Origin of the sequence: Lactococcus protaetiae (genome assembly GCF_006965445.1) — a bacterium.
GTDB lineage: Bacteria > Bacillota > Bacilli > Lactobacillales > Streptococcaceae > Lactococcus > Lactococcus protaetiae.
Genome location: NZ_CP041356.1, coordinates 1267329 through 1382671 on the forward strand (window position 1 = coordinate 1267329; position 115343 = coordinate 1382671).

87 protein-coding genes, 1 other RNA gene and 8 pseudogenes (1 of these 96 only partly in view) are annotated in these 115343 nt (G+C 38.4%); 79 read left to right on the forward strand and 17 right to left on the reverse strand.

Annotated elements, in window-relative coordinates:
* Positions 1 to 675: 675 nt before the first annotated feature.
* The 10 genes and pseudogenes from FLP15_RS06290 to FLP15_RS06335 all read left to right on the forward strand — a co-directional run bounded on the left by FLP15_RS06290 (position 676) and on the right by FLP15_RS06335 (position 15535).
* Positions 676 to 2168 (forward strand): annotated as a pseudogene (locus FLP15_RS06290) (peptide MFS transporter).
* A 332-nt stretch (positions 2169 to 2500) separates the two neighbouring features.
* On the forward strand, positions 2501 to 3988 hold the full coding sequence (locus FLP15_RS06295) for a cytochrome ubiquinol oxidase subunit I (RefSeq protein ID WP_142766407.1): 1488 nt from the start codon (positions 2501 to 2503) through the stop codon (positions 3986 to 3988).
* Entirely contained in the window at positions 3988 to 4983 is a 996-nt protein-coding gene (cydB, locus tag FLP15_RS06300; protein WP_142766408.1) for a cytochrome d ubiquinol oxidase subunit II, read from the forward strand. The genes FLP15_RS06295 and cydB overlap by 1 nt, the downstream gene beginning before the upstream one ends.
* Before the next feature lie 1109 nt (positions 4984 to 6092).
* Positions 6093 to 7979 carry a thiol reductant ABC exporter subunit CydD gene (gene cydD, locus FLP15_RS06305; RefSeq protein ID WP_142766409.1) on the forward strand — a complete coding sequence of 629 codons (1887 nt, stop codon included), beginning with the start codon at positions 6093 to 6095 and terminating at the stop codon, positions 7977 to 7979.
* Complete coding sequence (gene cydC, locus FLP15_RS06310) at positions 7969 to 9690, forward strand: thiol reductant ABC exporter subunit CydC (protein WP_142766410.1); 1722 nt, start codon at positions 7969 to 7971, stop codon at positions 9688 to 9690. The genes cydD and cydC overlap by 11 nt, the downstream gene beginning before the upstream one ends.
* A gap of 860 nt (positions 9691 to 10550) precedes the next feature.
* Complete coding sequence (locus FLP15_RS06315; RefSeq protein WP_142766411.1) at positions 10551 to 11486, forward strand: MarR family winged helix-turn-helix transcriptional regulator; 936 nt, start codon at positions 10551 to 10553, stop codon at positions 11484 to 11486.
* A gap of 80 nt (positions 11487 to 11566) precedes the next feature.
* Complete coding sequence (locus FLP15_RS06320; RefSeq protein WP_142766412.1) at positions 11567 to 12055, forward strand: flavodoxin domain-containing protein; 489 nt, start codon at positions 11567 to 11569, stop codon at positions 12053 to 12055.
* 28 nt (positions 12056 to 12083) lie between these two features.
* A complete protein-coding gene (locus FLP15_RS06325) occupies positions 12084 to 12752 on the forward strand; it encodes an SGNH/GDSL hydrolase family protein (protein ID WP_142766413.1) in 669 nt (222 codons plus the stop codon).
* 15 nt (positions 12753 to 12767) lie between these two features.
* Positions 12768 to 14549, forward strand: a complete 1782-nt coding sequence (locus FLP15_RS06330; RefSeq protein ID WP_142766414.1) for an ABC transporter ATP-binding protein — start codon at positions 12768 to 12770, stop codon at positions 14547 to 14549.
* A 149-nt stretch (positions 14550 to 14698) separates the two neighbouring features.
* The gene (locus tag FLP15_RS06335) at positions 14699 to 15535 is read left to right on the forward strand and encodes a DUF368 domain-containing protein (RefSeq protein ID WP_142766415.1); all 837 of its coding nucleotides are present in this window, start codon (positions 14699 to 14701) and stop codon (positions 15533 to 15535) included.
* Between the two features lie 57 nt (positions 15536 to 15592).
* On the opposite strand, the gene FLP15_RS06340 is transcribed toward FLP15_RS06335, so the two are convergent.
* The gene (locus FLP15_RS06340; protein ID WP_142766416.1) at positions 15593 to 17587 is read right to left on the reverse strand and encodes an ABC transporter ATP-binding protein/permease; all 1995 of its coding nucleotides are present in this window, start codon (positions 17585 to 17587) and stop codon (positions 15593 to 15595) included.
* Between the two features lie 314 nt (positions 17588 to 17901).
* Positions 17902 to 18120 carry a zinc ribbon domain-containing protein gene (locus tag FLP15_RS06345; RefSeq protein ID WP_142766417.1) on the reverse strand — a complete coding sequence of 73 codons (219 nt, stop codon included), beginning with the start codon at positions 18118 to 18120 and terminating at the stop codon, positions 17902 to 17904.
* 1363 nt (positions 18121 to 19483) lie between these two features.
* On the opposite strand from FLP15_RS06345, the gene FLP15_RS06350 reads away from it, so the two are divergent.
* From FLP15_RS06350 to FLP15_RS06375, 6 genes are all read left to right on the forward strand, one after another.
* On the forward strand, positions 19484 to 19966 hold the full coding sequence (locus FLP15_RS06350; protein ID WP_142766418.1) for a phage tail protein: 483 nt from the start codon (positions 19484 to 19486) through the stop codon (positions 19964 to 19966).
* Between the two features lie 1088 nt (positions 19967 to 21054).
* On the forward strand, positions 21055 to 21717 hold the full coding sequence (locus tag FLP15_RS06355; RefSeq protein WP_142767452.1) for a YoaK family protein: 663 nt from the start codon (positions 21055 to 21057) through the stop codon (positions 21715 to 21717).
* Positions 21718 to 21798: 81 nt separating this feature from the next.
* Positions 21799 to 23433, forward strand: a complete 1635-nt coding sequence (locus tag FLP15_RS06360; RefSeq protein WP_142766419.1) for an NAD-dependent malic enzyme — start codon at positions 21799 to 21801, stop codon at positions 23431 to 23433.
* Positions 23426 to 24814 carry a class II fumarate hydratase gene (locus FLP15_RS06365; RefSeq protein ID WP_142766420.1) on the forward strand — a complete coding sequence of 463 codons (1389 nt, stop codon included), beginning with the start codon at positions 23426 to 23428 and terminating at the stop codon, positions 24812 to 24814. Before FLP15_RS06360 ends, FLP15_RS06365 begins: the two co-directional genes overlap by 8 nt.
* Positions 24815 to 25409: 595 nt before the next feature.
* Positions 25410 to 26510, forward strand: a complete 1101-nt coding sequence (locus tag FLP15_RS06370) for a lactate oxidase (RefSeq protein ID WP_142766421.1) — start codon at positions 25410 to 25412, stop codon at positions 26508 to 26510.
* Positions 26511 to 26741: 231 nt separating this feature from the next.
* Positions 26742 to 28571: a heavy metal translocating P-type ATPase gene (locus FLP15_RS06375; protein ID WP_142767453.1), complete on the forward strand. Its 1830-nt coding sequence runs from the start codon at positions 26742 to 26744 to the stop codon at positions 28569 to 28571.
* Positions 28572 to 28700: 129 nt separating this feature from the next.
* Here the strand turns inward: FLP15_RS06375 and FLP15_RS06380 are convergent.
* Positions 28701 to 29692 (reverse strand): annotated as a pseudogene (locus FLP15_RS06380) (zinc-binding alcohol dehydrogenase family protein).
* A gap of 241 nt (positions 29693 to 29933) precedes the next feature.
* Between FLP15_RS06380 and FLP15_RS06385 the strand changes: the two are divergent.
* The 14 genes from FLP15_RS06385 to FLP15_RS06450 all read left to right on the forward strand — a co-directional run bounded on the left by FLP15_RS06385 (position 29934) and on the right by FLP15_RS06450 (position 45206).
* On the forward strand, positions 29934 to 30164 hold the full coding sequence (locus tag FLP15_RS06385) for a heavy-metal-associated domain-containing protein (RefSeq protein ID WP_142766422.1): 231 nt from the start codon (positions 29934 to 29936) through the stop codon (positions 30162 to 30164).
* Positions 30165 to 30538: 374 nt separating this feature from the next.
* On the forward strand, positions 30539 to 31087 hold the full coding sequence (locus tag FLP15_RS06390) for a DNA-binding protein (RefSeq protein WP_142766423.1): 549 nt from the start codon (positions 30539 to 30541) through the stop codon (positions 31085 to 31087).
* Positions 31077 to 31769, forward strand: a complete 693-nt coding sequence (locus FLP15_RS06395) for a Crp/Fnr family transcriptional regulator (RefSeq protein ID WP_142766424.1) — start codon at positions 31077 to 31079, stop codon at positions 31767 to 31769. The genes FLP15_RS06390 and FLP15_RS06395 overlap by 11 nt, the downstream gene beginning before the upstream one ends.
* Positions 31770 to 32430: 661 nt before the next feature.
* Complete coding sequence (locus FLP15_RS06400) at positions 32431 to 33540, forward strand: vitamin B12 independent methionine synthase (RefSeq protein ID WP_142766425.1); 1110 nt, start codon at positions 32431 to 32433, stop codon at positions 33538 to 33540.
* 586 nt (positions 33541 to 34126) lie between these two features.
* Positions 34127 to 34879, forward strand: a complete 753-nt coding sequence (locus FLP15_RS06405; RefSeq protein ID WP_142766426.1) for an MBL fold metallo-hydrolase — start codon at positions 34127 to 34129, stop codon at positions 34877 to 34879.
* Entirely contained in the window at positions 34867 to 35805 is a 939-nt protein-coding gene (locus tag FLP15_RS06410) for a metallophosphoesterase (RefSeq protein WP_142766427.1), read from the forward strand. The genes FLP15_RS06405 and FLP15_RS06410 overlap by 13 nt, the downstream gene beginning before the upstream one ends.
* Positions 35806 to 36273, forward strand: coding sequence for a tRNA adenosine(34) deaminase TadA (tadA, locus tag FLP15_RS06415; RefSeq protein ID WP_142766428.1), 468 nt, complete (start codon positions 35806 to 35808; stop codon positions 36271 to 36273). It abuts the gene before it with no gap.
* Between the two features lie 14 nt (positions 36274 to 36287).
* Positions 36288 to 36373: signal recognition particle sRNA small type (ffs, locus tag FLP15_RS06420), an RNA gene on the forward strand.
* A 473-nt stretch (positions 36374 to 36846) separates the two neighbouring features.
* Positions 36847 to 37764: an ABC transporter permease gene (locus tag FLP15_RS06425; RefSeq protein ID WP_190288378.1), complete on the forward strand. Its 918-nt coding sequence runs from the start codon at positions 36847 to 36849 to the stop codon at positions 37762 to 37764.
* A gap of 9 nt (positions 37765 to 37773) precedes the next feature.
* Positions 37774 to 38679 (forward strand): carbohydrate ABC transporter permease, encoded by a 906-nt coding sequence (locus FLP15_RS06430; RefSeq protein WP_142766429.1) that lies wholly within the window; start codon positions 37774 to 37776, stop codon positions 38677 to 38679.
* Positions 38680 to 38747: 68 nt separating this feature from the next.
* The gene (locus tag FLP15_RS06435; protein WP_142766430.1) at positions 38748 to 40301 is read left to right on the forward strand and encodes a type 2 periplasmic-binding domain-containing protein; all 1554 of its coding nucleotides are present in this window, start codon (positions 38748 to 38750) and stop codon (positions 40299 to 40301) included.
* A gap of 455 nt (positions 40302 to 40756) precedes the next feature.
* Positions 40757 to 41395, forward strand: a complete 639-nt coding sequence (locus FLP15_RS06440) for a YesL family protein (protein ID WP_142766431.1) — start codon at positions 40757 to 40759, stop codon at positions 41393 to 41395.
* A 44-nt stretch (positions 41396 to 41439) separates the two neighbouring features.
* Positions 41440 to 43650 (forward strand): glycoside hydrolase family 31 protein, encoded by a 2211-nt coding sequence (locus FLP15_RS06445; RefSeq protein ID WP_142766432.1) that lies wholly within the window; start codon positions 41440 to 41442, stop codon positions 43648 to 43650.
* A gap of 560 nt (positions 43651 to 44210) precedes the next feature.
* Positions 44211 to 45206, forward strand: a complete 996-nt coding sequence (locus tag FLP15_RS06450; protein WP_142766433.1) for a LacI family DNA-binding transcriptional regulator — start codon at positions 44211 to 44213, stop codon at positions 45204 to 45206.
* A 376-nt stretch (positions 45207 to 45582) separates the two neighbouring features.
* On the opposite strand, the gene FLP15_RS06455 is transcribed toward FLP15_RS06450, so the two are convergent.
* The 9 genes and pseudogenes from FLP15_RS06455 to FLP15_RS06495 form a co-directional block, all read right to left on the reverse strand.
* Positions 45583 to 45996: a PaaI family thioesterase gene (locus FLP15_RS06455; protein ID WP_142766434.1), complete on the reverse strand. Its 414-nt coding sequence runs from the start codon at positions 45994 to 45996 to the stop codon at positions 45583 to 45585.
* Positions 45997 to 46578: 582 nt separating this feature from the next.
* The gene (gene menC / locus FLP15_RS06465; RefSeq protein WP_142766436.1) at positions 46579 to 47703 is read right to left on the reverse strand and encodes an o-succinylbenzoate synthase; all 1125 of its coding nucleotides are present in this window, start codon (positions 47701 to 47703) and stop codon (positions 46579 to 46581) included.
* Positions 47700 to 49055 carry an o-succinylbenzoate--CoA ligase gene (gene menE, locus FLP15_RS06470; RefSeq protein ID WP_142766437.1) on the reverse strand — a complete coding sequence of 452 codons (1356 nt, stop codon included), beginning with the start codon at positions 49053 to 49055 and terminating at the stop codon, positions 47700 to 47702. Before menE ends, menC begins: the two co-directional genes overlap by 4 nt.
* A gap of 210 nt (positions 49056 to 49265) precedes the next feature.
* Entirely contained in the window at positions 49266 to 50108 is an 843-nt protein-coding gene (gene menB / locus FLP15_RS06475) for a 1,4-dihydroxy-2-naphthoyl-CoA synthase (RefSeq protein ID WP_120771288.1), read from the reverse strand.
* A 320-nt stretch (positions 50109 to 50428) separates the two neighbouring features.
* Positions 50429 to 50956 (reverse strand): hypothetical protein, encoded by a 528-nt coding sequence (locus FLP15_RS13065; protein ID WP_223804746.1) that lies wholly within the window; start codon positions 50954 to 50956, stop codon positions 50429 to 50431.
* On the reverse strand, positions 50923 to 51258 hold the full coding sequence (locus FLP15_RS13070) for an alpha/beta fold hydrolase (RefSeq protein WP_223804747.1): 336 nt from the start codon (positions 51256 to 51258) through the stop codon (positions 50923 to 50925). Before FLP15_RS13070 ends, FLP15_RS13065 begins: the two co-directional genes overlap by 34 nt.
* Complete coding sequence (gene menD, locus FLP15_RS06485) at positions 51255 to 52904, reverse strand: 2-succinyl-5-enolpyruvyl-6-hydroxy-3-cyclohexene-1-carboxylic-acid synthase (protein ID WP_142766438.1); 1650 nt, start codon at positions 52902 to 52904, stop codon at positions 51255 to 51257. The genes FLP15_RS13070 and menD overlap by 4 nt, the downstream gene beginning before the upstream one ends.
* Before the next feature lie 13 nt (positions 52905 to 52917).
* Positions 52918 to 54044, reverse strand: a pseudogene (locus tag FLP15_RS13445) (isochorismate synthase).
* 218 nt (positions 54045 to 54262) lie between these two features.
* The gene (locus FLP15_RS06495) at positions 54263 to 55144 is read right to left on the reverse strand and encodes a helix-turn-helix domain-containing protein (protein WP_142766439.1); all 882 of its coding nucleotides are present in this window, start codon (positions 55142 to 55144) and stop codon (positions 54263 to 54265) included.
* 222 nt (positions 55145 to 55366) lie between these two features.
* On the opposite strand from FLP15_RS06495, the gene FLP15_RS06500 reads away from it, so the two are divergent.
* The 9 genes from FLP15_RS06500 (at position 55367) to FLP15_RS06535 (ending at position 64144) form a co-directional block, all read left to right on the forward strand.
* On the forward strand, positions 55367 to 56509 hold the full coding sequence (locus FLP15_RS06500; RefSeq protein ID WP_142766440.1) for a WxLIP family cell surface protein: 1143 nt from the start codon (positions 55367 to 55369) through the stop codon (positions 56507 to 56509).
* 34 nt (positions 56510 to 56543) lie between these two features.
* Positions 56544 to 56843, forward strand: a complete 300-nt coding sequence (locus FLP15_RS06505; protein ID WP_142766441.1) for an LPXTG cell wall anchor domain-containing protein — start codon at positions 56544 to 56546, stop codon at positions 56841 to 56843.
* A gap of 69 nt (positions 56844 to 56912) precedes the next feature.
* Positions 56913 to 57617 (forward strand): WxL domain-containing protein, encoded by a 705-nt coding sequence (locus tag FLP15_RS06510; RefSeq protein WP_142766442.1) that lies wholly within the window; start codon positions 56913 to 56915, stop codon positions 57615 to 57617.
* Between the two features lie 89 nt (positions 57618 to 57706).
* Entirely contained in the window at positions 57707 to 59101 is a 1395-nt protein-coding gene (locus tag FLP15_RS13075; RefSeq protein ID WP_223804748.1) for a hypothetical protein, read from the forward strand.
* Positions 59098 to 60483: a WxL domain-containing protein gene (locus FLP15_RS13080; RefSeq protein WP_223804749.1), complete on the forward strand. Its 1386-nt coding sequence runs from the start codon at positions 59098 to 59100 to the stop codon at positions 60481 to 60483. Before FLP15_RS13075 ends, FLP15_RS13080 begins: the two co-directional genes overlap by 4 nt.
* 17 nt (positions 60484 to 60500) lie before the next feature.
* Positions 60501 to 60926 (forward strand): helix-turn-helix domain-containing protein, encoded by a 426-nt coding sequence (locus FLP15_RS06520; protein WP_142766443.1) that lies wholly within the window; start codon positions 60501 to 60503, stop codon positions 60924 to 60926.
* A gap of 178 nt (positions 60927 to 61104) precedes the next feature.
* A complete protein-coding gene (locus tag FLP15_RS06525) occupies positions 61105 to 61671 on the forward strand; it encodes a GNAT family N-acetyltransferase (protein ID WP_142766444.1) in 567 nt (188 codons plus the stop codon).
* Positions 61672 to 61693: 22 nt separating this feature from the next.
* The gene (locus FLP15_RS06530; protein ID WP_142766445.1) at positions 61694 to 62974 is read left to right on the forward strand and encodes a DRTGG domain-containing protein; all 1281 of its coding nucleotides are present in this window, start codon (positions 61694 to 61696) and stop codon (positions 62972 to 62974) included.
* Between the two features lie 243 nt (positions 62975 to 63217).
* On the forward strand, positions 63218 to 64144 hold the full coding sequence (locus FLP15_RS06535; RefSeq protein WP_142766446.1) for a DHH family phosphoesterase: 927 nt from the start codon (positions 63218 to 63220) through the stop codon (positions 64142 to 64144).
* Positions 64145 to 64228: 84 nt separating this feature from the next.
* On the opposite strand, the gene FLP15_RS06540 is transcribed toward FLP15_RS06535, so the two are convergent.
* Positions 64229 to 65194, reverse strand: a complete 966-nt coding sequence (locus FLP15_RS06540) for an asparaginase (protein ID WP_142766447.1) — start codon at positions 65192 to 65194, stop codon at positions 64229 to 64231.
* 950 nt (positions 65195 to 66144) lie between these two features.
* Here FLP15_RS06540 and FLP15_RS06545 point away from each other — a divergent pair.
* Positions 66145 to 67531 (forward strand): annotated as a pseudogene (locus tag FLP15_RS06545) (Cof-type HAD-IIB family hydrolase).
* 251 nt (positions 67532 to 67782) lie between these two features.
* On the opposite strand, the gene FLP15_RS06550 reads toward FLP15_RS06545, so the two are convergent.
* The gene (locus tag FLP15_RS06550) at positions 67783 to 69135 is read right to left on the reverse strand and encodes an aspartate kinase (protein WP_142766448.1); all 1353 of its coding nucleotides are present in this window, start codon (positions 69133 to 69135) and stop codon (positions 67783 to 67785) included.
* A 244-nt stretch (positions 69136 to 69379) separates the two neighbouring features.
* Here FLP15_RS06550 and FLP15_RS06555 point away from each other — a divergent pair, with 244 nt between their 5' ends.
* From FLP15_RS06555 to FLP15_RS06640, 18 genes are all read left to right on the forward strand, one after another.
* On the forward strand, positions 69380 to 70027 hold the full coding sequence (locus FLP15_RS06555) for an HAD family hydrolase (RefSeq protein ID WP_142766449.1): 648 nt from the start codon (positions 69380 to 69382) through the stop codon (positions 70025 to 70027).
* 239 nt (positions 70028 to 70266) lie between these two features.
* On the forward strand, positions 70267 to 72231 hold the full coding sequence (locus FLP15_RS06560; protein ID WP_142766450.1) for a DHH family phosphoesterase: 1965 nt from the start codon (positions 70267 to 70269) through the stop codon (positions 72229 to 72231).
* Positions 72228 to 72680 carry a 50S ribosomal protein L9 gene (gene rplI, locus FLP15_RS06565; protein WP_142766451.1) on the forward strand — a complete coding sequence of 151 codons (453 nt, stop codon included), beginning with the start codon at positions 72228 to 72230 and terminating at the stop codon, positions 72678 to 72680. Before FLP15_RS06560 ends, rplI begins: the two co-directional genes overlap by 4 nt.
* A gap of 1 nt (position 72681) precedes the next feature.
* Positions 72682 to 74049: a replicative DNA helicase gene (gene dnaB / locus FLP15_RS06570; protein WP_142766452.1), complete on the forward strand. Its 1368-nt coding sequence runs from the start codon at positions 72682 to 72684 to the stop codon at positions 74047 to 74049.
* Positions 74050 to 74239: 190 nt separating this feature from the next.
* Complete coding sequence (locus FLP15_RS06575) at positions 74240 to 74497, forward strand: Veg family protein (RefSeq protein ID WP_120771307.1); 258 nt, start codon at positions 74240 to 74242, stop codon at positions 74495 to 74497.
* 482 nt (positions 74498 to 74979) lie between these two features.
* On the forward strand, positions 74980 to 75753 hold the full coding sequence (locus tag FLP15_RS06580) for a phosphotransferase family protein (RefSeq protein ID WP_142766453.1): 774 nt from the start codon (positions 74980 to 74982) through the stop codon (positions 75751 to 75753).
* A 699-nt stretch (positions 75754 to 76452) separates the two neighbouring features.
* Positions 76453 to 77103: a tRNA (guanosine(46)-N7)-methyltransferase TrmB gene (gene trmB, locus FLP15_RS06585; RefSeq protein WP_142766454.1), complete on the forward strand. Its 651-nt coding sequence runs from the start codon at positions 76453 to 76455 to the stop codon at positions 77101 to 77103.
* A gap of 157 nt (positions 77104 to 77260) precedes the next feature.
* Positions 77261 to 77710: a transcriptional regulator NrdR gene (gene nrdR, locus FLP15_RS06590; protein ID WP_142766455.1), complete on the forward strand. Its 450-nt coding sequence runs from the start codon at positions 77261 to 77263 to the stop codon at positions 77708 to 77710.
* A gap of 299 nt (positions 77711 to 78009) precedes the next feature.
* Entirely contained in the window at positions 78010 to 79185 is a 1176-nt protein-coding gene (locus FLP15_RS06595; protein ID WP_142766456.1) for a DnaD domain protein, read from the forward strand.
* Positions 79185 to 80066 (forward strand): primosomal protein DnaI, encoded by an 882-nt coding sequence (gene dnaI / locus FLP15_RS06600; RefSeq protein WP_142766457.1) that lies wholly within the window; start codon positions 79185 to 79187, stop codon positions 80064 to 80066. The genes FLP15_RS06595 and dnaI overlap by 1 nt, the downstream gene beginning before the upstream one ends.
* Positions 80059 to 80781 (forward strand): NADPH-dependent oxidoreductase, encoded by a 723-nt coding sequence (locus FLP15_RS06605; protein WP_142766458.1) that lies wholly within the window; start codon positions 80059 to 80061, stop codon positions 80779 to 80781. Before dnaI ends, FLP15_RS06605 begins: the two co-directional genes overlap by 8 nt.
* Complete coding sequence (locus FLP15_RS06610; RefSeq protein ID WP_142766459.1) at positions 80778 to 81404, forward strand: pentapeptide repeat-containing protein; 627 nt, start codon at positions 80778 to 80780, stop codon at positions 81402 to 81404. Before FLP15_RS06605 ends, FLP15_RS06610 begins: the two co-directional genes overlap by 4 nt.
* A gap of 642 nt (positions 81405 to 82046) precedes the next feature.
* Positions 82047 to 83357 carry a ribosome biogenesis GTPase Der gene (der, locus tag FLP15_RS06615; protein ID WP_142766460.1) on the forward strand — a complete coding sequence of 437 codons (1311 nt, stop codon included), beginning with the start codon at positions 82047 to 82049 and terminating at the stop codon, positions 83355 to 83357.
* Positions 83358 to 83711: 354 nt separating this feature from the next.
* Positions 83712 to 85310: a SpaH/EbpB family LPXTG-anchored major pilin gene (locus FLP15_RS06620; RefSeq protein WP_142766461.1), complete on the forward strand. Its 1599-nt coding sequence runs from the start codon at positions 83712 to 83714 to the stop codon at positions 85308 to 85310.
* A gap of 37 nt (positions 85311 to 85347) precedes the next feature.
* The gene (locus FLP15_RS06625) at positions 85348 to 86226 is read left to right on the forward strand and encodes a class C sortase (protein WP_190288258.1); all 879 of its coding nucleotides are present in this window, start codon (positions 85348 to 85350) and stop codon (positions 86224 to 86226) included.
* A gap of 1 nt (position 86227) precedes the next feature.
* Positions 86228 to 86944, forward strand: a complete 717-nt coding sequence (locus tag FLP15_RS06630; RefSeq protein WP_142766463.1) for a pilin N-terminal domain-containing protein — start codon at positions 86228 to 86230, stop codon at positions 86942 to 86944.
* On the forward strand, positions 86934 to 87548 hold the full coding sequence (locus FLP15_RS06635) for a lectin-like domain-containing protein (RefSeq protein WP_142766464.1): 615 nt from the start codon (positions 86934 to 86936) through the stop codon (positions 87546 to 87548). Before FLP15_RS06630 ends, FLP15_RS06635 begins: the two co-directional genes overlap by 11 nt.
* A 29-nt stretch (positions 87549 to 87577) precedes the next feature.
* Positions 87578 to 89491 (forward strand): MucBP domain-containing protein, encoded by a 1914-nt coding sequence (locus FLP15_RS06640; protein ID WP_142766465.1) that lies wholly within the window; start codon positions 87578 to 87580, stop codon positions 89489 to 89491.
* Positions 89492 to 89530: 39 nt separating this feature from the next.
* Here FLP15_RS06640 and FLP15_RS06645 read toward each other — a convergent pair.
* Together FLP15_RS06645 and FLP15_RS06650 are read right to left on the reverse strand one after the other, a co-directional pair.
* Positions 89531 to 90228 (reverse strand): annotated as a pseudogene (locus FLP15_RS06645) (LrgB family protein).
* Positions 90228 to 90671 (reverse strand): CidA/LrgA family protein, encoded by a 444-nt coding sequence (locus FLP15_RS06650; protein ID WP_142766466.1) that lies wholly within the window; start codon positions 90669 to 90671, stop codon positions 90228 to 90230. Before FLP15_RS06650 ends, FLP15_RS06645 begins: the two are co-directional and overlap by 1 nt.
* A gap of 918 nt (positions 90672 to 91589) precedes the next feature.
* Between FLP15_RS06650 and rimP the strand changes: the two genes are divergently transcribed.
* From rimP to rbfA, 7 genes and pseudogenes are all read left to right on the forward strand, one after another.
* Positions 91590 to 92063, forward strand: a complete 474-nt coding sequence (gene rimP / locus FLP15_RS06655) for a ribosome maturation factor RimP (protein ID WP_142766467.1) — start codon at positions 91590 to 91592, stop codon at positions 92061 to 92063.
* 52 nt (positions 92064 to 92115) lie between these two features.
* Complete coding sequence (gene nusA / locus FLP15_RS06660; RefSeq protein ID WP_142766468.1) at positions 92116 to 93264, forward strand: transcription termination factor NusA; 1149 nt, start codon at positions 92116 to 92118, stop codon at positions 93262 to 93264.
* Positions 93265 to 93343: 79 nt separating this feature from the next.
* On the forward strand, positions 93344 to 93670 hold the full coding sequence (gene rnpM, locus FLP15_RS06665; RefSeq protein ID WP_142766469.1) for an RNase P modulator RnpM: 327 nt from the start codon (positions 93344 to 93346) through the stop codon (positions 93668 to 93670).
* A 5-nt stretch (positions 93671 to 93675) separates the two neighbouring features.
* Positions 93676 to 93981, forward strand: a complete 306-nt coding sequence (locus tag FLP15_RS06670) for a YlxQ-related RNA-binding protein (protein ID WP_142766470.1) — start codon at positions 93676 to 93678, stop codon at positions 93979 to 93981.
* Positions 93982 to 94571: 590 nt separating this feature from the next.
* Positions 94572 to 94667: pseudogene (locus tag FLP15_RS13835) on the forward strand (hypothetical protein); the annotation flags it as partial.
* A 66-nt stretch (positions 94668 to 94733) separates the two neighbouring features.
* The gene (gene infB / locus FLP15_RS06675) at positions 94734 to 97415 is read left to right on the forward strand and encodes a translation initiation factor IF-2 (protein ID WP_425351492.1); all 2682 of its coding nucleotides are present in this window, start codon (positions 94734 to 94736) and stop codon (positions 97413 to 97415) included.
* A gap of 725 nt (positions 97416 to 98140) precedes the next feature.
* Positions 98141 to 98499, forward strand: a pseudogene (gene rbfA, locus FLP15_RS06680) (30S ribosome-binding factor RbfA).
* A 382-nt stretch (positions 98500 to 98881) separates the two neighbouring features.
* Here rbfA and FLP15_RS06685 read toward each other — a convergent pair.
* Positions 98882 to 99874: a LacI family DNA-binding transcriptional regulator gene (locus FLP15_RS06685; protein ID WP_142766472.1), complete on the reverse strand. Its 993-nt coding sequence runs from the start codon at positions 99872 to 99874 to the stop codon at positions 98882 to 98884.
* Between the two features lie 868 nt (positions 99875 to 100742).
* On the opposite strand from FLP15_RS06685, the gene FLP15_RS06690 reads away from it, so the two are divergent.
* The 14 genes and pseudogenes from FLP15_RS06690 to fabG all read left to right on the forward strand — a co-directional run.
* Entirely contained in the window at positions 100743 to 102053 is a 1311-nt protein-coding gene (locus FLP15_RS06690) for an ABC transporter substrate-binding protein (RefSeq protein ID WP_142766473.1), read from the forward strand.
* 115 nt (positions 102054 to 102168) lie between these two features.
* The gene (locus tag FLP15_RS06695) at positions 102169 to 102927 is read left to right on the forward strand and encodes a carbohydrate ABC transporter permease (protein WP_223804563.1); all 759 of its coding nucleotides are present in this window, start codon (positions 102169 to 102171) and stop codon (positions 102925 to 102927) included.
* Positions 102914 to 103747: a carbohydrate ABC transporter permease gene (locus FLP15_RS06700; protein WP_142766474.1), complete on the forward strand. Its 834-nt coding sequence runs from the start codon at positions 102914 to 102916 to the stop codon at positions 103745 to 103747. The genes FLP15_RS06695 and FLP15_RS06700 overlap by 14 nt, the downstream gene beginning before the upstream one ends.
* A 6-nt stretch (positions 103748 to 103753) precedes the next feature.
* Positions 103754 to 105550 (forward strand): alpha-amylase family glycosyl hydrolase, encoded by a 1797-nt coding sequence (locus tag FLP15_RS06705; RefSeq protein ID WP_142766475.1) that lies wholly within the window; start codon positions 103754 to 103756, stop codon positions 105548 to 105550.
* Complete coding sequence (locus FLP15_RS06710) at positions 105543 to 106442, forward strand: DUF1861 family protein (RefSeq protein WP_142766476.1); 900 nt, start codon at positions 105543 to 105545, stop codon at positions 106440 to 106442. The genes FLP15_RS06705 and FLP15_RS06710 overlap by 8 nt, the downstream gene beginning before the upstream one ends.
* A gap of 9 nt (positions 106443 to 106451) precedes the next feature.
* Positions 106452 to 107426, forward strand: a complete 975-nt coding sequence (locus tag FLP15_RS06715; protein ID WP_223804564.1) for a BtaManbiosPhlase — start codon at positions 106452 to 106454, stop codon at positions 107424 to 107426.
* A 442-nt stretch (positions 107427 to 107868) separates the two neighbouring features.
* Entirely contained in the window at positions 107869 to 108672 is an 804-nt protein-coding gene (locus FLP15_RS06720) for an HAD-IIB family hydrolase (protein ID WP_142766477.1), read from the forward strand.
* Positions 108673 to 108869: 197 nt separating this feature from the next.
* Complete coding sequence (manA, locus tag FLP15_RS06725) at positions 108870 to 109817, forward strand: mannose-6-phosphate isomerase, class I (RefSeq protein WP_142766478.1); 948 nt, start codon at positions 108870 to 108872, stop codon at positions 109815 to 109817.
* Between the two features lie 846 nt (positions 109818 to 110663).
* Positions 110664 to 111104 (forward strand): MarR family winged helix-turn-helix transcriptional regulator, encoded by a 441-nt coding sequence (locus FLP15_RS06730; RefSeq protein ID WP_120771337.1) that lies wholly within the window; start codon positions 110664 to 110666, stop codon positions 111102 to 111104.
* Positions 111104 to 112081 carry a beta-ketoacyl-ACP synthase III gene (locus tag FLP15_RS06735; protein WP_142766479.1) on the forward strand — a complete coding sequence of 326 codons (978 nt, stop codon included), beginning with the start codon at positions 111104 to 111106 and terminating at the stop codon, positions 112079 to 112081. Before FLP15_RS06730 ends, FLP15_RS06735 begins: the two co-directional genes overlap by 1 nt.
* Before the next feature lie 513 nt (positions 112082 to 112594).
* Positions 112595 to 112816 (forward strand): acyl carrier protein, encoded by a 222-nt coding sequence (locus FLP15_RS06740; RefSeq protein WP_120771339.1) that lies wholly within the window; start codon positions 112595 to 112597, stop codon positions 112814 to 112816.
* A gap of 786 nt (positions 112817 to 113602) precedes the next feature.
* On the forward strand, positions 113603 to 114523 hold the full coding sequence (fabD, locus tag FLP15_RS06745; RefSeq protein ID WP_142766480.1) for an ACP S-malonyltransferase: 921 nt from the start codon (positions 113603 to 113605) through the stop codon (positions 114521 to 114523).
* Positions 114516 to 114674, forward strand: coding sequence for a hypothetical protein (locus FLP15_RS12725; protein ID WP_162930815.1), 159 nt, complete (start codon positions 114516 to 114518; stop codon positions 114672 to 114674). The genes fabD and FLP15_RS12725 overlap by 8 nt, the downstream gene beginning before the upstream one ends.
* A gap of 532 nt (positions 114675 to 115206) precedes the next feature.
* Positions 115207 to 115343 (forward strand): annotated as a pseudogene (gene fabG / locus FLP15_RS06750) (3-oxoacyl-[acyl-carrier-protein] reductase) (it continues 594 nt past the right edge of the window).

Here is a 115343-nt window from a genome sequence, read left to right on the forward strand (position 1 = left end):
TGACTAAGCAAACAGACAGCGCGAGCAATGAAGTTGCGTAGACCCTTCGCAGAACGGCGTGGAAAACAACATAGCCGCGTATCAAACCATTTCGTCTTGTTGCTTCAGCAAATTGCGATTTGAACTTGCCACTTTATAGAATAGCCGTTTGCGCTAAAGCATCAACGGGGATGTGCGCGTTGTTTTTCACCTAGTGCTTAGTGAAAGCGACAAAGGAGGTAGAGCGAATGGATACTTGTAGTGCATAGACATCGGAGCAACTTTTAAACGTATGTTTAAAATCTGACAGGTGTTATTAGAAAAATGAATGTTTACTGACGGAAAAATTTTTTCTGTCAGTTCAAAGCATTCAAGTGAAGCAATGAATTGGCTAATAGTCACTGTTAGTAATCATTATTTTCCAGCATCAAAAGTTTGCGTTGTAGCAGGCTTTTTTGATTCCTTGATAATTCTGTCAGTTCAATGCCCCAAAGGAAGCAATGAGTCGGCGGATAAAAAACTTGTCAGTATACTGACAGAAAATTTTTGCTTGCTTATTGTCATTTTGTCCAAAAAACTATTCAACTTTGAAAGTTCCGTATTGTAGTAGTTTATCCCTTATTTTTCAAAAAATCTGTATAGATGAAATTGTTTGACAACTTGACAAGTTGTATAGAAAACTTTATAATGTACTTTATGGAAAACTTAAATAAAACAGAAAAAACATTTTTCGGGCAACCACGAGGATTGCTGACGCTTTTTCAGACAGAATTCTGGAGCGTTTTTCTTATTATGGCATGCGCGCCATTTTGGTTTATTATTTATATGCTTTGACGACCGCTGATAACGCTGGTCTGGGACTTCCTAAGACACAAGCAATGGCAATTGTCAGTATCTATGGTGCTTTAGTTTATCTTTCAACCATTATCGGTGGTTGGGTAGCCGACCGTTTGCTTGGAGCTTCACAAACGATTTTTATTGGTGGTATTTTAATTACATTGGGACACGTTGCTTTGGCAACACCGTTTGGTTTGACTTCACTTTTTGTGGCTTTATTTTTGATTATTCTAGGAACTGGGATGCTCAAACCAAATATTTCTAATATGGTAGGACATCTTTACTCTAAAGAAGACTCTAGACGTGATACTGGATTTAACATTTTTGTAGTCGGAATCAATATGGGGTCGTTGATTGCACCGCTTGTCGTCGGTACAGTGGGTCAAGGAATTAACTATCATCTTGGTTTCTCTCTTGCAGCTATTGGTATGATCGTCGCGCTCTTTGTTTACTGGTTCGGGCGAATGCGTCAATTTCCGGAGATTGGGCGTGAACCGTCAAATCCTATGGATGCAAAGGCAAAACGTAATTTTATCATTGGTCTAGTCGTTGTTATAGTTGTAGCTAGTATTGCATTTTTCATGTTATATCAAGTAAGTCCAAGTAACTTCATCAATAACTTTATTAATGTTTTATCTGCGGTCGGAATTATTGTTCCTATTGCTTATTTTGTAACAATGTTCAGTTCTAAAAAAGTAGAATCAGATGAACGTCGCAAATTGACTGCTTATATTCCGTTGTTCTTGTCTGCCATTGTTTTTTGGGCAATTGAAGAGCAAAGTTCAACAATTATTGCAGTTTGGGGAGAATCAAGAACAAATTTGAACCCTACGTGGTTTGGTGTGACTTTCCACATTGACCCTTCTTGGTATCAATTATTGAACCCACTTTTTATCGTACTCTTGACACCAATCTTTGTCCGTCTTTGGAATAAGCTAGGCGAACGTCAACCATCAACCATTGTAAAATTTGGTATTGGACTTTTACTGACAGGAGCTTCATATCTAGTTATGACACTTCCAGGGCTTCTGAACGGTACAGCAGGACGTGTGAGCGCACTTTGGTTAGTACTGATGTTTGCTATCCAAATGGCAGGTGAATTACTCGTGTCGCCAGTAGGTTTGTCTGTTTCTACGAAACTGGCACCCGTTGCTTTCCAGTCACAAATGATGGCAATGTGGTTCTTAGCTGACTCGACTTCGCAAGCGATTAATGCACAAATTGCACCTTTCTTCCGTGCTTCAACAGAAATAAGATTCTTTGGGATTGTGGGAGCAATTGGTATCGTAGTCGGAATTATCCTCCTCATCATTAAAAAACCAATTTTGAAATTGATGGGCGATGTCCGCTAAAAATAATTTTTGAAAAAGCTGTCAGTGCTGACAGTTTTTTTATTTACTTATCACGAAAATAACAAACATGGTGTTGTTTTTGCCAAATAAAATTGACAGTTCAATAATTTCTATCTGCGCTTACATAGTGTTAGAATGGAGTGTAACGTAATTTTAAATTAATTTCGCGGAGAATGTCTTATTTGACAGAATAATCTAATTTTTGAGGAGTAAAGCTTAACTATCACAAATGAAAATGAATTGCTCATTATGATATTGCAATCTTAAATCTTTCTCGTAATAGAGTTCTGTCAGTACTGACAGGCATCTCAGCAAGTAAAAATGGAGGTATTATGTTTACCATTGAAAATCTCGCGCGCTTTCAGTTCGCGATGACGACGGTTTTCCACTTTTTCTTTGTGCCTCTCTCAGTAGGGACAGTTTTCATGACAGCGCTTATGGAAACAATCTACGTCAAGACTGGCGATGAAAAATGGAAAAAACGGACAAAATTCTTTGGGTCAATCATGCTCCTGTCTTTCGCCGTTGGGGTTGTGACAGGGATTATCCAAGAATTCCAGTTCGGGATGAACTGGTCTGAATATTCTCGTTATGTTGGAGATATTTTTGGAGCACCACTTGCAGTTGAAGCACTTCTTGCCTTCTTTATGGAATCAACCTTCCTTGGAGTTTGGATGTTTGGCTGGGATAAGTTAGGCAAGAAATTGCACAATGCTACACTGTGGGTAACTTTTGTCGGAACTTTCCTTTCATCTCTGTGGATTCTTGCAGCGAACTCTTGGATGCAAAATCCAGTGGGTTATGCTGTAAGAGGTGGACGTGCAACGCTGATTAGTTTTAGTGCTTTGTTGACCAATCCTCAGACTATTTTAGAATTTGCCCATGTCACAACAGGATTTCTATTGACAGGTGGATTTATTACTGCGGGTATTGCTTGTTTCCAAATTCTTAAAAATAGAGAAGTGGATATGTTCAAGCCTGTACTGCGCTTGGGACTCCTTGTAGCTTTGATTGCATCAGTAGGTAATTTTGTTGCTGGTGACCAACAAATGATTGAGGTTAAAAATTCTCAACCGATGAAATTTGCTGCGGCAGAAGGAGTAATGACAACCACTGAAAACCCAGCAGAATGGGCAATGGTTGGATTTTATAATCAAGCAGATAAGGAAGAAATTTTTGGCATCCATGTCCCTTATATGCTATCAATATTGACTTATCATTCTCCATCAAGCAAGAACCCTCCAATTCAAGGTGTCCAAGAGCTTAACAAAAAATTGGCAGAAAAATATCCTGAAGCTGCCAAAGAGTTGCATGGTAACTTTGTTCCGCCAATCAATGCACTTTTCTGGACTTTCCGTATTATGGCTGGTATCTCAATGCTAATGATTCTGTTGTCAGCTTTGGGACTTTTCTGGACACGGAAGAAAAAACCATGGCTTTATGAAAATCGCCCTTGGTTGCACATCTATGGGTGGTTCCTCTATGCGCCATTTATCGCAATTACATCAGGTTGGCTAGTCACAGAGCTTGGTCGTTATCCTTGGACAGTCTATGGCTTGTTCACGATTCGTGATTCAGTATCTCCAAATGTTTCTGTTGGTTCATTGCTCTTTTCAAATATCGTATATTTCCTACTCTTCTGTTTCCTTGGAAGTGTAATGATTTACTTTACGGTTCAACGTATGAGAAAAGGAACAGAGGGTGCGGAAACAGCTTATGTTGAGTTAGACCCATTCAATAAAGAATCTTTTAGTAGGCAAGACACGCAAGATGAAGAGGAAACTTCAAAAGAAAATGAAGACAAGGAGGCTAATAAATAATGACAGGATTACAACTTTTCTGGTTTATCATTGTTGGTGTACTTTTTAGCGGATTTTTCTTCCTCGAAGGCTTCGACTATGGCGTAGGGATGAGCGCAATTACAATAGCAAAAGATAAACGTGAAATTGAACAAACAATTGGCTCTATTGGACCAGTTTGGGATTTGAATGAAGTATGGCTTTTGACAGCTGGTGGTGCAATGTTTGCGTCATTCCCCTATTGGTATGCTTCACTATTTTCAGGTTTCTATCTTATCTTATTTTTGATTTTGGTTGGCTTGATTTTCCGTGGTGTTACTTTTGAGTTCCGTCATCATTCACATTCTGAAAAAGGGAAAATGTTTTGGACGAAAACGCTTGGTGTAGCAAGTTTTGCTATTCCGTTCCTTTTCGGCTTGATGTTTACAAGTATGATTCAAGGCGTTCCGATGGATGCACATGGAAATGTATCTGCAACATTTACAACTTATGTCAATCCACTCTCGGTAGTTGGTGGTGTCGCTGTGCTTTTACTTGCTTGGCTTCATGGACTAAATTATCTTGCTTTGAAGACCGAAGGAGATTTACGTGTTCGTAGTGCTAAAGTAGCTAATATTTTGTACTTTGTACTTTATGCGGGTGAAGTCGTCTTTGCTATCTTGCTTGCCATTTTTACAGATTTCTTTGAAAAACATTTTGTTGGGACATTGGTACTCTTGGTAGCTATCGTTGCGCTAACAGTTGTTGCTCATTTGGCTGTACGTGCGAAAAAAGAAATGACAGCATTTATTGCTTCAGGTTTGACTTTTGTTGCCTTAGTTGCCTTGATTTTTCAAGGAATTTTCCCACGAGTGATGATTGCAACGAACCCTGCACATAGCATTTTGATTAAAAATGCAAGCTCAACAGGTTATACTTTAACAGCAATGACGATTGTGACTTTGTGTATCTTACCTTTTGTTCTTGTTTATATTGGTTGGACTTACTATGTCTTCAGAAAGAGAATCAAAAAATAACAAACTGAAAATTGATTTCGAAAGCCTGTCCCAAAGTCTTGCATTTTGGTGCTCGCGATTGAGCTTATTACTTTGCTTTTTGCTCTTGGGCTTTAGCTCCTAGCTCCGCATGACCATAGGACATTTGTCCTCTATCTCTAAGTCACTAAAGTGATAAGAATAGAGGCAATGCCAAATGGCAATCAAACGGACAGTGGAGCACAAAGTTGCGTAGACCGTTCGCAGTACGTAGTAATTTAGCGAAATCAATAGCATATCAAAGCGAGAGAGACTTCAGGGATAAGTGAGCTCATATCTTGAAGTGATTACTTCATTAGTGGGGGATTCTTTTCCCCCACTAATGTTAGTAGAACGAAAGCAGGGCTTAGTGCTGCTTATCCTGCCACCTTATAGAGGTGGGGGAATTAGCACGCACTTGCTAAGTTAAAATAACTGGTTAAGCCAGTTATTTTCATATCATGTTGTAAATTGTTATAATAATTTGATGATACTTTTTGTCAGTATACTGCGATTTTGACTGGTCACTTTATAGGATATCCGTTGGTCCTAAAGCAGCAACGGATATGCTAGTTGTTTCACCCAGTGGATTGCCACTGCGACTAGGTGCTTTGCCTTTTGCTCTTACCATTTCGTCTTGCCAGCTTTGCTGACTTAGAACGAATGGATAGCGGAGTGGAGCGAAGAGGCAAGCTTTGCTTGCTAGCTTCGCATGACCATTGGCTATAAGGCACTAAAGTGCCAACGCCAAATGGCAATCAAACGGACAGCGAAGCAACGAAGTTGCGGAGATAGTGAAATCGACAACGTAGCAAAGCGAAGATAGAGCGAATGCCTCTATCGTTGTCAGCTCTGCTGACTTACGAATAGAGGACAAATGTTCTACGGATACTTGTGGAGAATCAACATTCGGAGCGCTAGCGTAGATGACAGGAAAATCAGAGAAGTTATTTCACAAGAAGTATCAAAAAATGTAGATTTCAGGAGAAAAAAACTGTAAGTAAAAATATTTATTCTCTGACAGAATTTCTGTCAGTTCAATGTAATCAAGATGAGCATTGAACCAAGGGCTTCGGTTCTTGTCAGTAATAAAAAACTTCAGTAACTAGAATATGATTGATAAATCTCTTTTTAATTTGCCTGGAGTGCGTAAGATGCTCCCTGTTTTGGGAATTTTAGCAGTTGTACAGGCAACAGTAATTTGTGGTCAGGCATTATTTATGGCGGAAGCGATTACAAAACTTTGGCAAGGACAAAATTTTATGACGGCAGTCCCAATGATATTGGGATTTTTGGCCTGCTTTTTGAGCCGTGAATTCATTAATTTTGTTCGTTCAAAAGCGTTAGATGGTCTTGCTTATCGTTTGGCAACAAAGCTTCGCAGTGATATGTTGGAAAAATTTTTCCGTTTAGGCCCTTCAAGTGTGGCAGATTTGGGGTCAGGTTCAAGTGCGACAACGGTAATTACGGGGATTGATCAAGTTGAGAACTATATCAAGTTAGTGCTATCAAAAGTGCTAAACATGATGATTGTACCTATTCTAATTTTGATTCCTGTTTTATTTTTGGACTGGGAAAGTGGTCTGGTGCTTATCATCACATTTCCATTTGCCATTATTTTCATGATTTTGTTGGGTTATGCTGCACAAGGACGAGCAAACCGGCAATATAAAACTTTTCAATTTTTGTCCAACCATTTTCTTGATTCATTGCGTGGGATTTCCACTCTGAAGTATTTTGGGTTATCAAAAGAGTACGCTGGTTCAATTTACCGTACGTCAGAAGAATTTCGCCGTGAAACAATGGGAGCCTTGCGAATGGCGATGTTATCCACTTTTGCGCTTGATTTCTTCTCTAGCTTGTCGGTAGCAACAGTAGCACTTTTTCTTGGTTTGCGGCTTATGGATGGTCATATTTTGCTGTTCCCAGCTTTAGCAACTCTAATTATGGCACCAGAATATTTCTTGCCTTTACGTGATTTTGCAAGTGATTACCATGCCACACTCAACGGAAAAAATGCCCTCGAAGCAGTCAATCAAATGCTGTCAGTAGAAGAAGAAACGCTGTCAGTACTGACAGAACCAGTCAGATGGACGGATGATTCCAAACTTACTATTGCAGACTTGTCAAAAACTTATGAAACAGGACGAGGCGTAGAAAATGTATCATTCTCACTCTCAGGCTTTAAAAAAGTTGCCCTTGTTGGTAGCTCTGGTTCAGGAAAAACCACTTTGCTTTCTATGTTAGCGGGTTTTCTAGCACCGACATCAGGGAAAATTTTGCTCAATCAACAAGAATTGACAACACTTACTGACGGAAAATATCGTGAATCTGTTCAATTTATCCCGCAAAACACTTACATTTTCTCAGGAACTTTACGTGAAAATTTAGCATTTTATGAGCCGTCAGCAACTGACGAAGAAATATTTGCTGCGTCAGAACTTGCAGGATTGACAGAGCTTGTAAAATCAATAGGTCTTGATGGTAAAATTGGTTCAGGAGGGCGTACTATTTCAGGAGGTCAGGCACAACGTGTTGCATTGACAAGGGCATTCTTGAGCCAATCAAGAAATATTTTGCTCTTAGACGAGCCTACAGCTCATCTTGATATTGAAACTGAGTTGGAAATCAAGGCAAATATTTTACCACTGCTTGATCATAAACTCGTTTTCCTCGCAACACACCGCCTGCACTGGCTATCATCAATGGATTTGGTCATTGTTCTCAATGAAGGAAAAGTAGAAGGTATCGGCACTCACCAAGAACTTTCAAAAACTAATCCTTATTACCAAAAGTTACTGACAGAAATGCGCGGGAGCGATCTGCAAACAGTACCATCAGTACTGCGACTCGACTTGCGACTTCAGTCGCTTAGCGAGAGTGGACATTCGAGTACCAAAGGTACGGAGATGACAGAAAATCTGTCAGTAAAAAAAGAACCTGACAGCGCTGTCAGCTCACTGACAAAAGAAACGGAGAATGATACTGATGAAATTTAAAGACATTTTATTCAGAAATGATTGGATTTCTCCATTTCTAAAGAAATACCGTAGTGGCTTTATCTTAGCGATTTTTCTTGGTACAGTAACAGTATCTATGGCAGGACTATTGATGTTCACATCAGGTTATGTCATTTCAAAATCAGCCACAAAACCTGAAAATATTCTGATGATTTACGTTCCAGTACTATTTGTACGTATCTTCGGAATTGGACGGCCTGTTGTGCATTATGTTGAACGATTGACCTCACACAACTGGATTTTACGAATTACGAGCTTGTTGCGAAAGAAACTTTACCTCAGACTTGAAAAAACAGCGGTTAATCTCTCTGAGCGTTATCAACTTGGCGACTTACTTGGTATCTTAAACGAAGATATTGGTAATTTACAAGATTTATTCTTGCGGACACTTTTTCCTGTTTTGATTGCAGGAACTTTATCGGTTGCCTTAGTGATTGCGAGTGGTTTTTTCTCCATTCTTCTGGCATTGGGTCTTGCCTTATTCTTGGGAGTTTTAATCGTTGTTTTGCCTTATCTCTCATTCAAGTTTACGGTCAAGTTAGACGAAGAACTCAAACATTATCGCAATCAACTTTTCTCACATTTAACAGATGACATCTTAGGTCTGCAAGACTGGGTACTCTCAGGACGAAAAAAAGATTTCATGACCTCGTATTTAGAATCAGAATCTTCTGCACGTAAAATACAAGCAAAATTACTTGCCTTCGGTCGTAGACGAAATCTCGTGTTACAAGTCGTTTATAGCGCCTTGGTCATTTACCTTGTCTTTTGGTCATCAGGAAGTTTGAATACGGGCGATGCCCCCAATTATATTGCCGCTGTCAGTCTTGCCGCTTTTCCATTATTTGATGCTTTTTCCCCTCTATCTGATGCTATTGTGGAAACACAACGTTATGGCGACTCAGTTAAACGTCTCAATGAACTTCCAGATGCAGTAGAAGAAAAGAGAGATGCCGAAATTTTAAGCGTTAACTTATCTATCCAAAATATACAATTTGGCTTTGAAGAAAATCAAAAAATATTTGATCACTTTAGTCTTGAAGTTGAAAAAGGAGAACATATCGCTATTTTAGGACGTTCAGGTGTTGGTAAATCAACCCTTGCGAGCCTAGTCAGAGGTGATTTAGTTCCTCAAGCTGGGACGATTCGTTTCGGAGGGATTGAACCCCATAAAGCAAAAAATATTGAAGCTAAAATAGGTGTTATCAATCAATCCCCTTATCTTTTTGCGACCAGTTTGCGCTCCAATCTGACATTAGCAAAACTTGATGCTACTGATGAAGAAATTTGGGAAGCACTTGAACTTGTTGGACTTCGTAAAATGGTTGAAAGTCTACCTAAAGGTTTATTAGAACCAGTAGATGAAGCAGGAACACGATTTTCAGGAGGTGAGCGTCAACGTCTAGCATTAGCAAGAATTCTACTGTCAGACGTAGAAATGGTCATTCTTGATGAACCAACAGTATCTCTTGACCCGATTACAGAGAATCAACTGTTAAGTCTATTTTTTGAAAGACTCCGAGATAAATCTATCATTTTCATTACACACCATTTACTTGGAGTGCATCATATGGATAGAGTAGTTTTCCTTGAAAAAGGAAAGATAAAATTTGATGGTAAACCAGCAGTATTATTGGAATCCAACGAAACATTTAAACAACTTTATCAGTTGGATTTAGGAAATGAATAAAATGAAAAATCAGCCGAAGGGCTGATTTTTTAAATTTATTTAGTTTTATGGTTGACAAAACTAAATAAATGAATTATAATCTTTTTTGTTAGGTAAATAAATAATAAACTAACTAATTAAGAAATCCACTTTCTCTCTGATTAATACAAAATCAAAGATTACGATATTGAATTTACAAAAAGCAGACTAACTAGGTACTTCATCTTGAGGCTTTAGCAGATTGCGATTTGAACTTGCCACTTTATAGGATATCCATTTGCGCTAAAGCAGCAACGGATATGCTAGTTGTTTCACCCAATGGGTTGCCACTGCGACTAGGTGCTTTGCCTTTTGCTCTTACCATTTCGTCTTGCCAGCTTTGCTGGCTTAGAACGAATGGATAGCGGAGCGGAGCGAAGATGCAAGCTTTGCTTGCTAGCTTCGCATGACCATTGGCTATAAGGCACTAAAGTGCCAACGCCAAATGGCAATCAAACGGACAACGGAGCAACGAAGTTGCGGAGATAGTGAAATCGGAATCAGAGCAAAGCGGAGATAAAACGAATAGACGTCGTGCTATTTAAAGCTAGTCTAGTCAATACAATCTTTCAGAGCATTGGATTCATACTTCTAAAGGAGAGCAAATGATGATTAAAAGATTAATACAAAAATTCAAACTGCTCATCCGGCTTATCGAGAGACCCAACGAACTCTTGGCATTCGCCTTCGATGAACAGCTCACAACACTATAGTTAAACCATTGTAAAAAGTATCAACGGTTTATGGTGTTTCGCACTTGTTCTGGCACGAAAAGTGCACCAGAACATTCTAATTACAGAACAACTTATAATGACACAAAAATCTTAAAGGAGAATTTAATTATGTCTGAAAAAACAAATAACTTATTACACCTTTTCTCAAAACTTTTACGTAATCCCAATGTTTTATTTGCCTTGCGCGCAGATAAAATTTCTAATCAAATGAAAAATCGCGGCAATCGCAACGGTGCCCAAGGATTACTTGTCGAGCTATGGAATAAAGACGGTCTTACCAATGCTGAAATCGCTGAACTCCTTGATATAAAACCTTCAAGTGTGACTGCCCAAGTCAAACAACTTGAAGAAGCCCAAATGGTTGAGCGTCATCAAGATGAAAATGACAAACGTGTCAGTCGCGTTTTCCTAACTGATAAAGGCCGTGCAGTTAAAGAAGAACGTGCAGAGTTTCATGATGACTTATCAGAAAATATTTTTGGCAGTTTGACAGATGAAGAACAAGTTCAACTCTTAGACTTGATGGAAAAACTCGTTGCAAACAATAATCCAAAAGATGAAAAAGACTATCAAAGGATGGCACGGATGTTTGGCGACCCAATGATGGAAAATCTCCAAAACGCCCATGACCGTCATGTTTTCGGAAATCATATGCGTCGTGAAATGCAAAATTGGCAACGTGAAATGCAACGTCAAGGACGTGATATGAAACGCGCCAATAATGATATGCGCCGTGCAATGCGTGATTCAATGCCGTTTGGTGAAGACTGGAAAAATCTTGGCAGAATGATGAAAGATAGTTTCCGTAAAAACTTTGGCGGTAGTGACGATGCTGATTTCAATGAACACTGGGAAAACTTTTCAAATGAAATGAAAAACCGATTTGGCGATCGTGAAGGCTGGGATGGTCATGGTTTTGATGATGGTCATGGCTATGGAGGTCCAAGAGGCTACTTCGATCGCAAACGCGAAGATTTCCGTAGCCAGCCTGGTTTTGATAAAGATAAAGAACCAAAAGGACCAGAAAACTGGGATGATTTCTAATATTACCCACTTCTAAAACTTCCAACTAAAAGTAATTTTTACTAAGCTACTTATAATTATCTCTATTAAAAGGAAAAATTATGAAAACTCTTATCGCCTATGCAGGAAAAACAGGCAATACAGCGAAATGTGCGAGACAGCTCGCCATTCACTTAAATAATGTCACACTGGTAGACTTAAATGCAGAGCAAGTGAATCCAGCAGATTTTGAAGCAATTATCATTGCAAGTCCAGTTTATAGTCATAAATTTGAACCATCAGTGAAGAATTTCATCAAAACATATTTGAGCATTTTACAAGATAAACCATTCGCTGCCTTTGTTACAATGGTGGAGTATGATACTTTCAATAAAGTGATTACAAGAGAAATTCCAGAAGCTTTGCGTAATAAAGCAATTGCTATCGAAAATTTTGGTGGAGAAGTGAACAATCTATCTCCTTTTGGTTGGCACGATAAACTCATTGCCAAATCAATGGTCAAGCTAGAAAGTAAAAAGCATCCGATTGAATTTTTAGCTGATGCACCACAAAATTTTAATGAACAACTCAAAAAAGCAAGCTGGACATAATCAGCTGCTTTACACCTGTGGAGAAAAAATGTCAGAAGAAACCAAAGCGTTAACGTTAAACCCTCAACTTGAAGCCTTTCAAAATAATTTACTTAAAAAATATGATAAGGAAAATCAAAACATTCCCAAAGGGCAAATCCTTTTTGTCGGAAGTTCACTTATGGAGATTTTTCCAATTGAGCAGTGGCAAGCAGAAGGCAAAGTCAAATTTAGCAAGCACATCTACAATCGTGCTGTTCGAGCTACAACCACTCATTTTTTACTTGAACATATCAATACTCAGATTTTTGATCTTGCACCGAGTAAAATTTTTATCAATATCGGTACAAATGATATTGGATTTCAAGTTCCAGAAAACGAATTTCTCTCAAATTATGACAAAATTCTTCGCCAGATAAAAGAAAAGCTCCCTCTTTGTGAAGTTTATGTTATGCGCTACTATCCGATTAATAACGTAGCGTTTGGAAATGATATGGACGAGAAAACTCTATTTGAAACACGGAGTAATGAAGCGTTTCAAGATGCAAGCGATAAAATCGCAAAACTTGCTGGGAAGTACAATTTTCATTTTATTGATGCAAATGAAGATTTAGCTGACCAATCAGGTAATTTAAAAAAAGAACTGACCTTTGATGGCGCCCATATGCTGCCAAATGGCTATGAGATTGTCCTCAATAATCTCAAAAAATATTTGTGAAAGAAGAAGAAAATAATGGAACGTCCAGGAAGCGCGGCAACACGTCAACTTGAAAAAGGAAAAAAACGTGTCGATAAGACATCATTAAAAAATTTTATAAAATTAGTCCGTAATGCAAAACCAAGATATCTATTCTTTATTCTTGGTATTGCTGCTGGAATTGTCGGTACACTTATCCAGCTACAAGTGCCAAAAATGGTAACTCCACTCGTCAATAGCTTTTCAAAAGGGGTTGATGCAGGGCAAGTCGCTCTTGTGATTATTCTCTATATTTTAGCAGCATTAATGTCTGCTGGAGCAGCAATTGTACTGGGTATCTTCGGAGAATCAGTTGTGAAAAATCTTCGTACTCGTGTATGGGATAAAATGATTCATCTCCCTGTTAAATATTATGATGAAGTCAAAACAGGTGAGATGTCCTCACGACTCGCTAATGACACAACACAAGTAAAACAGCTTATCGCCAATAGTATTCCAAATGCTTTGACACAAATCTTGCTCTTAATTGGTTCAATTGTCTTTATGATTCAAATGCAATGGCGATTGACACTTGCAATGGTTATTGCTGTACCTGTGGTCATGATTGTAATGTTTCCCATTATGATGTTTGGACAAAAAATTGGTCATGCGAGACAAGATAGTTTGGCGGATTTTCAGGGGATTGCAAATGAAAGTTTGGCTGAAATCCGTTTAGTAAAAAGTTCAAATGCTGAAGGACAAGCGTCAAAGCGTGCAGAGAAAAATGTTAATGCACTTTATAAAGTAGGAGTACGAGAAGCAGTTTTTGATGGATTAATGTCACCAGTTATGATGTTGATGATGATGTTAATGATCTTTGGACTTCTTGCCTATGGAATATATCTTATCAGTACAGGGGTGATGTCACTTGGAGTGTTACTCGGCATGATGATGTATCTGATGAATCTGATTGGAGCCGTTCCTACAGTTGCCCAATTTTTTACTGAACTTGCAAAGGCTTCAGGTTCAACAGCTCGCCTAACAGAGATTCTTGCTGAAAATCAAGAAGTACTTCATCGTGGTAACGAAGTCAATTTAGAAGGTAAAACACTCAACTTTAACAATGTTAACTTCAGCTACGATGGTGAAGAAAAAATTCTAACAAATATTAGTTTTGAAGCAAAACCAAACACCATTGTTGCCTTTGCTGGTCCTTCTGGTGGAGGGAAATCAACCCTCTTTGCACTTCTTGAACGTTTTTATCAACCTACATCAGGAAAAATTGCTATTGCAGGTCAAGACATTTCTGATATTTCACTCTCAAGTTGGCGTAGCCAAATTGGTTTTGTATCACAAGATAGCGCCATTATGGCAGGAACTATCCGTGAAAACTTGACTTATGGTCTTGAGGGTGAATTTACAGATGAAGAACTTTGGAAAGTGCTAGAACTTGCCTTCGCGCGTGGTTTCGTTGAAGCTATGCCAGAGCAGCTTGATACTCAAGTTGGAGAGCGTGGTGTGAAAATTTCTGGTGGGCAACGTCAGAGGATTGCCATTGCGCGTGCTTTTCTTAGAAATCCTAAAATTTTGATGCTTGATGAAGCTACTGCAAGCTTGGACTCAGAATCTGAAGCAATGGTGCAACGTGCACTGGATAGTTTGATGAAAGGTCGTACAACACTCGTTATCGCCCATAGACTTTCAACGATTGTGGATGCAGACAATATCTACTTTATTGAAAAAGGAGAAGTGACAGGTTCAGGAAAACACTCCGAGCTTGTTGAAAGTCATCCGCTTTATGCAAAATATGTCTCTGAACAACTCACCGTTGGAGAATGAAACTAAAAAACATATGGAGATTCTCCATATGTTTTTTTATTTGAGATTAAAAAGAACGAGAAAACTTGTCAAAAAATAGGAAATAGGTTTACCAGCTTCTCTTTTTTTGTTAAAATAATAAGAATACGATAATAAAATTGGAGAACGATATGTCTTGGTTAATTCGAATGGTGAAAGGTGTGATAATTGCTTTAGGCTTTATTTTACCAGGAGTTTCTGGTGGGGTTTTAGCAGCAATATTGGGAATATATGAAAGGTTACTCTCATTTTTAGCTCATATTCGGCGCGATTTTATGAGAAATTTTCTTTTTTTTCTACCTGTTGGTATTGGAGGAATTCTTGGAATAGGGCTTCTGTCTGCACCATTAGAGTGGCTTTTGGTACATTATAAAGTCATTGTCCTCTGGACATTTGCAGGAGCAATCATAGGCTCTTTACCTGCTTTATGGAAGGAGTCTGAAAGCAAGGAAAAGCGAGATAAAGTGGACTGGACTTGGTTACTTGGAACTTTTGTTGTGAGTGGTGTTTTACTTTATGCTTTACCATATATTTTGGGCAATTTGCCCGCTAACTTTTTAACATTTATTTTGGCTGGTGTTTTGATTGCATTGGGTGTTTTAGTACCAGGACTTTCACCATCTAATTTGTTATTGATTTTAGGACTTTATACACCGATGTTGACTGGATTTAAATCTTTTGATTTGATGGTTTTTCTTCCGATTGCAATAGGAGGGATTCTGGCAATTTTGCTTCTCTCAAAGGGGATGGAACACTTATTAGAAATCGCACATTCTAGAGTTTATCATTTTATTATTGGGATTGTTGCTGCTTCAACGCTGCTTATTTTGATTCCAAATGTGAAAGTTGAAGAATCAATTTCGTACTTGGGAGCGACACCTGTGACATTCATATTTGTAATTATTGGTTCTATAGTCGGCGTTCTTCTTGGACTTTGGATGTCAGGATTGGAAGAAAAATATAAATAATAAAAAGCCTCTATCTGCAGATAGAGGTTTTTTTACTGTTATGATAAAGTTGATTTTTTATTCAGTAGCGAGTGCTTCTATGGTATTAAGTCTTGCGGCACGACCTGATGGGGCAAGACTTGCAACTAGTGCAATAACTACTGCAATAATCACTGTTGCGATGATATGATAAGGCGTGATAGCAACAATGTTTCCTCCAACAAGTGAGTGAAGGGCTGCATTAATCACTGATTGACCGATAAAGGCGAGGGCGATAGCGAGTATAGCAGAAGATAGACCGAGGATAAGACTTTCTGCTGTGAACAAGCGAGAAATATCTTTTTTACGTCCACCCATTGCACGAATGATCCCGATTTCTTTTGTACGTTCTGCAACTGACATATAGGTTATGACAACAATCATGAAGATTGAAACAACGAGTGAGATACCAGCGACAGAAGCAAGAACTGTAGTGACGATGCCTGTGATGTTGTTAATAGTATCAAGGATTGACCCTACACCATTTGTAGCAAAGACTTTTTTACCATCTGACTTGATGTTTTCGATGTCTTTTGTTACTTGCTTAACATTTTTACTGTTGTTAGCAGTGATGACAGCGAAGAATGGGTCAGTTGAGTAATTATTTGCTTCAAAGAGCGATTTCATTGTGTCACTGGACATTGCTGCACCCATACCAGGGACACTTTGCATAATTCCTGAGATTTTCAAGTTTTGTGTGACTTGTTTTGGTCCCGTGCTTGTTGTCAGTGTGAATGTTGCGTCAACTGTTTTGCCAATCATGGATTTCCAGTCTTTGTTTTCAAAGGCTTTTTGGTCAAGAGAACGAACATCGGATTCTTGAAGGACAATTTCATTTTTGCTTGGTTTTTTACCTGCATCTAGGCTGGATTCTTGGAAAAGTGCAGTCCAGCTTTGAATTTGAGAAATGTGTCCGCTATTTTCTCCGAGTTTTACAGTGGTTGGTGTTCCGATGACATACATGGATTGAATATCTTTAACGTTATCAATGGCTTTAAGTTGGCTCATGGTTGAGCTTGTTAGTTTGAAGTCATCTGCATTTTGTGCCATGTTTTGGTTGGCATTTGACCACGCTTCTTGATTATTTTTGGTTGTATTATTTGGTCCACGTTTAACGACCGCTACAACGTTTGGATTGGCGATAGAGGTGACTTGGTCGTTCATGTATTTTGTTCCACCATTTCCTAAACCGAGGAAGAAGATGACGGAGAAAAGACCGATAGCTGTCCCAATTGCGATGAGGAGGTTGATTTTCCATGCATTTGTAAAATGTTTAAAGGCGGTTTTAAATGTGTCTCCAAAAGAGAGCGCCTTTGAATTTACTCGGGTGTGAGGTTCGGCTGGATAGGGTGCTTTGAGTCGCTCATCTCCAGTAATCACACCATCTGCCAAATGAATAATACGTGTGCCATAGTCTGCAACTTCTTGCGAGTGAGTAACGACGATTACTGTTTTGCCAGATTGAGCGATATCACGAAGAATGGCGAGGACTTCTTTAGTATTTTGTGAATCAAGCGCACCTGTTGGTTCATCTGCAAGGATAATTTCAGGGTCAGAAGCAAGGGCACGAGCGATCGCTACACGTTGTTTTTGTCCGCCAGAGAGTTGAGCAGGTTTTTTCTTACGATGTTCGTATAGCCCAACTTGTTTGGTGAGTTCAATCGCACGCGCATGACGTTCTTTTTCTGATAAGGCGGTCATTTTGAGGCTGACAAGGATGTTGTCAAGAACGCTGAGATAGCTCACGAGGTTGAAAGATTGGAAGATAAAGCCAATGGTATCCCTACGATATGCGTCCATGTCTTTTTCTTTTTTGGTTTTTTGAGCAATGCCATCAACGAGCACGTCACCTTCGTATTTACGGTCAAGTCCACCGATGATGTTCATCAGAGTGGATTTACCTCCTCCAGATTCTCCGAGTAAGCTGACGAAATCACCACGTTCAAATTCGAGGTTGATTCCTTTCAGGACGGGAAACTCATCTTTTCCAAGAAAATAAGATTTCTTGATATTTTTTAGTTCCAAGACGGGCATAAATAATTTCTCTTTTCTAAATAGGTTGTTAAGGTGGATTGACTCGTCAACCCTGAAGTCAAGACTTATTCAGTGGGAGTTTCGTAAAACATTTGTCCATTTTCTCTAGCCGCTGAAGCGACTGATAAAAGGGCAACTCGCCACTGAATTTAGTCGGACGAAATTCAAAGCTTAGTGCTGCTTTATCTCCGACCTAAGAGGTCGGAGTATTAGCACGCACTTGCTTCAATAAAATTATACTACTTTTTAATTGTACCTTAAATTTCATAAATAAAAATAAGACCTAAGTCTTATTTTGAAAATTATTTTCAAGATTATCCGTTGAACAAAAAGTCTAAAATGTTCATGCCTGTACTGGTTTGAGCTTTGTAAAGTTCGGTGTAACCACACTGTGAACAGGAGATGGTAATGTATTTTTTGTTTTGGACGTTAAATAGTTTTGAAAAATCGCCACCTGTTGCTTGTAATTGGTCTTGTTCAAAGTTGTGATTGCCGCATTTGATGCAGACGTATTGTTGTTGATAGCCGTTCATGATTGTTCCTCCTTATACTCGTTTCATTTCATGGTCTTTTGTCGAAAGAGCATGCGATGAACTGCAGATATACTGCTTTGCGCTAGTGCAAGAAATGATTTGCGTTTCTTGACAACTTGACTTTTAAGTTGAATGTTTAACTTAGCAGCACTAAGCTCCGCTTTCGTTCTACTGCCCTAAGGTCTTAGCGCTTTAGCGCTTGCGATTTGAGCTTGTTGCTTTAGCAACTTAGCGAAATCGACAGCGGAGCAAAGCGAGATAGACTTCAGGGGCAAGACCACTTCGCCTTGCGACTTTAGTCGCTTGCGATTTGAACTTGCCACTTTAGTGGCTTAGTGAAATCGATAGCGTAGCAAAGTGGAGATAGAGCGAATGGATAACGAAGCTTCGCTACGGTGTGACCTCATATCTTTGATGTGAGGTTGTGCCCTAACATTGGTGAGGGAGAAAGAATCCCCACCAATGAAGTAATCACTTCAAAGGTCAAGCAGTATTTAAGATATGAGTTCGAGTGCTTAGAAACGATTGTTATTCGTTTTTGTGGATGTCGAGCTCTATTACAAGATGTTTGGAGTGCTCTTTATACTATGTATGATTGTTTAATTTATAAGATTATCTTCCGCTATAATGTGATAGATTCACAAGAGCGAGTTAGATGTTTAACTACTTTAAGGTCTTATAAGTTGTGAATAAGTGCTAGTCTAATGTCTCCAAAATCAGTTAGTAATTTTATTATAGCGCAAATGATGAATATTTTTTAATCATTTGGCAGAGGTTCTTGTAAACGTTTTAATTTATTTTACAATTCTAAGTTCTTTTTGTCAATAATAATTTACTGACAGATGTTTGGACTGAGTTTACTTCTAAATCTGCTAAATACAGAAGATTCCAATGCAAAAAGATTTGAGAATGGATAACGGAGTGAGAGGAAGATAAAACAAGTGAACTTCTGATGTAAGATGGACTTTAGCTCCTAATGGAATAGTTGGAAGTGAAAAGGTATCATATTTTGAGCTATTTTTTTGATAGAATTGAGTTCGCAACACCAGAAGCTATGAGAAAAGACAAAATGAGACCTGCTCTACGAGCAGAACCACATTTTCTATCTACGTGCTTTCAGTACTTCGCTGTCCGTTTGCTTAGCTGCTAAAGCAGCAAGAGAAAAAGGCAAAGCACAAAGAGTCAAATGGCATTTCTCTACGCTTCTTGATGGTGTTGCTCGTATCTTGGTATAATTGAATGTGTATGATTAGAAATGAATAAAAAATAACCTGTTCTTAGTGTTTCTATTTTTCATCATTTCTTGCTAATCGTACTTACATCTTGTTATAATATTTTTATATAAAAGAAAGTGAGCAAGTCAATGGTGTATAAAGTTAATTTTAAAGAGGTGGAAACGATTGGTTTTGAAAATTCACCTGTAGCAGAGGCTTTAGCGGGTTTACGTGCGAATGAGGCACGTTATTTTTGGAATAAATATAAGTTTGAATATGTCACATATCCTGCAAACGAAAAGCCTGAGTTGGTTGAGTTGATGACAAAAATCTTGAAGGAAGAACGTGATTTGGTTTTTTCTGCAAAATTGCTTGAGGTGGCTGTTTATGAGGATGAACAGGTGTTTTGGCCAGAGTTTTACTATGAGGATGGGATGGTACTGAACTTGCTTTATGAAAAAGTACCAGCGGTTGAAGGGAAAAAACCTAAACGTGCGGTTGGAATCAAGCTGTCAGTAGGGATGGAAGTTCCGTCAGAACTTGAAGGGAAATTCAAATTTGCACGTCAACGCTCAAAGCTTGCTGGAGAAGTGCGAGGGTCATTTTTTACTGTGAAACAAGAGTGGCTATGATTTGATTTATACTAGTTCATCTTTAATTCTACCCAGTGCGATTACAACTAGCAGGCTGTGTATTGACAGCGTAGAACTTTTAAGCGGTGCGAAAAGTCTGTCAGTGTGCTGACAGCTTTTTTGTCAGCATATTTTACTTTCTGTCAGTAAATTTTTTTGATGGAATGGAGTGAAGTAAAGACTTATTCAGTGGGAGTTTCAACTCACCACTGAATTTAGGACACAACCTCTAGGTGTAACAACTAAGCGACCTGTACGCAGCTAAAGCTGCAACAGTCTGTTTAACATCTTCGATATGAGGTTACACCTCCGCTTCGCTTCGTTATCCATTCGCTCTATCTCCACTTTGCTACGCTATCGATTTCACTAAGCCACTAAAGTGGCAAGTTCAAATCGCAAGCGACTAAAGTCGCAAGGCGAAGTGGTCTTGTCCCAGAAGCCTATCTCGCTTTGCTCCGCTGTCAATTTCGCTAAGTTGCTAAAGCAACAAGCTCAAATCGCAAGCGCTAAAGCACTAACGCCCTAGGGCAGTCGGACGAAATTCAAAGTTGCCATTTCGCCTTATCGCTTTAGCGAGTTGCGACTTCGACTAGGCACGTTCGTGCCGTAGCGAGAATCGACAGCGCAGTGAAACGGAGATAGAGCGAATGGACAGCGGAGCGAAGCGGAGATAGTGCTGCTTTATCCCCTACCTAGGAGGTATAGGGGTGTTGCGATTGCGACTGGGCGCTTTGCCTTTTGCTCTTACCATTTCGTCTTGCCAGCTTTGCTGGCTTAGAACGAATGGATAGCGGAGCGGAGCGAAGATGCAAGCTTCAGCAGCTAGCTTCGCATGACCATTGGTTGTAAGGCACTAAAGTGCCAACGCCAAATGGCAATCAAACGGACAGCGGAGCAACGAAGTTACGTAGACCGTTCGTAGAACGGCGTGCGAAGCACGTAGAGCCTTAGCGAGCATCGACAGCGTAGCCCGAAGGGCGGAGATAGCACGCACTTACTTCAATAAAAACGGATTAATACTGTTTGACTTAGCACGCACTTGTTTTGATAAAATGGCATTTGGGATGATTTCTGTTATAATCATAGGTATGGATACACAGATTAAAGAGAAATTTCGAATTGCTTTGCTTTTTGCTTTAAACGCGGGTTTTATGGATGGTTTTTCATTTTTTCATTTTGATGAACGCTTCATTGGGGCGCAGTCAGGGAATTTGATACAGGCTGGGATTAATATGGCGCAGGGGAATTTTGCGCGCTTTTGGGACTTCGCGATTCCAATGATTTTCTTTGTACTAGGCGTGATGACACGGGGCATTTATTCTAATTATTTGATGAAAAGACACCGCTTTGATGCGACTTATCTACTTTTTATTCAATGGGTGGGTGTGACGATTTTTGCGCTCGCTTATGGTTTGGGATTGCAACTTCCTGTATCGCTCTATGTCGGGATTTTCAGTTATTTCATGTCAATACAATATGATGCATTTACGAAAGTTCATGGGTTTGCTTACGGAAGTATTTTCATGACAGGAAACATGAAATCAATGGCAGCGAAGCTGGCACAATTTTTTATCACAAAAGATAAAGAGAATCTAAGACCAGTTGGGATTTATGCGCTTTTGATTGGGATATTTTTTGCGGGGGCTATGGTTGCGACTTTGCTTGGATACGTGATGGGCAACTGGACGATGATAGGCTCTACGATTTTTATTGGCCTCGCTTATTTGATTGTTCGCTTTGAGGTGATGTGATTTCCGAATGAACTGATGAAATTAAAAAATAATTGCCAAATTTTTTGGCTTTTTTTTATTTATAAATGTTAAAATTTACTTATGGAAAAAAATGAAACTTACGGGAAAAATGTGCTGACAGAACCATTTATCAACAAGGGGACAGCATTTACTGATGAAGAACGGACGAGATTACATTTGCATGGACTTTTGCCTGCAGCTGTTGAAACCTTATCTGAACAGGTTAATCGTGCTTACAAAAAGTTGTCAGCATTGACAGAAAATTATGCAAAAAATCAATATCTCATGTCAATTTATAATTCAAATCGCACCTTGTATTATGCGATTGTGGGGGCATATACAGAGGAGTTGCTTCCCGTCATTTATACGCCAACCATTGCGGATGCTGTGACTCATTTTTCGCGTGATTTTGTATTGCCTCATGATGCAGCATATTTGGACACCGCACATCCCGAACGGATTGAGGAAGCATTAAAATCAGCTGCTGCAAGCCTTGATGCTGTTGATGTGATGGTCATTACTGACGGAGAAGGTGTGCTTGGGATTGGTGACTGGGGTGTAGGCGGTGTCATGATTTCAGTCGGAAAATTGGCGGTTTACACTGTTGCATCAGGTCTTGACCCCAGACGTGTCCTTCCTGTTGTCATTGACAATGGGACTGCAAATCCTGAATTGCTTGCCGACCCAGATTATATCGGAAAAAAAGTGGAGCGTAAAACAGGTGGAGAATATCTGGCTTACATTGACGAATTTGTCAAAGTTGCGAGTCAACTATTTCCTGATGTCTTGTTCCATTGGGAAGATTTTGGACGAGGAAATGCAGCAACAATTTTAGAAACTTATCAGGACAAAATCACAACATTTAATGATGATATTCAGGGGACTGGAATTATGATGGCAGCAGCAGTTTATGCAGTTGCTGAAGTAACAGAAAAAACGATTGATGCACATCGCTATCTTCTATTCGGTGGAGGAACCGCAGGAATCGGTATTGCCGACCAGATTCGTTGTGAATTAATGCTGACAGGTCTGACAGAAAGTGAAGCCTACGATAAAATTTATATCGTTGATCGCTTTGGACTTGTTACACAAAGTTTGTCAGCACTGACAGAAGGTCAAAAACGTTATGCACGAAGAGAGTCTCTACTTGCAGGTTTGTCAGTACTGACAGAAATTATTGAAGCAGTAAAACCTTCAGTTTTGATTGGTTGTTCTGGACAACCAGGGGCATTTACCGAAGAAGCTGTGCGTAAGATGCTTGATTTCAATGAACGTCCAGCGATTTTACCGATTTCGAATCCAACCAAACTTTGCGAAGCAACAGCAGAGGATTTGATTAAATGGACAAATGGAAAAGCGCTTGTTGTGACAGGTAGCCCATCAAGTCCAGTCTTTTTTGAGGGGCATACTTATGTGATTGGTCAAGCGAATAATGCACTGCTCTACCCAGGGTTAGGCTTAGGGATTGTTGTTGCAAAAGCAAGTACAGTCACAGAAAATATGCTCTCAAAAGCAGCGGGTGCGATTTCCTCGTTGCAAGATTTGAGTCAGCTTGGAGCGCCAATTTTACCCCCATTAAAGTTCGTCCGTGAAGCTTCACGCTATGTTGCCCAAGCAGTCGTTCAAGCGGCAATTGATGATGGTGTTGCAACAAGAAAAATTCAAGATGTACAAAAAGCTGTAGAGCAAGAGATTTGGAGCCCAAGATATGACTGAAACTCGCGATGAATATGATACTTTAGGAAAAGTCAAAGTACCACTAGAAGCAAATTGGCAAGCACAAACTCAACGTTCGTTGGAAAATTTTCCAACAGGAGAAAAAATGCCTCTAGGTGTGATTCGCGCACTTTTGAACCTAAAAAAAGCCGCAGCAATTTCAAATGCTGTGCTAGGACAACTTGAGAAAGAAAAATCTGACGCTATTTCGACAACAATTGAGGAGCTTTTGCTTCGCTCAGATGGTGAGCTTAGGGCTGATTTTCCATTATCCATCTATCAAACAGGTTCAGGCACTCAGACCAATATGAATGTCAATGAAGTTGTCGCTCATTTAGCAAGCACTTCGCAGCTTACGATTTTGCCAAATGACGATGTTAATCGTGGACAAAGTTCCAACGATATTTTTCCAACAGCGATGAATATTGTAGCAGTTGAAGCTACTACAAAGCTTGAGCAAGCAGTACAGACATTAATTGACAGCTTGCGCGTGAAACAAGAAGAATTTTGGACGATTGTAAAAGTTGGACGTACACATTTACAAGATGCGACTCCGCTTACCGTTGGGCAAGAAATTTCAGGTTACATTTCAGCATTAAAACATGATTTAGTCTATTTGCAACAATTGCGTCCGACACTTTATGAACTTGCGATAGGAGGGACGGCTGTTGGAACGGGGCTCAATGCAAATCCTAAGCTAGGTGAATGTATTGCGATAAAGATTTCAGCGCTTTATGGTTTTCCTTTCAGTGCAAAATCCAATAAGTTTTATGGTTTAGCACATCATTCAGGCTTGAGCGTTGTTCATGGAGCGATTAAAACACTTGCAGCAGACCTGATGAAGATTGCAGACGATATTCGCTTTCTAGCTTCGGGACCGCGTGCTGCCTATGGCGAGTTTAACATTCCAGCGAATGAACCAGGCTCATCTATCATGCCCGGCAAAGTCAACCCAACACAGGCAGAAGCATTGACAATGGCTGTTTTGCGAGTTTTTGGAAATGATACAACAGTCACTATGGCGAGCAGTCAAGGAAACTTTGAAATGAATGTCTATAAGCCTGTTCTGATCGCAGCTTTTCTGGAGTCTGCAGAACTTCTCACAGGCACAATCATAGGTTTTGCTCAAAAAACCATAGCAGGTCTTGCAATTAATGAAAGGCGTATGGAGGAACTGCTAGAAAACTCATTGATGACAGTTACTGCACTTTCTCCACACATTGGTTATCATGCTGCTGCCGAAATTGCCCAAAAAGCAGAAACAGAAGGATTAACACTTAAAGCAGCCGCAATTTCTTCCGGTTTAGTGAGTCCCTCTGATTTTGAGCAATGGATGGATTTTGCGGCTATGACAAATTTGGAAAGGTCAGAAAAAGAATAAACTGCAAAGATACTGCCTTTTGCTCTTACCATTTCGTCTTGCCAACTTTGCTCTATCTCCGCTTTGCTCCGCTGTCGATTTCACTATCCCCGCGCTGTCCTCGCTATGGTGCTACGTGCTTCGCACGCCGTTCTGCGAACGGTCTATGCAACTTCGTTGCTCCGCTGTCCGTTTGATTGCCATTTGGCGTTGGCACTTTAGTGCCTTACAGCCAATGGTCATGCGAAGCTAGCTGCTAAAGCTTGCATCTTCGCTCCACTCCGCTATCCATTCGTTCTAAGCCAGCAAAGCTGGCAAGACGAAATGGTAAGAGCAAAAGGCAAAGCATTTAGTCGCATAGCGAGCATCGACAACGTAGCGCAGCGAAATAATCTCTAAATGAGACATTTAAAAGTTAGACAGTATTAGGAACATTCTTAAGTTTTTTGGAGCGTCAAATCGTTTACACCAGAATCTAAATTTATAAAAGTAATTAAAAGATGTGATGTGCTGTATTAAATTCTTGACATTGATTTTCAAAGTGATAAAATATAAAGTATAGTTTACAAACGTAAACGATAAGTTGTTATCATTATGAAGAAAAAGAGGGAGAAAAATGGCTTATATCACAAGTTCAGATGAAGAAAAAGTAGAAATTGTCAACATCAAATCTTTGGAAACACGTGTGAAAGAGCGCATGGAGGCACAGGGAAATAAAGGTGCCTTTGGTTATATCAGAGGTGGCTCCGAAGATGAGTGGACAATGGTAGAAAACACCAAAGCATTCAATCATAAAAAAATTGTTCCACGGGTTTTGCGCGGTGTAGATTCAGCAGATTTGAGTACATCAATTTTTGGGATAAATTTGAAGACACCAATCATTCAAGCTCCAGTTGCCGCACAGGGACTTGCTCATATGAAGGGAGAAGTTGACACGGCAAAGGCAATGGCAGAAGTTGGCTCATTGTTTTCAATTAGTACCTATGGGAGTACGTCTGTTGAAGAGGCGGCAGCAGTAGCGCCTGGTGCTCCTCAGTTTTTCCAACTTTACATGAGTAAAGATGACCATTTTAATGAATTTTTGCTGAAAAAGGCGGTAGAAGCTGGGGTAAAGGCCATTATTTTGACGGCTGACTCAACTTTGGGTGGTTATCGTGAAGAGGATGTTATCAATCATTTCCAATTTCCACTTCCCATGCCTAATCTAGCTGCTTTTTCTGAGTCTGATGGTACAGGTAAAGGGATTGGTGAGATTTATGCGGCTGCAAAACAAGGTTTGGTATTAGAAGATATTCAAAAAATTAAAGCGATTACAGGTTTACCTGTTCTTGTCAAGGGAATTCAATCGCCAGATGATGCTTTGCTTGCGATAGAAGCTGGCGCCGATGGCATTTGGGTGTCTAATCATGGTGGACGTCAATTGGATGGAGGACCTGCTTCATTTGATGTATTGCCAGCAATTGCAAAAGTAGTAAATAAGCGCGTACCAGTTGTTTTTGACAGTGGGGTTCGCCGCGGAGAGCATGTCTTTAAAGCACTAGCGAGTGGGGCAGATCTTGTTGCTGTTGGACGCCCTGTTCTTTATGGATTAAATCTTGGCGGTGCATTGGGTGTTCAATCTGTTTTTGAACATCTCAATAAGGAACTTTCAATCACTATGCAACTGGCAGGGACTAAAACGATTGATGAGGTAAAAAATACAGCGTTGATTGATTAGTCGTGAGAAGACTACTTATAATAGTCCAATAGTCCACCTTTAATTTTACGCAGTAAAATTATTAGATGGCTATGCTGTCCATTGGCTGTAAGCTGCTAAAGCAGCATTAAAAAATAAAAGTCTGAACTTCTTTAAGAGTATTCAGACTTTTTTTGTTTCTTGATGGGAATCAATCTTTATTTTTATTTGTGATGCTAGAATGGAGTCACCAAAAAGAAGGAGGTCTTGATGATGAGATTTCAAAGATTTATCCAGAAAAATAGTACAAAAATGATGTGGAGCTCATCTAGCTTGATTGCACTTGCTTTTATTGGACGAGGGCTGCAAGTGGAAGGTCTGTATTTACTTGGAATGATTTTAGCAAGTGTTCTAGGTGCCGTACCTGTGCTGATTCACGCGGTGCAGGCACTTAGAGCAAGAGTCATTTCGATTGATTTGCTTGTCTTGATTGCGGTGATTGGTGCTTTTGCGATTGGCGAATTTGATGAAAGTGCAATTGTGACTTTTCTTTTTACTTTTGGTAGTTTTTTGGAAAAATGGACATTGAGCAAAACGCGTTCGTCAATCAAAAATTTGACTCAAATGGCACCAACGACTGCTACACTTGCTTCTGGAGAAAGCATTGATATTGACGAAGTCAAAATTGGAGAGAAGCTGTTAGTCAAGACAGGGGCACAAATTCCTGTGGATGCGAGTGTTATCAATGGTTTAGGCTATGTTAATGAAGCAAGTATTACAGGGGAATCTAGAAGTGTCAAGAAAAATAGTGGCGATAAAGTTTTTGCAGGAACAATGCTTGAAAATGGCAGTCTTTACATTTTAGCTAAAAAGATAGGTGAAGATACGACTTTTGGTAAGATTATAGCGCTTGTCGAGGAAGCACAAGACGCAAAATCTCCTGCTGAAAAGTTTATTGATCGTTTTGCAAAATATTATACACCAGCGGTATTGATTCTTGCATTACTTATTTTTGCGGTGACACGCAATTTTCAATTGGCTATCACGATTTTGGTACTCGGTTGCCCTGGGGCACTTGTGATTGGTGCACCTGTCAGCAATGTCGCTGGAATTGGCAATGGGGCAAAACATGGCGTTTTGCTTAAAGGAGGCGATGTGATGCACACCTTTAGCAAGATTGATACGCTCGTTTTTGACAAAACAGGGACGTTGACGCTTGGCAATGTTGAGGTTGTGGCTGCCAAGACTTATGGACTTACTGAAAAGACTTTGTCAGCGCTGACAGACCGCATTGCGACGGTAGAAAGTCAGTCCGACCATCCGTTGGCACGTGCCATCGTTCGTTATATCGGTACTTTTAGTGCTGCCAGTACTGATGAAATTTCTGTCATTAAAGGTCAAGGAATTTCTACTGATAACTTACTCATTGGAAATGAAAAATTACTGACAGAAAATAATATTTCATTGACAGAAGCTCAACATGAAGACTTGATAAACTTTCAAAATCAAGGTGCATCAACGGTACTCATAGCAAAAGACGGTCAGCTCAAAATCATCTATGCGATTGCTGATAAGGTTCGTCCAGAAGCTCTGTCAGCACTGACAAGACTTCGTCAGCAAGGAATTTCGCGCACGATTATGCTGACAGGTGACAATGTTGCCACCGCTCAAGTTGTTGCGAGACAGCTAGGGATTGACGAGGTCCATGCTGAATTACTTCCTGAACAAAAGGCAGCAATCATCCAACGACTAAAACGGGAGAGAAGAAAAATTGCTTTTATCGGTGATGGAATCAATGATAGTCCATCGTTAGCAAGCGCTGATATCGGCATTGCAATGGGCTCTGGAACCGATGTGGCAATTGATATAAGTGATATTGTCCTTATGAATTCTAGCTTTACCGAGCTAGTACACGCTTATGGACTTACCCAAGCTACAGTGCGCAATATGACAGAAAATATCATCATCGCTGTTGCTGTCGTCCTCTTTTTACTGATAGGATTAATGCTTGGTGGTGTGACGATGGCAAGTGGAATGTTTGTTCATGAAGCCAGCATTTTAGTCGTTATCTTAAATGCAATGCGTCTCGTTCGTTATCAATAAAACAGGATTTTGTAGTATACTGGCTCAACTTTGAAATGTACGTTCGTCTGCAAAAAACAGATTTTGAAGCAGCCTACTCAAAAGGTGGATGCGAAGCAAATGCAATTAATGTAAAACTTTGTGATTCCGTCACTGACAAAGAACGATTTTACCAATGGTTCGGCCTTGTTCAATCATTTCATGTGCTTTTCGGATATTGTCAGTGCTGACAGCACCCAAATTTTCTGTCAGTGTTGTTTTCAGCGCTCCAGAATCAAGCCATTGCGAAACCTTGGTCAAAATTTCATGTTGACTTTGCAAGTCCGCAGTCATAAAAGCAGATTTTGTGAACATCCACTCAAAACTAAAACTTGCAGATTTGTGAGCCAACTTATCCAGATTAATTGCCTCTCCAGGTTCAACAATATTCGCAATGCGTCCCTGTGGGGCAATTAACTCACAACTTGCTGAAACATGCTGCAAAACAGCATTCAAAATCAAGATATAGTCCACAAATTCGAAGCCTAATCCACGAACTTGCTCAACCAAATCCTTGTGATGATTAACAGTAAAATCAGCGCCAAAATGAGTGACCCAATCAATCGCACGTTGGTTGGAAGCAGTAGCAATCACGGTTAATCCAGCGTTTTTTGCCATCTGAGTTGCAACAGAACCAACACCCCAGCGCCATTGATGATAAGCAGTGATTTTCCATTCATCTTGTCAGTAATTTCAAGTTTTTCAAACAATAATTCATAAGCTGTCAAACTTGTTAATGGCATTGCAACTGCCTCAGCAGAAGTTAAATTTTGAGGAGCAAGTGCGACAATTCGCTCATCAACGGCTTGAAACTCAGAGTTTGAGCCAGAACGCGTAACATCACCCGCCCAAAAAACATAGTCACCAACCTGAAAAAGCGTTACAGCTTCTCCAATTTCAACGACTGTACCAATCCCATCCCAACCCAAAACTTTAGGTTCAGCTAAGTTGTTTTTAAGTCCATGCCTAATTTTTGTATCAACGGGATTAACTGATACACCATCTACTTTAACTAGAATATCATGCGCTTTAAGTTCTGGTTTTTTAAGCTCAAATTCGATAAAATCATTAATTGATTTTCCAGTTGTACCAATTGCTTTCATGTCCTCAACCTCCAAAATATGTTTAATTACCAGCAAAGCTTTGGTAAAAAATTAAAAAGAAATCATTGTAAGTAAAGTTTATACCACACTCGCAAAAAAATCAATCCTAGAGCGAGTGAGTTGAGATATAGGAGAATTAGTACAGACAAAAAATTAAATCTTGATACGAATCAAGTTTCTTTACAAATAAAAATACTATAATGAATTTATCAATAAGGAATACACCTAAAGGAGAGAAAAGATGAATAAAATTATCATGAAACTTGACGAACTAAGCTGCCCATCTTGCATGGCAAAAATTGAAGGTGCAATAAAGCAAACAAAAGGTGTCAGCACTGCCAAAGTACTTTTCAATGCAAGTAAGGTCAAAGCAGAGTTTGATGAAACCGCTGTTACTGCTGATGAGTTAATCAGCGAGGTTGAAAAACTAGGTTATGAAGTCCAAAGTACAAAAATAACCTCTCTAGCATGAAGTCAAGACTTATTCAGTGGGAGTTTCGACTCACCACTGAATCTAGGGTACAACCTCACATCTTCGATATGAGGTCACCCTGTCCCAGAAGCCTAAGTGCTAAAGCACTAACGCCCTAGGGCAGTCGGACGAAATTCAAGGCTTAGTGCTGCTTTATCTCCGACCTAAGAGGTCGGAGTATTGCGATTGCGACTAGGTGCTTTAGCACCTTAGCGAGCATCGACAGCGTAGCCGTAAGGCGGAGATAGCACGCACTTGCTTTGATAAAGACACAGTTTGTATAAGCCAAATAAAGAAAATTTTGATAAAATGAGCTAAAATCAAAAAGAAATCCCTATTTGTCTGTTGTTCAACTCGTGAGTTGGAGAATAAAAATGAAAAAAGAATCAACAATTGAAGAAAAATACGAAGCAGAACTCATCAAAGCAGAACATGATCATCATCAACCAACTGCAGGTGCAATGGCTAGCCATGTTCTGTCTAATTTATTTATTGAGCAAGTGAAATTGATGCAAGCAGTACTTTATGCTAAACATCGTGAAAATAGAGCAACCTTCAAGCAACTTGAAGAGAAAGAGCAAGCCTATTTTTACAATATCTCAGAGCAACTTTTAGATGTAGGGGAAGTCATACCGACAACGATGGATGAATTTACAAAGTATGCTAAATTTATCAATGAATCAGCAAAATTCAAATATGAAGAAGATGAATTACGAATAGAAAATCTGATTCAAGATTTCATGAGCCAAAATTTATTCATTACACGCGCAATCAAATTAGCCACCAAAGAGGAGAAATTTCCTTTGGAGCAAGCTTTAGTTGAATTGCTCGGTTTTAACCAACATACGATTAGAGTATTAGCTTCAGATTTAGGAAAAACGCTTCAAGATTTTATAGATGAGGATGAGGACGATGTGTTGTAACACCAAAAAATACGAACACCCCAGTGAACACCATTGTGTTCAACTTGTACCACTTTTTAACACGCTCACAGAAAAAGAAATTGAAGAAGTAGAGCAGCTTGTTCACCATAGAGTATTTGGAAAAGGGGAAACAGTCATTTCACCAGAACAAAGTCCTCAACTGACGATTGTTGCGCATGGTGGACTAAAGATGTACCAACTCGCAACGAACGGTAAAGAGCAGCTGTTACGCGTTGTTGAGGCAGGTGGTTATGAAGGTGAAAATGCACTTTTTGGTGCAGTAAATGAAAATCTTTTTGGTGAAACATTAGAAGAAACAACGGTTTGTTTCTTGAAAAGACAAGATTTCACAAAACTCCTCATGCAAAATCCAGCATTAAGTTTGAGACTTCTAGAAATCAACGCTAAGAAATCAGAAACAATCGAACAACAAGCCTCATTTTTGATGATGGAAGCAATAGAAAGTCGACTGGCTAACTATCTCTTGCAGCTTGCAAAAGTTGCAAATTCGGAGAGAATAGAGCTGCCCATGAAGATGAAAGATTTAGCAAATTTTGTGGGAACTACACCAGAAACCGTTTCAAGAAAATTTAAGTTACTTGAAAATCGTGGATACATCAGACGTCATGGAAAACACGTAGAAATTCTTGATATTGAAAAACTTGAGGATGACTATATTTGACAAATATTATGCCAAATGAAATCAAGACTTATTCAGTGGGAGTTTCGTAAAACATTTGTCCATTTTCTCTAGTCGCTAAAGCGACTGATAAAAGGGCAACTCGCCACTGAATTTAAGGTAGAACCTCACATCTTCGATATGAGGTCACCTTGTCCAAGAAGCCTAGGCGCTAAGAGCGCCAACGCCCTATGGCAGTCGGACGAAATTCAAGGCTTAGTGCTGCTTTATCTCCGATCTAAGAGGTCGGAGTATTGCGATTGCGACTAGGTGCTTTAGCACCTTAGCGAGCATCGACAGCGTAGCCGTAAGGCGGAGATAGCACGCACTTGCTTCGATGAACTTGAAGTGATTCCTTCGTCAGTAGGAGATTTTTTCTCTCCTACTGATGTTTGGGCACAACCTCGCATCAAAGATATGAGGTCACACCTCCGCTGTCGATTTCACTATCTCCGCAACTTCGTTGTCCGTTTGCTTAGTTGCTAAAGCAGCAAGGCGAAATGGTTCGCTACGGTGCATCAACAGCGTAGTCCCGAGGGCGGAGATAGCACACACTATGCTTCGATAAAATATTTGCATTACAACATTAAGAATTTCAAAGACCAAACCAATATTATTTTGATAAAATTGTAGAAAATATATAATTTAGAATCTAGGTAATAGTATGACAACTACTCACACACACTATCATTTTGACCATGTTGGGAGCTTTTTACGTCCTCAAGCATTAAAGGAAGCACGTACAGCTTACGCAGATGGGAAAATTTCACTTGAAGATTTCAAAAAGGTTCAGCAAGAAGAAATTACAAAATTAGTGAAAAATGAAGCTAAAGTTGGTCTTAAAGCCGTAACAGATGGCGAATTTAATCGCTCATGGTGGCATCTTGATTTTCTTTGGGGATTGAATGGTGTTGGAACTTATGAACAAGAGGATTCTTACAAATTTCATGGGACAAAGACACGAACAACTAATATTGAGTTGACTGGAAAAATTGCTTTTAATCCTGAACATCCTTTCTTTGAAGATTTTAAGTTTTTACAATCTGTTCTACCAGAAGGAGTTGAACCTAAGGTCACTATTCCTTCTCCTTCATTGATTCCTAATCGCGACGGACGTTCAGACCGTTGGCCAGAATTTTATGCAACTTGGGAAGGATTTTTGGATGATTTAGCAGCAGCTTATCATGAAACATTACTTCATTTTTACGAACTTGGTGCCAGATATATCCAACTTGATGATACGACATGGGCTTATTTGATTGCTAGACTCTTGGATGACCCTGAAAATCATGAAAAATATGTCAAAATGTGTGAAGACATTGTTTATGTCGTAAACCGTGTGCTTGAAGGGCTTCCAGAAGATTTGCGTGTGTCCACTCATATTTGCCGTGGAAATTTCAAGTCAACTTATCTTTTTGAAGGGAGCTATGAACCAGTCGCAAAATACTTGGGGCAATTAAACTATGATACTTTCTTTTTGGAGTACGATGATGCCAGATCTGGAAGTTTTGCACCGTTGCCTGAAATTTGGAATAATCGTGAAAATGTCTTGATTGTTCTTGGTGTATTTACTTCAAAACATCCAGAATTAGAAAAAGAGAGCGACATCAATGAGCGCTTGGCTGAAGCGAGAACATTTATTCCTCTTGAAAATCTTGCTCTTTCAACTCAGTGTGGTTTTGCCTCAACAGAAGAAGGAAATCAGCTCACAGAAGATGAACAATGGGCAAAACTTGCTCATATCAAAGCGATTGCTGATAAAATTTGGAACTGAAATTCTGGATGAAGTCAAGACTTATTCAGTGAGAGCTTCGTAAAACATTTGTCCATTTTCTCTAGTCGCTATCTTCGCTGCGCTAAGCAAACGGACAGCGTAGCCGCTCGAAGTGCGGAGATAGCTTACTTCGATAAATCATCTATAAAAAAAGCTCTGTTGGGCTTTTTTTGGTGAGTAATCATGTGAAAAAGTTTTGAAGCGATTACTTCATTGGCAGGGGAAATGAGATTCCGACTAGGCACAAGGATAGATGATGTAGCTAAAAGTGCGGAGATAGCACGCACTTGCTAAGTTAAAAAGTATGAAGTCAAGACTTATTCAGTGGGAGTTTCGTAAAATATTTGTCCATTTTCTCTAGTCGCTAAAGCGACTGATAAAAGGGCAACTCGCCACTGAATTTAGTCGGACGAAATTCAAAGATTGCTATTCTGACTAGGTGCTTCAGCACCGTAACGAGGATGGACAACGTAGCCCGAAGTGTGGAGATAGCACGCACTTGCTTCGATAAAATGCTTCTTGGGCGAAATCTACTAAGCTTTGTTATAATGGTCTTAGAGAAAAAAATGAAGAAAGTGAGAAACGTATGAAATTAACAGCACTTGGTGTCTGGGGAGGATATCCAACTCGAGATGCAGGCACAACTTCTTATCTTTTACAATCAGAGTCGGGTTTTAATTTACTTTTGGATTGTGGTTCACGAGCAGTAACAGAGCTTGAGCATGAATTGCAGCCGACTCAATTGGATGCGGTTATTTTAAGCCACTATCATGAAGATCATATTGCAGACTTGGGAGCTTTGCGGCAATATCGCCAGCTTTATCCACTGGGGCAAGACGGATGGGATGGGATGATGTTACCAATTTACGGACATAGTGAAAATGCATATGAATTTAGCAAATTAACTTTGGATAAGGTATCAGAAGGTCATGCTTATGATGTGGAAAAAGGAACGAAGGTTGGACCATTTGATATTACTTTTATAAAAACGGTACATCCTGTGACAAATTATGCGATGAGAATTAGCGAACGTAGGACAGGGCAGGTCTTAGTCTACACTGGTGATACAGGTTATTTTGAAGCGCTAAAAGATTTTGCGCGTAATGCAGATGTTTTGCTTGCTGATGTTTATTTTTTCAAAGACAAGTCTAAAATGCCTAATCATCTTTCATCTAGGGAAGCAGGAGAAATCGCAAGAGAAGCAGGAGTTAAGCAACTGATTTTAACTCATTTGCCGCAGTTTGGTGATCTGGATATCTTACTGACAGAAGCAAGAGAGGCAGCAGGAAATGTTGTCAGCACTGATTTGGCGGTACCGCATAAAAAATGGCAGTTTTGATGAAGCATTTTAAAAAGCCAATCTTCATTATTATTTCTGTCATTATGCTGACAGCCCTTATCTTTGTTTCTATCAAAATCCGAAGCAATGTCATTGATTATAATCCTCCCAAAACTAAGACACAGATTGAACAATTAGTTAAGGCAAGTGCTGACAGTTCTAAAACACGCTTTGTCAGTGATGATAAGCATTATCAGCGAAATTTGTTTGTTTCTGACATTCATGGAAGATTAGCAGGTTTGAAAAAAACACTGACAGATATCCATTTTAGTAAAAATGACCGACTTTTTGTTTTGGGGGACAGTATTGATCATGGGCGATTTGGTTTTGATGTTTTACTTTATTTGCTGAAAACTTTGCCAGCTGAGGGTTATCACGTGACAGTCATGATGGGAAATCATGAGCAGATGTGGTTACAACTTGCTGATAGAGGTAAAACGGATGCGGAGCAACTTTCTGGTGCGATTGGTGCAGTTGATATTTATGAAGGAGCTCCGCCTAATGGCTGGCAGTATTCACTTGAGAATTGGAGAAAGCTGTCAGTTACTGACAGACAATTTTTACTGACAGAAATGAAAAATAATTTTGGTCAGCCCCAACAGTTGATCGAAAAAATCGGGAATCAATGGGTGGTATTATCACACAGTGCATTGATGAAGTTATCCTATAAAAAAGAGACAACATTTGATTTGTTTTGGGAACATTTGCCTGGTGATTCTTTTGAACGACGAAATAGTGTTGCAAAAACAGTAGGTGTGTCAAATGCTGATGTTCAGGTGTTTATTGGGCATGTCAGCGGTAAGTTATTTGGCAAACATCCAAACTATATTTGTTTGGACGATACTATTGTCAACGGTACATTAAAGCAATTTGAAGCAGTTCCAGTCAAAATTTATTGTCTTGAACAACAGAAATTTTTAGAATAAATGAACTTTACATTAGAACAAAAAGAATTTTTTATGAATGAAGCCTTGAAAGAGGCTCAGAAGGCTGCAGGGAATGAAGAAGTCCCCATAGGTAGTGTGATTGTTAAAGATGGTGAAATTATTGCTCGTGGTTTTAATCGTAGAGAACTAGATGGTAAAGCAACTCATCATGCAGAAATCTGTGCGATTGAAGCAGCAAATCAAGTCGTAAATAATTGGCGACTATTGGATTGTGCACTTTTTGTCACGATTGAGCCTTGCGTGATGTGTGCGGGTGCAATTGGTTTGGCACGGATTCCACAAGTTTATTTTGGTGCGACTAATCCTAAGTTTGGTGGGACTGTGAGTCTTTATCAAATTTTAGAAGATGAGCGATTAAACCATCGCGTTCAAGTTGAAGCAGGCATACTAAAGGAAGAATGTGCAGCAATCATGCAAAACTTTTTTAAGAATAGACGAAAAAAATAAATTATGATATAATATCCTTGGAGCAATAAGTTTCTTACGAAGCGTGTCAGGACCTGACGGTAGCAGCACTAAGTTTGGAGCTTATGTGCTCTTTTTTGTTTTATCGAAGTAAGTGCGTGCTATCTCCGCCCTTCGGGCTACGCGATAAACATTTGTCCATCTTCTCTAGTCGCTATCTTCGCTGCGCTAAGCAAACGGACAAATGTTTTACGAAACTTCCACTGAATAAGTCTTGACTTCATTTCCTCATTTTTCATGAATGATTCATTATGATAATATTTACAAAAAGATGGGATTTTTTCTAGTGTCTAAATTCACTACGATTCATCACAGTCCACAATTTTATGGAGAAATTTTGGGGTTCCTTTGTTATATGTGAAATAAAAATATAGATAAAATTCTGTATTTTTTATTTTGGGTTGCTTTAAAATGTTATTTTTTTTACGTTTTTAGAGATATTTAAGTTAACTATTGACAATTTTTTTATTTAGGTTTATTATGGGTTTATCAAAAAGATTTAACGTTAAACTTAAAGAAGGAAATTTTATGGAACAAATGGCTCAAGGGCAAAGAATGGGGAAGAAAAAAGGAATATTGAGGGAAAAATTAAAGAATAATGCCTCACTCTATCTCCTGCTCGCTCCAGCAACGATTTTACTTATTATGTTTGCTTATATCCCAATGTACGGACTTCTGATGGCTTTCAAGAATTATTCGCCTGCTCTAGGAGTTTGGAGAAGTCCTTGGGTGGGATTGATGTGGTTTCAGCAATATTTTAGTTCTTACCAATTTTTGCCAACCATATTTAATACACTAAAAATTGCGCTATACAGTATAGCAATTGGATTTACTTTCCCCATTATTTTAGCTTTGATTTGTAATCAAATTCGAGTTCAGGCTTTTAAAAAGTTCTTTCAAGTGACGACTTATTTGCCTCACTTTATCTCGACAATGGTAATGTGCGGAATGTTGCTTTTATTTCTTTCACCTTCCTCTGGTATGATAGCAAATTTCTTACATTTATTTAACTTGAAAATGCCCGATATTGTAGGAAACCCAAATTCTTTCGCGAGTATGTACGTTTGGTCAGATGTTTGGCAGCATGTGGGTTGGAATTCAATTATTTATTTGGCAGCTCTATCTGCGATTGACCCTACTTATTATGAAGCGGCGACAATGGATGGGGCGACTCGCTTTCAACAAATGATTAAGATTGATTTACCACTTTTAGTTCCAACGATGATGATTATGCTGATATTGACGGTGGGTCAACTTCTTAATATTGGTTTTGAAAAAGTGTTACTTTTACAGAATCCTTTGAACTTACCTGGAAGTGAAATCATTTCAACCTATGTTTATAAAGTGGGCTTGCAATCATTTCAATATTCATATTCGACGGCTATTAATTTATTTCAAACCGTCATCAATCTGGTAGTTCTTGTAACGGTTAATTTTATTTCTCGCCGTTTGACTAAAACAGGATTATTTTAGGGGATAAAAATGGCAAGCAAAATAAAAAAAGTAAAGAAACCGACAACTTTAAATGAAAAAATTTTTAATTTTGTCGTTTATGGTTTATCTGTTCTACTAATTTTGGTGATTATTTATCCTTTGTGGTTTGTTATCATTGCCAGTTTTTCAAATCCGGCAGATGTGGCAAGTGGTGCGGTATGGTTTTGGCCCAAGTCGTGGAGTTTAAAAGGCTACCAAGTCTTGTTTCAACAACCCTTGCTTTGGCGCTCCTATTTTAATACGATATTCTATACCTTGGCGGGTACGGCTTTTGGTTTACTGGTCAATATTCCAGTAGCTTATGCATTGACGCGAAAAGACCTGTTTGGAAGAAAATGGATTTCACTTCTTTATGTTATTCCAATGTTTGTAACAGGCGGTTTGATCCCGATTTATTTGGTGACTAAAAATTTTGGCCTGCTTAATACGATTTGGGTGATGATTATCCCATTTGCTGTATCTCCTTATAATATTATTGTGGCTAGAACTTTCTTTCAGGAGTCTATTCCAGAGGGTTTATGGGAGGCAGCTCAAGTGGACGGTAGTGGAACTATTCGATATTTCTTTACGATTGTACTTCCTTTATCAAAAGCAATCTTAGCTGTTATAGGTTTATGGACAGCGGTAGGTATTTGGAATTCCTGGTTTAATGCTTTAATTTATTTGACTAATCCAAATTTGCAGCCCTTACAGCTTTTACTCAGACAGTTGTTGATTATGAATCAAACTTTACAGACACAAACCACAGGTGCTATGGCAAGTGAGTTGGCACAAACTTCTCAGATGATGCAATATGCTTCTATTGTTATTTCCACATTACCTATTATGTTAGTCTATCCATTCTTACAGAAATATTTTAATCAAGGGGTGATGGTTGGGGCTATCAAAGAATGAGTTTCTATTACTCTGAAATAGAAAAGATTGGAATCAAAATTAAATTATAAATTTAGGAGAAATTTATCATGAAAAATCGTAAGATTGCTATTGGGATTGGGACTGTTACAGTCCTTGCTGCTGTGACTCTACTCTCAGCTTGTGGAAGTGGTCAGGCAAAAAGTAATTCATCTAATACAACCAACAAGAATTTTACCGTGGCAACAGATCGGTGGGCAGATTGGGGAACAGATTTTGAAAAATTCCCTAATCAGCTTGCTAAAAAGGCAGGAATCAAGGTGAATTGGGATGTTTATGTGGATGCGAATTGGGCAGATAAAAAAGCAACTATCCTCTCAAGTGGAAATCTACCTGATGTTTTTATGGGAAGTAATACTTTTACTGACCAACAAATTGCGCAAAATCAGAATGATTTTATTGATTTGAGCAAGTATATTAATGAAAAAGATATGCCAAATTTGATGAAAATGTTGAAGGATAATCCAGAGATGAAGGCAACAATCACAAGTCCTGATGGCAAGATTTACAGTCTTCCTAAGATTGCTCCAATGCGTCCAACAATTGCGAATCAGTTGTTTATCAATCAAAAGTGGTTGACTCAGCTTGGTTTGAAGATGCCAACAACTTATGACGAGTTTGTCAATGTGTTAGAGCAATTTAAGGAAAAAATTCCTGGAAGTATTCCTTATGCGACAGGAAACTGGGATCCAGTATTTTCTTATATCTTACCTTTCAATAATCGTCTAGGTGCTGCGGGTACAAATGGGATGGAGCTTTATGATGGTAAAGTTGCTTGGGCTTACGATACAGAGGAATATAAAGCCGGAATTGAAGCCATGCATGAAGCTTATACCAAAGGATTGATTGACCCTGAAATGTTTACAGAAACAACAACTCAGGCACAAAACAAAATGATGGCGACCACCGAAAAAGTGGGTGTAGCTGCAGGTTGGACAGCAGATGCAAATTTTGGTGCGAACGCTAAGGACTATGTTGCTTTGCCTGCACTCAAGGGACCTGACGGAAAACAATATGTGATGAGTGATCCAGATCATTTTAACCAAAGTCGTAATGAAGTATTGGTTACGACACATGCTAAAAATGTTAAAGCCTTGATGAAATGGCTAGATAGTTTTTACACAGAAGATGCTTCAATCCAAAACTATTATGGTGAATTTGGAGTGGGTACAGAGAAAACAGCGGATGGATACACAGTATTAAAACCTACTGGCGAAAATTCAGCGGATACTCAAGCTTGGATTAACTCACTTCGTGACTTTGGACCAAAAGTTTGGTCAGAAGCGGACAACAGTAAAGTCACTTATCAAGATCAAAACAATGGAGATGCTTTAAAACTTAAAATGGATGCAACGTTGAAGCAATATGCATTACCTGCCTTTCCAAATGTCCAATACACAAGTAAAGAGTTGAATACTATTGCTCAGGTTTATCAACAGTTGAGTGCTTATGCGGCACAAATGCAGGCGCAATGGGTTACTAAAGGTGGTGTAGATAAAGATTGGTCAACTTATGAATCTAAACTGAAAGCGATGGGATTGGACAAGTTTATGAAAATCCAAAATGATGCTTACAAACGGTATGAAAAACAAGTTAATAAGTAGTCGTGTTTAGAAACTCTGCTTTTTCGGCGAACTACGCTTTGGCGCTCGGCTTTTACGCCACTCCGCTTCGCTCCAACGTCCATTCGCTCTACCTCCGCTTTGCTACGTTGTCGATTTCACTATCTCCACAACCTCGTTGCTTCGCTGTCCGTTTGCTTAGCAAGCAAAGCTTGCAAGACGAAATGGTAAGAGCAAAAGGCAAAGCACCTAGTCGCAGTGGCAACCGACTAGATGAAACAACTAGCATATCCATAAGCGCTAAAGCGCAAACGGCTATCCTATAAAGTCGGAAGTTTAAATCGCAAGCGACTGAAGTCACAAGGCGAAGTGGCGATTAAATGAACGCAAAGCTAGTTCGCTTTCAAAAGCAAAACGAGTTTCCAAACAACTTTAATGAGTTGTATTGTCAGAGGTTTCCTCCTACCTCTGACTTTTCTTAGTGAGGGTGGGAGAAAATGGGAAAATTACTCAATGTTAGTAGTCCTGTAATGCGGGTGATGGCGCGTGTCACAGATCTTGTGATTTTGAATACGTTGTTTATTCTGACAGCTTTGCCGCTCATTACGATAGGTGCGAGTTTGTGTGCTTTGCAGACTAATTTGCAGAAAATCTTGAGGCATCGTGAATCAGGGTTGGTGCGCGACTATTTTCGGGTTTTTAAGCAGAATTTTAAACAGGCAACTTTACTTTGGATGGGAATTTTGTTGCTTGTATTTATTTTGTTTGCAGATTTTCGATTGATTAATCGTTTGCCGATTCCTGTTGAATTTTTGCTGGGAGTAGCTGCGGGGATTTTGGCTATTTTGTTAGCTGTGGTGGCTATTTATGGATTTGCTTATCTGGGACGGTATGAAAATTCAATGAAAATGATGTTGCGAAACGTCATCGTTTTGAGTTTACAAAATTTATTTCAGACAATATTTTTATTGGTTTTTAATGGATTTGTGATTTATTTTACAATTTCTAGTCCAGAAGCACTTTTGACAATGATTTATGTGTTTACTTTTGGAGGCTTTGCAGTAGTAAATCTTGCTTCTGCAGTAATGATTAAGCAAGTTTTTGATAGAATAGAGAAAAATAAAAAAGCAGACTGACAGCTTTCTGTCAGTGCTGACAGTGAGAAATAAATGGTAAAAAAATGAAGAATAATAAAATTATTTTTGAAAAGGCACGATTTACTGTGCTGACGGAGCAATTGATTCGGATTGAATACAGTGAAACAGGTCAATTTGAAGAAGGTCAGACGCAGATTGTGCAAAATAGGGATTTTCCCGCTGTGGACTTTGATATGATTGAAAAGGAAAATTCGCTTGAGATTTTGACTTCCTCTGTGCATTTGTACTATACAGGTGGTGAATTTTCAAAATCAAATCTCTTTGCGGATGTAAAATTTAATTTCTCGGTTTACTCTAACCGCTGGTATTTTGGCGAAGAGATTGAGGATAACTTGGGAGGAACAACGCGAACGCTTGATAAGGTTGATGGGTCATGCCGATTAGAAGATGGTATCATGTCAAAAAATGGATATGCGGTGCTGACAGATAGCAGTTTAGTACTGACAGAAAATGGGGACATTGCAGGTCATTCTGTCAGTAGTGTTGATTTGTATTTGTTTGCTTACGGTCGTGATTATCGTAAGGCTTTGCGTGATTATTATCTATTGACAGGACCGACACCTGCTTTACCTCGTTTTGCGCTGGGAAATTGGTGGAGTCGCTATTATGAATATTCAGCAGGTTCATATTTGGCGTTAATGGATCGATTTACAGCTGAGAAAATTCCTTTGTCTGTTGCGGTGATTGACATGGATTGGCATCGAGTCAGTGACGTTCCAGCAAAATATGGTTCAAGTTGGACAGGCTATTCTTGGAATAAGAAATTGTTTCCAGAGCCAGAAAAATTTTTGAATGCTTTGCATCAACGTGGTGTAAAAGTGACGCTAAATGATCATCCTGCTGATGGTATTCGAGCTTTTGAGGATATATATCCTGTGGTTGCTGAGCGGATGGATTTAGATAAAGGATTGGAAGAAGCAGCAAAGTTTGACTTTGATAATCCGGAGTTTCGCGCCACTTATTTTGAGGATGTGCATGGACTTTTAGAGAAATATGGCACGGACTTTTGGTGGCTGGATTGGCAACAGGGCGCCATTTCTAGCTCTGGTGCAGATCCGCTTTGGCTCTTGAATCATTATCAATATGCAGATAGTTTGAAGAAATCGGGAAATGGAATGCTTTTGAGTCGTTATGCAGGTCCAGGCTCTCACCGTTATCCAATTGGATTTTCAGGAGATACAGTTATTTCATGGGCGAGCTTAGATTTTCAACCTTATTTTACAAGTACGGCGACAAATATTGGCTATACTTGGTGGAGTCATGATATTGGCGGTCACATGCAAGGTTCAAAAGATGCTGAATTGACACTACGCTGGATTCAATATGGGGTGTTTTCTCCGATTAACCGTTTACATTCATCAAAATCAGAGTTTACGAGTAAGGAACCTTGGCATTTTGATGCGGTTGTTGCAGCATCAATGAAGAATTTTTTAAGGCTTCGTCATGAACTCATTCCGTATCTTTATACTGCAAATCTCAGGACAGCACAGGAAGGGCGGGCACTGATTGAGCCGCTTTATTATGAATATCCGCTTGATGATGCGGCTTATCGGCATCCGAATCAGTATTTCTTTGGAGATCAGCTGATGGTTGCACCAATAACAAAGAAGATGAATATTGAGCTGCAAATGAGTGGAGTCGAAGTTTGGCTTCCTAAAGGAATTTGGTACGATTTTTTTACAGGTCAAAGATATGATGGAGATGTAGAGATAAAAGTATTCCGAGAAATCACTGAGATACCAGTATTTGCAAGGGCAGGTGCCATTATCCCTATGGATAAAAACCCTTTGAAGAATGAAGAAGTACCAAGTGAAATAGTTTGGAAAATCTTTCCAGGTGCTGATGGTCAGTATGTTTTGCTTGAAGATGGTCGAAAAACGACGGCTAGCATCACTGACGGGATTCTGTCAGTGCTGACAAGTTCTGATTTGCAAGATGATAGTTTGTCAGTCCGTAAACACTCGATTATTTATGGAGGACGTGAGGTTGCGACAAATCTGATGGGAGACTTTGAGTTGGATTTAAAAACTTTTAGTGCCGAATTTGACTGGGGCTTCAAGGAAAATTTATTTAGACGTTTGGATATTGCAGAAATTGATTATGTTGATAAGGACGAGATTTTTAATCGTTTGTCAGTACTGACAGAGTTTGATAAGCGAGTTGCTTTTATCAAAAGTTTAAAAAATGTTGATTTACAAGATAATTTATTTGAATTACTTTATAGTGGAAAATAACGTTAAACCTCTGTATAATGATATGCAGAGGTTTAATTTAGCTTCTAATACTGTTGCACACAAACTATCTCTTGCAAATAAGAAGAACATCGCTTTTTCAAATTGTCGCAAGGCACGTACTTCATGCGCCGTTCTGTGAAAGGTCTGCATTCATTTCACTCCGTTAGTGAAGCTTGCAACCGCTATCCATTCGTTCTATCTCCGCTTCGCTACACTGTCGATTTCACTATCTCCGCAACTTCGTTGCTTCGCTGTCCGTTTGATTGCCATTTGTTAGTGCCTTACAGCCAATGGTCATGCGAAGCTAGCTGCTAAAGCTTGCATCTTCGCTCCGCTCCGCTCCGCTATCCAGTCGTTCTAAGCCAGCAAAGCTGGCAAGACGAAATGGTAAGAGCAAAAGAAGGCACCTAGTCGTAGTGGCAAAGAAGTTCAAATCCCAATCCAGCAAAGCTGGTAAGATGAAATGGTAAGAGCAAAAGGTGGTACAGTTGTATTTTATCTACTAAATCTGCTAGTAATGGATTTGAAAGTGAAACAGCACAAATAGAAATAAGAAAATAATGAAAAAAATCACACTTAAAGAAATTGCTGCGATGGCTGATGTATCCGTGATGACTGTTTCTAACGTCATTCGTGGCAAAAATGCTCGAGTATCACTAGAGACAAAAAATAAAATAGAGGCGTTAATCAAAGACTACCACTATGTTCCCAACCAAAATGCATCAAACCTACGTTCAGGAAAGTCGAAATTAATTGGTGTTTTATTTTATAAAGCATCAGGTGAAACCGACTTTACAGATCCGTTCATTTCGTCAGTGCTGACAGGAATCAAAAAAGTTGCAAATGAAAAAGGCTACTTTACGATGATTCATTCTGTCCATAATAAAAAGGGAATTGAAGATTTACAGCAAAATTGGGCCTTTGCGGGCTTTGTTGTGATTGGAGCCTCAAGTAAAGAATTTGTAAAAATTGACCGAGCTATCTCAACTCCGGTCAGCTACATTGATACTTATTGGCAAGAAAATCAAGTTTTAGAAGAGAAAGCACGAAACTTTATTGGTACAGATGAAGAAAAAATTTCGGAAACGGTTGCGAATTATTTGAATGCAATGGGTCATGAGCGTGTGCTTTTTTATAGCTTTGAGTTTGATGAAGCGGAGCCTGGCGTCATTGAGAAACGATATCATGCTTTTTTGAAATATTTTAAAGGAGAAATTACACTGCTCTCTACGCCAAATCCTAGCTATCAAGCGATTTTAGAAAGTGTTGCACCCTACCTCATGGAGCAGCCTTTTACGGCAATTTATGCAACAGCAGATATTTTGGCAGCAAATTTAAACCAGATTTTTAAAGATATTTCAATTATTGGTGTGGATAATGCTCAATTTGACCAATTTATCTCACCAAAATTGACTACGCTTGCAATTAATCAGATTGAAAAAGGCGAAATTTCGATGTTGAATTTGATTGCTTCTATTGAAAAAGGAAGTTCAGCTGACTTTTACTCAGACAGCAAGCTCATTGAGCGTGATAGTGTGAGAAAACTTGAAAAATAAAATCCTATCAGGTCGCACCCTGGCAGGATTTTTGTTTTGTTCATTTTTTATACTAGTTTATCTTTAATTTTACGCAGTAGAATTATTAGAAGAACTGCAGATATATTGCCTTTTGCTCTTGCTGCTTTAGCGCCAATGGCTATCCTATAAAGTCGGAAGTTCAAATCGCAATCCAGCAGAGCTGGCAAGGCGAAATGACAAGCGCAAGAATGGGGTTGCGTGAAAACGTAAAAGCCATAGGGTTGAAGTGATTACTTCATTGGTGGGGATTCTTTCTCCTCCACCAATGTTAGTAGAACGAAAGCAGAGCTTAGTGCTGCTTATCCCACCACCTTATAGAGGTGGGGGAATTAGCACGCACTTGCTAAGTTAAAAGTTAAACAGTATTAGGCACGATTGCGTTGACCACAGTGACCTGAGCAATCAATTGCTCTTTTTCATCTGTCACTTTAATCTCCCAGACGTGAGTGTGTCGACCTTTTCTCAGAAGTTGTCCTTTTGCGATGACAAAACCTTGCGCTTTTTTAGGATGTAGGTGGTTAGCAGTGATGGTCTGCCCGACGGCAAATTCATGTGGTACAATCAGTTGATTGCTTGCCATTCCTGCCGAAATTTCGCAAAAAGCAAGCGTTGCACCGCCATTCAAAAAACCTTGGGGTTGAGCATGAAAATCAGAAAGTATCATGCGACTGACAAAATATTTAGCACTTTTGTCAGTACTGATAGAGCTGTTTGTCTGGTCAGTAAATAGCTCAAAGTCACTGATATTCAGCTGTTCAATCATATTCATAGGAAAAATTCCTTTCTCAAGATGTGAAATAATATTGGAGGTTATGAGGCTTGAGGTGATTACTTCATGGTGGAGGATTTTCCCTCACCAATGTTAGGGTACAACCTCTAGGTGCAACACAACTATCTTCGCTTTGCTACGCTGTCGATTTCACTAAGCCACTAAAGTGGCAAGTTCAAATCGCAATCGACCTGTACGCAGCTGAAGCTGCAATGGTCTGCTTAACAGATTACACCTCGGTTTCACTTCGTTATCCATTCGTTCTATCTGCTGTCCACACCACGGGTATCCATGCTCACTACGGTGCTACGTGCTACGTGCTTCGCGCGCCGTTCTACGAACGGTCTCCGCAACTTCGTTGCTCCGCTGTCCATTTGATTGCCATTTGGCGTTGGCACTTTAGTGCCTTACAGCCAATGGTCATGCGAAGCTAGCTGCTAAAGTAGCAAGAGCAAAAGGCAAAGCACCGAGTCGCAATGGTTCTCGCTAAGTGGCTAAAGTCACAAACCGCTAAGACCATAGGCAGTAGAGCGAATGGACAAGGGATTCCAAAGGAGGCGGAGATAGCAAGCGCTTGCCAAGTTAAATTTTACGGATTTCTGGCACTCTGAACTCAGTTGTTCTTATTGTAGCACGTGAAAACGCATCTTCATTGACAGCAACTCCAATCCCTACACCAGTTGGCACTAACATCCAGCCATTAGGAAAGGAGATTTCAGGGTTAATCAAATCCTCATCAAAATAATGCTGAGAATCAGAAAGGTCTCCAGCCATTACATTTCCAGCTAAAGCGGCAAGTTGCACATGCAAAATTTTAGAAATTCCAGACTCCACCATGCTTCCTACCCAGAAACCAATCTTCCGGTGACGACAAAAATCAATCGCTTTCATCGTCTGATAAAGCCCACCAAGACGACCAATTTTAATATTAAGCATAGTTTTTCCAGGTAATTTTGCAATTTCTGTCAGTTCTGACAGCGTTTGGACAGATTCGTCAAAACAAAGCGGCGTTGCTAGTCGTGATGAAATTTCTGTCAGTTCTGACAGATGCATAATATCAAAAGCTTCCTCGATACAAACCAGATTGAGTTGGTCAAATTTTTTAATTTCTGCCCAGTCATTAAGCGAAAAACTTCTGTTGGCATCCACTGCAAAGCGGATTTGAGGGAATTTCTCTACAAGTAACTTTGTCCGTTCAAATCCATCTTTAGGACTAATTTTTACCTTGATTCGACCAACTCCAGATTGTACAAGTTGGTCAGTTTCTTTGAAAAGTTGTTCAAGTGGCATATCACCTAGGACAGCACCACGAGGAATTTTTTCTTGTAATTTTTCCTGGAAAAGTCCAACGATTAAATTCTCATTTTTTTCTTTGAAATATAAATCTAAAAGTGCATTTTCAAGTCCAGCAATCGCCATAGGTGAAGCATTGTCAAAGCATTGATGAATATCAAATGGATGAGAAATGGAATGAGCCAAAAGCTTAGGGATATAATCTTTTTCTAATTTTTCCCAAGAAGCGTCAAAAGTTTCAGAGGTATAAAATGGCGTGGTAAATGAAACAACTTCTCCAAACCCAGCCAAACCTATATCGTCTTCAACCTTTAAAATAATGGTGTCACGGTACTTAACCTCTCCCTTAGCTGTTTTAAAATTAAACTTCATTGGTAGTTGGACATGAGAGAGTGTGATACGATTTATTTTCATACTTTTAAATCTTTTCTTAATATTTTTCCAGAAGCATTCTTAGGTAAGCTATCCATAAAATGAATTTCATGAGGAAGCTTATATTTTGCTAATTTATTTGCCATAAAATGAAGTAATTTCTCTTCAGAGGAGTCACCTACAACAAAAAGCACAGGGACTTGACCCCAAGTCGTATCAATTCTTGGTACTACTGCACATTCACGGATTTCTGGAAGAAGATAGACCAAATCTTCGATTTCTTTGGGATAAATATTTTCCCCACCAGAGATGATGATATCTTTTCTCCGATTTAGCACATAGAGAAAACCATCAGTATCCAAATAACCAATATCGCCAGTATCAAAAGCCTCACCATAGGGAGCTTTACCTAGATAAGCCTTCATAAGCATAGGAGATTGTAGCCAAATTTCGCCTGCACCTGTCTTGTCTCGATGTCGGATTTCGATTTGAACATCAGGAAGGGATCGACCAACAGATGATATTTTCTCAGGAAATTCTAAGATATTAAAGGTAACAGACTGTGAAAAACTCTCCGTCATCCCGTAAGTTTTATAGACAGGAAGTCCAAGTTTTTGACTTTTTGAAATCAAAGGTTGAGGAATAAACTCACCTCCCAGCAAAATCATCCGCAAATTGCCTTTAGACATTTTGTCTATCATCCGATTTAACATTGTAGGGACAAGTGACATCATATTAATCTTATGCTCATCAATAAGCTGTAAAATCTCATTTTCATCAAACTTAGATAAGATTGTGGTGGCAGTTCCATTATAAAGCGAGCGCATGATGATTGAAAGTCCACTGACATGAAACATAGGTAGGACGACCAGCCAGTTATCTTTTTCTTGCAAACCTATGGTAAGCTGTGAAGCTTTGACATGACTGGAAATCATCCCCCAAGTAATTGGAACAGATTTGAATTTTCCAGTCGTTGCACTCGTGTTCATGATGACAGCAATTTTATCATCAGAAAAACTCTGTTCCAATTCGGCTTCTTTGGAAGGAGTATCTTTAATTTTTGAAAAATTGATACTTCCTGCAACTTTTCCCACTAAATCATCAGATGTAAAAACGCAATTTATCTCTAATTCATCGAGTTGTTCGCTCAACTCATGCTCTGTCAGATGAGTATTTAAAAGTAATATTTCCTTATTTAAACCTAGTAATGCAAAGAGGACAATCGCCATTTCTACTGAGTTCTCAGAAAGCAGAGCTACTCGAGATTCTAAGGCAACAATTTCTGAGAGATGTTCCGCCATTTGCTTTGTTTGATTGTAAATAGCTTTGAAAGTCAGTTCGTTCAAAAAAACTTGATTGGGCCGTTTCTCAGCTTGTTCTTTTAACCATTTCATATAAAAATTTTAACAAAAAAGCGCAAAAAAAGCGCTGAATTGACACATCACTCTATCTAGTAAGGAAATTTCGCCTCTATTTGACAGAAGTGAGTGATGTGAATTTAGCTACTTTCTACATTTTATAGTTGTCATGAACGACCTACACCAAGTAAACAGCAAAGCCGCAAGTCAGGTCACAAGTACAAAGCTTGCTTATGCATTTTTGTTTCATGGAAATTTAGGGAATTGGTCAAAATCAGGCTTACGTTTCTCTTTGAAGGCATCACGACCTTCTTTGGCTTCATCGGTGGTATAGAACATCAATGTTGCATCTCCTGCAAACTGTTGAAGACCAGCTAAACCATCAGTAGCAGCGTTCATTGAGCCTTTGAGCATTCGAAGTGCCATTGGTGAGAGTGCAAGCATTTCCTCAGCCCATTTGACCGTTTCTTCTTCAAGTTGGTCAAATGGCACGACAGTATTAACCATTCCCATATCCATTGCTTCTTGGGCTGTATATTGACGACAAAGGAACCAGATTTCACGTGCTTTCTTTTGTCCCACCATGGCAGCGAGTAAACCTGCGCCATACCCAGCATCAAAGGAACCAACGCGAGGTCCAGTTTGCCCAAATTTTGCATTGCTTGATGCAATAGTGAGGTCACAAACAATGTGGAGAACGTGCCCACCGCCGATTGCAAAACCATTAACCATCGCAATAACAGGTTTGGGAGTGATACGGATTAAGTGTTGAAGGTCAAGTACGTTTAGGCGAGGAATTTGGTCTTCACCAACATATCCACCATTGCCACGCACTTTTTGGTCACCACCAGAGCAGAAAGCTTCTTTGTCTTCACCTTTTCCGTGATTTGCTCCAGTCAAGATAATGACACCGACATTTGTATCATCACGTGCCACACTAAAGGCATCAATCATTTCAACCACCGTTTTTGGACGGAAAGCATTACGGACTTCTGGACGGTTAATCGTAATTTTTGCGATACCGTTGTATGTTTCATAGATAATATCTTCGTAGTTGCGATTAAGCGCAACCCAGTTAAATTTTGACATAAACTTTTCCTTTTATTAGTATTTTTTTATCGAAGTAAGTGCGTGCTATCTCCGCCCTTTGGGCTACGCGATGAAGTCAAGACTTATTCAGTGGGAGTTTCGTAAAACATTTGTCCATTTTCTCTAGTCGCTATCTTCGCTGCGCTACGCTGTCCGTTTGCTTAGCTGCTAAAGCAGCAAGAGCAAAAGGCAATTCGACTGATAAAAGGGCAACTCACCACTGAATTTAGTCGGACGAAATTCAAAGATTACCATTCCGACTAGGTGCTTCAGCACCTTAGCGAGGATGGACAGTGTAGCGAAGTGGAGATGACAAAAAATCATTCCTTTTCATTATAACACAAATATTCTGTCAGTATTTTATTGTAAATCTCAGGATTTTCCAGATGGATATTATGGCCAACATGCTCAATATTGACTGTTTTAACATGAAGATAGGGAGCAAAAATTTCTCTTGCAATCTGAGTATATTTGGTATCCAATGTTCCCGAAAGATAAAGGAGCTCTGTGTTTATTTTATCAATTTTATCAGAAACATCTTTAAGTTGACCTTGTCCAGTTGCACGCAGTGTGTTAGCAAGTGCGTGAGGAGCATTTGCAGCGCGACGTTGCCAGATTTGCTGCTGTAAGCGCTCTGACAGCTTTTTTTGACTATCAAAAAGGGCTAAATTTCCCCAGAAATCAGCAAACCAATTTGAGCCATTTGTAAGAATCTTTTGAGCGAGCGCCTCATCAGAAATTCGCCGCTTTTCACGTTCAATATCTGATGCCAATCCACTTCCTGTTGATTCTAAAATTAAATGCTCGACAGGAGCTAATGGAAAAGCAAGACAATAGCGTAGCGCCATCCGCCTCCCATTGAATAGCCAAGAAGACTAAAAGGTTTTCCGTCAGCATACTGACAGAAAAGTTGATGAAGGGCTGTCAGTATATTTTCGAGTCTATAAGGTAAAAGCGTGCGAGGTTTTGATGAACGTCCGTGTCCGATAAGGTCAATGGCAAAAATCTGATAGCCTGAAACATCAAGCAAATCCCACGTGCTAGAGTCCTCCGAGAAACCATGAAGTGCAAAAAGAGGTTTGCCGCTGCCATGAGTTTTTACCGCGTATTTTAAGCCGTTAATTTCAAAAATTTGTTCAGTAAAATTCATTTTTCAGTGTATTTCTTATGAAGTGTAAGACTAAGGTCTTTATCCGTTTTAATTTCCAGCAAATGAATACCGCTGGTTGCGACAGAATTCTTGAAAATTTGGTCAAAATCGTCATAACTATCAATCAAATGATAATCCAAACCTGTCAGTACTGACAAAGCTGAAAAATCTAGCCCATGAGGTGTGGAAAAAAGATAATCAAAATTCGGAACACCTTTTTGCGCCAAATGATGAAAAATTCCACCACCATCATTGTTGAAAAGGACAATCGTTAGATTAAGTGCGTGAGTTTTACCAATGATTAGACCATTGAGGTCATGGAGCATTGATAAATCGCCAGTTAAAAGAATGGTAGGACGGCCAGTGGTTGACAAACCAAGTGCCGTTGACTCTGTACCGTCAATTCCATTTACGCCACGATTTCCAAAAAGGCGTGCTGTTGATTTTCTTTTTTTCCACCAATAATCAACATCACGGATTTCCATACTATTTGAGATCAGCATTTGTCCGTTTTCAGGGAAATTTTCCTGTATGTGATAGACATAGCGTCCCTCAAAAGCTTTTGGCTCACTTGTAACAGTATCTAATTTTTCTCTCATCTGTTGTTGTGATTCCTGCCATTTTTTCAAATAGGTTGGATCTCTGTTTATAAAATGAATGGATTCAGCAAAAGATTGAACATCACTTTGGACCATATATGTTGTCGTTTGTGAAGGATTACGATAAGAAAGTGAAGGGTCAACTTGAACAAATTCACTATCTGCATGAAGTTGGATAAATTGTTGAACGCGTTTGGAAACAGGAATTTGTCCAAAGAGTAAGATAACATCAGGTTTCAATGATATCTTTAGCTCAGTATCCGTCAAAAAAGCATCATAGCTATCAATGATATTAGGATGATTACTTTGACGCAGATTTGATAAAGGGTCAGCTAAAATCGGTGCTTTAAGCCGCTCTGCCAATTTTAAAACGGCTGCATGATAGTCTGATAAAGTATCAGGTCCAGCTAAAATTAAAGTTTTCTTAGAAAAAATCGATTCATCAAATGTTGCAATGATTTTGGAAGATGCGACTCGGAAAGGATGGACAGAGCGTCCTTGCGCATAATATTTAGAATTTAGCTCAGGTACAAGTGGGTCACGCAAGGGAACATTAATCTGTACAGGTCCAGCAAGAGTATCTATCGCAGCCAAGAAGGCACGCTGTGCGACTTGCCTAGGATAAGTCCAAAAGTTTTTTTCCTGAGGAGCTTCAAGATTTTCATAGTGATTCACAAAATGACCAAAAAATCTTGTCTGATCAACTGTCTGAGGTGCGCCGACGAATTGTAACTCAGAGGGACGGTCAGCGGTTAGTACAATCAGTGGAATACGACTCGCTTTTGCCTCAGTGATTGCAGGGAAATGATGAGCGCCAGCAGAGCCAGAAGTACAAACAAGTACAACAGGACGATGCTTTGCCTTAGCAATACCCAGAGCAAAAAAAGCAGCAGAACGTTCATCAATATCAACATAAGTATCATATTGTTGATATTCTTCAAAAAGCATAGCGAGTGCTGTTGAGCGCGAACCAGGACTAAATACTGCCTCGCGTACTCCCAAATTAAATAGCTCATCTACAAAAGGAGCCAAATATTCATTAGTCATTATTATCTTTCTCTCATAAAGCTTCTAAAATTGTTTTTAATTTTATTTTTGTTTCATTAAATTCATCAAGACAATCAGAACTTGGAACAATACCACAACCTGCATAAGCATGAAGTGTATTCCCCTCAATGAGTGCAGAACGAATTCCAACCACGATTGTCCCATTTCCTTTAGCATCAATAACACCAATAGGAGCTGCGTAAAGCCCACGTTCATAGGTTTCATAATTCCTGAGAAAATTTAGTGCCTCATCTTTAGGCTCTCCCCTAGTGCAGGAGTTGGATGGAGATGTTTGGCCCAGTCAATGAGTGAACCATCTTTGTTATCTGCAGTTAGCACTGTCTTGAGATGATAGACATTTTTTAATGTCATAATACTCGTCTGACCCACTGTCACACGTTCTGCACGTTCAAGAAGACTTTGACGAATTTTCTTGACTACAATATTATGTTCATGCAAATTTTTAGAATCATGGAGAAGGGCTGTATCATTCAAAGGTAGCCTAGGCATTGTTCCTGCTAAAGCAAAACTTAGAATTTTTTCTTCCTGTTTTTTAACAAGAATTTCTGGGGAAGCACCAAGAAAGATTTTTTCTTCTTTTTGATAAGCGAAGATGAAACAACCAGGATTATTAGCGATTAATTTTTGCAAGATACTTTCAACATTAAAACCAGTACCAGAAGTAAACTCAAGTTCGCGTGAAGCAACAATTTTTTCACTACGATGCTGGGCAAAATTTTCTTGAATTTTGTTAAAAAGTATTTCCCATGACTCAAAATCAGAAGATTTTTCGGTTACATGGTGTGTGATGAGCGGAAATTTTCCTTCTTTAATTTCAGGAGTCCCGTCGACTGAAAGCATATAGGATTCATGATTATTTTTTACAAAATAATGTTTGAAAACTAAAGTTTCTCCACCAAAATCTTCCCAAAGTTTCCCTTTAACTTGATTAAAAAAACTCTGAGTGTAGAAAGCATAAGGATAGGAGGCATTAGGCGCTTCGATTGCTTCAAGACGTTCACAACCTATGATCAACTGATTTTGCGCACTGTCATACCAAAAGAAACGCTCTCCGCTCTCAAAATTGGCCCAAAAAGATAAGGGATGATTTAATATTAAATTTGTTTTTATATAGTTCATTTTTTAAATACCAATATGAATTATAACACAGGACATAGTAAAGGGGGAAACTTTGTAGCTTTAAAAAGTGTATTTGTATAGACCAAAACTTTGTGATAAAATATTCTTAGGATGACAAAATTTCCAAGATTTCAAATCCTGCTATTAAAATCCTCTGTTAATAAGCAGAGGATTTTAATTTTATGTGAATCCAAAAAAAAGACCAGTGCGGTCTTTTTTTATTCTTGATTAAAATTCTCTGTATCAAACTCTGGAATTTGTTCCCTTAAACGAGAAGCAAAAGCTTCAGCACCAAGCACCTTAAACGCAGTTACAATCTCATGCATTTCTAATAGTGCTTCCTCCTTATCTTTCGTATAAAAATGAAAAAGCGCTAATTTAAATTGTAGGGTTCCTTTTTGGAAAATATAATGCTCTGGAAATGGATTGACACTCAGATACTTTTCTACTCTGTCTAAAAGGTCATATTCTTGTTTATAAAGTAACGTATCAGTAAGATTTACTAGAGCGATATAAGTATATAAACGGATATTGAATGTCACAACTGAATAATTGAAAGGGTCTAATAAGCGCTGTAAAAATAATCGTAAATCTGCTGTATCAAAAAGATAAAAGGCTCTGCCACAAAGCTGGATTTCAAACTCTCCCCAAGTTTTTGTAGAAAGTAAGTATTGTTTAAGATTAAAAATTTCTCTCTCATCAATTTTATAATTGGAATCAATCTGATGAAGGAGTGCTTTAATACTTGTTATCTGCAGTTGGAGACTGCGAGAAATAGGAGAACTATGCCCTTGTCGCTCTAAATTTTTTAAAAATGTTTCAATTTCAAGATAATTTCTATTGTCAAGTGCAGTAATAATATTAAGCATTGAAATTGAATAAGAGGTTCCAGTCGTTTCCTCTAATCGAGTAAAGTATTCCTGAGGCGAGAGATTCATTTTTGAGAGAAGGTGAAAAAACTTGTCAATTGAGAGATTCACTTGTCCATTTTCAAATCTAGATAATGTAGATTGAGAAATATTACTATCGGTCAATTCCTTAATTGAGAATCCCTTTTGTAATCGGAGAATTTTAAAAACAGCACCATAATTTTTATCCATTGATTAATTTTAAAATTTTTTTAAGTAATTAGTAAGCTATAAATTACAAAGTTAAATAACAAATTATGCATATATGCCGTACGTTTTCGATTTAAACCTTAATTAAGTCGAAAAATGAAAAAAATGTAAAATAATAATCCTACTTAACCATTGATTTAAGAAAAAAACATTGATATTATTGAAAAAACAAGTCATTTGAAATTGTTTTGAAATAATTAACATATGACGAAAGGACTAGAAATGAACCAGAAGAACATCAAAAAAGTCTTAGTGGCAATCTTGCTTACACTAACATTATTTCTAGGAATTAAGATTACTTATGCGGCAACTTCTGATTTCACCGTTAGTCCGTCCATTCCTCAAAATCAAGTTGAAGGAAATCATGGTTACTTTAATTTATTGATGAAGCCAGGAACAAGCCAAGAGATATCAATTAATTTAAGTAACACAACATCACATTCTATTACAGTTGAAATGTCATTTGCGCGTTCAACTACAAATGGAAATGGTTTGGCGATTTATGATACTACAACGGCTAAAGCAGACGATTCATTAAAGTACAACATTGAAGATTACGTTAAACTTCCACAGAAAGAGATAACACTTGCTGCTCATTCTCAGACAGCAGTTGTCTCAAAAGTAACAATGCCAACTAGTGATTTTAATGGAGTTTTAGCAGGGGGATTTGCTTTTAAAGAAAAAAGCTCAGAATCATCGTCAAATCCTAAAAATGGGGTTTCAATTATTAACGAATATCGTTATGTTATCGCGCTTGTCATGCAGCAAAATACAAAAGCTGTTTCTCCCCAACTCCATCTCAACCAAGTTGAAGCTTCACAAATTAATTCAAGAAATATTATTTCTGCCAATCTTCAAAATTCTGCATCAACTTATCTTCAAGATATGAATGCGTCAGCTACGGTTAAAGGAGTCACACATCCAGAATTAAAATATAGCTTTGAAAATTCAGAGATGAAAATGGCTCCAAATTCCAATTTTGATTTAGCTATTCCAGTATCTATTCAAGGTAATATGGCTAATCAAACTTCTAAAGCACTGCAGCCTGGGAAGTATCATCTTTCTATGACAGTCTATGGTGTAAAAAGTGCAGAAGGGCGTTATCAAACAACTGTCAATGGTCAAACTGTAAAGTACGAATATAAATGGAATTTTGAAAGAGACTTTGAGATTGCAGGAGCAAAAGCGAGTAAGCTCAATCGTAGTGACCCAACAGTACGCTATAAAGAACCAATGAATTGGTTAATGATTATTGGAATTGCACTCATTCTTATCGTGGTGCTGTTGATATTCCTAGTCTTTATCTCTAAACGTAAAAAAGATAACCATATACAGAATGACGACTAGAAGCTAATGCTAACAAAGAAAGGAAGAGAAAACTTTGAATAAAAGAATGAAAAAATTTTTTATCTCCATGGGGTTCTTAATAGTGATTGCTTATCCGCTCTCTATCTCCGCTCAAGAAGCAACCGTGCGTACGACTCAAGGAACAGTTGGTTTCACTGGTACCTTTCCTTCTAAGGAAAAACCAATATCCAGCTCATCTCAAAAGCCGATAGCGAGTTCTGGGAATAAAGAACTTCCTAAAACGGGAGAAAGCAATGCATCATCTATGGAATGGATAGGGTTAGGATTACTTAACCTGACTGCTGGACTGGTCTATTTAAGAAGAAGTAGATAAGCCCAATATTACTTAACTTGATAATTAAAAATTTTAATTATATATTTCACAAACGAAGGAGAAATTAACATGAAAAAAGCAATTACGCTTTCCGCATCAACTCTTGCTCTTCTTGTAGCAGGAGCAACAGGAGCTTCAGCAGTATCTGCAGCTTCAGTTACAGCTACTCAATGGAATTCAACTGGAACAGTTGCATTCACAGAAAATACGACAACACCGCCAGATGTTACAAATCCAGAAGTTCCAGGAGAACCTGGCCCTGGAGGTACACCAGGTGCTTTGGCGATTGACTATGCTTCTGATCTTGATTTTGGTACACACGAAATCTCAGCTTCACAAGCGACTTACTATGCAAACCCAGATTCAACAGCATTTAGTACACCAGTTGCAGCATTTGTAGAAATGCATGACCTTCGCGGTTTAGGCACAGGAAATGATACACAATTGACAGTTACTCAGTTGGCACAGTTTACTAATGGTTCATCTAATTTAAATGGTGCAGCGTTGAGCTTCTCTGCAGGTACTGGTGTTAATGCTGGTGGTGGTTCTTATGTTCCAACAAGTGTTGCAGGTTTCACATTGACTCCAGGTAATGCTCAAAATGTAATGTCAACAGACGGTACGGTTGGACAATACTTGACAAGTTATGGTCAAGCTTCAGATTATAAAGGAACTGAAGTTGGAGGGCCAATCTCTCTAAGCGTTCCTTCTGGTTCAGCTGTGGCAGGTAATTATACAGCAACTCTCCAATGGGATTTGACAACAGCGCCTTAATTTAGGAATAAAAAAGTTGTCTCTTCTTAATTGGAGAAACAACTTTTTTTCTAATTTATATGGTGTATGCAACGAAAGAGAAAACAACAATGGGAAAAGTAAAAATCTTACTTAAAAAATCTACAAATATTGGCGCAAGTGCCTTGCTTTTGGTAAGTACCTTGTTGCCAACTCTAGCTCTCAAAGGACAATCGGTAGTATCAGCGGCAACTGCGACTACAAGTTTGACACCGAGCGGAACCGTTGATACAGGCAATCATACATGGGGATTGAGTGATTTTCAGACGGCTAGTAATTACACTCCTGTGGGTAAAAATACGAGTGGTTCAGGATGGACGAGTTCTTCAACTTATAATTTTGGAACTTACCAAGCCAATACAGGTTCGTGGCTACCTTTCAATGGTGCAGTTGATATGACTCATTCTATCACGATTAGTGGGGCTACTTTTGCTAATGCTGGGGGAATTAATCCAGCCACACACTTGGGAGATGCCAATGGTATTTTACTCACGAATTTAGCTTCTTCACAACTTTCTGGAGGGGCAACGGGAGGAAATCTTGGAGTAGGAAATCTCGGTTCGGGAACCTATTTCATTGGTAATAATTATTCTCATACCCCTTACTATACTCTTCTTGATCTAACTCAAGGTTATCAAACAGCTAGTGTTGTTGCGCAGGGAGATGGTTCAGGAGCAAAAATACTCAGTGCAAGCTCTGATTATACACCTAATAATAACTCAACCAATGCTTTTTCTATGAGTTGGACTAATCCTGTTTTAAATTCAAATGGAACAGTTACAGGAACAATTAGTTATACTTCAAGAAATGCTGGTACTGATTATACTACCTCTACGTCAATTACTGTTCAGAAAAGTATGTCAATTGGGTTCATGGCTGCGACTGGAGGTAACTATGCTCAAATGTCTGTAACGGTTAGTGGAGTTACAGCAGGAAAAGGTGTACAACCAGTTAATGTTAATTATCTTAACACTGCAACGGGTAGTCAACTGACGCCAAAAGGAACGGCTTGGCAAAATTCAACAATTAGTGCAAATGTAGGAGATAAAATTGGTGTCGTGGCTCCGAGCGGTTCAGGGAATGCTGCAGATAACTATGATTATTTTGCACCTATAGCACCTGCGGGATATAGTTTTAGTTCGGTTTCTCAACCAGTTACGGTTCAAAACTTTCCTAGTGGTACAACAAATCCTAACCAAATTAATGTTTCTTACACCCCACAGCCACAAACTGCAGGATTTACTTATAGTTATGATCCTACTGCTCAACGAACCCCAACTACACCACCATTATTTTCAGCTTCAGGTGTTACAGATCAAACTTTAGTTGCTGCAGCTCCTAATTTACAGATGAATTTAGCAGGTCAAGTGCCAGCTGGATACTATATCTCTAAAATTACTTCGGCACTTGGGGAACAACAGTTGGAAGCACAACAGCAGGAACCTTATCTTCATTTTTTGCATTGAATCCGACTTTTGATGCAGTTGCTTCGAACAATCAGTATCAGATTACATTATCAGCGTTGAACCAAACGGGTACAGTAAGTTTTGCTTATGATACAAATGTTCCAGCGGGGGCTCCGACATTGCCTGTTAGTCTGGCGTTATCAGGCTTAACTGGTTCAGACTTAAACTTTGTTATGCCGAATCTTCCAGCTGGTTATGCTGTTTCTAATGTTTTAGCTCCAAATAATGTAAATTATTCTTCTGTTGCAGCGGCTTTGGCAGCAAACAATTATTTCATTGCTGGTATAAATAATTTTAAAGTGACTATCTCTGCTATGGCACAGAGTGGGACAGTGAGTTATAGTTGGGCTTCGGATGTTCCTGGACAAAATGGAGTGGCTGGTGAACTTCAAGCAACCCTACCAAGTACAACTTCCTTAGCGGGTGTCACAGGTGGTGCAATTAGTTTTACTCCAACGATTCCGACAGGGTATGGTATTGATACAGTAACCGCTCCTGATGGAAAGACTTATACAGATACTACTACACCAGGGATGACAGCTTTGCAAGCAGCACAAGCGGCAAATCCAACTTTTGTTAATGGAGCGAATAATTTTACAATCAGTCTGAAGGCACTTATGCAAAAGGTAGAACTAAATGTCGTGCCGGATCAAGCTTCTGGGCCTAATCCACCCACTAATCCTGATTCTCAAACGATTACAACGGCTTTGACGGGTGCTCCAGTAAACATGACAGATATTGCATCAGCACAAAACTGGTTGAATAATTGGATGACCAACAATGCGACAGGTTGGGCAATTAAAGATTATGTAGACCCTGATGGTCAAAGCTATACTGATTCGATGAAGTCTTTAGCTGAGGCTGTCTCAGGTGCTGGAGGTGTTGTACTTGCTGGTGATAACACCTATACAGTAAATCTTACCTATAACGGAAGTATTAGTTTTGTTTCTGTACCATCAACAATTGATTTTGGCAGTCATTCTATTGTTTCTAGTGAGGAAGATTATACGGGAGCGCTTGACCAATCTGTGGTTGTATCTGATACGAGAGCGACAAGTTTATTAACACCTTGGACGGTTTCTGTCGCCCAAACTTCACCGATTCAGGAAGTAACACAAAATGGAACAGATGGTTCAGGAGATCCGATTTATGTTCCAGTGACGGATGGTATTTCTTTCATGAACTATCTCTCATATGATGGAACGGTGTTGACAGACAATCCAGAGACGATTTATTCTACAACAACGGCTGCGACTGGTACAACGACAGTGATTGATGCAGGGACATCAAGCTTGTTTAAATTGTCAGTTCCAGTAGACTTCCAAAAGTCTAATACTAATTTTGAAGGAAGCTTGACTTGGACGTTAACTAGCGCTCCATAGGAGGCTATTAAATAAAGATGACGCTTAATACAAAAACCATAAAGAAAAGACTTATTCAACAAAAAATGGGAATTATTCCCTTTGCTCAAGCAATAGGAGTGCTTCCTATTAACCTTTCGGACTATCTGTTTAGAGGAAAACCGATGACAGATTTGGAGATGAATAAGTTAGTCAATTATTTTGAGAAAGAGGAAAGTGCAACGATGTTGCCGAAAATTTCTGGTAATGCTGATACACTTTCTCTGTCTCTAGGTGAAAAAATCAAGATGATTAGGGAAAAGCGACGTCTTTTACCCTCTGATTTTGTGGTTTTATTATCTCCGGAAATTCCTGAAAGTTTATTTTTAAAATGGGAAGAAAATAGAGAGATTCCAGTAGTTTCCTATTGTGTTCAAATTGCAGACTTAGGAGGAGTAAGTCTAGATTGGTTGTTGAGAAATTAAGGTCAAATAATTAGTAGGTACTAAAAAAGAATTCTTTAAGGGTTCTTTTTTATTTGCTCGTTAGGATACTCAAGACTTTGGCCGTGAAAAGGGGAGAAAGTTGACTTAGTACTGGTGATGAGTTTTTTAAGATGATATAATGAGGGGGATAAATCTTTAGGGAGAATGAGGAGTTTGAATGAATATCTATAGGCAGCTTGCTGAATTTACTGTTATTGAAACATCTCGTTTGTTATTGAGACCTCATCAATTTACAGATGTTTGCGATATGTTTGAGTATTCGGGAAATCCGCAGAATTTGAAATATATTTTTTTAGCCCATTTGTCCTTAGAAGAAACAGAATTTTCAATTGCTAATAATTTTATGCGAAGTCCTTTGGGAAAATGGGCGATTGAATTAAAAAGTGAAGAGAAGATGATTGGAACCATTCACTTTATAAAGATTTCGGAAAAAACGGCTTCTGCTGAGATTGGTTATGTGCTTAATAAATCCTATTGGAAGATGGGGTTAATGACAGAAGCATTGTCAGTACTGACAGAGTTTGCTTTTGAGCAATTTGGTCTCAAAAAGTTGGAGCTTATGATTGACAAAGAAAATATTGCTTCTCAAAAACTTGCTTTGCGTGTTGGTTATCAAGAGGTTAGAAGTTTTAAAGCTGCTAATCAATATACGGGTATTATCAGAAATTTTAAAAAATATGAGTTGAATAAAAGTGAGTTTTATAGACAATTGACCAACTTATAAGTGAAGAAAAAGTGAGAGTTTTATGTCAAAACATGAGGAAATTCTAAGTTATATTGAAGGATTAGAAATTGGTCGGCAAGTAAGTGTTCGAGGAATTGCCAATCGAATGAAAGTCGCTGACGGTACGGCTTATCGGGCAATCAAAGAGGCAGAAAATCAAGGCTTGGTCGCAGTAAATGACCGTTCGGGTACTGTACGAGTAGCGGCTAAAGGGCAAAAAGTAGCCAATCGATTGACTTTTGGGAAATTGGCTGAAATTGCGAATGCAGATGTATTGGGTGGTCTTGCGGGACTTGAGGTTGAGTTCAATAAGTTTGTGATTAGTGCAATGGAGCGCGAGTCGTTCAAAAAATATTTGTCACAAAATGGATTAGTCATTGTTGGAGACCGTAAGGATATTCAAAATTTGTCGCTACGTGAGCACAATGCTGTGCTTGTGACGGGTGGATTTGATGTAGATCAAGATGTTATTGATGATGCAAATCGACTTGGAATTCCGCTTTTGCGTACGAGCTATGATACCTTTACAGTAGCGAATCGGATTAGTCATGCGCTATCAAATGAATTGATAAAAAAAGACATTATCACAGTTGGTGATGTTTTTCATCAAAAAAGAGCGACTTTACGTGAAGAAAATACAGTAAAGGATTTCTTAGATCTTGTGAAAAAAACAAATTATAGTCGCTTTGCTGTCCTCAATCGTTATAATGTTGTGGTCGGTGTGATTGCGATGCGAGATGTTAATCATAAGGGAAATGACACGCCGCTTAATAAATTAATGACAAGGGCAAATGTAGCCAAAGCTGGAATGACTGTTGCTAGTGTCTCTCAAAAAATGATATATGAAGGCTACGATATGATGCCAGTAGTGTATGATAATCATACCTATGCTGGAATTATCACGAAGTCTGATTTGCTTCAAAGTTTACAAAAAGCCCAAGAAGAAAGTCAGGTGGCACACACTTTCAGTGAGGATGTGTCTGATCGATTGAAAGAAAAAGGCTCGGCCTATACCATTGTTGTTGAGCCATTCATGATTAATAGTGTTGGAAGTATGGCGCAGGGAGTATTTACAGAAATGATTAGCCATGTTGTCAGACGAGTTTTAGCAAAAAAGCGTAAGCGAAATATTATCATAGAGTCTTTGAATATGCACTTGATGGGCGCTGTTGCAATTGATAATGTTTTGGAAATTTATCCCAAAGTTATTAGTGAAACACGGATAGGAGCAATGATTGATTGTGAAGTTTATCATGTCAATAATATCGTTGCCAAAGTTTTAGTCAATGTGCAATTGACATAATTTGTTATACTAATAGAGTCCAAATGAAGTCAAGACTAAATTCAAAGTTAATGCTGTTTCATCTCCTACCTAAGATAGGATAGCCGTTGCTACTTTAGTAGCTAAGCAAACGGACAGCGTAAAGATAGCACGCATTTACTTTGATGAAATTTGTAAGCTGTAAGTAGAATGACGGACTTCTGTCAGCATACTTTTTACTGACAAAACTTCTGTCAGTAACTTACAGAAATTGAAAGAGAAAAAATGAAAGAAATTTTAGATAAAATTAAAGAATATAATACAATTCTTATTCATAGACATAAAAATCCAGATCCAGATGCGATTGGTTCTCAAGCTGGACTTCGCGCTATTTTAAGGGAAAACTTTCCAGAGAAAAAGATTTACGCAGTGGGTTATGATGAACCAACATTGACTTATTTAGCGGAAATGGATACAGTAACTTTAGAGGAAAATGAAAAATATCTAAGCATTGTTTGTGATACAGCAAATACGCCAAGAATTGATGATGACCGCTGGAAAACGGCTGATTTTGTGATTAAAATTGACCACCATCCAAATGATGATGCTTATGGTAATTTATTATTGGTTGAGCCAGAACGTAGCTCTGCTTCAGAAATTATTGCTAATCTTGCTTTTGAAAATAATCTGCGTATGAACGCGGAAGCAGCACGTTTGCTTTATGGAGGAATTGTTGGCGATACGGGTCGTTTTCTGTATCCTGCGACCTCTCCTAATACCTTGAGGGTGGCGTCAAGGCTGGCTGAGTATGATTTTGACCGTGCAGCTTTGGGAAGAGAAATGTCATCGTTTGACATGAAGGTGGCGCGTTTACAAGGTTTCGTTTATGAAAATATGGAACTTTCAGAAAATGGTGCTGCGCGCGTGCTTTTGACACAGGAGCTTTTGAAAAAATTTGCACTTCGAGATGCTGAAACTTCAAGTATTGTTAGTGTGCCAGGAAATATCCGTGGCATTGAATCTTGGGCGATTTTTGTAGAGCAAGCAGATGGACATTTCCGAGTTCGGATGCGCTCAAAAGTTGTTCCAATCAATGAAATTGCAAAGGCGCATGATGGAGGTGGGCATCCTCTTGCCTCAGGAGCAAATTCATATTCGCTGGAGGAAAATGAAAAGATTTGGCAAGAATTGCAAGATAATTTGAAAAAATGATACTGACAGAGTTCTGTCAGTAAATGAGGCACGCTCTTGTTTTGATAAAAATCACTGACAGAAATTTTGTCAGTGATTTTCTAATTAATTTTCCATAAAATCGCGAAGTTGTTCAAGTGTCAAGCCAGCATTTAAAGCAATAATTAATTTGATTCGCGCTTTTTGTGAATTTACTTCATCAGCGAACATCACGCCAGCATCATGAAGCTGCGAACCGCCACCCTCATAAGAATACACAGGTTCAGCAATTCCATTGAAACAACGTGAAACAAGAACGACGGGAATATTATTTTTTAACAAGCGTTGTAAGGACTGACTTGCGATAGGTGGTAAATTTCCAGCGCCGAGTGCCTCAATGACAATCCCGTCTAGTTTTTCCAAATCAAGTAAATCTAAAATTTGTCCAGTCATTCCCGCAAACGCTTTGACAATAGGAACATTTCCGTGGACAGTGTGGCTTTCCAGATGTTGGTTTTCACTATCTTTGTGAAAATAAATAATTTTGTTTTTTGTCAGTAAACCAAGTGGACCGTGAGTCGGCGTTTGAAAAGTTGAAACATTGGTTGTGTGAGTTTTTGTGACATAACGTGCAGAGTGGATTTCGTCATTCATCACCACAAGCACACCACGGTCATAGGAATTCTTGTCAGCAGCAACACGAATGGCTGTCAGTAAGTTATAAATTCCATCAGTACCCAATTCATTGCTTGAGCGCATTGCACCTGTCAAAACAATAGGTTTGCCTCGAGAAAGCGTCGTATCAAGAAAGAAGGCTGTTTCTTCAAGCGTATCAGTGCCATGAGTGATGACGGCGCCATCAAAAGCTTCAGCAATAAAAGCAGTTTTGATACGATTTTTAAGAACTAACATATCTGTCAGTGTGATATGAGGACTCGGTAAATTAAAGATATCCTCTGTGACTAACTCAACTTCTCCTAACTGCAAATTTACAGCATTCATGGGATTAATGTTGTTTGGAGAAACGTGCCCATTTTCATCTTCAGCCATTGAGATTGTTCCACCAGTGTGTAGTACTAATATTTTTTTCATAAAATCCTCAGTATATTTAATATAAAATGATGTCAAGAGACAAACACGATTAGAGTAATAAATAGCCCAAAATACAAGTTGTTCTTTGTATTCGAGTATATAAGTTTCACCTTGATTCTTCATAGAAAAATTATGAGATGACGCAGTATTTTTTATCATTTCTAATCGTATGGATTCAATTATGTCGGAACAAAATTGTTTGCCACAAAAAATTATATCAAAAATTATTCCATAATAGATATGTGCTCTTTTAAATTTAGAAAAAAATTTAAAAAGAACTACTATTAAAGATTAAGTTTTCCTAAAAAAAGGGAAATAAGCAAATTTTTTGGTGATGAAGAAATAATTTTTAAAATACAACGGTAATATCACTCATGATTGATGAAATCCATCTAAAATTACTGTATAATTTAACTTGAAACTGATTTTTTTCTGACAGATTTGTTTAAAAATAGTAACCAGTTGTTCTTGTAAGAGTTACACGCTAATTATGTGCCGTGGAGGTTGCTGTAAAGCGGAGTTGGTAGAGTTTCTAATAGTGTTTAAAAGTTACTTCGCTGCGCTACGTTGTTGATGCTTGATACAGTGCTACGTGCTTCGCACGGGTCTATGCCGCTATCCGTTTGCCTAGTAAAGCAGTAAGAGCAAAAGGCAAAGCACCTAGCCGGAATGGCAATCCTTGAATTTCGTCCGACTGCCATAGGAACTAAGTGCTTTGCGACTCGACTTGTGGCTTTAGCCACTTAGCGAGAGTGGACAGCGTAGCGCAGCGAAGATAGCGACTAGAGAAAATGGACAAATCCCACTGAATAGGTCTTGACTTCATTAGTGATGACTGTAATTAGTGTGTCATGGCGCTAGAGTGAAGCAACGTCAATCCGTTGGCAATTTTTACAACGGATTAACTATAAGATTGAGTCTTATAAATTAAGCTAGAAAAGATAAATATAATGGATATTAGAGCAGTATTTTTTGATTTAGATGGAACACTTTTTACATCTACGCGAGGTGTTGCAACAAGTACTAGAAAAGCAATTAAAGAATTACGTCAAAAAGGTATTTTTGTCGGGATAGCGACAGGACGAGGACCAGCGTTTGCTATGCCATTGCTAGAAGACTTGGACATGGATTTTGCTGTCACTTACAACGGTCAGTACATTTTTACACCGAAAGAAATTATTTATGATAATCCTTTAGACAAAAAAACATTAAAAAAATTAATGAATTATGCCACACAGAACCACTCAGATATTTCACTTGGTACAGCACATGGTGTTAATGGCTCTGGGTTATTAAAGTTCGGAGAAACACGTCTCGCAGGTTTTTTGTCTGGACTTTTGCCTAATGGTACATCAGGTGTTGCAAGAAATGGTTTTAAACACGTTGTACGCCGCATTCTTCCTCAAAATTCTCAATTGGCTGACGAAGATGAAGCGATTTATCAGGCAATGATGGTTGCGACACATGATGAAACGGATAAACTTCAAGCAGAGTTTCCTGAACTTCTCGTGACGAGAAGTAATCCCTATTCTGTGGATTTGATTCCGGTAGGAGTAGGAAAATTGCAAGGCATTGAACGTCTTGGCGAACGTTTTGGTTTCGAGTTAAATCAAGTGATGTGCTTTGGTGACTCAGAAAATGATATTACAATGCTCGCAGGGAGCGGATATGGCATTGCAATGGGAAATGCACTCCCTGAGGTTAAAAAAATTGCAACTTATATTACAGATACCAATAATCAAGACGGTATTGCAAAGTCGCTTGCTTACTATGGCTTAATCCGCTTTTCTGTTGAAAAAGATTTTATCTCAAAAGACGAAAATTTTAATAAAGTTAAAGAATTTCACAAAGTTATGGATGGAAAAACTCAAGAAGTACCGCGTGCTTTTCCCCTATGGAAGCAGGATTTCGAGCAGGCTTCAAGATAGAAGAAATCGTTGAATTTCTCCATGCAGCGACAAATAGTGACGATGAAAAATTTGAAGGTCTGGTGCAACAATTGCATCAAGATGTAGATAAGGCTGCTGCAAAGGTACGTTCCAAAGCTCATGAAGAAGATGCTCTTACAGGTCAAGTCGATGCAATGATTGACTTACTTTATTTCACCTATGGTTCACTAGTGCTAGCGGGCGTAGATCCTTATGAAATTTTTAATGCAGTACATGCGGCAAATATGGGTAAAATATTCCCTGACGGAAGACCCCATTTTGACCCTGTGACACATAAAGTATTAAAACCACAAGATTGGGAAGAAAAATTCGCCCCGAAAACAAAATAAAAAAAGAACTAGATCGACAAAAGCGAGTTGCGGCAAAGAAAACTAGAAATAATTCATAAAAAAAATAAAATCCCTTGAAAAACGATTTTTTCAAGGGATTTTATGCTAAGTAATGAATTTTATCAAAGCAAGTGTGTGCTATCTCCGCCCTTTCGGGCTCCGCTGTCGATGCTCGCTACGGTGCTAAAGCACCTAGTCGCAATCGCAATACTCCGACCTCTTAGGCCGGAGATAAAGCAACACTAAGCCTTGAATTTCGTCCGACTAAATTCAGTGGCGAGCTGAAACTCCCACTGAATAAGTCTTGACTTCATTCAAAAAAGGCAGAATAAATAGCTCGCAAAGCTTCCTTTTCATCTTTTTCTTTGACCATAAACATGACCGAAACCTCGCTTGAACCTTGTGAGAGCATACTAATGCTAATTCCTTTTTCAGAGAGTGCAGCTGTTGCTCTAGCTGTAACCCCCACGTGTTCTTTCATATCTTCGCCGACAAGCATGATAATCGAAAAATCACGTTCGATGTTAACCTCATCAGGGTGTAGGCTTTCTATCAAGTTAGCAATGAGGTTCTTGGAAACAGGTTGTGTCAGGTAATGGCTACGGATAACCACAGATAAATCATCAATTCCAGTCGGCATATGTTCAAAACGAATACCAAGATTTTCTAAGGCTGATAAGACTTTACGACCAAACCCTACTTCGCGGTTCATCAAATATTTGCTAACATATAATGTTGAAAAATTACTAGACGAGGCAATACCTACGACGGGTGCACCTTTTGTTTCCCGTTGCACAACAATCTTTGTGCCAGGATGTTCAGGATTATTAGTATTTTTAATCACTAGTGGAACATGAGCACGATAGGCTGGAACAAGAGCTTCATCATGTAAAACGGAGAAACCAGAGTAAGCAAGCTCACGCATTTCTCGATATGTAAGCTCGGCAATCGGTACAGGATTTTTGACAATGCCAGGATGGGCAGCAAAGATTCCATTGACATCGGTAAAATTTTCGTAAAGTTCAGCTTTAACTCCTGCAGCAATGATAGAACCAGTGATATCAGAACCACCACGAGAAAAAGTACAGACTTCTCCTTTTGCAGTAACACCAAAGAAACCAGGAATAATCAGCGTTTCTTCTAAGTCATTGAGATATTTGATACGTTCGTAAGAACTTTGAATGAGTCGTGCATTTCCAGGGTCAGAAGAAACTAAGATACCTGCATCTGCTGGATGAACATAACGGCTTTTAAGACCGGCAGAAGAGAAATAATCAGCAATCAATTTTGCATTGTTATTTTCACCAGCGGCTAAAAAAGTATCATAGGTATAAGGATTATCAATTGGTAAAGAGGCGAGTTGTTGGATGTTTTCTTTAATGTCCTCGATAATATGACTATCCATGTTGAGTTCGTTATAAATTTCTAGATAGCGAGCGACAATCCAGTCTTGGTAAACTTTAATTCCTCGTTCGTCTTGCGCTTTGCAAGCTTTATGATAAGCAATGAGTGCATCAGTAACTTTCGTATCAGCACCAGAACGTTTTCCAGGCGCAGAAACAACGATAAATTTTCGTTTATTATCACTATTGACAATATCAAAGACTCTTTTAATCTGGGCAGCAGAGGCGAGTGAAGAACCTCCAAACTTTGCAACTTTCATTTATATATTCCCTCAATCTTAACCATTTTTGTATAAATTTACAATTTGACTTATTATAACCAATTTTCAGATAATTTTCAACGCTCAAATGACAAGGAGATAGGTGGTTTTTTGAAGAATATAATAAGCTTGTGAGACCAGCAGGTAGAGTTTTTTCCTTGGATTTTTATTTTACCTTCAATCTTGATTTCCTATTTTTCAATAGTTCTTGCAAATCGTATTCATATCTTGGTATAATTAACGTATGAAATTTAAAGCAGTTATTTTTGATATGGATGGTGTTTTGGTTGATACTGAACGCTATTATTTGCAACGTCGCGCGGATTTTTTTGGAAGTCATCATATTTCAATTGACCATTTGACACCTAGTGATTTTATTGGTGGAAATATGAAAGACATTTGGCCACGGATTTTGAGAGATTCTTATAATGAAAATGAGGCGAAACAGCTTCAAGTTGAATATGACCTGTATAAAAAGAATACGCCCATGCCTTATAAAGAACTTCTTTTTCCAGATGTTACGCGAATTCTGAGTTATCTACAAGCTCAACAGGTTAAGATAGCTTTAGCATCAAGCTCTACAATGTTAGATATTGATTTAGCGTTGGATACACATCATTTGCGACCTTATTTTGATGTCATATTGTCAGGAAATGATTTTAAAGAATCTAAACCGAACCCAGAAATTTATCTGTCAGCAATGACAAAGCTGGAGGTAAATGCTGACGAGAGTTTAATTATAGAGGATTCAGAAAAAGGCATTCAAGCAGGAAAAGCAGCAGGAGCAACAGTTTGGGCGGTTAAAGATTATCGTTTTGGAATGAACCAAGCACGTGCTGACCGATTTGTTGATACACTGACAGAAGCTCAAAAATTACTGACAAGTCTGTAAAAAAGAGTGGAGGACGTAGACATATAGCTACTAGCTTATAGATTTGTGGGATAATGTGTGAGGGCTTTGTCAGTAGGCTGACAGAAATCTCATCTATTGATTTCAAGGCTGATTTTGCTTGAGGCGAAACTATCAGTGTACTGACAGGCTTCAATCGTTAAAAAATTCCTTTAAAAGCCCGCGAATCCTTTAAGTTTTCCCCATCCTATGTTAAAATAGGAAACTATAGGAGTGATACTATGAATTTTGTCCGTCGATTCTCGCCACTAACCATTGTTATCATCATGATTCTTGTTCAGGTCATTGAATCACTCGTCCTGATTTTTTCTGATACTCGTCGTTCGGGATTGATTTATTTACTTATTTTGAATGTTGTGATTACTTTGATACTATTATCGCAAACGAGAAATTATCAATTGCGACGTCAGGATTTTATTAGAAAAATTAATGACGAAGCTGAGAATTCTCTCAATGCAACATTGGATAATATGCCGATTGGGGTGATTCGATTTAATAATCAAAGTCTAGAACCTGAGTGGTTCAATCCTTTTGTAGATATGGTTTTCAAGGGTAATGACAAGATTATCAATCGTGATGACATTAAACTTATTTTAAAAAATGTAAATGATGACCAATACATTAATATTGGTAGCCAAAAATATGTGGCCGAATTAGACTCAGAAAAAAGTTTGATTTATCTTATTGATGCAACGAAAGAAGTAGCTTTCAAGTCTGAATTTAATGACAGTAGAGCAGTCATCGGATCAATTTCTGTAGATAATTATGATGATGCTACGGATTTGATTACAGACAGTGAGCGTACAGCAATTAATAGCTTTATTTCTACTTTTCTGGAAGAATTTGCTGATAAGTATGGCATATATCTTCGAAGGATTAACAGCAGTCGGCATTATTTTTTCTGCGATTATCGTATTTTAGAAAAAATTATTAATGACAAATTTTCAGTACTCAATGATTTTAGAAAATCATCAGCAGAAAAAAATATCCCATTGACACTTTCAATCGGTGTCTCTTACGGTTGGAACGATTTCCCAGCGATTGGTAAAGTAGCGATGAATAACCTCGAACTTGCCCAAGTACGTGGAGGAGACCAAGTTGTACTCCGAGAGAATACAGAGCAAGCTAGACCCGTTTATTTCGGTGGAAATTCTGAAAGTAGAACACAAAAAAGCAGAACTCGTGCGCGTGCAATTTCAACAGCTTTGCGTACAATTATTGCGGAATCAGATGATGTATTCATTGTTGGACATAAGTACACAGATATGGATGCACTTGGTGCGGGAGTTGCAATGAATGCTTTCGCCAATATGTGTGGAAAAGAAGCTTTTGTTGTTTACGACCCAGAGCAGTTATTGCCTGATGTTGGGCGTGCGATTGATAAGATGAATGAATCTTCGGATGGCTTTACTCATATTATTCGTTTAGAAACGGCAAAAAATCTGAAAAAAGCTAACTCTTTGCTTATTATGGTCGATCATTCAAAGACAGGGCAGACTTTAAACTTTGATTTCTACAATTCTTTTGAAAAAGTAGTGGTCATTGACCATCACAGGCGTGACGATGATTTTCCAGAACAGGCTTTGCTTTCATATATTGAATCATCGGCAAGTTCAGCGAGTGAGTTGACCGTTGAAATTTTACAATTTCACGATAATAATCGCAGGAAAATGTCCACGATTGAGGCCAGTATCGTCCTTGCTGGAATTGAGATGGATACTAAAAACTTTACGAAAGCAACAACAGAACGTACCTTTGAGGCTGCTGCCTATCTTCGTTCACGCGGAGCAGATAATGATTTGATTAAGATGATTATGGCAACAGACTTTGAGAAATATAAAAAAGTAAATGAAATTGTCCTTAATTCAAAAGTTATCTTACCCCATATTGCTCTTGGTTTAGGGATTGAGCATCAGAAATACGATAATATTACGACAGCAAAAGCAGCAGACACCATGTTGGAAATGGCAGGTATAACGGCATCTTTTGCTGTTACACAGCATATTAATGGTTTTATTTCAATTTCAGCACGCTCGCGCAATGGCTTCAACGTGCAAACACTCATGGAAAAAATGGGCGGCGGCGGTCATTTCAACAATGCGGCAACTCAGATTTATGAAAAAAATATAGAAGAAGTAAAAAAAGATTTGATTGAATTGTTAAAAGAAAGAGAGAATGAAAAATGAAGGTAGTATTTTTAGCAGATGTCAAAGGTCAAGGGAAAAAAGGTGAAGTTAAAGAAGTACCGACAGGTTATGCTCAAAATTTCCTAATTAAAAAGAACCTCGCTAAACCAGCGACTGCAGCTGCTCTTTCAGAAGTTAAAGGTCAAGCTAAAGCAAAAGAAAAAGAGGAAGCCCAACTTCTAGCTGAAGCAAAAGCGCTTAAAACAATTCTTGAAAAAGAAGATACAATCGTTGAAATTGGGATGAAAGTTGGTCAAACTGGCCACACTTTTGGTGCAGTTGACAAATCAGATATTGCCAAAGCATTGAATATCCAGTATCAAGTTAAACTTGATAAACGTAAAATTCAACTTGAAAATAAAATTCAAGCTTTAGGTACAAAAGATATACCTATCAAGCTTCATCGTGATGTGACTGCGATAGTTAAAGTCCGAGTGAGTGAGGCCTAAAATGCCTGAAATTGGTCTCATAAAGGCTCCTCCTCAAGATTTAGCGGCTGAACAGGCCGTTCTTGGGGCTGTTTTTTTGGATAGTGATAGACTAGTTGAAATTAAAGAGTTTTTAACCGCAGATGATTTTTATAAAACTGCTCATAAAGTTATTTTTAGAGCAATGGAAAAATTATCAGATGGCAGAGAAGCGATTGATGTTTTGACGATTCGATCTCAACTTGAAAATCAGGGAGAGCTTGAAAGTATTGGGGGAATTGCTTACATTGCTGAGCTTGCAACAGCGACTCCAACAGCAGCTAATGCAACATATTATGCAAAAATTGTTGCAGAAAAATCTTTGCTTCGTAAGCTTATTAATAAGTTAACAGAGTCTGTAGAAAAAGCTTATGAGCAAGAATTACCTGCGGATGATGTTTTGGCACAGGCAGAGAAAAGTTTAATTGATGTCCAACAAGGTAGAAATACCAATGGATTTAAAAAGATATCAGATGTGCTTTCTATCCATATGGACGACCTTGAGCAGCGGGCGCAACAAAAATCAAATATTACGGGGATTGCTACGGGCTATCCTGCTTTAGATAATATGACGACAGGACTGCACGAAGAAGAACTGATTATTCTTGCTGCCAGACCTGCGGTTGGGAAAACTGCGTTTGCACTTAATATTGCACAAAATATTGGAACAAAACAGGATAAGACCGTTGCCATTTTCTCATTGGAAATGGGGGCTGAAAGTTTGGTCAGTCGGATGATTGCTGCAGAGGGTTCTATTGATTCTCATAGCTTGAGAACTGGTCAGCTCAATGATCAAGAGTGGAATGATTACTTTATGGCAACAGGGACATTGTCACGTGCGAGTATCTATATTGATGACACGCCAGGGATTAAAATTTCTGAAATCCGTGCTAGGTCGCGCAAATTAGCTCAAGAAACGCAAAATCTTGGTTTAATTGTGATTGACTATTTACAGTTAATCTCAGGAACTGGTCGTGAAAATCGTCAACAAGAAGTTTCGGAAATTTCTCGTCAACTGAAGATTTTAGCAAAAGAGCTAAAAGTTCCTGTTATTGCCCTATCGCAGCTTTCTCGTGGAGTTGAGCAACGTCAGGATAAAAGGCCTGTCTTATCAGATATTCGTGAATCAGGTTCAATTGAGCAGGATGCGGATATTGTTGCTTTCTTATATCGTGATGATTATTATGATAGAGGAACTGATGAAGATGATGACGGAGAGGAATTACCTCAAGATAATAAAGTTGAGGTGATTATTGAGAAAAACCGCTCAGGAAGTCGGGGAACAGTCGAGCTTTTGTTTATCAAAGAGCATAATAAATTTGCCAGTATTGATAGCCGATATAGTGACTAGATTTTTAGGGCTATTTCATGTTATAATACTAGTAATTGTCTAAATTTGTCTTAGCATGAAATGTAAAATCAAGGGGGTAGAAGAATCGGAGAAATCCGACTTTTACGTCTTATTTGGAGAAACTTGTAGTCAAAAGAAACAGGTTGTATCTCTCTAAGCTTTGTATTACAAAGCTACGAAAGGAAATGAAATGGATAATCAAAATCAAGAAGTTGGAAAAATCGTTGATATTCGCAATAATGTGAAAGCCCATCTTGGACAAACGATTGAAATCACTTCACAATTTGGTCGTAAGCGTGAAAATCGTCATAAAGTCAATCTTATTGAAGCCTATGCTACTCACTTTGTGATTGAAAATATTCCAGCACGTGGACCTAAAACAACAGAATCATACCAATATGCTGATATTTTGACACAAACTATCTTGATTCACTATCCAAACGCTTAATTTGGAGATTAATAAGAGTTTTTTGGTATTTATCAAAGCAAGTGCGTGCTATCTCCGCCCTTTGGGCTCCGCTGTCGATGCTCGCTACGGTGCTACGTGCTTCGCACGCCGTTCTACGAACGGTCTACGCAACTTCGTTGCTCCATTGTCCGTTTGCTTGGCTGCTAAAGCAGCAAGAGCAAACGGCAAAGCACCTAGTCGCAATCGCAATTCCCCACCTCTTAGGTAGGGGATAAAGCAGCACTAAGCTTCGAATTTCGTCCGACTAAATTCAGTGGCGAGTTTAAACTCCCACTGAATAAGTCTTGACTTCATTTGATTTGAACTCTCTTGTTTTAGAATGCTGATGAAATCAAATAGCTCTATATTATTAGATATATCGTGGTACTGTTTTGTACTACAACATTGTGGAGCCTGAGTTGCTATGATGTAAAATTAACTCAGGATTTACAAAAGATTTAAGTTGGAAGGAGGAGATAACGGTGATGACTGCAAATTGGGATATGACACCAGTCAAAGGTGGTTCTGGGAATGCATTTTCTGGTAAAATTGATAAAGAGCGCATTTTTATTAAAAAAAATGGCAGTCCTTTTTTACCAAGCATTTATCTTGAAGGAATCACGCCTAAGGTCTTATGGACGAAACGTACGGCCGAGGGAGATACGTTATCTGCTCAACCCTGGATTGATGGACATACTTTAAGTCCAGAAGATATGAGTGACCGCCAGATTAATCATATTTTGGCACATTTGCATGATTCTAAAAAGCTTGTGGAATCATATAAAAAGCTGGGAAGTCAAGTTATTCCACCGAAACAATTGTTGGAAAATTGTGTAAAACAAACTAAGGCTTTGCAGACAAACCGCTTTTTATCAAGTATTATTGAGGAAATGTATCAGGAAATTCCAGAGCTTCAAAATGATGAGGTTGTTGTGGTTCATGGTGATGTAAATCATAAAAACTGGCTTGTTGATGATGCTTCTGGAAAGATATACCTTGTGGATTGGGACACCGTTTTTCTGTCTGATTCGATGGTGGATATGGCGCATGTATTGTCGCATTATATTCAGCACGAAGACTGGAGTTTATGGTTGATGAGCTCAGGTGTTAGACCACGGGCAGACTTGATGGATAAGGTCGCTTGGTATGGAAAATTATCCTTTCTTCGTCAAATTTCTGAATATCTCGTTAGAGGAAAAATGAAAGAAGTAAACCAAGAAATTTTAGGTCTTCGAAATTTTTGTGAATTATTTTAGTAAAAATAGGCTAGGGTCTCCTTCCTATTTTTTGGCTTATGGCAATTGATTTGAGGTATACTGTAGATTGTCAGCTTTGATGAATGGCTATTCCGACTTGGTAATTCAGTGCTATAGCCACTTCGCATTGTTGCTTTGTCTTTTGTTCTTGAGTGGGACAACAAGGTTGCGTAGACCGTTCGTAGAACGGTGTGCAAAGCACATGAACTTGCCACTTTATAGGATAGTCGTTTGTGTTAAAGCAGCAATGGATATGTTAGTTGTTTCATCTATTAGTAGCTTAGTGAAGTTGATGGTGGAGCAAAGCGGAGATAGAGCCTGTGGCGTGAAACGAACATAGACCGTTCAGAGAAATGGTGTAGAAAGTGCATGTCATGGCGATTTTTTCACTATGAAGTTAGTCAGTAACGTCAATCTGTTGTTAGTTTTTAACCAAGCAAGTGTTTGCTATCTTCGCCCTTTGGGCTACGCTGTCCATCCTCGCTATGGTGCTAAAGCACCTAGTCGGATTGGCAACTCTCCCACCTCTTTTAGGTGGAGGGATAGGCAACACTAAGCTTTGTTTTCGTTCTACTAACATCAGTGGGAGAGAAAGAATCTCCCACTGATGAAGTAATCACTTCAAAACAGATTAGCTTTAGAAATGAATTTCAACGCCAAGAGTAAGTATAAGAGTATTAGAAGTAAAATGAGGTAGCAATGCGCGTAAGAAATCGTAAAGGGGCAACAGAGATGCTTGCCGAAAACGCACATATTGTGGTCGAAAATCCAGCAGAATTTAAGGGACGCTGGGCAAAACGTTTTGGAAACAATCATCCTATTCATATTGAAGTAGGTTGTGGCAAAGGGGCATTTGCAACGGGAATGGCAGCACTCCATCCAGAAATTAATTATATTGCAATTGATATGCAGTTGTCCGTTTTGTCTTATGCTTTGGACAAAGCACTCGAAGCGGGCTTGCCAAATGTGCAAATGATGTTAGTTGATGGTGCCGCTTTGACTGAATATTTTGAAGAGGGTGAGATTGACCAGGTCTATTTGAATTTCTCTGATCCTTGGCCCAAAACTCGTCATGAAAAACGTCGCTTGACTTATAAGGCATTTTTGGCTACTTATGAGCAGATTTTAAGGTCAGAAGGTGAAATTCATTTTAAGACTGATAACCGTGGTTTGTTTGAGTATTCGCTAGTTTCATTGACTAATTATGGAATGGAGCTAAAAAAAGTTTGGCTTGATTTGCATAAGGATGAGGAATTTGCTCCGCTTAACGTAATGACAGAATATGAAGAGAAATTTTCAAATAAGGGTCAAGTGATTTATCGATTGGAAGCAAAATTTAAGAAGCGTTAATGACTGTAGAGTTTGTCAGCATACTGACAGAAGCAAAAAACTGTCAGTAGTTCGTTGTAAGTTTTAAAGTGATTACTTCAATTTCTGTCGGATTTAATCTACTGACAACAACAATCAGAAATTGTTTGAAGTGAAATAAGAAAAGGAAGGTGATAAGATGAGATGTCCTAAATGCTCTTCTGATGAATCAAAAGTTGTAGATTCAAGACAAGCTGAAGATGCTATTCGCCGTCGTCGAGTTTGTGAAAATTGTGGTTTTCGTTTTACGACATTTGAACGTATTGAAGAAATGCCTCTTTTGGTGATTAAAAAAGATGATAAGCGCGAACCATTCAATCGTGAAAAGATTGTTCGTGGTTTGGTACGGTCGGCTTACAAACGTCCTGTTTCAAGTGAAGATATTGAAAGCATCGTGGCAAATGTTGAACGTAAGATTCGACAGCTTGATCGTAATGAAGTGAAATCTGATACAATTGGAGAATTTGTAATGGAAGAACTCTCAAAACTGGATGATATTACTTATATTCGTTTTGCCAGTGTTTACCGTTCTTTCAAGGATGTGAGCGAACTTGAGGCACTTTTGCAAAACATTACGAAGAAAAATTGAGTCTGTCAGTGTGCTGACAAGCATTGTCAGTTGTCAGTAAAACCAAACTTGTTCGTCAGCTCTTTTGAGCGAGTTAACTCGTTCACTTTCAATTTTACGCAGTGCGATTACGACTAGCACATCCTGCCTGCATAGCGAATGCAAAGAGCGGAGACCGTTCGGAGAATTGCGTGCCTTTTGCTCTGACTTAGAACGAATGGACAGCGGAGCAACGAAGTTTCGGAGATAGCGCAGATTTGACTTTCAAGCAGTGTTAAAGCAAAAGAAGCTATAAACAATAATCACGAAAAGAGGAAAATATGAGAGCAGGAGATTCGTTTACCATTGTGAATCGCGGAAAAATCAGCTTCGATGCCGAGACTTTTACGCTACTCTATTTACCGATTGTTGGTTCTAATGCTTTTGCTTTGTATCAACTGCTGACGACTTTTTCAACAGGGCGTATTTCTCATTTTTTGGAATATCTGAACATTGGATTAAATCCATTTTTGGAGAGTTTGGACAAGCTTTCTGGGCTTGGCTTAGTCAAAGTTTTTGATGACCACACGATGCTTTATTTTGATGTAAAGAGTCCATTGACTTACGATGAATTTTTATCTGATGATTTTTACAAGCAACTTTTGATTTCACGGATTGGTGAAAATAGAGTGACCGGTCTTTCAAAAAAAATCGAAGTCAAAGGTCAAAATATTTCCAAAAAATTTCATGAAGTTTATAAAGTTGATTTTGACAATGAACCAAAAGCAGCTGTCAGCACTGACAGCTTTGATATGGGTGCTTTTAAGAGTTTGATGGATCGTCAAGGATTGACATTCTCAAATGAAAACTTAGAGCGTCTGAGCCTTTATTCTCTCGCCGAAAAATTTGACCTCAACTGGTACGAACTCTTTAAAAAAGCTGAGAGTACGGCTAATGCAGACAAGACTTTGAACCTGTCAGCACTGACAAGAAGTCTGTCAGCAAGTTCTGAGCCACAAGTGGCATTATCAAGTTTTCCCAAAGCGTTTGCTGATCTTATCGTGAGTAGTAAATCACACGAGCCAGTCGAATTTATTCAGCAGATTAAGAGTCAAGCTGGCGGTTTTGTAAGTGGGGATGAGCGGAAGATTTTAAATAATCTCACTAAACAAAATCTGCCATCGGAAGTCCAAAATGTACTCATTCATTATATTTTAGTTCAACAAAAAAATGCATCTCTGTCTTCAAATTTTGTGAATACATTGGCAAATGATTGGATGAGAAATAAAGTATTCACCGCAGAAATGGCAGTAAAGCGTATCTTAGAACGTAGTGAATCAGCTCAAATAAAAGCACAAGAGAAACAAAACTTTACAAAAAAACAAACAAAAATTGTGAAAGAAGCACCAAAGTGGTCAAATCCAAGCTACGAAAATAAGACAAGTGAAGAGGAACTTGCAAGGCTTGAGAAAATTCGGCTTGCCTCACTCCAAAAACTGAAAGGAGAGCAGCAATAATGGAATCTATTGGTGAAATTTTAAATAAACGCAAAGATTTACGCGGAAATTTTGAAAAACTTGTGGCTGAAGTCATGAAAAATAAAGATGTTCAGTCTTTTATTGCTACCCATCAAATGACGTCAGATGAGATTCAGCGTTCCTATTCAAAATTTTATGAATTTGTGCGTGAGCGTGAAAAATTTGAAAAAGGTGAGAAGCGGGCGGCAGATGGTTATGAACCAGTCTTGATTATGAATCATGGCTATGCTGATGTATCTTATCAAACTACATCAGAACTTGCTGCACAACAAGCTGCGCAAACATTGCTTCGACGAGTGAAAATGATAGGTTTACCAAAAGATTTAAAGCAGGTTACTTTAGAAGATATTGCGCTTGATGATGTAGGGCGGATTGAACCCTATCAAGCTTTGGTGGATTTTATTGCGAATTTTCCTGAGCAAAAAGGACTCTATCTCTATGGAGATTTTGGAGTGGGAAAATCTTTCATGATGGCAGCAATGGCAAATGAATTGGCAAAAAAAGGAATTTCGACTACTCTGCTCCATTACCCAACATTTATATCAGATTTAGACTTTGATACGGCTAAGGTTTGGGTGAATGAAATCAAACAAAGTCAAGTATTGGTCCTTGATGATATTGGAGCGGAACAAAACAATGCTTGGGTACGTGATAGCATCTTGCAGGTGATTTTACAGCATCGGATGCAAGAAGATTTACCTACATTTTTCACCTCTAACTTAAAAATGGACGAACTGGAGCAACATCTGGCAGAAACAAAAAGAGCAGATGAGATTTGGCCAGCAAAACGCGTGATGGAGCGTGTGAAATATCTGTCGCGTGAACTTCGACTGGAAGGAATAAACAGACGACATGACTGATATAAATGAAACCATTGATTTGATGATGAAACATACCTCAGTACGTAATTTTACTGAAGAAAAAATAGAAGATGAAGATTTAGAAGCTATTTTGAAAGCAGGACAGGCGGCGTCAACTTGGAAAAATTTTCAGTCTTACTCAATAATTATTGTAAAATCGCAAGAGCAAAAAGATGCAATTTATCAATATCAGCCACAAAAATCCATTAAGAATGCTGCAGTTTATCTCGTATTTGTCGGAGATTTGAACCGTGCCGAAAAGGCGGTGAAAATGCATGAAGGAGACTTCCAGCCCAAAGGGATAGAGTCTTTACTGATTACAGCGACAGATGCTGCTGTTGCTGGACAAAATGTTCTTTTAGCCGCTGAATCTTTAGGTTATGGTGGAGTGATGGTGGGACTGATTCGTGACCAGTCTGCTGAAATATCAAAAGTATTAGATTTGCCTGATTACACTTATCCGCTGTTTGGCATTGCTCTTGGCAGACCAGCGCGTATCAACAAAGTAAAGCCACGCTTGCCTTTAGAGGCTATTGCTTTTAAAGAAAAATATATTGAGCAAACCGAGCAAGTCATTTCAGATTTTGATGAAGTTCAAGATGAATTTGCAGGAAGTCGCAGGTTGAATAAGTGGTCGGAGCGGATTGTTGAACAATGGGGTGTTCCAGAAATTACATCATCAACAGAAAATCTAAAAGATAAGAAATTATTATGAAGACAAAAAAGATACTGGAACCAAAGTTACCTACGGTATATAGAACGGTCACCAGTGAAGATTGGGAGTATGGAGAGCTTTATCAAGCAAAATTTACTGATGAAAAACTGGAAATTGAATATCCATTGCGTTTTTCAAGCTGTCAGTTAACGAATGTTACATTTTTACTGACAGAAAGTTCTGTCAGTGAATTTACAGACTGTATTTTTGAAAAATGTGATTTGTCAAATCTAAATTTATCTGGTATAGGTTTCTACCGTTGCCGATTTATAAATTGTAAACTATTAGGTGTTGATTTTACAAATTGTCATTTACAAGATGTCCAGTTTGAACAAACTCTGCTTAATTATGCCAATTTCTCGGCAAGTACCTTAAAGTCTGTTCGCTTTTTTGAAAATGATTGTACAGAGAGCCTTTTTACAGCCTGTAAATTTTCAAATGTCCATTTTTTGTCTAATCAGCTGGAAGGAACCAATTTCTGGGAAACTTCGCTTGCAGGTTTAGATTTTTCTACGAATAAGTTTGAACACTTAGAAATTACACCACAACTTGCTAAAAACATAAAAATAAATCTCAGTCAAGCCCCATTTTTTGCAAGTTTATTTGGTATTGATATTGTTTAGTTGCTGATGATAGAAGCTGTCAGTATGCTGACAGAAAACAAAATATAAGGTGACCTCTAAAAGCTCAGAATTTTCAGCTTAGACTGAATTCCGAATTTTTAGAGGTCACCCTATGCTAATTTACCTCTAAATCTTTATTAGCAGATTTAGTCGTTGAACCGCAACTATACTGCCTTTTGTTGCGGCTAGCTACGTATGACCCTAGGACATTTGTCCGTTTGCTTAGCTGCTAAATCAGCAAGAGCAAAAAGCATTGGCTGTAATGCACTAGGTGAAACAACTAGCATATCCGTAAGCGTTGAAGCACAAACGGCTATCCTATAAAGTGCCGATGAACATTTGTCCTCTATCTCTAGGTCACTAAAGTGACAAGAATAAAGGCAACACCAAATGGCAATCAAAAGGATACCTGCGGTGTATCGACAACGTAGCGGAGTAACTTCTAATACTGTTTAATTTCTAAATGTTCCATTTAGAAATTAAAGTTTGCGTTCCACGCAAACCACTTCTTGCGCAGGCGCAAGGCAGTATCTTTGCAGTTCAACTACTAAATCTGCAAAGCAGATTTAGAGGTGAACTAGTATAAAAGGAACTTTTAGAAGTTAAATAGTATTAAAACTTTGATATGAAAGTGAGAAAATAATGAGCCTACCTACAGTAGCTATCGTTGGCCGTCCGAATGTCGGTAAGTCAACAATTTTTAATCGTATTGCGGGAGAGCGTATTTCGATTGTTGAAGACATCCCAGGAGTGACACGTGACCGTATTTATGCCACAGGAGAATGGTTGACGCGTAAATTTAATATCATTGATACAGGTGGTATAGAACTCTCAGATGAACCTTTTATGACCGAAATTCGCGCCCAAGCTGAAATTGCCATGACAGAAGCAGATGTTATTATTGCCGTTGTGGACGGAGAAACAGGAATTACAGATGCAGATGAAGCCGTAGCTAATATTCTTTATCGTACAGATAAACCCATCATTTTAGTGGTCAATAAAGTGGATAATCCAGAACGAAGAATGGAAATTTTTGATTTCTATTCACTTGGTTTAGGTGACCCCTATCCTGTTTCGGCTGTGCATGGGATTGGTACAGGGGACGTTCTTGATGCGATTGTGCAAAATCTTCCAAACGAAATCGAAGAAGAAAATGAAAATGTTATTAAATTTAGCTTGATTGGTCGTCCAAATGTCGGTAAATCATCATTGATCAATGCAATTCTTGGAGAAGACCGGGTGATTGCAAGCCCAATAGCGGGAACGACACGTGATGCCATTGATACTCATTTTACAGACGAAGACGGTCAAGAATTTGTAATGATTGATACAGCAGGAATGCGTAAATCAGGAAAAATTTATGAGAATACAGAGAAATATTCTGTCATGCGTGCCATGCGTGCGATTGACCGTAGTGATATTGTACTCATGGTGATTAATGCAGAAGAAGGTATTCGTGAGTACGATATGCGTATCGCAGGTTTTGCACACGAAGCAGGAAAAGGTATTTTGATTGTCGTTAACAAGTGGGATACATTGGACAAAGATAACAGTACAATGAAAAATTTCGAGCAAGAAATTCGTATCAAATTCAAATTCCTTGATTATGCTCCAATCGTCTATGTATCAGCAAAAACAGGACAACGCCTCAACAAATTACCAGAAGCAATCAAAGAAATTCATCATGCACAAAATCTACGTATTTCAAGTTCTGTCTTAAATGATGTGATTATGGATGCCGTCGCAATCAATCCCACACCGACAGACAAAGGAAAACGCCTTAAAATATTCTATGCGACACAGGTTGCGGTTAAGCCACCGACATTTGTAGTTTTTGTCAATGAAGAAGAACTAATGCACTTCTCATATCTTCGTTTTTTAGAAAATCAGATTCGTAAAGCGTTTGTCTTTGAAGGAACTCCTATTCACTTAATTGCTCGTAAGAGAAAATAAATTTAAAAAAGAGCCATGACCAAGATAAGGTTGTGGCTTTTTAGATTAAAATATAAAAAAATTACAAAATAAAACACCAAATCATATGATTTGGTGTTTTTTATTTTTATATTTATAAAAATAGATTAAAAACTACAAACTTAGTGTTTTAAAGTATTGTAAACGGCAACAAAATAAATTTTGTTGTAAAAAAAGAACAAAAATAGAAATTTGTTCGTTAATGCTATTGCAATATAACAATACATAAGTTATAATAATAAATCAAATGGACGTATTATTTAAAATACATTCATCTAAAGTAGTGTTTGTGTCTAGAAATAGTCATAAATGCCTTATAAAAAAGGAGAAACCGCAATGATGAAATTTTCATCTTTCAAATCAATTAACCGTAAAGTATCAATGGCAACTGTTGCCTTGATGACAATCGTAAGTTTAGGCAGTGCAGCTACAGCATTTGCTGATACTAACGTACCAGACAGCTCAACAGCCCGTGAAATTACGATTCATGCCCTTCAAGGAACACCAACAGCAAACAAACCTGGCTTTGTTAATGATGGTACTGAACAAAATGTAACAGGTACTCCGTTGCAACATGTGACATTTACTGCAACACTTGTGACACCCACAGGTTCAGCTGCTGACATGAAAGTTGGAGATGCATCAACTTATACAACTACAAGTACAGTAGTATCAGGAGAAACAGACGCTAATGGCACAGTAAGTTTAAATATTACAGAAGATGGATACTACTTACTTCATCAAGTCACTACAGTTGGTGGAGTCGCTTCTATGCAAGATTCAATCGTTCAAGTACCCTTGAATTCATCCTCTTCACAAGCTGTAAATGGTTGGTTGTATGATATCAACGTTTATCCTAAAACAGACCTTTCACAAGATAATGCTGTAAATAAAACAGTAGAAATTGGTGATAATGTGCTTGATGACAACACAGGAACAAATAAACAAGCTACTGTTTTTGCGGGACAAGATATCACGTGGAACTTAGCATCAGCCTTTTCAGATTCTATGGTAACTGATGATGGTAAAGTAGGGTCATTTGAATTAACTGATGCTTTAAATTCAAATTTAACTTTTAAAGCTATTAATTTTGTTGTAGGGTCAAAAGAAATTTCGCTTGATTCAACAACAGACTATACATTGACAACAACAGATGGAAATATTGATTTGAAATTGACTGAAACAGGAATCAAAGCAATCAAAGCGGCTAAAGTGTCATCATCTGATCAATTCATTGTCAATCTTACTACAACGGTTTCTAATACTTATAAATATGGACAAATTGGTAACTATTTCACGACGAGTGTGAAAAATGCTTATGGTGTAGACCTTAGTAACACAACGGGTTCAGGTAACACAAATTTGCATATTAACCTTCTTGGTTCTTCAGATTCAACAACAGATGTTCCTGAAGTCTATCTAGGAGCGCTTAGAATTCAAAAGATTGATTCTGTTTCAAAAACTCCACTTTCAGGTGCAACATTTAAACTGATTAAAGCATCTTCCAAAGATGAAGCACAAGCTCTTGTTGATGGAAAAACTTCAAGTGCAACTTATGTCAAAAATCCATCTCAAACAGATCAAGATTATAGCTTGACAACAGGAACAGATGGAATGATTGAATTTGATGGCTTAGAGCTGACGGATACCGCTGAACAAACAGGTGACACATCAACAGCAAATACTCACTATTACGTAATTGAAACAGCAGCACCAACAGGATACGATCTTCCAACAAGCGTTGTAGAAGTAGTGGCTTCTATTGACCCTACTACGACTCAAGTTGGCGTATCAAATAATTTGGATGGTGGAAATATTAAACTTCCATTTACAGGTGGACAAGGTATGATTGGCATTATTGTGATTGCTGGAGTTGCTACAACAGCATCAATCGTTATCCGTCGCCGTAAAACAACAACTGATAAATCAAAATAAATTAATAAGTGAAATCGGAAAGGAATAAGGATTGATTGTGAGGGCTAAAAAAAAGCTGACTGTAAAAAAGAAAAACCGTTCCTTTCGTGATATTTTGAGTGTTATTTTTGCTTTGGTTGCGATTTGTGCGCTTTTTTATCCGATTGTAGCTAATACTCTTGTTTCGAATAAAACAGCGGATATTGTTACTAAATTCAATGAAAAAACCTCCACACTTGATAAAAATGAGATTAATCATTTACTTACAAGCGCCAAAGAATATAACACTTATATTTACGATATGAGTCAGCATATTCCTTACACAAAGTCCAAACCAAACTATAATCAAATGTTAAACATTGATAATAGTGGCATGATGGGAAATGTTTCAATACCACAAATCAAAGTGGAGAATGTCCCTGTTTATCATGGAGATTCAGAGGAAACTTTAGCAGTAGGAATTGGTCATATTCCTCAGACGAGTTTGCCAATTGGTGGAAATAATACTCACACAGTGCTTTCAGCTCATTCAGGACGTGTCAACAATACTCTGTTTACTAATTTGGATAAACTCAAAATTGGTGATGTGTTCTATGTGGATACGTTAAATCTTAAGATGAAATACAAAATTAATAAGATTAAGGTTGTAGATCCTGAAGATGTTTCGACTTTGGGAATCCAAAAAGGAAAAGATATTGCAACGCTTGTGACTTGCTATCCAACAGGAGTAAATAGTCAACGCCTTCTTGTGACGGGAGAACGTGTTCCATATACCTCAAAAACAGCACAAGAAGAAATACAACGTGATAAGTATGGTTATGATTTTTGGGTTTTGCTAGGCTCACTTATTTTAGCAATTCTCGCTGTTTTGTATCTGATTTATAAGTATTATGAAAAAAGAAAAAATAGAAGTAAGAACACGGAGGAAACAAGATAGAATGATGAAAACAACAATTGGAAAAGTTTTATTTGTTTTCTTTATCTTAGGTATGACTGGCTTGACGCTTCAAGTTAGTGCACAAGGGCAACTTGGTTCAACACATACTCAAGACTTATTCATCGTAAAATATGGTCTTCCCTCTGGAAGAAATCAATTTTCGCAAAGACAAACAACTAATACAGGCGAAAAAATTAATAATATTCCCGTAGATAACCACGATTCAGAGCTCGCTCCGATAGCTGGAATTCACTATGTGATTCAAAAAATTATACCTACCAGAGATGGAGATAAAATCAAACTCAGTGATAAAAACTCATACTCTGTTAGTGGCAAAACACTAGAACTTGTAACAAATTCTGCTGGAATTGTATCTGTAAATCTTAATGATGGATTTTATATTGTTAGTGAACAAGCAAATGCTCAAGCTCACCTATCAACGCCAGCGCACCCTATACTGATTCGACTTCCTGTAGAAAATACTGCTAAAAATGGTTATCTGAATGAGATCTATATCTATCCAAAATCAAACATTGACCCATTAGAGAATACACATAAGCCCAAAGGAACATCTAAAATTCCTAAAGGAAATTTGCCTAAAACAGGAGATGGTTCAAAGCTGAGTATCTCTGCTTTGGGAGTAGGGATTATTGGTATCACGTTTATGCTAATGATGGGAAAAATAAGTAAAGAGAGGGGAGTTAGAAGTGAATACTAGACAGGGTAATAAAAAAGAAAAAAGAATAGTAACAAAAGTGTTGACATTTTTATCAGCAGTAACATTACTTTCTACTCCTCTATTCAGTACAATATCAGGTGTCCAAAATATCTTTGGATTGATAGATGCCAAAGCAGCAGTCATTGGTCCGACCGTGACAGTTCAACCCAAAGATTTTGAAAATTATTTTACGCAGACAGGAAGTGCAACTTATAGTTACACTACTGGAGCTAACTATGGTACTTTGACATTAACACCTAACTCCACTAACCAAGTAGGGATGGCAGCAATGAATGTCAAATTCGATATGTCGCAAGACTGGAAAATTACTGGTAATCTCAATATAGGAAACAAAGGTGGAGCAGATGGTGTCAGTTTCGGATGGTATCCAGGAGATACAGGTGTTGTTGGGATTAAAGGAGCGGACTTAGGAATAGGAGGATTGCGTGGTGCCTTTGGCTGGACAGCAGACACTTATAAGAATTCCTATACGATACCAACCATACTTCCGAGCACTGCGACTGGTGCAGACCCTGTCTATACTCTAACCAATAATGGTATCGTGGCGGAGACCCTTCTAGTACAAATTCTACTTGGGCGGTAGGAGGATGGTCTTACGCTAATCCTAATCCAATGTATGATGTGAAAAATTCATACCCTTCTGGAGGTGGAGCACCTGCGATTGCACCAAAGACAGCTTATAATAAATCTGACAATCCTCAAAAGGATATTGCTAGCCTGGCAGATGGTAAATTCCATGCATATTCTCTAACTTATACAGCTTCTACAGGAGCTATTACAGTTGTGTTTGGAAGTTTAACATGGCAAATGCCGATTTCTTCTTTGAAGAGCTTAGCTGGTGATGAGTCTTCTAGTGCACTATCGTTTTTCATTTCTGGTAGTACAGGTGGCGTGACAAATCTTCAACAGTTTCAATTTACATCAGCTACATTTACGGAAGCGTTAGGCACCGTAACTGCTAATTATGTAGATACTTCTGGAAATACATTAGCATCAAGTGTTTCAACGCAAGGGATAGTCGGTAAAGATGGTTATACTACAAGCCCCAAGAGTATTCCAGGTTATAGCTTAAAAAATGTAGACGTATCAGATTCTACGGCGACAAATTCTGAGAATACAATTACGGGACTTTATACTGCAAATGATATTACAGTTAATTATGTCTATGCTCCAAATCCAGAAACGGCTACGATTACATACATAGATACGGATACTAATCAACGGGTTGGAGCTATAGATACAACAACAGGAGTGTTTAATGGAATCTCTGGCTATACTGTAAAAATTCCAAGTGGTTACATACTTTCACCACATCAAAACCCTAATGATGAGTTTACTCCTGCAAATGCAAGTAAAAAAGTATTCAATCAAGATGGTGTTACGCAAAATTTTAATGTATATTTAATCAAACAGCATAGTATTGTCACGGATAATTTTTTTGAATCAGATGCAACGATACACTATGTAGATATGACTAAAAATCCTTTGCCTTGGGTGTCTTCTACGCCATATTCTAGTCAATCTAATCCGACAGGAAATCCAACACAAAGTAATGGAACACTTGTTGGCGCTGGAAATGATTATATTTATCGCGTATGGATGGTTGGTGTAACTACTTATCAGCCGGGGGATGCTACCCCAAATGTTATATGGTATTCTTCAACCAGCTTTGTACCAACTTTGGATGCCAATGGTAATCCAAAAACACCAGACGTTTCTGATGTATTAGACTCGAATGGCAATCCCATCAATGGTTGGACTCAACAAAGTTCATATAATCCAGGATTAGTGTATTATCCTACAGTACCAGGCTATACATGGCAAAAGGCGACACAGCTTATCAATGGAAGTGAAGTAGCAGCGGGGGATAATGAGTTTAACGGTGGTATTAATGGCACAATCAATATTACTGCGCCTCAACAAAATGGAGCACCTGATCCTCAGCATTCTGTTTATTATGTTTACTATAATTCAAACTATAGTTTTTCAAATCGTACAACAAAAGAAGTTAATGAAACAATAAATTACCTTGATGTCAATAGCAGGATGCCGATTGTCACAAAATATACAACGAGTCAAAGTATTACTGTTGAAACGGTGACGGATTCTTCTGGGAAACAAACGGTTTATTATTATAGAGGAAATGGAACACCTGAGTCAGATAATCATCCGTTTGCTAAGGATGGTACTGCCAATCCAGATTGGGCAGATATAACATCATTTAATTCGTCTTTCGGAGGACAAGTTAACCCAGAAATCACAAATTATACAGTAGTGGGGGCTGATGGAAATCTAGCAGCGAGTTCATCTTATTTATCAAATGATAAAACTCAAGTGACTTCTCAAGCAATAAATGATAAGTTTGATGATATTGTAGTTAATGTTTATTACGCTTACGATGGTCAAGATATTCATTTACCATTCACAGGGGGAATTGGATGGAGCCAGATTCTTGTGATTGCGTTATTTAGTGCGATTGCCGCATATTTGATTCAATGGGGAAAACGAATAAAAAATAAAAAATAAAAACATCGAAAGTTCAAAAGAGCTTTCAATGTTTTTTTATTAGTAACCAAGAATAATATGAGCGACAAGCGGAGCAAAAATAACGTACATGATACCAGTTACACCAATACTTAAAGCGGCCATTGCCCCTTGAGTTTTTCCGAGTTCGATAGCTGTTCCTGTTCCTACGGCGTGTCCTGTTCCGCCTAGTGCGACCCCTTGAGCGACAGGATCTTTAATCTTGAAGAGTTTCAATAATGGTGCAGCTAGAACGCTAGTGAGAATTCCAGTTGCTACAACGACAACAACAGTAATTTGCTCAACACCGTGCATTTTATCAGAAATTCCCATCGCCATTGCCGTAGTGACAGATTTTGGGAAAATGGATAGACTTGCAAGTTTGGTAAGACCGAAGAACTTAGCGCAGAGAGCAGTAAACACTGTATTAATAAGTGCGGCTATTGCGATTGAAAGCCCGATAGAACGTGCATGATGCTTCATTAAATGAAATGTTTTGTAGAGTGGGATTCCGAGTGCGACAGTGCTAGGGCAATGAGGTCATTGATGATGGAACCTCCAACATAATAATTTTTGTAAGGAATATGTGCAAGTCCTAAAATAAGAATAATGACAACTGTAGCAAAAAGAAGTGGATTGGTCCAAGGTTTACGGAAATTTTCATTGATACGCACACCAATCATAAAAACGAGGATAGTAAGGACAAGGCCAAAAAGTGGGTCGGCAGTGAGTTGATTCATTAGACACCTTCACTTTCTGTGGTTTTATTTTTGGAATGTTGATTGATAACATCAAGTGCGATTTGTTGAGAACTGAGCTCTGGGATAACATAATCTCCCTCGAATTTAATTTTAATCCATTCTACTAATTTTCCCAATACAAAAACATTAATAATAAGAGCTCCAAGGATAATAATAAGAATCTGAACCCAAAAATGACTAATCAAATTCCATTTTGCCATGATTCCAACTCCGGCTGGTAGAAAGAGAATCGTCATGTTATTAATGAGAAAGCTTCCTGCTTCATCAACGTGTTTAAATTCGAGGATTTTAAACTGGAGGGCAAGAAAAAGAAGAACCATGCCTAAAATTGAACCAGGAATGGGGAGATGAAGCCCATTTGAGATGATATTTCCGATAAAACTAAAACCGAAAATAATGAGTAGTTGTAGATATATTTTCATAATTACTAACTCCCTAAGTTATCTTGATTTCTTTTCACAATAATTTAATTGTACTCTTTGAATGCTGGTTTTTCAAGGATTGGTGTGGGTGGATTTGTGAAAGTTGCTGGAAAAAGATAAGGTGAATTTTGTTGAAAACTTTTCTTGACATTTTATCAAAAAGTGTTATAATCAATTTAAATAAACTATTAGAAAGGAGCGTTCGTGAGGACGCTCCTTCTCTTGTGTGGATTTTCTGACGATAGACAGTCAGGTTAAATATAAGGTGGGAGTGCCCCAAAAGTCAGCTCATCTTAATGTTGTTCTGGGCGTTTGAAGTGAGCGCCCCTCGCATCTTGTAACTGAGTTCGGTGCGCTTGAAATTAGCGAAAATAGATAATTTCCAGAGCCGTGCTTCCGCACGAACCTGTAATTTCCTAATTTTCATAATTTCAGGGCGAGCGCCCCTCGTATCTTGTAACTGAGTTCGGAAGGCTAGAAACTTGTGAAAAAAGATGAAGTCAAGACTTATTCAGTTGGAGTTTCAACTCCCAACTGAATTTAGGGTACAACCTCTAGGTGTAACAACTAAGCGACCTGTACGCAGCTAAAGCTGCAACAGTCTGCTTAACATCTTCGATATGAGGTCAACCCTGTCCCAGAAGCCTAAGTGCTAAAGCACTAACGCCCTAGGGCAGTCGGACGAAATTCAAGGCTTAGTGCTGCTTTATCCCCTGCAAGGGGTGGGGGTGTTGCGATTGTGACTAGGTGCTTCAGCACCGTAGCGAGCATCGACAGCGGAGCCCAAAGGGCGGAGATAGCATGCACTTGCTTTGATGAAATTTTGAACCTGCGCTAAGTGCAGAACTTAAAAATTTCCTTATTTTTCACAGTTTCTGAACGAACCTTCCTCACATCTTAAAGAAAAGGAGATAAAGTATGGAAGAAATCGTAGAAGTTGTTGAAAATTTCATCACACCTCTTATTCCTAAACCGTTTAAACTTTTTGCAGTTGAGTGGAGGAAACTTGGTGGTGATATGGTTTTAAGTATTTTGGTGGATAAAGAAGGTGGTATCGAGATTGATGAAACGGCTGAGTTGAGTGAGTTGATTTCCCCTTTGTTAGACCAAATCAAGCCAGACCCTTTTCCAAAAGAAGGTTATATGCTTGAAGTTGCTAGTCCAGGAGCTGAACGTCCTTTAAGAAAAGCCGAGCACTTCAAAGGAGCGATTGGTGAGTATATTTTTGTCAAACTCTATCAAAAATTTGATGGAGAAAAGGAATTTGCAGGAGATTTAACGAGTTTTGATGGGGAAAATCTAGTGCTTGATGTACTTGATAAGACGCGTCATAAATCTGTTGAAATTCCGCTGTCCAGTGTAGCTAAAGCGCAGACGATGGTTAAATTTTGATTGAGCTTAAAAAAGTAATCGTTTTTAGATTTTAAGAAAGAGAGAAATATAAATGAGCAAAGAAATGCTGAACGCCTTTGCAATGTTGGAAGAACAAAAAGGAATTAAACCGGAGATTGTTATTGAAGCAATTGAGCAAGCTATCACGGCTGCTTACAAGCGACAATACGGTCAAGCTCAGAATGTGAAAGTTATTTTCGATGAGAAAAAAGGGAATTTTAATGTTTACTCTACGCGTGAGGTTGTGGATGAAGTGTTTGATAGCCGTCTTGAGATTTCGCTTGAAGATGCCCTTGAATTAAATCCTCATTATGAGATTGGCGATAAAATCATGTTTGAAGAAAAGCCTAAAGATTTTGCAAGAACTGCTGCTGGAGCTGCCAAACAAGTGATTATGCAAAAAATGCGTGAAGAAGAGCGTACAATCATTTACAATGAGTACAGTCGTTATAAGGATGAAATCATTCAAGGGACGGTTGAGAAAGTTGATGCGCGTGCGGTTTATATTAACCTTGGTCGTGTTGATGCCTTGCTTACGAAGAAAGACCAAATTCCTCAAGAAAACTATCATGTGGGCGACCGTGTGAAAGTTTATGTGACTGATGTTGTTTTGACACCAAAGGGAACACGTGTTTTCATCTCTCGCACAGCGCCAGATATGCTTAAACGGATGTTTGAAAAAGAAATTCCTGAAGTATTTGATGGAACTGTAGAAATTAAATCAATTGCTCGTGATGCAGGCGACCGTGCAAAAGTTATTGTTGAAAGCCACGATGAAAATGTTGATGCTATCGGTACAATGGTTGGAGCAAAAGGTTCTCGTATTCAAGGAATTATTCGTGAGCTTGCGGGTGAAAAGATGGATATCATTGAGTACTCTGCTGACAAGGCGACTTTGATTGCTAACGCTTTGAAACCTGCACGTATTGAGCAAGTTTTGATTACAGCGGATGGTTCATCACTTGCTGTTGTTGCTCGTGACCAGCTTTCATTAGCCATTGGGAAACGTGGGCAAAATGTCCGCCTTGCAGCCCATGTTACAAACAGTAAAATCGATATTAAAGCGGCAGATGAGTTTAATATTGATGATTATGAGTTTATTGGTGAAGAGGATGAAGCTGTGGAAGCTTCAGAAATCGAGGAAACTGTTGTTTTGGATGAAGTTGTAGAGATTCCTGAAACTGAGGAAAATGAAGGATAAATTTTTTAAGAAAATGTTTGCTGACAGAATCTTGTCAGTACTGACAGAACTTATATTTTCTTGAGAAATGAGGTTTTCTATGAAACAGAAAAAAATTCCTATGAGAAAGTCTTTAGTTTCAAATGAGCAGTTTCCAAAGCGTGATTTACTTCGCATTGCATTTAATAAAGAGGGGGAGATTTCGATTGACCCAACTGGTAAAGCGCATGGACGAGGAGCTTATATCGCGCTTCTTAATGAAGAAGCGACGCTTGCTAAAAAGAAACGAGTATTTGATCGAGCTTTTCAAACCAAAGTTGATGATGAATTCTATGATGAATTAATCACCTATGTTGAACATCAGGTGGCACGTCGTGAACTTCAAAAGACGACTTATTCTGCAGATGAACTTCCAGACTATGACTAAAAGACATGGATAAAAAACAACAAATTTCAAATTTGATTGGGCTTGCTAAACGCGCAGGGAAAATGATTACAGGAGAAGAACTGGTCGTCAAAGCCATCCAAAATGGCAAGGCGAAATTGATTATTCTTGCGTCAGATAGTGCATCAAATTTGGATAAGAAAATTACTGATAAATCAAAATATTATGAGATTCCCATCTCACAAATCTTTACAGAAATAGAACTATCGCAAGCCATTGGACAAAACCGCAAGGTTATTGCGATTGCTGATGACGGATTTGCAAAGAAAATGGAGAGCCTCATGAAAGAATAGAATAAATAACTGGGTTCGCTTCTCTTTTTGAGAAAGTTTGATTTGGAAGTGAGTAAAAAGGGTAAATTTTTTGAAGTGATTACTTCATCAGTAGGGGAGAAAGAATCCTCTACTGATGTTAGGGTACAACCTCACATCAAAGATATGAGGTCACCCTGTCCCTGAAGTCTATCTCGCTTTGCTCCGCTGTCGATTTCGCTAAGTTGCTAAAGCAACAAGCTCAAATCGCAATCGCTAAAGCGCTAAGACCCTAGGGCAGTAGAACGAAAGCAAAGCTTGCCATTTCGCCTTATCGCTTTTAGCGAGTTGCGACTTCGACTAGGCACGTCCGTGCCATAGCGAGAATCGACAGCGCAGTGAAACGGAGATAGAGCGAATGGACAGCGTAGCGAAGCGAAGATAGTGCTGCTTATTCCTCCACCTAAGAGGTGGGGAAGTTGCCACTCCGACTAGGTGCTTTACCATCGTAGCGAGAATCGACAGCGTAGCTCAAAGGGCGAAGATAGCATGCACTTGCTTGGTTAAAAATCATTATTTATCATTTTTACTATTTCCAAACAGGCGGGCTCACATCTTAAAGGAGGACTAAATTGTCTGATAAGAAACGTATTAACCAAATTGCAAAAGAAACAGGACTGACAAATGCTGAACTTGTAAATGCTGCAAAGCATTTGGGCTTTGATGTTAAATCACATTCAAGTTCAGTCACAGAAGACCAAGCAGCTAAAATCATTGAAAGCGTAAAAACAGGCGTGAAACCAGCTGCAAAATCTACTGACAAACCTGTCAGCACGCCTAAAAAAGCTGTCAGTACTGACAAAAAGAAAACTGATGGTCCACGTACATTTGCTGGTAAGACTATCGTTGAAGACCCTGCAATCTTGGCACGAATTAAAGCAAAAGAAGAAGCAGAAAAAGCAGCTAAATCTGTAGAACATAAAACTGTTGACACCGTCGTAGCTGCTGAAAATGGAAAATCTACTGACAAAATTTCATCAGAGAAGCAATCTACTGACAAAAAACTGTCAGTAAAACCAGAAGTGAAAACTGAGCCTAAAGTGGCGGAAAAACCAGAAATAAAATCTGAAACAGTGACACCTAAAAAAGAAACAAAAGTGGACAAAGGAGTTGCTGACAAAAAGGAGCCTGTCATTACTGACGAAAAGAAAAAACCATTGAATCACAAACCAAGAATTCAAATCAAAGTTGTAAAACGTGCAGAAGATATCAAAAAAGAGCAAGCTGCTGCCCGTCCTGAAAAGAAACATTCTGACAAAAAACCATTTGATAAAAAACGTGGCAATGACAGAAATAATCGTACTGACAATCGTCATTCAGGACAAGCTAATCAAGGCGGAAATCGTTTTGACAAGAATCGTCCAGCTACTCAAGGACAAAATCGTGATAAAGCCTCTTCAACGACTTCAACAGCAGAGGTTTTTGCACCAGCAGCAGGTGGTAAAAACAATCGTCGCTCTCGTGAACGTGATAAATCTAAGAATTCACACGATAACACACAAGATGGTAATCGTAAAGGTGGACCACTTCGCGTTAATGATAATCGTAATCAAGTGCGTAATGCGCGTAATTCTAACTGGAATGCAGGTAAGAATAAACGTGGCGGACGTAATCAACAATCCATGCCAACAAGTCAACGTAAATTCCATGAATTGCCAGAATCAGTGGAATACGAAATTGGTATGAATGTTCAAGACCTTGCAAAATTGCTTAAACGTGAGTCAGCAGAAATCATTAAAAAATTGTTCATGATGGGTACGATGGTTAATCAAAACCAAAGTCTTGACCAAGAAACAATTGAATTAATTTTGATGGATTATGGTGTTGAAGCTGTCCAAAAAGTAGAAGAAGATAAATCAGATATCGAGCGTCTGTTTGTTGAAGAGGGTTATCTTGACGAAGATAAAATGGTTGAACGTCCAGCAGTTGTCACAATTATGGGTCACGTTGACCACGGTAAGACAACATTGCTCGACCGTTTCCGCGAATCTCGTGTCACTGAAGGCGAAGCAGGTGGTATCACACAGCACATCGGAGCTTATCAAATTACAACAAATGGCAAGAAAATCACATTCCTTGATACACCAGGGCATGAGGCTTTCACAAGTATGCGTGCGCGTGGTGCCTCTGTTACTGATATCACAATCCTTGTCGTAGCAGCCGACGACGGTGTTATGCCTCAAACCATTGAAGCAATTAATCACTCAAAAGCTGCTGGAGTACCAATTATTGTTGCAATCAACAAAATTGATAAACCAGGGGCAAACCCACAACGTGTGATTCAAGAACTTTCAGAACACGGTGTTATGCCTCAATCATGGGGTGGAGAATCTGAATTTGTCGAAATTTCAGCCAAATTCAACCAAAACCTTGATGAATTGCTTGATACAGTGCTTCTTGTTGCCGAAATGCAAGAACTCAAAGCAGATCCAACGGTTCGTGCCATTGGTACAGTGGTTGAAGCTAGACTTGACCAAGGTAAAGGAGCAATCGCTACACTCTTGGTTCAACAAGGAACGCTTCATATTCAAGACCCTATTGTTGTCGGAAATACCTATGGACGCGTACGTACAATGACTAATGACCTAGGTCGTCGTATTAAAGAAGCTGGTCCATCAACTCCGATAGAGTTAACAGGGCTTTCCGATGTGCCACAAGCTGGTGACCATTTTGCGGTCTTTGAAGACGAAAAATCAGCACGTAATGCTGGGGAAGAACGTGCAAAACGCGCCCAACTGATCAAACGTCAAAGTACACGCCGTGTTAATCTTGATAATCTCTTTGATACACTCAAAGAGGGTCAAACAAAATCAGTTAATATTATTATCAAAGCCGATGTGCAAGGTTCTGCTGAAGCACTTGCTGCTTCACTTCAAAAAATTGAAGTTGAAGGGGTGAAAGTAGACATCGTTCACTCTGCTGTTGGTGCAATTAGCGAATCTGATATTTCACTTGCTGCGGCATCAAACGCGATTATTATTGGTTTCAATGTGCGCCCAACAGGTCTTGCGCGTGAACAAGCGGCTCATGAAGAAGTAGATATTCGTTTGCATAGTATCATCTATAAAGTCATTGAAGAAGTTGAAACTGCCATGCGTGGTATGCTTGATCCAGAGTTCAAAGAAGAAATCATTGGTGAAGCAATTGTTCGTGAAACATTCAACGTTTCTAAAGTTGGCACGATTGCCGGATTTATGGTTATCCGCGGTAAAGTAGCACGTGATGCCTCTGTTCGCGTGATTCGTGATGGAGTTGTCATTCATGATGGTGCCATTGCTAGCTTGAAGCATTTTAAAGATGACGTCAAAGAAGTCGGAAATGCACAAGAAGGTGGTTTGATGGTCGAAAACTTCAACGACATTGCTATTGATGACACATTTGAAGTCTACAAAATGGTAGAAATTGAACGTAAATAATAAGATGTGAATCCGACTACTCTGAAAGGTTGAAAGATGGGAAAATATGGAATTGAGCAAAACTCATTGGAACATTTTATCTTTTTTCACACTTTTCAAGGAGCAAGAAACTCAATTAAGTAAGTTGAAGTTATTACTTCATTGGTGGGGATTCTTTTTCCCCACCAATGTTAGGGCCCAACCTCACATCAAAGATATGAGGTCACCCTGTCCCTGAAGTCTGAGCGCTAAAGCGCTAAGACCCTAGGGCAGTAGAACGAAAGCGGAGCTTAGTGCTGCTATCCCGTCACCTTATAGAGGTGGGGGAATTGCGACTAGCCACTAAAGTGGCTAGTCGCAATCGATAGCGTAGCCCAAAGGTCGGAGATAGCACGCACTTGCTAAGTTAAAAAGTTCTGTCAATTTTGACAGAACTTATACTAGTTCATCTTTAATTTTTCCTAGAAAAGTTATTAGATGGCTACGCTGTCCATTGGCTGTAAGCTGCTAAATCCGCAATGCCAAGTGGCAATTTCAGATATATTGCCTTGCGACAAATGGGAAAAACAGCGCTTTTCTCATCCACAACCTTCCACTTTATAGGATAGCTGTTTGCGCTAAATCCGCAACGGATTTGTTAGTTATTTCCTTAGTGGGCTCAGTGAAGTCGACGGCGTAGCGGAGTAATTTTCAAGTGTTGCGCTTGAAAGCTAAACAGGGTTAAATTTCAAATGAAAGGAAAAAATATGGGAAATTCATTTCGTAGTGACCGTGTTGCTGTAGAAATTCAACGCGAAATTAATGATATTTTGCGCAATAAAGTGCGTGATCCCGAGTGCAAGACGTAAACATTACAGATGTTCAAGTCACAGGGGATTTGAGTCAAGCTACGGTTTATTATAGTTTGTTGTCAAATCTTGCTTCCGATAATGAGAAAGCAGCGACAGCTTTGAAAAAAGCAACAGGTCTATTCAAAAGTGAACTCGCTAAACGTATGACAATTTTTAAAATTCCAGATTTAACTTTTGCTAAAGATGAATCTGTGGAATATGGCTCAAAAATTGATGAACTCTTGCGCGGTTTGAATAACAAATCAGAATATTGAAGTGACTACTTCATTGCTGGGAGATTCTTTCCCCTTGTCAATGTAAGGGCGCAATCTCTAGGTGTAACAACTAAGCGACCTGTACGCAGCTAAAGCTGCAACTTAACATCAAAGATATGGACTATACCTCCGGTTTGATACCACAGGTATCAAAGTTCGCCACGGTGCTACGTGCTTCGCACGCCGTTCTGCGAACGCTCTACGCAACTTCGTTGCTCCGCTGTCCGTTTGCTTAACTGCTAAAGCCCCAAGAGCAAAAGGCAAAGCCACAAGTCGAGTCGCAAATCGCCAAGACTCTAGGGCAGTAGAACGAAAGTAGCACTTGCTAAGTTAAAGTAATACTTCGTCATAAGTATAAAAAGAAAGTATAATTACTTTCTTTTTATATATTCAAAGGATGAACCGTTCCTAGCTCCAAAAGCTGTGGTAAGATTTGTTTATGGATATAGGGAGAATCTGGAACAGCCAGACGCTCAGACATAGTAATGACAGCTTGCTTACCCATATAAGATAGATCGGTACTAATGTTTGTTATTTTAGGATTAGACATTTGTGTAAATTCAGTATTATCAAAGCAAATAATGCTAATGTCTTCAGGAATCTGATATTTTTCCGATTGTAAATAGTAATTGAGGATATATGCAAGGCCAGAGTTAACGCAGAACCAAGCATCAGGCATCTGTTTAATTTCTTTTAATTTTGAAAAGAGTTCAGCTTGATTTTCCTTAATTTTGGTAATTAAAATTTTAGAATCTAAATCAATGTCATGCTCTTTCAAAGCACGTTGATAACCTCGGAAACGTTCTAAATAACTTGGTGAAAAATCAATATCTCCAATAAAACCAATTTTTTTACAATGATGTTTAATTAGGAATTCAACTGCACTATAAGCACCGTCTGTATTCTTAGTTAAAACACAATCAGTTAAAAACTTAGGACTATGATGGTCAACTACAACACAAGGAATTCCTTGATTAACAATGTTAGAAATATAATCATCTGTAATGTGAGAAACAATAAAAATTCCACTGTAATTTGTTAAATTTGCAGGTAATTGATTTTCTTGAATCATTTCGGAAGTTACAGCTAAAGTTGTAGTCTTAAAGTTTTTTAGCGTACAATTATAATCAATACTTTTAATAATTTCACCAAAAAAACTTACTTGAGAAAGAGCAAACTCAGTTGCTAATATTAGAAACTCACCTTGAATTCTTTTATTTTGTTTAACATATTTATAACCCAACTCGTCAGCCTTACTGCGGACGAGTTTTTTGGTTTCTTCGCTGACACCAGGAGCATCTCGTAATGCTTGAGAAACAGAATTTTTAGAGATGTCTAAGGCATCAGCAATCATTTGCATCGAAACTTGTTTCATTATTTTTTACCTTACAAATTTTATATTTAATATCTTTATTATATATTTTTATCTGATAAAATCAAGGATTTTATTGTTGCTTAATAAAATAATTTTTTGTAATTATTAAAAATAATTATTGACAATAACGTTAAAGATTATTATAATATATTTGTGAATTAGAAAGCGGTTTCTGATTTGATATTATTAAGTGAAATAACCTAGGATTTTACTTGATAATAAATCAAAGTGATTACTTCACTACTGGGGATTTTTTACCCCTACCGATGTTAAGGTAAAGCCTTATATCAAAGTGCTATAGGCAGGAGAATGAAGTCAAGACTTATTCAGTGAGCCACTGAATTTAAGGTACAACTTCTAGGTGTAACAACTAAGCGACCTATACGCAGCTAAAGCTGCAACAGTCTGCTTAACATCTTCGATATGAGGTCACACCTCCGCTTCGCTTCGTTATCCATTCGTTCTATCTACGCTTTGCTACGTTGTCGATTTCACTAACCGGTTAAATTCGGAAGTTCAAATCGCAATCGACTAAAGTCGCAAGGCGAAGTGGTCTTGTCCAAGAAGCCTAGGCGCTAAAATCGCCAACGCCAAATGGCAAGCAAACGGACAGCGGAGCAACGAAGTTGCGTAGACCGTTCGTAGAACGGCGTGCGAAACACATAGCGCCTTAGCGAACCATTTCGCCTTGCTGCTTTAGCAGTTTAGAGCGAATGGATACCCGTGGTGCATCGACAACGTAGCCCGAAGCACGCACTTACTTCGACAAAAGTGGAGCTTAGTGATTCCTAACGCTCTCCTTAAATGGAGTTAGCAAGTATTTGCTAAGTGAAGGCTTTTAACAAATAAAAATTAGGAGAATTTCGAAATGAAATTTGGAAAAACGTTAACAATTTCATCCGTTGCACTTGCAAGTCTAGTTTTACTTGCTGCGTGTGGGAACTCAAAAGGAAATGATGCAACAGGTAAAACAACAATAACTTTTTGGGCAGCACCCAATCCAACTCAATTGACTTTCTGGAATAAAATGGCCAAAAATTATGAAGCTAAACATCCAGACGTTGATGTAAAAGTTTCAGAAATGAAGAATTCACCAACTTCTGAAGCGTATATTCAATCAGCGATTGCATCTAAAACTGCACCAACAATGTCCGAAAATATCAGTCGTAGCTTTGCAGCGCAACTTTCAGAAAGTAAAGCAATTATCCCATTAAACAAACAAGTAACTTTTGACAGCATTGTGAAAGCTAGAGATATGTCTAAAACGATTGCTCCTTGGAAGTTTTCCGATGGCAATCAATATGTTCTTCCTGTTTATTCTAATCCTATCTTTATGGCTTGGCGTCTAGATAAACTAAAAGAGCTTGGATTTGATAAAGCGCCTACAACATATTCAGAATTAGAAGCAGTAGCCGCAAAGCTTAAAGGAAATAAGAACTTATCACTTTGGGCTGCTCCAGCTTTAGTAGACCCGACAGCATATCAACGATGGTTTGACTATTTCCCATTATATTATGCAGCAAGTAATGGTGCCGATTGGGTCAAAAATGGAAAATATGTTGCAGACTCTTCTTCAAATAAACAAGTATTTGAATTGATGAGTACTCTTGCTAAAGATAATGTTTTACAAACTGGAGCAGCAACAAATCCATTTGAAAACGGCAATTCATTGATTGAAGTGACAGGAGCATGGGTATTTGCAAACTGGACAACTCAATTTCCAGACTTACAATATAATAAAACTTACACAATCACTCCGCCAGTTGTACCAGATGATATGAGCGCTAAAGGAAATATCAATACTTATTCGGATGCAAAAGGTGTGGCAATTTATGCTTCGGCGACTAAAGCACAACAGAAGGCAGCAATGGACTTTTTGAAGTTTGTCTTTAGTGATTCAAAAAATGATTTGACATGGCTTAATGATACAAGTTTAACCCCTGCTCGTGATGATGTCACTACAAACCCAACATTTACTTCGTATTTTGATAAAAATCCTCAAATGAAAGTGATTGCGGATATGATTCCAAATGCTATTCCAGCAATTGACAATTCAAAATATAATGATATCCAACAAGCCTTTGGAACGGACTCATGGATTCCAGTTGTGCAAGGTAAAATGACTCCAGAAAAAGCAGTGACAGCTGCAAAAACAGCAGTTAATGGAAAACTACAATAATGACAAAAAACAATAAAATTGGGTGGCTGTTTTCAGCCCCTATCTTATATTCACAATAATATTTTTCTTATTACCACTCTTTTGGTCAATATGGCTGGCTATAACAGACTGGAATATGATTTCACCTAATATTAACTTTGTTGGTTTAGAGAACTTTGTTAACGCAGTTAAAAGCCCAGCAGTCCATTCAGCATTCTTTGTTACTTATGAGTTTTTGCTCGTATTTGTTCCTATGGCGATGGTTTTATCTATGATTGTGGCACTTTTGGTTCATCATTTACCAAGACTAAAGGGATTGTTCATGGTTGTGTTCTTTTTACCTTATCTTTCCAGTGGCGTTGTTACTTCGTTGATTGTTAAAGGTTTGCTTTCATATAATGGTCCTTTTAATAGCTGGTTGAGAAATAGTTTTGATATTAATATAAACTGGATACAAAATCCTCATACAGTTATTCCGATTATTTCTTTAATGATTGCATGGAAAATGTCTGGATATTACGGTTTGATATTAGTTTCTGGTTTACAAAATATTAATGGTGAAATCTATGAATCGGTCGCACTTGATGGAGCTTCTTCATGGAAAACATTTTGGAAAATTACTTTTCCAATGCTCTACCCAGCATTTTACACAGTGATGGTGCTTGCAATAGGTATAAGTTTTGGGATTTTTACCGAAGTGTATCAATTAACAGGAGGCGGACCTAATTATGCAACAAACACATGGCAAATGGAAATCTATAATCAAGCTTTCCAAAATTTGAATAGCGGATATGCCTCAGCAATTGCTTTAATCTCTAGCGTAGTGACTTTTGCATCAATAGGAGTTATCCGAAAATTACTTGAAAAATGGGGGAAACATAATGGTTGGTCATAAGAAAAAAGGGAAAACCATTGCACTTTATATAAGTACGATTATTTTTGCCTTGATTATGGTATTTCCTTTTATCTATCTAGTCTTAAATTCATTTGCTGTGTGGAATGAAGTAGACCAAAAAATAATTCCAGCACACTTTACTTTACGTTCTTGGACCTTTTTGTTTGGTGGAGCTACAACAAGTGCAGCTGTGCCATGGATTGGAGCTTTTGTTCATACGTTTATTGTGGCGACAATATCAACAGTTTTGATGGTTGTTATTGGCTTAATGGTGGGCTATGCTTTGGCTAAAGTTGAATTTCGGGGAAAGAAATTTGTGGATAATTTTATTTTATTTCAAATGTTTTTCCCAGCGATTATTTTGCTTATTCCCCAGTTTCTATTGATTACTCATTTGCATATGCTTGATACTTTTGCAGGGATGATTATTCCTACTATGGTAAGTTTATGGGCGATTTTTATGTATACTAACTTTTTCAAGGCAATTCCAGATACACTATTGGAAGCTGCAAAAATGGATGGTGCAACTGATTTAACGATTCTTTTTCGTATCATATTGCCAATGTCTAAATCAATCACGACAGTAATTTTCCTTTTCTTATATACAGATAGGTGGACAAATCTACTTTGGGACATGATTGTATCCAAGAGTAATAGCACAATTACTTTAAATGTGTTGGTTTCACAAATGTTTGGACCTTATGCTTCATATCCAGGACCGATGTATGCAGCAAGTGTTCTTTTGACTCTTCCCTTGATTATTTTATTCCTTCTTTTTTCGAAGCGGTTCCAAGAAGGAATGCAATTTAGTTTGAAATGAGAACATATGTGGTGGAAAAATTCAGTATTTTATGAGATATACCTTGCTTCATTTTATGATAGTAATGACGATGGAATCGGAGATATTCAAGGGGTGATTGATAAAATTCCTTACTTGAATACTTTGGGCATTACAGGAATTTGGTTGACACCATTTTATCCATCTCCCAAAGTTGATAATGGGTATGATGTTTCAGATTACTGTGATGTCGCTTCAGAGTATGGAACAATTAAAGATTTGAAAGAACTGCTTGATAAAGCACATCAAAGTGGAATTAAAGTGATTGCTGATTTAGTGATTAATCATACATCCACAGAGCATACTTGGTTTAAAGATATAAGCAAAAAAGAGTGGTATATTTGGCGACAATTACCCAATAATTGGGAATCATTTTTTGGAGGAAGCGCTTGGGAGTTTGATGAACGATTTAAGGAATATTATTATCATAGTTTTTCTAAAGAGCAGGCAGACTTAAACTGGGCAAATCCCAAAGTAAAATGTGCAATCTGGGAGGTTATAGATTTTTGGATTGATTTAGGAATAGATGGTTTTAGACTTGATGTAATCAACAATCTATCCACTTCTAATGAATTTTTTGATAACCCTATCAATGAAGAAGGACAACAAGTTCATCTTTATGATGTAAATCAGCAAGGAATTACAGAGGTTATAAAAGAGCTTAAAAAACATATTTTTGAAAAAGGAAGAGAGTTATTTACAGTTGGAGAGATTAGTTCGTCAAGTTTAGAAATAATAGAGTCTTATTCAGATAGTATGTTGTTAGATGTCACGTTTAATTTTAACTTTGGCTCGTTAGAAGAGTTTTCAGTAGAAAAAATATTCTGCGAACTACTTGCTATGAAAAAAGTTTATGATGACGGTCGAAGACCAACTTTCTTTTTTAACAGTCATGATATGTCACGTTCGTGGAATCGTTTAGCTAGTGAGAATCTTGAACGTTATCGTCAGCTAGCAGTCCTAACTCTAATCAATGCTGGTGTTTCATTTCTCTTTCAAGGGGAAGAATTAGGAATTGGAGATTATCTCCCAGGTGAAGTTTCTGATATACGGGATATTCAAGCAATCAATAAATATAACGAAACTAAAGATATTGTGGCAGCTAATGAAGTCAATAGAGATCGTTCCAGAGGGATGATTCCTTGGGAGAGTTTAACCAAGCAAGTACCTGCTATCTACGCTGTCCATCCACCACAGGTATCCATTCGCTCTAAGTTGCTAAAGCAGCAAGGCGAAATGGTTCGCTACGGTGCTACGTGTTTTGCACGCCGTTCTGCGAACGCGAACGGTCTACGCAACTTCGTTGCTCCGCTGTCCGTTTGCTTGGCTGCTAAAGCAACAAGAGCAAAAGGCAAAGCACCTAGTCGGAGTGGCAACTCCCCCACCTCTTTAGGTGGAGGGATAAGCAGCACTAAGCTTTGCTTTCGTTCTACTAACCCAGTGGGAGAGAAAGGAGCTCCCACTGATGAAGTAATCACTTCAAAATCGGATGCGTGGATAGGTCAAGGAAAGAAAAATAAAAAATCAAAGGAAATTTTTGACTTCTACAAGCAATTGATTCAACTTAAAAAAGATTATTTAAATGGAGAGAGTACATTTGATAAGATAAGCTGCTCAGGTGAGGTATTACAATACAAAATGGGAAATTTGATTGTTTTACTGAACTTTGGTGTAGAAAGTTATTATTTTCCAATAGCAGAAGAGAAAATAGTATTGAAGTATAACTATGAGAACTTTCAGTTATTGGGTGGTGGAATAGTGATAGGAAAGGAAAAGGATGTTTAAATCTGAGGAATTAGTGGAGAAACATAGGAATAAGAGTAAAGTTTATTGTGCTGAAAAATTAATTTTTGGAGGTGTCGAAGATTATGATGTTTATAATATTTCAGCACCTTTTGAGTTGAATCACCAATTAATTTTGGCGGGACGTGTTGAAGCGCGTGATTCTGAACATTCACAGATTAGATTTTTTTATCATAAGTCTGGAAATCAGTGGCAGCTTATTGATGAGGCGCAGTCTTTTAATTTGCAAGACCCATTTTTTACAAGAATTGATGAGAAGATTATTTTAGGTGGTGTAGAAGTTACATTTGATGGCGAGAAAGTATTATACTGGCGAACGATTTTTTATGAGTTGAATGATTTGAAAAATGCAAAATTGATTTTTTCAGGACCTATGGGGATGAAAGATATTAGGTTGAGAGAACTTGCTAATGGGAAGATTTTGGTTTTAACTCGTCCTCAAGGAGTGAGAGGCGGTCTGGGGAAAATTGGTGTTGTTGTTATTGATGATTTAAGCAAACTTTCTATTGATTTACTTGAAAAAGCGCCCCTTCTCAAAAATCAATATGTAGATGAGGAATGGGGAGGAACAAACGAGATTCATCTTGTTGGTAATCGAGTTGCTGTTTTAGGACATATTGGTAGTCGCGATTACTTGGGGAACATCCATTATAGAGCGATGACTTTTGAGCTGGATGAAAATTTTACTGAGATATTAAATCCTAAAATTATTGCTGAACGAAAAGATTTTGTTGCTGGCCCTAGTAAACGACCAGATTTAATGGATGTTGTTTTTAGTGGCGGCCTGATTTTTAAAGAAGATAAAGTTGTGCTTTATGCTGGCACGGGTGATGCTGAAGCTCAAAAATTAGTTATTGATGATCCATTTAGATAGGAAATGTTTATGAATATTTATCGTTTTGAAGAAAATCCATTGATTACCCCTTTGGATGTGAAGCCGTTAAATGAGGGCTATGAGGTAATTGGGGCGTTTAATGCAGGTGTTGCTAAATATAAAAATGAAACTTTATTGCTGTTGCGCGTGGCGGAGCGTCCTATTTCTGAATCTGAGGATATTATTAAAGCGCCTATTTATGATGTTAAAATGGGAAAATTAAATACGATATCACTTAGTAAAAATGATGAGCGATATAGTTTTGCAGACCCTAGAATGATTAGTGACAAAGAGAATATGGACGGTTTTGTTTATTTGACTTCTTTATCTTATATTAGAATTGCGAGGAGTGAGGATGGTCATAATTTTACAATTGATGATGAACCATTTTTATTTCCTTTTAATGAGTATCAAACTTTTGGTATTGAAGATGCTAGATGTACTCAGATTGGAGATGAATACTATGTGAATTTTACTTCGGTTTCTCCTGTTGGGGTCTGTGATTCGTTAATTGTTACTGAAGATTTTAAATCTTTTAGGAGTTTGGGGAATATTTTTGCACCAGATAATAAGGATGTTTTGATTTTTCCTGAGAAGATTAATGAAAAGTACTATGCGCTTCACCGTCCAGTATCTAGTAATTTAGGGAAAATGGATATGTGGATTGCATCTAGTCCTGATTTGCAATCTTGGGGGAATCATAAGCATTTGCTTAATACGAGTGAAGAAGACTGGGATAATGGTCGTGTTGGAGGTGGATTGGTGCCTATAAAGACAGAAAAAGGCTGGCTTGAGATCTATCATGGTGCAACAAAAGATAATCGCTATTGCATGGGAGCTTTATTGCTTGATTTGGAAAATCCAGCAAAAGTTATTGCAAAGTCTGAGAAACCGATTATGATGCCTCTTTTGCCTTATGAAAAAGAAGGATTCTTTGGTGAAGTGGTCTTTGGATGTGGCGGAATTGTTGAGGGGATAAACTAACGATGTATTATGGTGTTGCGGATACTTCGATGGCAGGTTGTGAAATGAGTATTTCAGATATTTTAAATGAATTGTGCTAATCTTGCTTTTTTATCGAAGTAAGTGCGTGCTATCTCCGCCTTGCGGCTACGCTGCCGATGCACCAGGGGTATCCATTCGCTGTATCTCCGCTTTGCTCCGCTGTCGATTTCACTAACCGACTAAAGTCGGAAGTTCAAATCGCAATCCAGCAAAGCTGGCAAGACGAAATGGTAAGAGCAAAAGGCAAAGCGCCCAATCGCAATCGCAACACCCCTACCTCTTAGGTAGGGGATGAAGCAGCACTAACTTTAAATTTAGTTTTGACTTCATATTGGTAGAGTCAAAAAGGAGTAAACGGGTTAGTTTTATACGATTTTATAAGCAGTTGCGGTTTTCTGCGACTGTTTTTTGGAGAAGTGAGATGAAAAAAGTTATTGTGTTTGACCAAGATGATACGATTAATATTACGAAGCTACCAATTGATGAGGAAATGGCTGGATTGCTAAAATGCTTGCTAGATAAATTTCAAGTGTGTATTATGTCTGGTACAAATTGGGAAGTGATGAGAAAAAACGATATTGAGCCTCTGGTGGAGATAGAGGGAGCTAATTTTGAGAATTACTTTATTATGCCTACTACGGGGACTCAGTTTTGGCACTATGTTGGGGATGAAACTTGTGTACTTGAGGGAAATCAATTGCTAGAAAATGGATGGAAGAGAGAGTTTGCACATTTTCTTACAGAAAATCAGGTTGCGAAGATTTCCGACACATTGGAAAAGGCTACGAGAAAACTTGGTTATTGGTGCGAACATCCGAAAGGAGAAATCATAGAAAATCGGGGTTCACAAGTCACTTTTTCTGCTTTAGGGCAATGGGCAGCTCCTGAGGAGAAGTATAAATGGGATGGTGAGATGAAAAAAAGAGAAGAGATTGTTCGTTTGATAGAGCCAGAGATGACTCAGCTTGGCGTGCAAGTTGGAATCGGTGGTTCGACAAGTATTGATGTGACTCTTCCAGGGATTGATAAGGCCTATGGGATATTACGATTGATGGAGCAATTGGACGTTGAAAAGAAAGATATTTTATTTCTGGGAGATAAACTTCAACGGGGTGGAAATGATTACCCTGTGAAAAAGTTGGGAATTGATACGATTGAAGTGAGAAATTGTGAAGATACAAAGTGGATACTTCGAGGAATTCTAGGTGTATGTGATGTCATGTGAAAGTTGTATAGAAAAATTTTTCGTGATATAATGAACTAAAATATGTTAGTTTACTTTGGGGTCAGTTATAATTGAGTTAATGTAAGCTGCATATCATCTATTTGGTGTGTTTTATACATCATGTAGAAGATGAAATGTCGGTTTTTGCTATAATTTTTATGGCAAATTGTACTATTTTTATGAAAAGGTGTATAAGTATGAAGGAACCATTATTTTTGGACTCGGTATTGCAAGAAAAAATCTGGGGTGGGAATCATTTAAAGGAATTTGGTTATGATTTACCATCAGATAAAGTTGGTGAGTATTGGGCGATTTCCGCTCATCCACATGGAGTTTCAACGATTGCTAATGGTGAATTTAAAGGACAAAAACTAGATGAGCTTTATGCGACTCATCGTGAGTTGTTTGGAAATAGTGAAAAAGAAGTTTTTCCTTTACTGACAAAAATTTTGGATGCTAATGATTGGCTGTCAGTACAGGTTCACCCTGATGATGAATATGGACAAAAGCATGAGGGAGAGCTTGGAAAAACTGAATGTTGGTATATTATTTCGGCAGAACCAGATGCAGAGATTATCTATGGTCATAATGCGAAATCGCGTGAAGAATTGGCGGAGATGATTAAGGCGGGAGATTGGGAGCATTTATTACGTAAAGTAAAAGTAAAAACGGGAGATTTTTTCCATGTGCCTTCTGGTACAATGCACGCGATTGGTAGTGGAATTGTGATTCTTGAAACACAGCAATCTTCAGATACAACGTATCGTGTTTATGACTTTGACCGTCGTGATGATCAAGGAAATTTACGTGAGTTGCATATTCAACAGTCAATTGATGTGTTGAATATTCCTGGAAATCAAGTGCCTGAAAATCAAGTAAAAACAGAGCATTTTGCTGAAGCTGAACTCACAACTTTAGTGAAGTCAGATTTCTTTGATGTCTATAAATGGATCATTAATGGAAGTCATAATTTCAAGAAAACTGCGCCTTATACGTTGGTGTCAGTGCTAGATGGCAAGGGACAAATTTCTGTCAGTGGAAAACTCTATCCGCTGACAAAAGGGAATCATTTCATTTTACCAAGTACTGTTGAAAACTGGGCTTTGTCAGGGAATATGGAATTGATTGCAAGTAATCCAGAATAGATTGTTGTGATGAAGTGTAGAGATGGTGTTATAACAGTTGCTATATGTTAGATGTTAGCTATTTGCCACCTCCGATGTCTGCCTGATTAGTGACTTACAGTCAAGAGTCATGCTAGCTAACAGGCAGAACTTGCAAGAACAAGAGGTGATAGACTTGAAGTCAAGGCTTATTCAGTGGGAGTTTCGTAAAACATTTGTCCATTTTCTCTAGTCGCTATCTTTGCTATCTTCGCTGCGCTCCGCTGTCCATTCTCGCTAAGTTAAACTCTTTTTCTTCATCCAATACTGACAGAAATGAAAAATCACTGACGGAAAATTAATCATCCTGTCAGTGATTTTATTATTAATGACAACTGCAATCAGTCTACCTTTTTATCAAAGCAAGTGCTACTTTCGTTTTACTAACATTGGTGGGGAATTCTTTCTCTCCTACCAATGAAATAATCACTTCAACATTTTATAGTCTGTCATTGGTTTTTCTTGTAAATAATGTTTGGGCAACGCTTACAGACTGTTTTTACTTGCAAAAGGATTTGAAAAATAATATAATTTGATACAGAAAATGATTTGCAATATAAAAATAATTAATAGAGCTATTTTACTGTGCTAGGTTCGCTTTAACCAGCATAGTGTACGTTATAGCTAAATCACTCTAAAATACCACCAATTTTCCCCGAAAATTTCCGCCAGTCTTTCGTTGTCGTCCTTGATTTGCTACCTGCAAGCCTGTGTTCTTCCGCCTCAGTCTGACAAAAATTTTTGAGCAATCTTGATAGCATTTTAAAGTGATTTAGCTACAATCGTGTTCGTAAGGCAAACTTCGAATTAACCAAAAAGGAATAACAGATGAAAACAGATTTCGACAAGGTAAATGAATGGCTGATTCAACTCTTCCATGATTTTATGATTCTTGAAGAACAATTTCTCAAAGAGTCGACGTATTCAGATGTGACGGTAAAAGAACTACAAATTTTGACTTTGGTACATACATTGGGCACAGCTCGTGCGACAGATATTGCTAAAAATCAAAAATTGGCCTTATCTACAATTACGATTACACTTAATCGTTTGGAAGATAAGGGGTATATTGAGCGCAAACGTTCAACTTCTGACCGTCGTGTGACGCACATTGCACTTACAGAAAAGGGTGACAAACTTTGTGCGACACATCGTGAATTTTTCCATGGTATCACAGATAATCTTTTTGATAGTGTCTATGGAACAACTGAAAATAAGCTGGCTGGCGAACTTGCCGCTTTGCATAATTCTTTGGAGAATATGAAATAATGACTTTTGCGAAAATCACGCAAGTGGCCCATAGTGTGCCAAAAAAAGTGGTATCTAATGATGACTTATCAAAAATCATGGATACTAATGATGAATGGATATACAGCCGAACAGGGATAAAGAACCGTCACATTTCAACTGGAGAAAATACTTCTGATTTGGCTGCTGATGTTGCGCAAAAGTTACTGACAAATGCTTCTGTCAGTGCTGACAGTATTGATTTCATTATTGTAGCAACTATTACACCAGACTCACTTATGCCCTCAACGGCAGCAAGGGTTCAAGCAAAAATTGGTGCAATCAATGCTTTTGCTTATGACTTGACGGCTGCTTGTTCGGGCTTTGTTTTTGCATTATCAACTGCTGAAAAGTTGTTGGCATCAGGAAATTATAAGCGAGGAATTGTGATTGGCGCGGAAGTATTTTCAAAAATCATGGATTGGTCTGACCGCTCAACGGCTGTCCTCTTTGGAGACGGTGCTGGTGGGGTGCTTCTTGAAAATACAGGAATTCAGCCTCTGATTATCGCTGAAAAACTTCAAACGGATGGTTCTCGCGGTGATAGCCTTTTGTCAGGACTGACAGACATCAATACCCCTTTTGCTACTGTAAATTATGAAAGTAAAAGCTTAAGTATGGAAGGGCGAGCGATTTTTGATTTTGCCGTCAGAGATGTGCCTAAAAATATCAAAGCGACTTTAGAAGAAGCACAAATTTCTTCTGAAGAAATTGATTTTTATTTACTACATCAGGCTAATTCAAGAATTCTTGACAAAATGGCTAAAAAACTAGGCGTAGAGCGTTCTAAATTCCTCCAAAATATGCAAGAATATGGCAATACTTCGGCAGCAAGTATCCCTCTATTGTTGTCAGAATCAGTAAAAAATGGTATATTTACTTTGGACGGTAAAACTAAGATTGTCCTGACAGGATTTGGTGGTGGTCTCACATGGGGTACAACAATCATCAATCTTTAACCAAGCAAGTGCTGCTTTCGTTCTACTGCCCTAGGGTCTTTGCGCTTTAGCGATTGCGATTTGAGCTTGTTGCTTTAGCAACTTAGCGAAATCGACAGCGGAGCAAAGCGAGATAGACTTCAGGGACAGGGTGACCTCATATCGAAGATGTGAGGTTGTTCCCTAACATCAGTGGGAGAGAAAAAATCTCCCACTGATGAAGTAGTCACTTCAAAGCTTCTGTCAGCATACTGACAGGCTAAAAATTTACTGACAGAAAAAGATTAGTTCTGTCAGTGAACATTATTAACGGTTATACTCCGCGCATAGCGGCTATAATATAAAGGTAATCTCTAAAAACTCAGAATTTCTAGTTTTGGCTGAATTTCTGAACTCTCTCGTCAATCTTCCTTGACGCAGTTCATTTGCGTCAATGCTGAATTTTCCCGAATTTCAAAAATTCATCTCAAATTTGAAAATAGCAGTTTGCAGAGGTTCCCATAAATATTTTCACTCACTAAAGGAGAAAAAATCATGGCAGTATTTGAAAAAGTACAAGATATCATCGCAGATGAACTCGGAAAAGATAAAGAAGAAGTAACACTCGAAACTTCATTTGAAGAGCTTGATGCTGATTCACTTGACCTTTTCCAAATCATCAACGACATCGAAGACGAATTCGACGTTGAAGTTGATACAGAAGCAGATATGAAAACAGTTGCTGACCTCGTAAAATACGTAGAAGACAACAAATAATTGACGGGGTGAGATGCTTGCAGGGGAAATACTTTCTTTTGCGACTTTCGCCCCTTCTTTCATTGTCTATAATGATTCAAAATTATAGCAAGAAAGATTGAGCTTAGATGCTTGGTGATTGTCTTTCATATTTATGAAAATGTCATTTTTTTTATAAAAAAAAACATTTTATAATACTAATAACTAATACTGTTTAACTTTTTTAAACAGAATCAGTACAACTCCATAAGAGAAAAATATAAGGAAGACACAAAATTTATCATGAAGTCAAGACTTATTCAGTGGGAGTTTCGTAAAACATTTGTCCATTTTCTCTAGTCGCTGAAGCGACTGATAAAAGGGCGACTCACCACTGAATTTAGGGTACAGCCTCACATCTTCGATATGAGGTCACCCTGTCCCAGAAGCCTAAGTGCTAAAGCACTAACGCCCTAGGGCAGTCGGACGAAAGCAAAGCTTGCCATTTCGCCTTATCGCTTTAGCGAGTTGCGACTTCGACTAGAGGCACGTCCGTGCCGTAGCGAGAATCGACAGCGCAGTGAAACGGAGATAGAGCGAATGGACAGTGTAGCGAAGCGGAGATAGTGCTGCTTTATCCCCTACCTAAGAGGTAGGGATGTTGCGATTGCGACTAGGCGTTTCAGCGCCTTAGCGAGCATCGACAGCCTTTTTATCAGACGCTTTAGCGGCTAGATAAAAAGGACAAATGTTTATCGCGTAGCCGAAAGGCGGAGATAGCACGCACTTACTTCGATAAAAATTGAAATTAAATTTTGTAAAATTAATATGACTAAAACAGCCTTTTTATTCTCGGGTCAGGGCGCACAAAAGCTCGGTATGGCTCGTGATTTATATGAAAAACATGATATCGTTAAATCAACCTTTAATCGTGCAAGCGAGCTTCTTGGCTACGATTTGCGCGCGCTCATTGACAACGATGAAATAAAATTAAACGAAACAAAATACACTCAGCCAGCAATCTTGACCACATCGGTTGCTATTCTTCACCTCCTTTCTGAAAATGGTGTTAAACCAGATGTTGTTGCAGGACTTAGTCTTGGTGAGTACTCTGCATTGGTTGCATCAGGCGCACTTTCTTTTGACGATGCTGTTGTCCTCGTTTCAAAGCGTGGACAATACATGACCGAGGCAGCACCAACAGGCTCCGGAAAAATGGTTGCAGTAATGAATACCGAAAGTACACTGATTGAAGAAACTTGTCAAAAAGCAAGTCAATACGGTATTGTTAGTCCTGCAAACTATAATACTCCAGGACAAATTGTCATCGGTGGCGAAGTTGCTGCAGTAGATGCAGCAGTCAATTTGCTTAAAGAAGCAGGTGTTCGTAAAATGATTGAGCTTAAAGTTTCAGGACCTTTCCATACGGCAATTCTCAAACCAGCTTCTGAAAAATTAGCAAAAGAGCTTTCAAATGTAGAATTTGCTAAGTTTGAACTCCCATTGATTTCAAATACAACAGCAAAAGTGATGAAAAATGAAGAGATAAAAGCACTTCTTACTCGTCAAGTGATGGAACCTGTTCGTTTCTACGAATCAATTCATACAATGCAAACCTTGGGTGTTGAGCGATTTATAGAAGTCGGACCAGGTAAAGTGCTCTCAGGTTTCATTAAAAAAATAGATAAAACAGCTGATTTTACAAATGTAGAAGATTTAGCAAGTTTTGAAGCATTGATTCATGATTAAAAGAAATCTTAGAATCATCGCAATTGCTATTATCCTACTGGGCGGTGCAGGACTAGTTTTTAGCAAGGTCAATACTATGATTTGGTATATTAGTGCTGTTGTCGCTCTTTTGGGGTATCTTGTGATGGCAAAAGCAGAGAAGAAAAAATAAGTTTGGAATACGAGTGTGTTAGCTAATTCATTATAAAAACCAACAATGAAGTCAAGACTAAATTCAAAGTTGCGATTCTGACTAGGTGCTTTGCCTTTTGCTCTTACTGCTTTAGCAGTTAGCTTCGCATGACCATTGGCTGTAAGGCACTAAAGTGCCAACGCCAAATGGCAATCAAACGGACAGCGGCGCAACGAACCATTTCGCCTTGCTGCCTTAGCAGATTGCGATTTGAACTTGCCACTTTATAGGATAGCCGTTTGCGCTTCAGCGCTTACGGATATGCTAGTTGTTACATCTAGTGGCTTAGTGAAATCGACAGCGTAGCCGTAAGGCGGAGATAGCACGTACTTACTTCGATGAATTGGCTGGTATAGTTTAAAAGCTTAAATGCCATCCTTTTTATCAGCTCGGTAAAAAGTAGACATCGTTTACAGACGAGGCACGAAGTTTATATCGTAGCACTATCCTTGTGCCATGAAGTTACATGGTGATGTCAATTTGTCTTTTCAGAGAGTAAATAGGGAGAAATATGGAAATTAAAAACAAAAATGTGTTTATCACAGGTTCAACGCGTGGAATTGGTAAAGCCATTGCAATCCAATTTGCAAAAGCAGGAAGTAATGTCGTGATTAATGGTCGTTCAAATATATCTGAAGAATTGCTTGC

What these genes read in the sequence shown, in the direction of transcription:
- FLP15_RS06405 (WP_142766426.1), top strand. Translation starts at nt 34,127, where the DNA reads ATGAAATTAACAGCACTTGGTGTCTGGGGAGGATATCCAACTCGAGAT.
- menC (WP_142766436.1), bottom strand. Translation starts at nt 47,703, where the DNA reads ATGAAAATAAATCGTATCACACTCTCTCATGTCCAACTACCAATGAAG.
- FLP15_RS06450 (WP_142766433.1), top strand. Translation starts at nt 44,211, where the DNA reads ATGAAAAAAATCACACTTAAAGAAATTGCTGCGATGGCTGATGTATCC.
- menB (WP_120771288.1), bottom strand. Translation starts at nt 50,108, where the DNA reads ATGTCAAAATTTAACTGGGTTGCGCTTAATCGCAACTACGAAGATATT.
- FLP15_RS06325 (WP_142766413.1), top strand. Translation starts at nt 12,084, where the DNA reads ATGTCAGAAGAAACCAAAGCGTTAACGTTAAACCCTCAACTTGAAGCC.
- FLP15_RS13065 (WP_223804746.1), bottom strand. Translation starts at nt 50,956, where the DNA reads ATGGCGCTACGCTATTGTCTTGCTTTTCCATTAGCTCCTGTCGAGCAT.
- FLP15_RS06715 (WP_223804564.1), top strand. Translation starts at nt 106,452, where the DNA reads ATGAATATTTATCGTTTTGAAGAAAATCCATTGATTACCCCTTTGGAT.
- FLP15_RS06495 (WP_142766439.1), bottom strand. Translation starts at nt 55,144, where the DNA reads ATGGATAAAAATTATGGTGCTGTTTTTAAAATTCTCCGATTACAAAAG.
- FLP15_RS06575 (WP_120771307.1), top strand. Translation starts at nt 74,240, where the DNA reads ATGGATAATCAAAATCAAGAAGTTGGAAAAATCGTTGATATTCGCAAT.
- fabD (WP_142766480.1), top strand. Translation starts at nt 113,603, where the DNA reads ATGACTAAAACAGCCTTTTTATTCTCGGGTCAGGGCGCACAAAAGCTC.
- FLP15_RS13070 (WP_223804747.1), bottom strand. Translation starts at nt 51,258, where the DNA reads ATGAATTTTACTGAACAAATTTTTGAAATTAACGGCTTAAAATACGCG.
- nusA (WP_142766468.1), top strand. Translation starts at nt 92,116, where the DNA reads ATGAGCAAAGAAATGCTGAACGCCTTTGCAATGTTGGAAGAACAAAAA.
- FLP15_RS06705 (WP_142766475.1), top strand. Translation starts at nt 103,754, where the DNA reads ATGTGGTGGAAAAATTCAGTATTTTATGAGATATACCTTGCTTCATTT.
- FLP15_RS06560 (WP_142766450.1), top strand. Translation starts at nt 70,267, where the DNA reads ATGAATTTTGTCCGTCGATTCTCGCCACTAACCATTGTTATCATCATG.
- cydC (WP_142766410.1), top strand. Translation starts at nt 7,969, where the DNA reads ATGAAATTTAAAGACATTTTATTCAGAAATGATTGGATTTCTCCATTT.
- FLP15_RS06315 (WP_142766411.1), top strand. Translation starts at nt 10,551, where the DNA reads ATGTCTGAAAAAACAAATAACTTATTACACCTTTTCTCAAAACTTTTA.
- FLP15_RS06530 (WP_142766445.1), top strand. Translation starts at nt 61,694, where the DNA reads ATGTCAAAACATGAGGAAATTCTAAGTTATATTGAAGGATTAGAAATT.
- FLP15_RS06610 (WP_142766459.1), top strand. Translation starts at nt 80,778, where the DNA reads ATGAAGACAAAAAAGATACTGGAACCAAAGTTACCTACGGTATATAGA.
- FLP15_RS06700 (WP_142766474.1), top strand. Translation starts at nt 102,914, where the DNA reads ATGGTTGGTCATAAGAAAAAAGGGAAAACCATTGCACTTTATATAAGT.
- rnpM (WP_142766469.1), top strand. Translation starts at nt 93,344, where the DNA reads ATGAAACAGAAAAAAATTCCTATGAGAAAGTCTTTAGTTTCAAATGAG.
- FLP15_RS06295 (WP_142766407.1), top strand. Translation starts at nt 2,501, where the DNA reads ATGTTTACCATTGAAAATCTCGCGCGCTTTCAGTTCGCGATGACGACG.
- FLP15_RS06445 (WP_142766432.1), top strand. Translation starts at nt 41,440, where the DNA reads ATGAAGAATAATAAAATTATTTTTGAAAAGGCACGATTTACTGTGCTG.
- FLP15_RS06440 (WP_142766431.1), top strand. Translation starts at nt 40,757, where the DNA reads ATGGGAAAATTACTCAATGTTAGTAGTCCTGTAATGCGGGTGATGGCG.
- FLP15_RS06335 (WP_142766415.1), top strand. Translation starts at nt 14,699, where the DNA reads ATGTCTTGGTTAATTCGAATGGTGAAAGGTGTGATAATTGCTTTAGGC.
- FLP15_RS06540 (WP_142766447.1), bottom strand. Translation starts at nt 65,194, where the DNA reads ATGAAAAAAATATTAGTACTACACACTGGTGGAACAATCTCAATGGCT.
- cydB (WP_142766408.1), top strand. Translation starts at nt 3,988, where the DNA reads ATGACAGGATTACAACTTTTCTGGTTTATCATTGTTGGTGTACTTTTT.
- FLP15_RS06340 (WP_142766416.1), bottom strand. Translation starts at nt 17,587, where the DNA reads ATGCCCGTCTTGGAACTAAAAAATATCAAGAAATCTTATTTTCTTGGA.
- FLP15_RS06555 (WP_142766449.1), top strand. Translation starts at nt 69,380, where the DNA reads ATGAAATTTAAAGCAGTTATTTTTGATATGGATGGTGTTTTGGTTGAT.
- FLP15_RS06370 (WP_142766421.1), top strand. Translation starts at nt 25,410, where the DNA reads ATGGCTTATATCACAAGTTCAGATGAAGAAAAAGTAGAAATTGTCAAC.
- cydD (WP_142766409.1), top strand. Translation starts at nt 6,093, where the DNA reads ATGATTGATAAATCTCTTTTTAATTTGCCTGGAGTGCGTAAGATGCTC.
- FLP15_RS06740 (WP_120771339.1), top strand. Translation starts at nt 112,595, where the DNA reads ATGGCAGTATTTGAAAAAGTACAAGATATCATCGCAGATGAACTCGGA.
- FLP15_RS06430 (WP_142766429.1), top strand. Translation starts at nt 37,774, where the DNA reads ATGGCAAGCAAAATAAAAAAAGTAAAGAAACCGACAACTTTAAATGAA.
- FLP15_RS06385 (WP_142766422.1), top strand. Translation starts at nt 29,934, where the DNA reads ATGAATAAAATTATCATGAAACTTGACGAACTAAGCTGCCCATCTTGC.
- FLP15_RS06425 (WP_190288378.1), top strand. Translation starts at nt 36,847, where the DNA reads ATGGGGAAGAAAAAAGGAATATTGAGGGAAAAATTAAAGAATAATGCC.
- FLP15_RS13075 (WP_223804748.1), top strand. Translation starts at nt 57,707, where the DNA reads ATGGGAAAAGTAAAAATCTTACTTAAAAAATCTACAAATATTGGCGCA.
- FLP15_RS06410 (WP_142766427.1), top strand. Translation starts at nt 34,867, where the DNA reads ATGGCAGTTTTGATGAAGCATTTTAAAAAGCCAATCTTCATTATTATT.
- FLP15_RS06510 (WP_142766442.1), top strand. Translation starts at nt 56,913, where the DNA reads ATGAAAAAAGCAATTACGCTTTCCGCATCAACTCTTGCTCTTCTTGTA.
- FLP15_RS06730 (WP_120771337.1), top strand. Translation starts at nt 110,664, where the DNA reads ATGAAAACAGATTTCGACAAGGTAAATGAATGGCTGATTCAACTCTTC.
- FLP15_RS06640 (WP_142766465.1), top strand. Translation starts at nt 87,578, where the DNA reads ATGTATGATGTGAAAAATTCATACCCTTCTGGAGGTGGAGCACCTGCG.
- FLP15_RS06550 (WP_142766448.1), bottom strand. Translation starts at nt 69,135, where the DNA reads ATGAAAGTTGCAAAGTTTGGAGGTTCTTCACTCGCCTCTGCTGCCCAG.
- FLP15_RS06365 (WP_142766420.1), top strand. Translation starts at nt 23,426, where the DNA reads ATGACTGAAACTCGCGATGAATATGATACTTTAGGAAAAGTCAAAGTA.
- FLP15_RS06345 (WP_142766417.1), bottom strand. Translation starts at nt 18,120, where the DNA reads ATGAACGGCTATCAACAACAATACGTCTGCATCAAATGCGGCAATCAC.
- FLP15_RS06670 (WP_142766470.1), top strand. Translation starts at nt 93,676, where the DNA reads ATGGATAAAAAACAACAAATTTCAAATTTGATTGGGCTTGCTAAACGC.
- rplI (WP_142766451.1), top strand. Translation starts at nt 72,228, where the DNA reads ATGAAGGTAGTATTTTTAGCAGATGTCAAAGGTCAAGGGAAAAAAGGT.
- trmB (WP_142766454.1), top strand. Translation starts at nt 76,453, where the DNA reads ATGCGCGTAAGAAATCGTAAAGGGGCAACAGAGATGCTTGCCGAAAAC.
- dnaB (WP_142766452.1), top strand. Translation starts at nt 72,682, where the DNA reads ATGCCTGAAATTGGTCTCATAAAGGCTCCTCCTCAAGATTTAGCGGCT.
- rimP (WP_142766467.1), top strand. Translation starts at nt 91,590, where the DNA reads ATGGAAGAAATCGTAGAAGTTGTTGAAAATTTCATCACACCTCTTATT.
- FLP15_RS06595 (WP_142766456.1), top strand. Translation starts at nt 78,010, where the DNA reads ATGAGAGCAGGAGATTCGTTTACCATTGTGAATCGCGGAAAAATCAGC.
- nrdR (WP_142766455.1), top strand. Translation starts at nt 77,261, where the DNA reads ATGAGATGTCCTAAATGCTCTTCTGATGAATCAAAAGTTGTAGATTCA.
- menD (WP_142766438.1), bottom strand. Translation starts at nt 52,904, where the DNA reads ATGACTAATGAATATTTGGCTCCTTTTGTAGATGAGCTATTTAATTTG.
- FLP15_RS06355 (WP_142767452.1), top strand. Translation starts at nt 21,055, where the DNA reads ATGGATACACAGATTAAAGAGAAATTTCGAATTGCTTTGCTTTTTGCT.
- FLP15_RS06400 (WP_142766425.1), top strand. Translation starts at nt 32,431, where the DNA reads ATGACAACTACTCACACACACTATCATTTTGACCATGTTGGGAGCTTT.
- FLP15_RS06605 (WP_142766458.1), top strand. Translation starts at nt 80,059, where the DNA reads ATGACTGATATAAATGAAACCATTGATTTGATGATGAAACATACCTCA.
- FLP15_RS06320 (WP_142766412.1), top strand. Translation starts at nt 11,567, where the DNA reads ATGAAAACTCTTATCGCCTATGCAGGAAAAACAGGCAATACAGCGAAA.
- menE (WP_142766437.1), bottom strand. Translation starts at nt 49,055, where the DNA reads ATGAAATGGTTAAAAGAACAAGCTGAGAAACGGCCCAATCAAGTTTTT.
- FLP15_RS06630 (WP_142766463.1), top strand. Translation starts at nt 86,228, where the DNA reads ATGATGAAAACAACAATTGGAAAAGTTTTATTTGTTTTCTTTATCTTA.
- FLP15_RS06535 (WP_142766446.1), top strand. Translation starts at nt 63,218, where the DNA reads ATGAAAGAAATTTTAGATAAAATTAAAGAATATAATACAATTCTTATT.
- FLP15_RS06710 (WP_142766476.1), top strand. Translation starts at nt 105,543, where the DNA reads ATGTTTAAATCTGAGGAATTAGTGGAGAAACATAGGAATAAGAGTAAA.
- FLP15_RS12725 (WP_162930815.1), top strand. Translation starts at nt 114,516, where the DNA reads ATGATTAAAAGAAATCTTAGAATCATCGCAATTGCTATTATCCTACTG.
- FLP15_RS06435 (WP_142766430.1), top strand. Translation starts at nt 38,748, where the DNA reads ATGAAAAATCGTAAGATTGCTATTGGGATTGGGACTGTTACAGTCCTT.
- FLP15_RS06735 (WP_142766479.1), top strand. Translation starts at nt 111,104, where the DNA reads ATGACTTTTGCGAAAATCACGCAAGTGGCCCATAGTGTGCCAAAAAAA.
- FLP15_RS06620 (WP_142766461.1), top strand. Translation starts at nt 83,712, where the DNA reads ATGATGAAATTTTCATCTTTCAAATCAATTAACCGTAAAGTATCAATG.
- manA (WP_142766478.1), top strand. Translation starts at nt 108,870, where the DNA reads ATGAAGGAACCATTATTTTTGGACTCGGTATTGCAAGAAAAAATCTGG.
- FLP15_RS06520 (WP_142766443.1), top strand. Translation starts at nt 60,501, where the DNA reads ATGACGCTTAATACAAAAACCATAAAGAAAAGACTTATTCAACAAAAA.
- FLP15_RS06350 (WP_142766418.1), top strand. Translation starts at nt 19,484, where the DNA reads ATGGTGTATAAAGTTAATTTTAAAGAGGTGGAAACGATTGGTTTTGAA.
- tadA (WP_142766428.1), top strand. Translation starts at nt 35,806, where the DNA reads ATGAACTTTACATTAGAACAAAAAGAATTTTTTATGAATGAAGCCTTG.
- der (WP_142766460.1), top strand. Translation starts at nt 82,047, where the DNA reads ATGAGCCTACCTACAGTAGCTATCGTTGGCCGTCCGAATGTCGGTAAG.
- FLP15_RS06650 (WP_142766466.1), bottom strand. Translation starts at nt 90,671, where the DNA reads ATGAAAATATATCTACAACTACTCATTATTTTCGGTTTTAGTTTTATC.
- FLP15_RS06360 (WP_142766419.1), top strand. Translation starts at nt 21,799, where the DNA reads ATGGAAAAAAATGAAACTTACGGGAAAAATGTGCTGACAGAACCATTT.
- FLP15_RS06395 (WP_142766424.1), top strand. Translation starts at nt 31,077, where the DNA reads ATGTGTTGTAACACCAAAAAATACGAACACCCCAGTGAACACCATTGT.
- FLP15_RS06455 (WP_142766434.1), bottom strand. Translation starts at nt 45,996, where the DNA reads ATGAATATGATTGAACAGCTGAATATCAGTGACTTTGAGCTATTTACT.
- FLP15_RS06685 (WP_142766472.1), bottom strand. Translation starts at nt 99,874, where the DNA reads ATGAAACAAGTTTCGATGCAAATGATTGCTGATGCCTTAGACATCTCT.
- FLP15_RS06390 (WP_142766423.1), top strand. Translation starts at nt 30,539, where the DNA reads ATGAAAAAAGAATCAACAATTGAAGAAAAATACGAAGCAGAACTCATC.
- FLP15_RS06330 (WP_142766414.1), top strand. Translation starts at nt 12,768, where the DNA reads ATGGAACGTCCAGGAAGCGCGGCAACACGTCAACTTGAAAAAGGAAAA.
- FLP15_RS06375 (WP_142767453.1), top strand. Translation starts at nt 26,742, where the DNA reads ATGAGATTTCAAAGATTTATCCAGAAAAATAGTACAAAAATGATGTGG.
- FLP15_RS06525 (WP_142766444.1), top strand. Translation starts at nt 61,105, where the DNA reads ATGAATATCTATAGGCAGCTTGCTGAATTTACTGTTATTGAAACATCT.
- dnaI (WP_142766457.1), top strand. Translation starts at nt 79,185, where the DNA reads ATGGAATCTATTGGTGAAATTTTAAATAAACGCAAAGATTTACGCGGA.
- FLP15_RS06690 (WP_142766473.1), top strand. Translation starts at nt 100,743, where the DNA reads ATGAAATTTGGAAAAACGTTAACAATTTCATCCGTTGCACTTGCAAGT.
- FLP15_RS06720 (WP_142766477.1), top strand. Translation starts at nt 107,869, where the DNA reads ATGAAAAAAGTTATTGTGTTTGACCAAGATGATACGATTAATATTACG.
- FLP15_RS06500 (WP_142766440.1), top strand. Translation starts at nt 55,367, where the DNA reads ATGACGAAAGGACTAGAAATGAACCAGAAGAACATCAAAAAAGTCTTA.
- FLP15_RS06695 (WP_223804563.1), top strand. Translation starts at nt 102,169, where the DNA reads ATGATTTCACCTAATATTAACTTTGTTGGTTTAGAGAACTTTGTTAAC.